The organism is Silvanigrella aquatica, assembly GCF_001907975.1.
GTDB lineage: Bacteria > Bdellovibrionota_B > Oligoflexia > Silvanigrellales > Silvanigrellaceae > Silvanigrella > Silvanigrella aquatica.
In genome coordinates, this window is the sequence record NZ_CP017834.1 from 2,502,970 (window position 1) to 2,618,312 (window position 115,343).

The window sequence follows — 115,343 nt, forward strand, 5'->3', positions numbered from 1 at the left end:
TTTTGTAATGATAAATTTAAATTATTATTATAATTCTCAAGATAATTTGTATTGAATAAACCTATTTCATCCATAAAATTATACCCTTCGGCTATTTCAAATATTGGTTAGATATTATAAATATTTATAATGAAAAGATAATTATTTTTTAAAATATAATTTACTCTCACATTACAACACTTATAATAATCTCATGTAAATTTGAGAATTTATGCTACATCAATTCTTAATACTATTGGGAAGTATTAATTTTATTATGCAGACTCTATAAAGAAAGATTAGAATTCAAAAAATCATATGTCAAAAAATATGTTTGAGAAAGTATTACCTATTTTCGACTTGATTCTCATATTATGTTATTTACTAATTAATTGAATAAAAAAAGGAGAATATTATATATGATTCGCAAAATATTTTTGTTAATTTTTATCCTCATTACTATATTTTTAAGTTACGTTTCAATGCAGCCTTCAAATTTTAAAATTGTTCGTGAATTAAAAATCAATGCACCACCTGAAACAGTATTTAATTATGTAAATGATCTGCGCAAGTTTACAGAATGGAATCCTTGGTCAAAAATCGACCCCCAAGCAAAACAAATATTTAAAGGACCCATATCAGGTAAAGGAGCCAGTTATAGCTGGGAAGGTAACAATGACGTGGGCACAGGAAGTATGACCATAATCGAAACCCAGCCATATGCTTTTATAAAAATCCAACTTGATATGATAAAACCCTTTTCAGACACAAATAATGTTGAATTTTCATTTAAAGCAGATGGAAATGCAACAAATATTTCATGGACAATAAAAGGAAAAGCCAATTTTATCTCTAAATTATTTTGCGTTTTCATTGATAGAGATAAAATTATTGGAAGTGAGTTTGAAAAAGGTCTGCAAAACCTTAAAAAATTAGCAGAAAATATAAAAAAATAATCTTTAGATTTTATCAAATTCTTCTATGAAATCTAATATTGCTAAGGAACATTCTTCTTCTGTGATGGCTCCTCTATCTGGCAATGATTTTATATAAACAAGCCTGTTTAAGTGCGATTTAGACTTGGTAATACGGTACGATTTATAGGTATTATTTTGCTCCACTAAATCCTTAGCATATTTTTCTAATTCTTCTATAAGTTTTAAATAATCTGTCAAACCATATTTCTCATACTCATTGATAAATGAAATAGCTAAAGTAATAATTCCTGCTTCCACACCCTGTTTGGATTTCCCAAAAATAGCATGCACCGAAGCTCCGGCAGATTCCTCACCTTCCAGCTTTCCAGCTTCTTCCGATTTGTCATTTGGAGGGGGAGTATGGGTCGGATTTTCTTCTTTGGATTCAGGTTTGACCTCAGAAGAGGAGGACAATTCTGCTGACGCTTCTGCTGACGCTTCTGCTGTTACCTCTAACTGGGGTTCCTGCTGAGGATCAGGCACTACTACAGGCTTTTCTTCCACTACTACAGGCTTTTCTTCTGCAAATGACGTTTGCTCAGACTCTGAGTTCTTATCCACAGAATTAGGCATCACCTGAGAGGCGTCAGATGCCTCAGTATCTTCAGCAGGTGTTGGTAAATTCTGTGGTTTTTCAGGATCAGAAGAACTCATAAAATCCTTTTTTCAACTAAATTATTTCGACTAAAAATTGCAAAACCAAGACAAATCAGCACAAAGCCACGTACAGGTTATATATCGGATTGTTATTTATAAATCGTGAATAAGTATATTTTTACTCAATTAAATCAATGCATTAAAAGATTAAAAAAGAGTGTTTTTTATTCTCTAAGACATTTCTTATACAAAGTAACAGCTTAGCTATTTTAAAATAAATAACCTAATTTGATCAATTCAGCTTTCATGCTATGATTTCATTATAGCTCTTATTTAAAAATAATTTCTAATAATATAATAGGAAATATTTATGGCAATAAATAAAGGAAAATTCACAGCAAAAATAGAAGGTGATTTTGTTATTTTTTTAATTGGTATGAGAATCAATAATTTTCTTAAATTTCACAAATGGATGCCCATAGCTTCTCAAATGCCAAAAATGATCAATGAATTATATAAAAATCCGGATTTTGGATTTTTGCATCATGAAATATGGATTGGTGGTTTTTTTTCTAAAGTTATGGTTGTTCAATATTGGCAATCATTAGATCAACTCATTAGCTATGCAAATAATAAAAATGCGCAGCATCTTCCTGCATGGGCATCATTTCATAAAAAAATAACTGATCACTCTGTTGGAATATGGCATGAAACATATCTAATTAAAGAGGGAAACTATGAAACAATTTATCATAACATGCCCACTTTTGGCTTAGGGAAAGCGGGACAATTAGAGGCTATTCAAAACAAAACACTTTCTGCAAAATTACGTCTGGGATTAAAATAATTTATAGAAAGAATTCATTCAATTTCATGAATCAAATAAAAGTATATAACCATTTTTTTCAATATCATTCCACATTTGTTTTTGATCTTCACTTGTCATTATTTCACTAACATGAGCATCATCATGTCGATACCATTTTCCACCGTCATTAATGTAGACATAATAATGACCAGCAGCTGAAGTACCATTATGAATAATGACACCTTGTAAATAATAATTTACTTCTCTATAAGTTTTTTCGTGATTATTTATCAAATGAAAATAAATTGCTAAATTATTTGGAATTTTAATTTTATCTTCAATTTTATTATTGAATTGCCCATCAAAATAAAATCGCTTCAAAGTTATAAAAAGTTTTTTTGGATAATTATTAATATCACTTAAAGTAAGATATGTTCTCTTTATCTCATTATGCTTGGTTTTTGTATTTTCATCTAAAACATCTTCAACTTCTTCTGTCAAATTTGATTTCATCAATTCATCAAGTGATTTATCATTATCATTTAAATTTAATGAATAAAATATATTACTCGAAAAATGACCTGTGTTTAAAGATTCTGTATTTAAAGGTTTTTTAACACCATTTTTTAATAAAATTTGAGAAGACACCATAAATGAATTTTGAATTGAGTTTAACTCAATATAGTCTGCCAATAATTTGAAATATTCATCCGCATCCATTTGATCAGATCTTATTTTCATACCTGAAATTGTTTCAGATCCTGTCGCATTACGTTGCTCAAGAGAAAATTCATTAAATACTAAATTCAGTTTATTTTTAAATCCTGGATCAGAATTTTGCGAGAAATTATTATTTAAAACAGCATCAAAATTTATGTCTAAAGAATTCATGAAACCATAAAATTCTTTCTGCAAAAGCGTTTTTTGGGGAATGGCAGAGACTTTATCTCCGTTTCTTAAATAGGACCAAATTAATTTGTGCACCGAATTTGCAAAACAAGTATTTCCCAAATTTGTGGTTCCAAGCGCTTGTGACAAGAAATTCGCTTGGTTTTTAAATGCACTTAAACCATTTGAATTACTTGGAGTATTTTGTGCTGGAGATTTTCCTGAACTGCCTAATGAACTTTGTCCCGAATTATCGCAAGAAGCAATCATAAAAGCTAACAAAAACAAGAGAATTACAGATAATTTTTTTATCATATATATATTTTCCAGGTATTTTAAAGAAAAAAAAGATAATTACATTCTCATACAATTAAAATCTTTAATTTGTTATTATACTTTATCAAATTAAACAAGCATTTTATAACAATAAAAAACACTTAATAAAAAATAGTCAATAATATCAACAATAAAATCTCGAAATAAATTTTTTCCCCTTATTTTAATATAAAAATATCAAATACTTATGACTAGATAAAAATCACAGTCATGACAAGATCACCCGCTTATGATATCTATTAAATGTTATTTAAACAACTTAAAAAAAGGAAAAACTATGACAGAAAACCTGAAACTTATAGAGCATATTAAAGGCTTAGAAGAAAGATTATTACAGCCCTTCGTAAGATGCTCAAAAAAAGAATTAGAGACACTTCTCGCAGAAGAATTCATAGAATATGCAAGCTCAGGTCACATTTTTAATAAATTAGAAATTATAAATGCACTTTTAGAAGAAGTTGAAGTCCATTATAAGCTAGAAAAATTCAATATTAATAAGATGTCTGAAGAGATTATTTTAGCAAATTATGTTGCGGTTAAAAATGATAAATTTTACTCGCTACGAACTTCAATTTGGAAATATATAAATGACAAGTGGCAAATTATTTTTCATCAAGGGACAAATTGTTCACGGTAAAAAGTATGTCATCAATTTGATTCCTTGAAATAGAAATGAAAGCATATAAAGTTATTTTATAAATTAATCTTTTGGAAAGGAAGTCTAGCCATGAGGTTTCTCGTCTGCTTTGCATCCATCATAATGATTTCAGCTTGCGTCACTGTCAAAATGGTCGGATTTGATAAAGAATCAAATACAGTCACATTCCAAGGTGAACAATGGGATTCAAAAGAAGATTTTCAAAAGGAAGCAGATCAATATTGTGGTAAAAAAGCAACATTAATAAAAATGAATCAAATTACAGAAGGATCTCAAACCACTATAAACAATTCAAATAATGGCACAACAAATGCACAGACATCTTCTATAAAAAAATATCAATATATTTTCAAATGTAATTAAAATAATATTTTGTATAAGCTAATGATAAGAATTTTTTAAAGTAATACTAATACTGGAGAAAACATGCCCATCATTATAAGAAATATTTTAATTATTTTTTTTATTCTACCATCTTTTTTTATTTCGTGCGGAAGAAATTTTGATAATAAAGAAGGAATTATATCACAAAATAAAAACAAAAACGAAAGTAATTTTGCAAAAATAAAACCTGCTATATCAAAAGATAAAATAATTTTTCCAGATGATATAAGCAAATATGAAAAAAAATCGGGAAAAATCGGTGGGCAAAAAGCAAAAGAAGATGTTACTGGAATTTACTCCATTAATCTCAATGGAAAAAATTATACACTTTTATTTAAACAAGGAAGAAATGACGGTGAAAACATTGCAGAATTAATAGCCTCACGATTATATGATGCCTTTTTAGCAGAACACGGAGCTCATGTCATCTTAGCAAAAAGACATAATACAATAGTGACTCAAAATTTTGTTACAAATGATTTGCATACCGAAATCTTTATAGGCTCTGTATTTTTTGACGAATTCCGTGAGATATTTAAAATACTTAATCTTAATGATCGCCCAAAAATTATTCCTAAAGATAAAATGGCAAGTTTTGTTAAGACATTTTATTCTTCCAATTTAGGTGAAGTGCTTGCAGCCAGCCTCTGGCTTGGAGATTATGATATACACATTGGGAATATTGGTATTGCTAAAGTAGCGAATAAAGCAGATCTCAAATATGGTTATAAATACGATTTTGTTAAAATAGATCATGGATGGAGTTTTGCTTATTTACAAAACCAAATGAATTATAAAAGTACGCCATGGGGAGTTATTAAAGCTTTGGCTTTATCGAGACCCACAAGTCATTTCAATGATTATGACATTGAAGATTTTTTAAGAAACAAAAACGGATCTTTTAGAAAAAAAATTGATAATTTGAAATATATAAATAAAGATACGATTCGAAGAGTTTTAACTGAATCTTTTAATGAACTCAATAAATATTATAATCCGATAGCATATAAGTCATTTGCCCAATGGATTGGATATAGTGAAAATCAAGAAGTAAATTCTGAAAAAATAATAAACTATTTAACAGAAAAACTATACAACAGAGCTCAAAATGGATTGATTGATTAAATAAAATCGTCTTTCATTAAAAAAAATTCCCATAAAATAATTATTTATTCGAATTAATGGCAAAAAACAACTTCATTGTGAAAAATGAGCGGCATACCAATTTCCTTTTCCACTTCTTGCTAACTTCTTATAATCTTCTATTCTTAATGATGACTATTTTTATTTTTAAAGTTTGATAGAGTCATAATCAAAAAAACCATAAAGATATTAGATTGTCATTCGCTTCTGCATACCATAGTAAAAATTTCTCTCCAAAAAATAGAATAGTTATAGAAGACTCTCCTAATGGCATTGCTGCAGCTAAAAATGCAGGCTGTTTCTGTATTGCGTTGACAAAAACTCGCTCTGTGACTGAATTAAATAAAGCAGATCTTATCGTTCCTGCTGCTGAATTAGAACATGCAATAAACCAGATTATTTTAAAGTCACATCTTTCTTAACTTTTATACATTCAACAAATTTAAAAATTTTAGAACGATCACCATTCAAGTTGTCACTTTTAGCGAAAGATAAAAAGAGACTATTGATAAATATAATTTTCTTTATATTAAAGAAACAAAATAATCTGGTTATGGGATATATTAAGCTGTTTTTATAATCGAAATTGCATAAATTATACTCTTGATAATCTTACAGCATTAGAATATAGATAAAATCACGAAATTTAATCATTTACCTTTAAAGGAACTCGCAATATTGACAACACATCAAATTTTAGATAAAAGAAACAACACTTAACATATTTAAAATAATTAATAAATTTTCATTCTTTAATTAAAGGAGCACTAATGTGGTAGAAAAATATTTAAATGCTTTTAGTATTTGTTCATATGTAATATTTTTTTTAGCTATATTCATAGAGTATTTAATATCAAATAAGAAAAATTCTAATGATTACGAAAAAAATGATTCCTTATTTAATATAGGTACTGGATTATTTTATACTATATTTCCTGTCATATTGGTTACCTCTTTAACTATATTTTTATACGATATATTTTCACGATTTTCTTTTTTTGAAATGCCTGGCGTTTGGAGTGCTTTAATAAAAGGAGAAAAATTATATTGGTGGGCATTTATAATTCTTATTTTTACAGATGATTTTTGCTATTATTGGTTTCATAGAATTTCTCATATGAGTCGATTTCTATGGTGTATTCACGAAGTACATCATTCCTCCAAACAATATAATTTCACCGTTTTTTTAAGGGCTTCTTTTATAGATTATGCTCCTCAAGGTTTATTTTATATTCCACTTTATTTATTAGGTTTTAAATTAGAAGATATTTTTTTTCAAATGGCAATTAATTTTACCTACCAATTTTGGTTACATACAAAATATACAGGAAGAATTTATTTATTAGATTCTATTTTTAATACCGCAAGCCATCATAGAGTTCATCATGCAAAAAACATACAATATCTTGACAAAAATTATGGAGGAATTTTTATAATTTGGGATATTTTATTCAAAACATTTGAAAGAGAAAAAGAAAAAGTTGAATATGGCGTCTTACATGATCTTAAGACAGATAATATATTTAAATTAAATTTTGAAACATTTAAAATAATGTTTCATGACATGGCCATGGCAAAAGGAATAAAAAATAAATTACTTTACTTTTTTTATATTCCAGGATGGAGTCACGATGGTCGCACAAAAACATCAAAACAGCTTCAAGACGAATATTATAATCAAAAATCTTATAATAGATGAAAAATTCAAATCATGGTAATTTAAATAATTACACACCACAAAATTCTACTATTTTCAAGTAACGCGTGATGCCAATTTTATTTAAAAAATCGGCATTATGACTTACAATAAGGAGTGCTCCGCGAAACGCACGAATAGCCTCTTCCAATTGTTTAACGCTTGTTAAATCTAAATTATTTGTTGGTTCATCCAAAATAAGAAGTTGGGGAGCTGGTTGTGCATTTAAAATGGTCGCAAGCAAAGCGCGAAATCTCTCGCCACCGCTTAGAGTATTTACGGGTAAAAAGGCGCGTTGATTGCTAAATAGAAATCGCCCAAGCCGAATTCTAATTTCAGATTCAGAAAGATTTGATGCTTTTTGTAAAACATTTTGATAAACACTTTTCTGAGAGTCTATTCCCTTTAAACTCTGATCGAGATAACCTATTTGTTCTGTTCCATATTCTATAATGCCACTATCCTGCTTTAATTGCCCCGAAATTAAGGAAAGTAATGTTGATTTTCCAGAGCCATTTTTCCCTTGAATGGCAATTCTTTCTGGACCAAAAACAGAAAATGTAACTCCATTCGATCCAAATAATTTTTTTCCATTTGAATAGGAATAATTAACAGATTTTACTTCAAGAATTTTTTTATCTTGATGTACAATAGTCTCTGGTAAATCAATTAAAATTTTTTCGTCAATCCGTATATTTTCTTTTGTCTCTTGCAAACGCTCTTTTGCGTCAGCTACTTTTTGATCGTGAAGTTCTCTATTTTTTCCTGCCGATTTCTCAGAACGATTGATAAAAAAATTTATTGCTACCTTTGGCAATCCTAAGGAACTTTGATTTTTCTTTGCATTTCTACTGCGCTGTGCCGCTATTTCAATTGTACGTTGCTCAAGTTGTTTTTTTATTTGTAATTCTTTTTCTGCATTTTGATAAGCTCTATTTGCAGCATCTTCTTCTAATTGCCGTTGTTCCAGATAAAACTTAAAATTTCCACCATATATTCGAATTTTTCCCTGATACAATTCAGCACATTGCTCTACATGCTCTAATAACAGAGGATCATGGCTCACAATAAGCGCACCTTTTTCCCATGTGGAAATCATTTCAATAACTTCTTCTGAAGAATTTGAATCGAGATTATTCGTAGGTTCGTCTAATACCAAATAATGAGCACCACGAAAAACCAAAGCAGCCACATAAGTGCGAACCGCTTCACCTCCACTCAAACTTCCCAGTGTTCTTGTAAGATCCATATGCGGCAAATTTCGTTTTGCTAAAAATGCTGCAATGCGATCCTCAATATCCCATTTATTATCAATTATTTCAAATAATTCAAGATTAACATCACCTCGAGATATTGCTTGTATGGCCTTAATTTCTTTTTCAACTCCAAATAATTGCATTAAAGTTATTGAATGAAAATTTAGTAAATTTTGCGGAAGATATCCTATGTTCATTGGAATTTGAATTGATCCAGAATAGCATTTTATTTCACCCACAATTAAACGCAATAAAGTAGATTTTCCTACTCCATTTTTCCCGATAATGGCGATTTTTTCATTACCAAATTTGGCATTAAGATGACTAAATACTTTCGTTTCATCTGGCCAATTAAAACTAAGATCTGAAATAATAATTCCTTGATTCTTCTGTTGATTATATTTTACGTCGGTTAATATCATAAATTATAAAAATTCCTTTCTTAAGAAGCATCATGAAATTAACTAAATGGAGACAATTTATAAATTTTTTTATGTTTTAAAATTCATTTTTATTTAAAATAAATTTTTTCGATTCATTTCCTATCTTTTAATTGATAGAAGATTGATGTTTCATTTTTGAATTTGCTGAAAAAACTTCCCTTTCATAGATTTTTCCATGAATAATAACAGAGTCAATTTCATTATAGGCTTCAATAGATTCTAATGGGTTTTTCTTTAAAAGAAGAATATTAGCTATTTTTCCATCTGCAATGGATCCATATGCATCATTTAAATTAAAAAATTTTGCATTATTAATTGTAGCTGCTTCAAGAATTTTATCTAAAGAAACACCTGCTTTAAGCCATTCTTTCATTTCAAGATAACTATTCAATCCCGGAGGAGAGCAGAAGGAGTATCCGATGCAAATAACAGAAAGCCCTCTTTTTGCGCTAAATACCCTAAAGAAATTAAGGCACGATCATATGCCAATTTAATTTGATTTTTTACTTTTTCTTCATCGTTGTCTTCTATAATTTCATTTTTAAACCATTCCCCTTCTTTTGTTTGATACCAATTTAATAAACTTTGCGGCACTACTTTAGATAAATTGGGATCAGAAAAATAATTCTCATCAAAGAGATCGAAAAGTCCTCCCATAGTCCTTATTGTCGCTTGATAGCCCACTTTTTTATTTGCAATATCATTTAATATCTCTTTAATATTTTCAGGCATAATATTTGTTTTATTTCCAGTATTCCAATTCCATAAACCATGCGCAACCCCATCTGCACCTGCCTTGATGGCAAATCTTTGTGCAATTGCTGAATTTGCATGCATAATAACGGGTAATTGCTTTTTATGAGATTGCTCAATAACTGCTTTTATATTATTTAATGACGGAACAGGGAATTTATTCTGTTCATTAAAACCAGGTTCATAAAAAACTTTAACAAAAGTACCACTGTTTTTTAGAATATTATTTACTAATTTTTCTGGAGAATGATCCTTTTTAAGTTTAATATTATCAGTCTTTTTATTCTCTACACTCATAATAAAATTTGGCAATTTTTTTAATTTTTCTTCTTCATTTAAAAATACCATAGGATAGCCGTTAAATTCTGTAATTGCTCCCCCACTTGTAAATAAATCGGGGCGCTCTGGTTGCCCCTTAAATTCTGAAATAATTTCTTGATCGCTCGTAGATAAATCAATCAAAGTTATATATCCAAAATAGAGATAACTTCTTGGTAATTGATTTCTATATTCATTCACAAGATCAATTCTTTTTAATTGTGTGCTATTATCGAATCCTAGTATAGAATCTATATGGTTATGCGAATCTATGAGACCAGGAATAACAAACATGTTTTTTCCATCAATCACATCTGCATTATTGACATTATTTTTATAAGCCCCTTTTCCTACATTTTTTATTTTATGACCTGAAATAACAATATAGCCATATTCTGGATTAAATTTGTTTTCATAGGTTATAATTTGAATATTTTTTATAACGGTATCACTTGCTGCATATGATGTAGAAAAGTAAAAAATAACTATTATGAGAAGAGCAATTTTTGTCATTTCATTTTTCCCCCTAAATAAATTAAAAAATTTTTATATATTGTTTTTTAAAAAATAACAAATTATTTAAATTTTAATTTATTTTTTAAAAAATCCATTAATTTATAGTAATAAAAAATTTTTAAAGTTATCAATAACTTTATATTTAAAAAATAATTAAAATTTTTAAAATATATTAAAATTAAAAAGTAAAAATAATTTTTTTATGTCCTTGATTTTAATTTTAAATATTGAATAATACGTATGCCTCATTTTCATTTTTTCTTCTTTTTGAAGTTTACTGTTTCGTTATTGCTACTGCATTTTATAACAATTTTTATAAGGACAATATGATGACAAATCTAAATATTGATCAAAGAACTGATAATATTCTATCACCAAAATCAAGCACAATAAATTTAGATGTTTTCCGCATTGAAATTATTGGCGATTCTAGAATGTATGCCAATGGAAATCAACAATGCAAAGTTGAAATTCAAGCTAGAAAACTCGTTTATAATGCAGTAACAAGTCAATGGGAGAAAAAAGATTTAAGCAATAATGAAAAAAATAGTATAAAAGTTGTTTCTTATTCTTCTAATTTAAATTCTTCAATACCAACAGGTTGGTATTGCGATAATGATAAAAATGAGTTTGACCAAGGCATAATTTCATCACGAATGGAATCTGATGTCGATTCTGAAATAGCAAATATTGAAACACAATTTGATACGTCAAGTTCTGAAAATAGATCTGATAATAGAAGTTTTGAGGTTATAAATAGATATATCCGCTGCAGCTCAAATGTACCTATTCAGTCACAGAAACTAATGGCTGTCATTAAACTAGATGATGGAACAACAGAAACTACTCATTCTGTTGCAAACCAAAGTAGTGTAGTTATTACACCAGTCACAGCAATTAAAGTAGGCGTCAAGGATCTTTTAGATCATAGAAGAGAAGATTCATATTCAAAAGATAAAATAGATGTTGATATTTACTATTGGAAATTACCTTATAATCTTACCGTTCGCAATGAAGAAATTTTAAATACATTTTATAGTAATTCAAAATTATGCTATTTTGTAGACATATATAGTTCTAAAACCTCATTTAAATCTGCCGTTATAAGAAAAGATGCAACATATATTACTCCATATGAAATATATGAAAAAACAAATAACCATGATAAAATTTGGCTAGTAAGTGATTATAGACATCTTAGAGCATTAAGAATGTGCTTTAACACAGGAGCCAATGGTGGCGATATTCGATTGAATTGGAACATAAGCGATAACTTTGGCTGCGTTCATAAATTTATAATAAAATCAAAAGATAACTATAATTTGATTGAATTACTTGATGCATAATAAAATAGCTATTTAAAACTCAAGAATATTTAATAAGATTTGGAGTTTAAATTATGAATCAAAATATTTATTCTAATGCCTTTAACTTTAGTTCTTACTTAAACGGTTCAGTAGATTTACGCACGGGACAATACAGTGCTGTTATAAAACTAGCGACAATTCGTTCTTTGAGTTCAATGGAAGCTACAAGAGATATCTCTCTTACTTTCTCGATGGTCAATACCATTCAAACAGGATATGGTCTCGGATGGAATCTTTCTAATACAGAGTACACGCCAAACAATTCAACGATTCGTTTGCTTAATGGAGGAATATATCGAACAGAAAGCATGCCTCCAGAAGGATATTCTTTTCGTTTTAAAGATAAGAAATTAAAAGATATTAAAATAAATAAAATTGCAAATGACAGAATTGAAGTCCTTTATAAAGACGGTATAATTGAAACTTTACAAAGGAATTCTCCAGCATCAAACTATAAATTATTTGAACTCATGTTTGAAAATGGAGAAAAAATTCGATTTTACTACACACCAAATGACCAATTATCAAAAATCACGAATTTAACTACGAATAAAGATATTTTAACTTTAGAATACGTAAATAATTTAATTCAAAAAGCCCATACACTAATAGAAAATAATAAAAAATATACCATGTCTTTTTCGCACCAAAATGGACAACTCATTCAAGTTTCTGTTCCCTATGATTCAGCAATTTCACAACCACAAAACATGCCTGCATATCATTATGAATATCAAACGTTTCAAAGCAATAAATTTAATGCCATACGAAAAATTACAACTCCTCTTGGCGGTCAGGAATTTATCTCATACAAAGAAAATGGCCATAATTTTGATAATAATTATTTTATTCCCTATGTCATAAAATGGGAAAATAATCCTGCAGCGGGTCAGCCTAGCATTGTTAAAGTATACAGCTATAGCCAAGGACAAAATTTCTTAGGATATCCCTTTTCTAGTGGAGCTGCTCTTCCCTATGAAGATAATTTATATTTAAAAGTTGGAAATTATGACTATTGGACAGAAGAAAAAACAATTGATCCCAATAGCGAAACCATAATTTATGAATCAATTAAAACAACATATAATAAATTTCATTTATTAAAGGAAGAAATGATTCAGAGAGGTCATGCTCAGACTATTAAGGAAATTTTTTATAATGAAATTCCTTCTCTTCTTTTTCATGAGCAGCCTGCAAATTTGCAAACACCTAAAAAAGTCATAACTAAATATAAATTATTAAGCTCTGGCGCAACTCGTGAGGAAATAGCTCAATTTGAGACAGATGACTATGGCAATACATTATCCCAATTAGAAAATTCAGGAATTAAGTACGAATATTCCTATTATCCATTAACAGGAGAAGGAAACAATTGTCCTCCCGATCCCTTTAATTCATTTGTTCGTTATTTAAAACAAGAAAAAATTATCCCATTAAATAATGATGGTCCTACAAAAATGACAAGTCATTTTTATACTCGATTATTAATAAATGATCCAAAGGGATACTTTATTGTTCGAAACAAGGAAATTATTAACAATAGTATTACCACTGAATTTTTATATAATGATTTAAAAAATGACCTTAAATTACATGGTCGTTTAAAATCATCAAATATGATTTACAATCAGAGTTCTACAGACACTCAAATTTCATATCAATTTAATAGCGATGTTTTAACTGAAACAAGGAAAGTATCTTCTCATGATGGTAATTGGTCAGAATCTATTAGACAAATGTCTCATACTACAAACAAATTATTTTACGTTCAAAAATCAGATAAAAAAGAAATAATACGCTATGAATACGATTTTCTTGGCCGTTTAATTCAAGAATCGGTTTCTTCGGGCACTTCTTATGAAGCAAAAAAAACTTATTCTTACTATTTTGCAGTACAAGGCGAATTACCAAAAGTAATTTCAACAGACAGCTTGGGAAAAAAAGTTATCATTCGTTTTGATGGCAAAGGAAGAGCCGTTTCAATGAGTGAATTACAAAATAACAATATCGAAAGAATGGTTAAAACATTACATTATAATCGTCTTGATCAATTAACCGAAGAAATGATTATTGATCAAATAAATTCAAAAGATTTAAAAGTAACAACTCAATACATTTATAATTCCTGGGGAAAATTAAGCCAAATTAAAAATTCCGATGGATCAATAAATATTACAGAAGAAAATCCATTAGAAAATTCATTGACAGAAGGAATTCTTGGCGGCAATGTAACATTAACAAAATTTAATAATTATGGAAAAATTGAAAGTAAAACAGAGATAAGCTCTAGCAATGAAAAGATTCAAATTCAATCTTTAACCTACGATGGTTTAGGAAGATGCAAAACAGATAAAGATGTTGATGGACACGTTTTAGAATATTCATACGATATTTTTGATAGAATTACTCAAACAATATCAAAGCCCGCCTATAGCAGTTCCCCTGCTCGTACTATAAAATATGAATATGCACCTCACACCACTTCTGCATTAGCAAAAAGCATTTTAATCGATAATAAGTTAGTGGGACATAGAAACTATGATGGACTTGGCCGTTTGCAAAACGAAAATAAAGGAGGTCAGCAAACAACTCAATATGAATATCCCGCAGGCTCTACTTTGCCCTCAGCTACGCTTTCACCCAGGGGATTCCGCAAAAAACTGTCATACCACAATGAAATATCTTCTTTAGCCCGCTTAGAAGTTGAAAATCAATTTTCTAATTATGAATATCATCCCATATCAGCTAAGTTAACAAAAATACAAAATTCAAGTATGACAAAATCAATTCAATATGATGATCTTCAAAGACCAATTAAAGAAATATATAATTTCGATGGCAAGAATTTAGAAGCTCAACTTTCCTATTCTCCTGCAGGTCGTTTGCTAAAATATCATTCTGTTTTAGGTGATACTGAAAATAGATTTTATGATTCCTATGGAAGACTTGAAAAAATAAATTGCAACAATGTTAATGTGAACTGCTTTTATGATCAATTCAGTCGCATGAATAAAGTTATCGTTAATGATGGACAATTTCAAGTAGAAACAGCTTTAGAATATGATAATTTTGGCCGTGAAAAATTGCGTTCTATGAAAAAAGACGGAATATTATTACAAAGCATATCTCTTTCATATCATAATAATGGACAAATTTCTCAAAAAAAAGTAACAGCATCCAATGGTACTTTAATAAGTGATGAAAAATATAATTATGATGCCTATCGCAGACTCATTTCTTATCAGTGCTCAGGCGCAGAATTTCCTCAAGATTCTCAAGGAAGAAAAATTAAACAGCAAGATTTTACATTTGATTCTTTAGATAATATTATCCGTGTGGTCTCAAAATTTACAGACAATAGTGAAAATATTTGTACCCGTAAATTTAGTTCGGAAAATCTTTCACAACTAATTCAAGTATCTTTTTCAAATCCAATAGGTCAACATAATTTGGAGTATGATCCCTCTGGCAATCTTATTAAAGATCACAAGGGACGTCAATTTCAATTCAATAGCTTAGAGCAAATGATTTCAATTTCATCATCTGGATCTCATCTGTGTGAATATAAATATGACGCTGAAGGTCGACAAATATGCCAAATTGCAACAAACCAAGATCCTCTTTATTTGCACTACTTTAATAATAAATTACTAGGAGAAACCCAAGGAAATATTAAATTAAATTATATCAATGGCAGCAATAATATTTTAGGAAGAAAATTTAATCAATCTGGAGAACAGCAATCAGAAATAAATTTAATAGACAACTCAGGAAGTGTTAGAAAAGTATTATCAACTCAGCATGAAGAAGGTAACACAAGAATGTATACTCCTTATGGTGAGTCTCCTAACAATACAAATGATTCTTCTTTACCTCTTATTAAGCGACATAATATTGCTTTTAATGGAACCCGTTTAGACCCTATTTCTCAACTATATCATCTCGGAAATGGACAACGCGCCTATAGCCCAGAACTCATGGTCTTTGTCTCTCCAGATCCTCTCAGTCCTTTTGGAGAAGGCGGTTTAAACTCCTATTCCTACTGCAATGGTGACCCAATTAATCGTCAAGATTCATCTGGACTCTTTTGGGATATGTTTACAAAAGTTTTAGGACTTGCCATTAGCCTCGTCTTTTTTGGCGTCGCTATCGCTGCCGCCATTCCTACAGGTGGTGCTTCCCTTTCACTACTTGCTGTTGCAGGAGCAATCGGATCGGGACTCGGAGTTGTTGCTTCAACCCTCAGTGTTGCTGCCGAAGGCGTAAAAATGGTGGATGAAAAAAATGGCTGGGATCGCTCTCAGCATATTCAAAATTTAACCATCGCCCAATTTTCATTTGGAATTGCTTCATCCGTCTTATCTTTCGGTTCGTCTATTAAAGGAAATACACAAACAGCTTTGGGTTATAAAAAATCATATGACTTGCAAGCCCTAAGAGACGTCGACTTATTCCGATCTGGAAAAATGCCTTTTTCATTTTCAATGTCTTATGCAAAAACTGTTTTCAATTCCGTAAAAATGAGCGTACCCCATATTGAAACCATTATGCGCTATGGCCCCTTATTAAGCACCGTTTCCTCCGCAAACTATAGTGTTTATAAATACACAACAATGGGCATGGAAATTTTTTCCAATAACGGCTCTAGCACTTCAAACTCAAGCTCTCTCTCGCCTGAAGCAACACAAATGTCTAGCATGAATATTTCTGGAATTTCTGAAAGCCACATGAAAGCTACAAATAGTTTCTCCGATATCATTGATAGAAATTATAAATTTTTGGATGAATTATATCAACAAGCAGGAAATATACGCTCGCCTATTAATCAAGATCTCTATTTAAATTCAATATAAATTAAGATCTCGAAGTAAATAAAAGAATGATATTTTAGACTTTCCTCTTCTAAGTTTAATAATTTAACCCGTATATAAAATAAAAGAATGATATTGATTATGGATTAAATTAAATTTAAAATTAATTTTTTCTAATGATAGATTAAAGTTGTTGTTAAATTAACATTTGAATCAATTTATAATTTTTTTAAAACTATGCATTCTCAATTTCCTCTTGGGTGAGGCCGGTTGTTTTGCTAATAATGTCTATAGAAACCCCAAATTGATAGAGTTTTTTAGCATTTTCTATATTTTTTTTATTTTCACCTTTTTCAACACCGATATTAATTCCTTTTTCAACACCGATATTAATTCCTTTTTCCATGCCAATTTCCATCCCCTCCTCAAATTTACTTGCGGTATCTGACATATAATCATGCAAATATTTTTGTCTGGAATTATATTGAATACGTGCTTGGAAGTCTTGGCTAAGATATTCTAATTTTTCTTGAGCTTTTAAGATAAAAGGGTTGTCCATAGAAAAAATCTCCTCTCTGCTCGCGCCTTTTAAAAAGCGCATCCATTTGCTAAGTTCAGTATACGATTCTTTTAAAGCTTTGGGAACTTCAATAAGAAAAATTTGAAAATCTTGGGTAAAAATATTTTTAGTTTCTATGTCAACAACGCGTAGTTCGGTAATATAATTTTCTTTTTCCTTAAAATATTTATAGTTAAGAATATTAATACAAATAGCAGGTTGCAAATTTTTATACCGATCCCCTTTAAACATTTGCTACTCATATAATTTAGTCCAATAATATAAGCATCTTTTCTCATATTCTGAAGTATAGGACATTTGCATTTCCATATTTACAAAGCTGCCATCGTTGAGCTGAGCTAAGACGTCGAAGCGGCTTTCTTTGTCGAAGGCACTTTCTTGATTTACTTCGGTATTTAAAAACTGCACCGATTTTATTTTTTTATTATGTGGTTGATTTAAAATACTATTTGTAAAGTTAATAAAAATATCTTCATTTTCTCCAAAAATACGTTTAAAAGCATAGTCAATTTTAACATCTAATAAATCTATTTCCTGATTCAAAACCTAATCCTTTGTTTATGAACATAAGAAATTTATATTCATAAAGAAACAAATAATATAAAAATTTAAATAAAAAAGGGGGTGACCAGAAACTGAACAGCTGCGAAAGAATGGGCGAAAAATTATAATTATGTAAGATTTAAACTTTTATATTATCAACATTTTTAAGATTTTTTATTAAAAATAACCTTGATTCAAATTTGTATTTGATTTTTTCATCTAAGGCAATATATGGCAATTAATAATTTAGCAATTCGAAAATTTTTCTAGAGGATTATATTATTATAGTGTATACAATATCTCAGAAAAAAATATAATAATTTTAATTACAAAATCTCCAATAAATTTTTGTACAATTATTTTTTTATTATTTATTTTTATACTTTGGTTTTTTATTATAACCTATTAATGGATTATTCGACTCATATTTTATAATAAATTCTTTTTCTTTAATTAACAAAACAAAGTAATCAATATCTATTTCTTCAAAAATAATATCTTTTGTTATTTTAAATTTTTGAATTTCATCTCTTGAAAAATCGTCTCTTAAAAACTTCTCATTTACGGAACCAAAATAATTAAAATTATCGGTGAAATCAGAGCCAATATATATTTTTTTATTTGGATAGGTAATTTTATATATAATTTTGTAGCCTTTCTTATATTTTATTTCCATATCAATAATCTTCTTTGATTTCTCTGTTTCTTTAACCGATTTAAGCAAAGGAAGGTTAATTTCACGCAGATATCGAAACCGGCGCATTGGAGAGTTTTTAAAAGAACTTTCTCTTACTGAGGGAAGGGGAACAGGTCTTCCTAAAATCAAAAAAGAAGCCTTAAAGAATGGCTCTCCTACTCCAGAATTTTTAACAGATGAAAATCGTTCCTTTTTTATGGTAAAAATCCCAATCCATCCATTAGCTATTGAAATTAATAAGAAAAATGAGGCTAAACCCCCTAAACATGAGATTCCATACCAGTATGATGGGGGCCATGATGGGGCCATGATCATAAGCTTACCGAAAATATGCTAAAAATTCTTACTCTTTTAAAGGACTCTCCTCTTTCTGGGGCGGAAATTTCTAAAAAGATGGAACGTACAGGGAGAACGGGTTCCTTAAGAAAGCTTATTTATAAGCTTTTAGAATTAGGATACATAGAACTAACGAATCCAGAAAAACCTAAGAGTAAAAATCAGAAATATAGAATTACTGAGAAAGGGATTACGATTATTTAAAGGGATAATACTTACAATTTCAATTATTCATAAAGTGGCACCACCGCAAAAATTAGCAATACTCTTACTTTTAATGCCGCTATGATTAAATATCGCCATGTACCCTTTTCAGTGAACATTTAAATATGATCTGACCCACATAAATTGTACACATTACTATGCCACCATAGATTCCTTGCGGGGAGTCTCAAACCTTTGCATCACAATAAGAACCTTATGGCGGACCCAGCAAGAATCGAACTTGCGCTTAAGGCTTCGGAGGCCTACGTGATATCCACTTCACTATGGGTCCTTAAAATTAAGGTGTGAAAACCAACTACACTTAGATGATTGTGGCACATTAGCCTTGCAACATAGTTGTACTAAAGTCAAGTTATTCGAGGTGTGTATTTTTACTAGAATTTCTCTCTAGATAAGCGTTGGCATAGGGTTCTACACTGAATACGCCTTGGGAGTTGAGGTAGTCCACAGTTTTCCTGCCAATTTCGGCGAACACGGGACCAGCGAGGAGGGCTCCGTAAGCGGGGCGGACTTTGACTTCGTCAAGAACGACGATAATTGCGAGTTTGGGGTTATTTGCAGGGATAATTCCTTCAAAAACAGCGGTTCTTTCAGAATAGGCCTTATCTTTTTGTGACCAAATTTGTGCTGTTCCGGTTTTTCCGCCGACCAAGACGCCAGGAATACGGCCTGCGTTACTTTCTTCTGTTACCTTACCCATCATTGTGGATATTAATTTGCTTGTTTCTTTTGAAATAAATTGCAGAGGTGGTCCAACGAAATTTTTTTCATCTTCAACGCTTGTTGCTAATAAATTCACACCGCGATCAACTCCCCCGCCCGTAAGAATGGAAACAGCATGGGCAAGTTGCAAGGGAGATATGGCAAAACCTTGCCCAAAAGACATGTTGGCAAAGCGCATTTCGCTCCAAGTTTCTGGTTTATGGATACGGCCTTTCCATTCACCTGGGAACCCAGTGCCAGGGGAGCGGCCAAAACCGACTTTCATGAGGGAGTCATAAAATCTTTCGCGGCCTGCTTTTTGAGAAATTTTGTACATACCTAAGTTACTGCTGTATCTGAGAACGCCTTGGGTATCGAGTATGGTCATGGGGTGATCATCGCGGATGATTCCACCGGGAACGGGCATTTTTCCACCAGACACATCGAATTTGGTTTGAGGGGAGATGATTCCTAAATCCAGGGCTTTGGCAATCCACATAGGCTTTGCGACAGAGCCCAATTCGATGGCGTCCATAATAGGTCGAAAGCGGCGCGATTCGGGATCATTATTAGGGGGATTATTTAAGTCATATGTAGGATAACTTGCAATCGCTAAAAGTTCACCTGTGGTCACATCAATCACAATGGCACTGCCCCCTTTTGCTTTGGAGCGGATAGCGCCGTCGCGTAAGGCGTTTTGCGTAAAATGTTGAATGGAAATATCAACAGATAATTTCAAGTTTGGTACAGATAAAGATGGCTTTGATGCACCATTGGGCGACACCATAACGTAACGGCCACGAGCATCGCGGGTGACATCAGCTTTAGTCGATTTCACGGTAAGTCTATTGTTATAAACCTTTTCAACGCCCTCTAATCCTTGCCCATCGGAACCAACAAATCCGATCAAATGCGATGCGATATCTTTTTCAGGATAAATACGTTTAGGTTCATCAACTGTATCAAGAAATAATTTCCACTTTTTTAAAGAGCCTAATTGATTAAATTCACTTTGTGTCATTTGCCTTTTGAGCCAGATAAAGTTTTTTTTATCGTTACGATAAGATAATAAATCTTGCAGTGGTACTTTAATTTGTTTTGCAACAATTTCGAGTGTTTCTTTATCTTTTGGCATTTTTCGCGTTAATAGAAATAAACTTGTACTTGGCACACTTACTGCTAACACTTTTCCATTGCGATCGGTAATGGTGGCGCGTGGATTAGACAAAGTAACGCTGGTTTCAAATTGCCGACTTCCCGTTGCCAGCAATTTGGATCGTAGAGGAGTAGAAAAAACACTGAGCCAAGCAAAACGACCTAAAATTAAGATAAGAGCAACAAAAAAGATGCCACTCATGACAATTGCTCTTTTTTGATAATTTGGGTTAAATTTTATGTTTTTAGGGTTAAAATAATCTTTTATTTTTTGAAATACTGATTTATTTTGAGAAAAAGTAGCCATATATATTCTTTCAAATAATGTAACTTATTAATTGCTTTAATTTATATCGATTTTTAAAATTTCTGAATTATTTAAAAATCATTTTTGAAAATTTTTCGTATAAAAATTTGCCACTTAAAATACGATTGAAATCTAGAAAATCAAGCAGCTAATAACAATTTTTATATTTAGCCCAATAGTGTATTTTTTTCAATTATGTCGATAAAAAAAGATTTTAATGAGGTATTTAAAATTTATTGATAGGCTGCATCACTATAATAAACTAGCCATAATAATGAACTAAAATCCTTTGCAGCAATATGCTTTCCGTTATCACAAGCATCAAATAAAAGTTTTCTTTGATCATCGGTCGCTAATGAAAGATCGATCCCCAATTCTTCCCCTAAAATATTCCAAAGCTTGAACATTTGCTCTTCACTCAAGGAAAGAACAACATCATCTTTGGTATCAGACGACTTATCGACAAAAGAATTCTCAAGAATTTTAAATAGTTCATTTTGAAGTACTTCAGGTCGCATAGTATACACCTCCCGAAATTCAAAATTCAAAACTTACCGAGTTGTTGAAAATTCAACAAAAATTTTCTTCAATAGACTTGACCAGTCTATCAAGTTTCATACCTCGGCTGCCCTTTACCAATATGACAAAATCTGACAATTTAACATTAATATCACTTAGAAACAGAGTAGGCTCCTCATCAGCTGTTCGCCAGAAAAGCCTCAACTTATTTTGCGCCAACAGCACATTTTCTGTTTCTTTAAGTAACTTATAACAATCATACATGGCAGATCCGTAAAGGCACAAGTAGGTATTCTGTAAATTTTTTAGCGAGTAAAATATTTTTTCATGCCAGTATTTTGACTCGGCACCCAAATCGAGCATATCACCCAAAACAATTAATTTTGCTTTTTCTTGCCATTCCTTACTATCTATTGCATGAAGTGCGGCTTCTAAACTCATAGGACTTGAATTATAACAATCATCAAAAAGCACAATTCCATTTTTTAAATTTGAAATACGCGATCGCATAGGCGGCGGCACAAATGTTTTCCAACCTATTTCAATTTGCTGAGCTGTTCTCTTTAGCATGAAAGCAGTAGAAAAAGCTAATGCAAAATTTGCTGCATTGTGAATACCAGGAAGAGGTACTTTAAAAATAATTTCCTCAGTGGTACTTGAATTATTAAATTTCGAATCTACTGAAAAATTTAATTGACTTTCAACACTCGATGTTTGAATAACATCCCAATACACAATTGCATTTACATTATTTTTTAAATCATGATTTATTTCTTTTAATTTATTTTTTTCAATAACAATGTAATCATTTTTTAAATCAGCCAATTTTTTTCTATTTAAATTATCATCCTTTAAATAATTTTGAAATGCTTCAAATATTTTTGCATCGGATAACTGCCACACCCGTTTCGTATTGGGATTTTGAAATAAAATAAGTTCTTCTTTGACCGCAGTTTCCCAGTTAATTAAATGCTCTAAATGCTCGGGTCCGAGTGCAGTAATAATTGAAATGTCAGGTAAACCTAAAGAAACATGCTGAGTCATAGCTCCAATATCATCGATACCAATTTCAAGAACAAGGGCATGTGGTGGAGAATTTTTATGATGCGCTTCCTGGCATAAAGTAACCGCCATACCTAAAAAACCATTTTCGCTTTTTTCAGTTTTAGTTACCTTAAAAGAACCACCGCTTAATAAACTAGCAAGCATTTCTTTTGTTGTCGTTTTACCATTACTACCAGCGACACCAATAACAGGAAACGGAAAGCGTTGACGCATAAACTTGGCAAACTCTCTAAATTTTTCAAGAACGTTATCAACTTCAATACATTTATTACGCTCTTTTTGAGACAAATTAGAAAGATACTTTGAATTCTTGTTTACCAATGCCAGTTGCACACCTTTTGAAAAACATTCTGCTAAAAAAGCATGCCCATCAAAACGTTCACCTTCGATGGCAATAAAAAATTGCTTTGATTTTATTTTTCTACTATCTGTAAATATTCCTTCAAAAATAATATCATCAAATGAATTTTTCGTATTTATAGTTTTTGTAATTGTTTGATAAATTTCTTTTCCCGTTAGAGGCCACATCTTTTTGCTTACTCCATATTCATTAAAATTTTAATCAATTTATGGTACCGTTCGATATGCTCTAAAGCGAGTTATCGCATATCTCATTACTATAGAGGAATAAAAGCAATGGAAACAAGTTTTCAATACAAACTAAAAAACAAAGTTCGATTTGTCACCGCCACTGCGTTATTTGATGGCCACGATGCCAGCATAAATATTATTCGAAGACTTTTGCAACAAGCAGGAGCAGAGGTCATACATCTTGGCCACAATAGAAGTGTAGGGGAAGTGGTTCAAGCAGCCATTCAGGAAGATGTGCATGCTGTATCTGTAAGTTCATATCAGGGAGGTCATGTTGAATATTTTAAATACATGCGAGAAATGCTTGATAAAGGAGGAAGACCCGATATTAAAATATTTGGCGGTGGTGGCGGTGTTATTATTGCCAAAGAGATTGAGGAACTTCATAAATCAGGTATAACACGTATTTATTCTCCTGAAGATGGTTTAAAAATGGGGCTTGAAGGCATGATCAGCGACATGCTTGCAAAGTCTGATTTTCCTTTAGACAGGTGGCCTGAAGGACTTGAAAACCGAAAAATATTGGCAAATGATCATCTCCGTTTTGCACGTGCACTTACAATTATTGAAAATGATATTAAACGACTCCCTTCCGAAGTTCAAAAACAAGTCGAATCTGGAAAAAAAATAAAAGAGAATAAGAAAATAAATAATCCTCCACTTGTTTTAGGAGTGACAGGCACAGGAGGTGCTGGTAAAAGTAGTTTAACTGATGAAATTATTCGAAGATTTACATTTGAATACCCTGAAAGAAAAATTTGTATTTTTAGTGTCGATCCCTCGAAAAGAAAAACAGGGGGAGCCTTACTAGGCGATCGCATTCGTATGAATGCCATAAATCAAGAAAATGTTTTTATGCATAGTTTTGCTACTCGTGGAAGTAAAAGTGAATTATCATCTGTAACACTTGAAGCCCTTTGTTTAGCGCGGGAAGCAGGATTTGATTTCATTATTGTTGAAACAAGTGGAATTGGACAAGGTGACACAGGAATTTTAGATGTTTCCGACTTGTCACTTTATGTGATGACAAGTGAATTTGGTGCTGCGACACAGCTTGAAAAAATAGATATGCTTGACTTTGCAGATCTTATCGCAATTAATAAATTTGACAGACGCGGCTCGGAAGATGCCTTTCGCGACGTTAAAACAACGATTAGAAGAAGTCGCTATTCCGGAAATCGATCTCTTTCTGAAGAAAATTATCCTGTATTTGGAACCATAGCATCTAAGTTTAATGATGATGGTGTCAACGGTATTTATAGAGAGTTACTAAAATTACTAGAAGAAAAATGCCCGAGTATTTCATGGCAGCCAAGAATACAAATTAAAACATCGAAAAAATCGAGTAATGTAGCTCCTATTATTGCACAAAATAGAACTAATTATTTAAGTGAGATAGCACAAACGATAAAAGATTATCATAAACAGACTGAAGAGTTAACTCTAAATTCAACCCATATTTTTGCACTTGAAAAAACAAAAAAACTTCTTAATGACTCCTTGTTAAATGAAAAATTTGAAAAAGAAATAAATGCACAATGGGAAATGATTCCTACATCTGTAGCAAATGAATTAAAATCATGGCAAAGTATTAAAGAAAATTATGAAAGTGACGCATTTAAATATGAAGTCAGAGGTAAAAAATACGAAGTTGTTACTTACTCTGTTTCTTTATGTGGATTAAAAATAAAAAAATTATATTTGCCGCAATCTGAAAATTACGGAGATATTATTAAATTTTTACGCTATGAAAATCTACCTGGAAATTTTCCTTTTACAGCAGGCGTTTTTCCTTTTAAACGCTCTGATGAAGATCCTAAGCGTCAATTTGCAGGGGAAGGTGGACCCGCCCGCACAAACAATCGTTTTCACTTTTTAACAAAAAATGACCCTGCAAAAAGACTTTCTACCGCTTTCGACAGTGTTACTCTATATGGTGATGAACCTGCTAAAAGACCGGATATTTACGGAAAAATAGGTGAAAGCGGGGTGAGCATTGCAAGCTTGAATGACATGAAAATATTATATAGCGGTTTTGATTTATGTGACCCCAATACCAGCGTCAGCATGACAATAAATGGACCTGCCCCCATTATTTTAGCTTTCTTTTTCAATACGGCCATTGATCAACAAATTGAAAAAGAAGAAAAATCTAAAGGAAGAAAAGTCACTCCCCAAGAATTTGAGAACATAAAAAAATACACATTAGAAACGGTGAGAGGAACGGTTCAAGCTGATATTCTAAAGGAAGATCAAGCTCAAAACACCTGTATTTTTTCCATAGATTTTGCTCTTAAAATGATGGGAGATATTCAGGAATATTTTGTAAAAAATAAAGTTAAAAATTATTATTCTGTCAGTATTTCTGGTTATCACATTGCAGAGGCAGGAGCCAATCCCATTACGCAACTGGCCTTTACTCTAGCCAATGGATTTACTTATGTAGAATATTATTTAAGTCGCGGTATGGATATTGATGACTTTGCCGCGAACTTAGCATTTTTCTTTAGCAATGGAATGGATCCCGAATATTCCGTAATAGGTCGCGTGGCAAGGCGTATTTGGGCTATTGCCTTGCGCGATAAATACAAAGCAAACGAACGATCGCAAAAGCTAAAGTACCATATTCAAACAAGTGGTCGTTCCTTACATGCTCAAGAAATGAATTTTAATGACATTAGAACAACATTACAAGCTTTACTTGCCCTATCCGACAACTGCAATTCGTTACACACAAATGCATATGATGAGGCTGTGACAACACCCACAGAAGAAAGCGTGAGACGAAGTATGGCCATTCAACTTATACTTGCTCGCGAATTTGGAATGCTGAAAAATGAAAATCCCATGCAAGGCAGTTACTTTATTGAATCTCTGACCAATGCTGTTGAAGAAGCCGTACTACAAGAATTTGATAGAATATCAAGTAGAGGAGGTGTATTAGGAGCAATGGAGACACAATATCAGAGAGGAAAAATTCAGGAAGAAAGTCTCTATTATGAAACTCTAAAGCATACGGGCAAATTACCATTAATTGGCGTGAATACTTATTTAAATCCAAATGAAGACGAAAACACAGTTCCACATGAAATACAGCTTTCTCGAGCCTCTTACGAAGAAAAAAATGAACAATTAACTCGGTTAGAGGAGTTTAAATCAACATACCAAGAAAACGTGCAAAAGGCATTAAAAAGACTTCAAGAAACTGTTCTTTCCAATGGAAATATCTTTGAAGAATTGCTTTACACTACGCGTTATGCTTCCTTGGGAGAAATTACCACGGCATTGTATGCCGTAGGTGGGCAATACCGGAGAGCAATGTAAAATTAAACCTCTCATCTTATTGACGAATCTTTCTTTTCTTAAAAATTCATTTAAAATAAATTAGAGAATATTTATTCAATTTGTATTTTTATATTTAAAGAGGATTTATGCATCAACACGATAATACTTCTCTTAAAGAATGTTGGAGCAATTTTAAAAGACTTATCTCGCACGATCCTCCTCTTTTAAGAAAAACAAAAGAAAAATTAGAAGCTCATGATGGGATTGATGAACATAAGAGTTTAAACTATGAAAGCATTAAACATCAAATTGATATTTATATTCATAAAAATGAAAATTTAATATTTCTTATTGGCCCTTGGGGATCAGGAAAAACATACTTAATAGAAAAGTACTCTCATGAAATACAAGAGGGAGGGCTTCATTTTATTAAAAAAAGCTTTTTTGGTATAAAATCATTAAATGCCGCTTATGTTCATCTCCTTGGCATATTTAAAACCGGCTTATTTTTATTTGTTATTTATACGGTTATTTATCGCTTTGGTTTCTATGAATCAAACTTTTTTGCACCTCTATTTATTGTATTAAGTCTTATGCTACTTACAAATAGAATGAATATCACTTATTCCTTTTATAAATTCATCAGCAGTTTGGTAGATATTTTGATTACAAGTGGCTTTCACCTTGCTATTTTAACCCGCAAGGTATTAGATATGCGCGATTTAAGAAATTTTAAACATAAGGTGTATATTTTAGACGATCTCGATCGCAGTTCCTTAAAGGATGAAGATAGGTGGGCTCTGCTTGCAAATTTATGGAATTATAATACAACGTATATTGTGCTTCTAGGTTATTCTGAAGATGATAGAGTAAAAGGAAAGAGCAAACTTGAACTTATTGAATTTTGTGAAAAACTTGAAGGTAAAATTATTTTTCTTCCTATTGCATGGGAAAGAAATGAAGAAATAATGAATTTTTATTTATCGCAAATTTTTTCAAATTTTAATCTTTCATCTCCTTTTCAATCACCCATTTGGAATGTCATTTTTACACCAAGAGAGCTTATTAATATTGCCGATCATTTCAAAATAAAATTTGAAGAATATCAAATACGTCATAAAGGTTATGAAAATACTGGTGGTATTTTTTTTGATTGCCTTTTAATCCGCTCTTTAATGAATAGATTTATTGATAAAGCAAAAATTATTCATGATCATAAAATATATTTAATTAAGCAGACACAAAATGATATTCCAAAAGATATTTTAAAATTTTATAACTCAATCAACCAATTTTTAAATACATTGGATTCTTATTTAGTTAAATTAAATAATTTAAAAGAACAACCCAATTCAGAAATAAAAAACAAGGAAAACCAAGAATTATTAGAAATAATTTTTCTTCACAGTGAAGAAAAAATGTTAAAATTTTTTGATGACACGACTCAAATTTGGACTGATAACAATGATAAAAAAGAAATCCCGTAAACTTACAGATAAACTTCTCTCCCGCCTTGAAAAAGTCGAATGTCCCGACACAACTTATTTTGGTGAGCGCTTTCCCATTGTCATGAAACGTGGAACAGGAATGTGGGTACATGATATTGATAACCATCGTTATCTCGATTTTACAGCCTGTTTTGGAGTTCTTGCTTTAGGCCATCGACCTAAAGTAACACTACAAGCCCTTCGCAAACAAGCGGCAAAACTCATTCATGGTATGGGTGATGTGCATCCCTCCACTCCCAAAATTCAATTATTAGAACTTCTTGCAAAAATTTCTCCCTATGAAAACGCAAAATCTTTATTAGGTCAAAGTGGTGGAGATGCCATTGAATCCGCAATTAAAACAGCAATGCTCGCGACAAAAAGAAATAAATTCTTAAGTTTCGCAGGGGGCTACCACGGATTGCAATTTGCACCACTGACATTAAATCACAGGGAAGATTTTACTAAAGGATTTGAATCCTGGATTGAAGGGAAAAGTTATTGTCTTCCGTTTCCTTATTTTAAAGGAGAAATTTCTTCTACTACAGAAAACTTATCTCACGAACTTCTATTAAATAAACACCAATTGCAGCAACCCGAAAAAGTTTTAGAAATTCTTGAAAAAGAATTAAAGAAAAAAGAATATGCTGCTCTTATTTTAGAACCCATTCAGGGACGTGGCGGAAAAAGAGGATTTTCGGCAGATTTTTTAAAACAATGTCAGTTTTTATGCAAAAAATATGGGACATTAATTATTTTTGATGAAATTTATACCGGATTTGGCCGGACTGGAAAAATGTTTGCCTATGAACATTATAATGTAATTCCCGATCTTCTCTGCGTAGGAAAAGCCATGGGAGGTGGCTTGCCCATTAGCGCGTGCATTGGAAATATTATGGATGTTTGGGAAAAATCAAAAGGTGAAGCAAGACAAACGCAAACATTTTTGGGAAATCCCCTCGCCTGTTACGTTGCCACCGAAACCATAAAATCAATTGAAAATCATTTACCTACATTTCAAGCGGAATTAAATAAAATTGATCGTGAATTTATAAAATTTACCGAAGTTATGAACTCAAATAAATTATCCGAAAAATTTCCTTTCCAAATCCGCGGCAAAGGTTTTATGCGCGGTATTTGGTTTTATAATCAAGAGGAAGCATTTTGTGTTCCTTTAATGGAAAATTTATTAGAAAATGGTTTTATTGTGCTACCCGAAGGTCCACGAGCAGATGTTCTTTCACTCACACCGCCACTCATAGCAACGGCCTCTCATTACAAAAAAATACTAAATGCTCTTCCTCGGATGTTGGAAAATTTTAAGTAAAAATATTATTTTAAATGAGGAAAAACAATGTCAACTGAAACCCCATGCTCCCTGCAAACAAAATCAAGTGGTGAAAATATAATTTGTTCTGTTGCTAAATTACATGCCCAAATTGCAATTGAATTGAAAGAACCCTGGGCTTCTATTCCTATGAAATCAGAATATTATCCTGAAGAATTGCAATCTTTGCTTCCTGAAATAGGAAGATTAAAATTAGAAGTGGGTTTAAATTATTTTGCAAAAAATGAATTGTCTATTCATAATCACACTCGCATTTTTATCTTTAAAAATAATGGAAATGAGTTTGAAGATTTTCATAAAATAGAATTACTCTTTTCAAATGAAAACTTGAAGAGCATTATCCCGCAAATTTTGGAATATTTAAAATCCAATATTAATAACTTTAAAAAAGAAAATATAATAGACAGTCAAAACACAAAGGAATTATTTATCTGCGTGCATGGAGAAAGAGATCATTGCTGTGGAAAATATGGGATAGAGTTGCACAATAATTTTCATAAAAAAGTGGGACAATATAAAAATAGCTCATTTCGCGTGTGGAAGTCATCACATATTGGTGGCCATCGCTATGCGCCTACATTTTATGAAGCCCCTGCCATGCGCTGGTATGGTTTATTTAATATCAATGACATTGATGACTATTTAAATCGTTCAGATTCTAAATTTCAAATTAAAAATAATTACCGTGGTATGAGCGGAATTTTGAATAAATATGCTTTGCTTGCCGAAAATGAGTTATTTAAAAAACACTCCTGGCAGTGGCTAGAAGCAACTGAAAAAAAATATGAGATAATAAATATAAATAAGAATGAAGAAGTAGAAGTAAATTTTTATTACAAAATGAAAAAATCAGAAAATATACTAAAATCAAAAATTCATATTCAATTTGAAAAAGTAGCAGAAAACATAGCAAGCTGTGGTAGCATCGATAAAAAATCAGTGAGACAATATATTGTCTCCGAAATTTAATTTATAATATAAATCACATGCCGTTGGGAAAAGTTTTATAATCGATTTTTCCACTTTCTCGAACGCTTTTTAATGCCTTCGCATATTCAATTAAAATATTTAAGGTATAAGTAATTCTTTGTCTAATTGCTTCATCTGCAGGACTTTCAGGTGCATCATTATTCAAAACATGAGTGCAATCTCTAATAATAAGATGCTCTGGAATATAACAAATTCTTGAATTTTTATAACCGCTGGTTCTTAATTCATTAATGGGATAGGCACCACTCCCACCAGCTGAAACAGAAACGATAAGACCTGGTTTGTGACCAACTTCTTTCGCCGAGGTTAAAAGTAACAAATTTTTTAATCCTGCAGGAACCATACCATGCCATTCCGGAGTAACAACAATAATGCCATCTGCAGATTGCAATTCCGTAGCAATAGGATTCCATACCTTATTCCATTTTTGGCTTTCGAGATTAAAAAACTCTTCATCCATTAACGGAATAGGATTTTCATTTAATGTTACTAAGTGAGTTGTAACAGCTAGTTTTTTTGTTAATTCATTCATCAAATAGCGTGATATTTTTTCAGATTGAGAATTTTTTCTATGACTTCCAGATATAATTGAAATTTTCATTTTTTCTCTCAGTAATGGGTTTGAATTTAAAAAAGTTATACATAAAAAGTATGTTATAACAGTGATGAATAATATAATATTATTTTAGAAATTCAAGCAATGAGGGCGTGAGCATTTTAGAACTTGCCTGTAATGTAAAATTAAGTGCCGATTCTGCTCTGCGCAAATCGATAGCTGATTTTACCATATCAGCACCTTCCAAATTATTATTATCATTATGGAGTTGCGCTTCTCCGCGATCAAGACGTTCCGAAACATCCTCTAAGGCATTACGACGAGCACCTAAAGAAGCAGTTGCCGTAACAACAGAATTCATGGCAGCATCCATATCTACCATGGATTGATGCAACTTATCCCTATCCCATGTATATAACGAGTCATACATATTTTCTAGAATTTTAACTAAAGGAGGACGCTTTCCTTCTAATCCACCAGGCACATCGAAAACACTTCTTCCATTCACATTAATAGGCCTAAAACTATCCTCATCTACTTGAACAAAGATAAATCCATCATCACCTAAATAATGCCCATCGGGAGAAACAGGAGGTTGAGTTGTTTGAAATCCACCAAATACATATTTGTCACCATACGTCGTGTTACCTAAAATAATCACATGATTTAATATTTGTCTAATTTCTTCAGCTACTGCTTTTTGCGCAGGTTCATCATAAATATTATTAGATTGTTGAATTGAAAGTTCTTTTGCGCGAATTAAGGAATCATATATTGAAGTCAAGGCATCTTCTGTTTTTGCTAAATATCCTCTTCCAAAATCGAGGGATTTTCTATATTGATCTAAGTTTGTAATGCGTGTTCTGTTACGTAACACACGAATCGTTGCAACAGGATCGTCACTAATTCTTTTTAGTTTTCTTGCAGAAATAGCAGTATCATTCACATCATCTGCTATGCTTTTCACATTTCCAATACGATCCAACGTTGTGCCGTATCTATATTGTTCAGAAATTCTAGGTTGTAGTGCCATAGTATCACCTCAACAATAAATAAAATTATCTTTTTAGATCGAGTACTGTTTTGTACATTTCATCCGCTGTTGTGACAATTCTCGAACTTGCCGTAAATAAATGCTGATACTTTAAAAGATTTGCTGCTTCATCGTCTAAAGAAACACCAGCCACACTTTCACGTTGTGCTTTTAGCCTGTCAAAAACAATTTGAGCAGCAGTTGCTTCTTCCTTTGTTTTTAAAGCCGAAATGCCGAGCTTGCTAATCATTTTATCGTACACACCTGTTACTGTAGTTGTTTTATCATCAAATAAAGGTTCATAAAAGAGTTTGACAAGTTGATTTGCGACAACGTTATCACCAGGAGTCATTGTTGACATTGCGGCACCAATTGCATTGGGATTGTAAACAATACCTAAGGAAACACTAATATCCTGTGCTGGCTCTCCCGGGCCATCAAGTCCATCAAAAAAAGCTCTTCCATTGGTTTCACGCATGTCATTTATTCCATATCCTTTTTCATGAATGGCGTTAAATGAATCTGCAAAACCTTTAGCTAAACCGTTTACTTCATCTCTTAATCCTTGTGCATATTTATCACGAATTTGTAATAATGCTCCCATTTTTCCTGTTTTAATATTATGAGTCATATCAAAGTAACGTTCTTTTTCAAATTCGGATACCAAAATATCGGGCTGATGATTGGGTGTATAAACATCATCAATGACAAAACGTGAAGCAAGGCTTCCCTCAACTAACAAACATTCAGCAGGGCCACGAATAGTCATTTGATCGTTATTATCTTTATAAGGATTAATATCTACAATACTCCCTATTTCTTTAACAAGTTTATCACGCCTGTCTTCAAGATCATTTACATCAGAAGGACTTGCTGCTCCCATTTCACGAATTTGTCCATTTAATTTTGCTACTTCAGCAATTTTTTGATTTACTAACTTAATATTTTGTCTTATTTCCTCATTGGCATCAGTCTGAACTTGAACAATATTGGCATGGGTTGAATTAAAAGATTGCGCTAGCCCCTTCCCACTTTCAATAGTATTAATACGTACAGAAGGTTCTTCTGGAAAATTTGCCAATTCCCTTATGGAATTTGTAAAGCTTGTAAAACGATCGCGAATGGTGGAAGTTAAATCGGGATTAAAAAAACTTTCTAACTTTTTTAATCCTTCGGACAAGGTTTCGGTACGACTTTGCACTTGAACTTCACGACGCAACTGACCTTCGATAAATTTGTCATGCGCCCTTCGAATATTTTGTATACGAGCGCCATCTCCAAATATTTGCAAACCATATTCTATAGGCCATTTTGTCTCTAAGTTAACAATTTGTCTGCTATAGCCTGGTGTTTGGGCATTGGAAATATTATGCCCTGTGACATCGACTCCCACCCTTGAATTTTGTAAGGACTCACTTCCCATATTCAAAATGTGGTTTAATGTTGCAACCATTTTATGCCTTTACACGCATCGATGAAATACCTGTATTTTTATTTGTAAGAGATTGTGCTTTTCCTAGCGAATCATAATTCATACCGGCTTCCGCTTCCGATTGAAATAAACTAATAGACATTGAAACATTTTTTGATAATTTCTTTAAAATAACTTGATTTCTATATATCCTTGGATATACAAACTCAAACGTTTTCTCAAATTCTGATGCTGTTGAATTAAAAGCGCATTCTTGTTCTAATAATTTTGCAAACATTTCTTCATTAATTAGAGTTTTTATATTCTTCAAATAAGTGGAAAAAGTAAATTTAAATAAGTTTAAAGATAAATTTTGCCCTCTTGGATCGAAGGCAATCATATAGCATATTTTTTTTAATATTTGAATTCTTCTTTCTTCTATTGATTGTGCAATACGAGAATGCTGATCTTTTACAATAACAATTCTTTCTAGTGCTATTAAATCGTAATTTGCTATAGCTGTTTCTTCTTCATCCAAAATAGGAATAAATTCAACATAAGAAGCAATTTGTTTCTTTAAAATTTCATTAAATTGGATAATTAAATTTAATAGCTCATCCATATATTTCTTTCAATTATTAAATTTTAATTCAATATTATTGACCTATTTATAAATAAAACTGGGATCTCTTGCAATTTCATCACGCATTGCTTCTTGCAAAATAGAATTTGCAATTTTTTCTGAATCAGCCTTATATTCACCTTTATCAATGAGATCTTTAAAGTGAGCCACTTTATCTTCTCTGATATCTGGTGTTTCATCTGCAATTTTCTTAGCTAAACTCATATCTTTAGCCCGTTGAGAAATTTGCACATTGGCCGCTTCTTTAATTGTGGGATTATTGTTTGCTTTCGCATAAGCAGCGGCTCCACTTTTGGGTGCAGCTCTTTCTGCTTTTCCAGGATCAGCCGTTTGAATGGCATTTGGGTTTACGACAGATGGTGAGTTTTTAATACTATTCACACTCATCGCTATACTCCTTTCAAAAAGATTGATTTAGAGTAACTTTTATTTGAAAAACTTCAGAGGGAAATTAAGTCTTTCTTGTCAAAACATATGCTATTTAGGAAACAATATCCAGAAAAATAAAAGAACACATAATAAATACCCATTCCTAGGAAAAAAAGTATAAATTTTATATTTTTTAAAATTTACAAATATTATAAAATATCAATCACAAGAGATTATTCATTAATTTCAAATAAATTAAAATAGAAAAAAAAATTTCTATCTAAAAAATATGTATATTATTTTTAACGTTGAAATTGACGTTTCTACATGATTCTATACAATCCGCCTAAAGTTGAATAGAGGAGAACGAAAATGGCAGGTAAAACAATCGAATGTAAGGATCGTCCTTGGCAATCACATTATGGCCCGGGTACGAATCTTGAACTTTCAGAATATGAATTTGCAAATTTAGCTGACATGGTTACAAAGTGCTCTGCCCAGTGGAATCAAAATATTTCAACAAGCATGATTTTACCGAACGGTATGGCACGCGCACTCACTTACGCTGATGTTGAAAAATACTCCGATGCTTTTGCTGTTTATTTAAGAGAAGAGGCTAAAATTTCACAAGGCGACAGAATCGCCATACAAATGCCAAACTGCTTAAGTTATCCCATTGCTGTATTTGGTACTTTCAAAGCGGGTGGCGTCATAGTCAATGCAAATCCTCTTTATACTTCCTTTGAAATGCAGCATCAATTTAAAGATAGTGGTGCAAAAATATTAATTATCATTGATATGTTTGCTGACAAATTAACAGAAGTAATCCCAAATACAAATATTGAAAAAGTCATACTTGTAAAGGTTGCTGATTTTTTTCCTTTATTACAGAAAACATTAGTTCAATCGGTATTAAAGTATGTTAAAAAACAAATCCCAAAATGCGAAGTCTATTCAACATCATTTACATTATCCGTTGCAAAAGGTGCGGAAATACAGAAAAATAAAAATATTAACGTTCAAGATTATTGGAAAACCATTAAATTAGATGATTTATGCGCTTTACAATATACTGGCGGCACGACGGGTGTGAGTAAAGGAGCCATGCTCACTCATCGAAATTTAATTGCAAATATGTACCAAATAAATGAAATGGGTAAAGCTAAACTATCTAAAGGTAACGAAGTAATTTTATCTGTTTTACCTTTATATCATATTTTTGCATTTACAGTGAATTTAATTACTTTTTATTATTGTGGCGGAGAAAGCGTTTTAATTCCTAACCCAAGGCCATTAAAAAATATTAAAAAAGCCTTCGAAATGAAAAATATTTCCTGGATTTCAGGAGTCAATACCTTATTTAATGGACTACTTAACGAGACATGGTTTTCTCAAAATCCCCCAAAACATTTAAAAGCGTCTATTGCAGGAGGGGCTTCTCTACATAAAGCAGTCTCTGAAAGATGGCTTAACGTAACAAAAACACCTGTCGTTGAAGGATTTGGCCTCACCGAAGCATCACCCGTTGTCAGCTTTAACCCTCTCAATGGAGTTGTGAAATCGGATACTGTAGGTGTTCCCGTACCAGGAACCGATGTCGTACTCATAAACGAAGAGGGAAACACAGTTCCTATTGGAGAGACGGGAGAAATTGCTGTAAGAGGTCCCCAAGTTATGAAAGGATATTGGCAACGTCCTGATGAAACATCTAAATGTTTAAAAGAAAACTGGCTTTTAACAGGTGATGTGGGCGTCATGGACAATGATGGCTACATTAAAATTGTGGATAGAAAAAAAGATATGATCCTTGTCAGTGGATTTAACGTTTATCCCAACGAAGTTGAAGATTGTATTGCGAAACTTGCAGGAGTGGGTGAAGTCGCCGTCATTGGCGTGCCAAACGCAAAAACAAGTGAATCTGTAAAAGCATATATCGTGAAAAAAGACCCTACACTTACGGAAGAAAAAATACTTGAACATTGCCATAAATATATCACGCATTATAAAGTACCAAAATCTATTGAATTTCGAACTGAGTTACCTAAAACACCCATTGGAAAAATTCTGAGAAAAAATCTAAAAGAAGAAGCATTAAAAACAATAAAATAATTTTGTTATGGTACTCTTATTTTTAAAGAAGTTTGATACAATTTAATTCATCGTAACTTCTTTGAATATACATATTAAGGGAGAGATCCATGAAATTAAAATTATTTCCTATTCTATTGAGCATTTATTTTTGTTTTTCGATAAGAGCCTCAGAAACAAAGCTTGCTATAAAAAACATTGTCGTTTTTGGTGATAGCCTGTCAGACAATGGAAATTATTTCAATGCTTCTAAATCTACCATAAAACCCATGCCGCTGCCTCCCTATGTCGATGGACGCGCAACAAACGGTGCTGTCTGGGTAGAATACCTTGCACAAGCCATAGGCGCAAAACTTGAAGATTATGCTTATTTAGGGGCTCTCACGTCGGGAAAAAATCCCAGATACCCTGAGGCCATTGAATTAACAGAACAGATCGATAATTATTTAAAAAAAAATAAAGATAAAAATTTAAATTCAGACAACACTCTATATGTTGTTTGGGCAGGTGCAAATAATATTTTTACAATGGATTTTAAAAAACCTTTGCAAACGAGCAAATCACTTTGGAATATATCCGGAGATATTATCAAAGGGGTTGAAAAATTAAAGGACAAAGGAGCTCGTTATATCATGGTAGCAAACCTGCCTGATTTAGGTCGTATTGCACTAACAAAAGATGTGGAAAGCTACAAAAATATGAAATGGGTACTGAGTACCATTGTCCGCATTGAAAATTTATTTATTGGAAGACGTGTTCATCATTTTAATGGAGCTCATAAAGATGACAATATAAAAGTCGTACTTTTTGATGCCAAGAGCATGCTTATTAATATTGAAAAAAATCCAACTCAATTTTTTGTAAAAAACACAGAAAATTCATGTTACGTTGGCGTTCCCAGTAATACACCCAATCCTAATGTCGCTTGCGATACTCCCAAAGATCACCTTTTTTGGGATTTAGTGCATCCTTCTACAAAAATTCACTGCTTTGCCGCTTATGAAATTCAGAAAAATCTTGCCGAACATGACATACTTAACCCACCGAATAAAATACAACTTGATAAATGTGCGCAACTTTAATTAAAGAAAAAATAAAATTATTTTCTAATAACGGGGAATTGAGAAATTAAAAATATTAATACTAAATTTTATTAAACGTTACCTCAAGTGAATTTGATAAAACCGTATAAAATTTAGAAGCAATACTATAATTACAAGTTATAGACTGAGTCAAAGAGTTCTTTGAAACATTATCATTTAATATAATTATACCAGTCCCCTCTTCAGTTCCAGGTTTTATAATAAATACACTGTTACAGAAAGAATTATTTGAAGGAATAGAATTAATATTTAAACTTGAAATACCTAATAAACTTGGAATAATATTAAAATTAATTTGAGAAAACTCAATATTATCATGCCCACCTAAATAAAATTTATGGGTACTGTTTGAATAATTCAATGTGAGATTATAAATACTAGGTGTTGAGTTATTTCCTGTATAAGTAATATTAACACTTTTCGAATTTGGCACAATAGGAGTTTCACCTTGAGCAGAGGAAGATATAGTCTCTTTTTTACAACTGATTGTGAATAAAGAAGTCATAATGAGATAAAGATATTTTTTACGAAAAAATTTAATCATTTTAATTCCCAAAATTGGTTGCTGTTCCTGGATTTCCATATAAAGAGTCAGGATTAATACTTTTTATAAAAGAATAGGTTGTGGGTGAAAGTGACAAAATGGAATTTGTGTTAAAACTTAAAAAATTCAATTTTAATTTTGTTATAGAATCTGGAATAAATTTAATTTCATTATCAAATAGATTTAAAGATGTCAGATTTGTTAAATGCATCAATGGATTGATATCTTGAATAAAATTATCGGATAAATTTAATGTCTGAAGCTTTACTAAAGCAGTAAAAGGAGACACATCGAAAATAGTTTGTCCTTTGAAATCTAATTTAGAATCTGAAAGATTTTTATCTGAATAATATTTCATAATTCTTTTTGCTGTAAGTTTTGCGTAAGAAGGTTTTCCATCAGGATTATCCCCTAAGGAAGAAGCCCAGTCTTGCACAGTATAATTAAAGGTAAACGTAATTGAATTCGCGGGAATTGAAAAAGTACTTGAAGTGAGGGAGTAAGTACAAGTCGTCATAGTTGGAAGTTTATTTGAAAGTGGGTTTGAAACATATATGAAGTTATTCGCAATAGTAAAAACAACATTTTTACAAAAAGCAGGTTGCCCTGCATTAATAGTTACAACTTTCATATTTTTTGCGGAATTGACAGGATTCGCAGTAAATGAAATTGCAGGAAATGTTACCAAACCAACTCCAGAAAATCCAGGCGCGCTTGCCACATCATTCTTATCATCCACTTTATATAAAGCAACACCGCCCAGCAAATAAACGAGCGGAGGAACGACATCACTTGTATCCGTATTAAAATTAATAGATGCACTAGGAAGAAGTGGCTTAATATCAGAGCTACCAGAATTAGTATCATCTCTATTAAATTGTCTTGTACAACCCAAAAGTGTAACAATTAAAATACTTATTATGCATAAATTCTTAAATTCTTTATTCTGAAACAAAAATTTCATGGACATACTCCTTAAGAATTTTAAATTGTCTCATTGAATTGTGAAATAAATTATTTTAATAATGAATAAATCTCTAATTTTAAAATAATTCTCCTATTTCATTTTTCAATCGCTTAATTCTAAACCTTGGATTCATAAAATTCAAGAATAAGACAAATATTCTATTTACATATATTGTTGTTACTTTTGTTTTAAATAAGATAATAAAAAATATTTTTCAATATATTTAAATTGATCAAAAAATTAAAAATAAATTTAATGACCACTGCCTGTGCGGTGAATATGAGGTAATTTGCTTTCCACTGAGGGATCTTTCACATTTTCTTCTTTCTTGGATATTTGCTTATCACCAAGACGTTTCTTATTTTCAGGTCTATTTAATAAATAATCTTTTGTATAAACCCATTTTTGCTCGGGCAAACCAGCCATAGAATATTCTGAACCCAAACGAATGGCATCCACAGGACATGCTTCTTCACAATAACCGCAAAATACACAACGCAAAATATCAATTTCGAAACGCAAAGGAAACTTTTCAATTCCTTTATCAGAGGATTGACCTGCCACAATGGTAATGCATTGAGCGGGACAGTTTGTCGCACACAAGAAACAGGCTGTGCAGCGCACTTGTCCGTCAGGACGTTTCGTTAAAAAGTGGGCGCCTTTAAAGCGTTCAGAGTATTGATATTCTACTTCTGGCCATTGGATAGTCACAGATTCTTCCAGCTTCAAAAGTTGTTTTGCAAAAACAGAAATAGTTTGTCCTAAACCAAGCAACGTTGTTGCAAGATATCCGTTTTTCAAACTTTTTTGAGGATCTTTTGATACATTAATATATCCCATTGTCCATTCCTCACGCTTTCATTTCTGATAAAATATCTTCGAGCCCCAGCATAGCAGGGAACACAGGCGGATTTGCTTTTAACTTTTGAGTGATACCCTTATAATTCACGAAAGTCCCATTCTTTTCTGCAAATACTTTTGTCGGTATCGCAAGGGCAAACTTCTTTGTTACGTTATTTATCGTAGTACCAAAATAAATCACATTAGAAAGCTCGGCAAATCGGGTCACTTCATTAGCAAATTGCGAATAAGACTTTTCAATTTCAGGGCCAAAAACTAAATTTAAAGTCGCTTTTTGTGATGCTAATGGAGAAAAGTCACCACTTAAAGTTACAGCATTAATAGAATGCTTTTCTAGAACTTGTTTTAAACCGATGGTATTCGGATGCAAATCTCCACGCATTAAAATACCATCAAATTTATCTATAACTTCTTTTGAATCACGCCAAATATAAACCTTTGGCATTCCACCTAATGCGGACTTTAATGAGTTAAAAATATTTTCATATTCTTCATTGGTATATTGGGGAGAAAGCACCAAGGCCACTTGATCCGCTTTTCCTTTTAATGAAGATAATTTATTGGTAAACTCTGGTTTCAACTTATCCCAAGACAAGTGTTTGCCATTTAAAGACGGAGCCGCCATTCTTTGATCTGCATTTAAATGAACATACATCGTACGACCATAATCGCACATCCAGTGACCATTAACGTCCACATTTTTACGTGGTTTTAAGCGATAATATTCACGCTGATTTTTATGCCCAAATAAAGTAACGTTACAACCCGTGGAACAACCAGGACATACAGTTTTAGTTTCACTTAAAAACCAAACACGACATTTAAAACGGAAATCTTTCGCAGTAAAAGCACCAACAGGGCAAATATCAACAATATTATAACTATAATTATGTTGAATTTTACGATTTGGAAATGTTCCAATAACAGCATGATCACCGCGATTAAAAATACCGAGGGAACTTGTTTTTGTCACTTCATCTTCAAAGCGAACGCAACGTGAGCATAAAATACAGCGTTCTGTATCGAGGACAAGATTGTCGCCAACATCTAAAGCTTTTGGCTTCAGGACTTTGTCTTCATCCATTTGCGAAGTGTACTTACCCACTTTCATATAATAATTTTGCAATTCACACTCACCAGCTTGATCGCAAATAGGGCAATCGAGTGGGTGATTGATCAAATGAAATTCCAAAGCCCATTTGTGAGCTTCTTTAACTTCATCACTGACTGTAATGACTTTCATGCCTTCTGTGCATGTTGTATTACAAGCGATTTGTAGTTTTGGCATTCCTTCAATTTTTACCATACAAAAACGGCAGACACCCGCAACGGAAAGACCGGGATGCCAACAAAAACGAGGAATTTCAATTCCTAATATTTCTGTTGCTTCAATGATAGAAGTTCCTTTTGGTACGGTGACTTCTTTGCCATCAATTGTTAACTTAACAGTTTCTGACATTTTAATTACCCTTTAAGATATGGTTCAAATTCATGCGCAAACTTAGCAATAATAGCTCTTGCAGGATCGGCAGCAGCGTCGGAAAGTACACAAATTGTTTTTCCACGCATATTGTTTGCAACGGTATTAATGCGAGAAAAATCGGCTTTAGTCGCATTTCCTTTTAAAATTGATTTTGACATTTTATAAAGCCAACCGGTTCCTTCGCGACAAGGAGTGCATTGTCCGCAAGATTCATGGGAATAAAAATCCATTAAATTTTCAAGCACATCAGGCATTCCCACACCTTCAGGAATCACAATTATAGCACCCGAACCTAACATGGAGCCCGCAGCTGCAATAGATTCATAATCGAGTGTGACATTTTCACATTCTTTTGCCGTTAATATAGGCGCAGAAGACCCACCAGGAATAAGACCTTTTAGTTTTTTTCCACCAATTAATCCGCCACAATCTTCATTAATAAATCGCATTAAAGGATAACCTAAAGGCAATTCATAACAACCAGGACGTGCAATAGGTCCGCTGACGTTGAATAATTTTGTACCAGGAGATTTTTCTGTGCCAAATTTTTTGTAAGCATCGGGACCATTATGAATTATCCATGGTACAACAGCTAAAGATTCCACGTTATTTACAACAGTAGGCTTACCTAAATATCCTTTCACAGCTGGAAAAGGAGGTTTTAATTTCGGTTGTCCTTTTTTTCCTTCCAGAGAAGAAATAAGGCCGGTTTCTTCGCCACAGATATAAGCTCCTGCTCCCGAATATACGTCCATATGATGCGTAAAACCCGAGCCCATAATATTTTCACCTAAATATCCAGCATCATAAGCTTCACGAATGGCTTGTTCACACCATTTAATTTCATTATAAAATTCGCCACGAATATAGATGTAACTTTTTTGCGCCCCTATTGCATAACCTGCAATAATTTTCCCTTCAACCAACGAATGAGGTGTTACTTCGGAAATATAACAGTCTTTGTAAGTGCCTGGTTCGCCTTCATCAAAATTCGTAATTAAATATTTTTCACCAGGTCCTTTAGGGACAAAGCTCCATTTTAATCCCGTGGGAAATCCGGCACCGCCACGTCCTCGAAGTCCCGAAGCTTTGACCGTATTAATGACATCATCTGGAGACATGCCACCTTTTAAAACTTTTTCAAGGGCTTTATAGCCGTTACTTTTTTCAATATAAGTTTTAATATTACGCGAATCGGGATGACCTTCAAGACCTAATAAAATACGAAACTCATCGGGCTTACGACCTTGGTATTCGTTCATGATAACAGGCATTAAAAAATCTCCTTATTTCTTTTGAGAAGCTGCAAGATTTGCGGCACAATTGACAGCAGCTTTTGGCAATTCTTTTGCACTATATTCTTTAATAAGTGCCAGCGCTTTTTCGGGCGTTACGTTATTATGTCGATCTTTGTTAATTAAAGTTGATGGAGCATAACCACATTGTCCCAAACATTCGACGCCATGAACTTCAAAGGGGAGTTCTCTACCTTCTTTTTTCGCTTTTTCAATTTCTTTTTTTACAGCTTCAATAGATTCGTTTGCCCCCATCAACCAACATGAAATGCTCTTACAAATTTCAAAGCGATAAGGTTTGGGTGGTGATTTTCTGTACATGGTATAAAAAGTCATCACTTCACGAACATCAATAACCGATAAACCAAATTCTTTTTCAAGAGCATCGATGTCTTGATCCGATATCCAATCTTTTTCATCTTGAACAGCATGAAGAATAGGAAGAATACTGGAACGTTTTGTTTCATAGCGCTTTAAAAAGCCTTCTATGATTTTAGTTAATTCTGGAGAAAAATATGGCATAAATTGCCCCTTATCTATCGAGTTCGCCTGCAATGATGTTAATACTACCTAGAGCCGCAACAGCATCGGCAAGAAAATTGCCGTGAACCATAGCTGGAAATCCACTTAATATTGAAAAAGAAGGAGCACGACACTTCACTCTATAAGGATTTCCCGTACCATCAGAAATAACATAAAAACCGAGTTCACCATTTGCCGCTTCGCTGCGGTGATAAATCTCACCAACAGGTGGTTGTACACCTTTAATTATCAGCATAAAGTGATTCATTAATCCTTCAATATTTCCATACACATCTTTCTTAGATGGTAACACGATATTTTTATCGGGAACATTGATAGGTCCTCCGGGCATATTTTTTAAACACCAGCGGATGATTTTAATACTTTGACGAACTTCTTCCATACGAACAAGGTAACGATCATAAGTGTCGCCATGGGTTCCTACAGGCACGTCGAAATCGACTTGATCGTAAAACCAATAAGGCTCTTCTTTGCGGATGTCATATTCAAAACCAGTTGCTCTTAAGCAAGGTCCTGTGTAGCCGTGTTGCACAGCAAGATCCTTTGGAAGAATTCCCGATCCTTTTGTACGTTGCACAAAAATTCTGTTTGTCGTCACAAGATTTTCAACTTCTTGATGACGTTTTTCTATTTTGTCGACAACAGTGCTACAGTTTTCTAGCCAACCTTCGGGAACATCAAAACCCATCCCACCAATTCTCATTAAAGAAACAGTGAGCCTTGCTCCACAAAGACTTTCAAATAAGGTATAAATATCTTCTCTCTCTTCAAATAAATAGAAGAAAGCCGTAATGGCGCCTAAGTCAACAAGATTTGTCCCAATACAAACAAAATGATCCATTATACGAGAAAGTTCATCAATAATCATGCGCATCATTTGCGCACGCGGTGGTACTTTAATACCAATAAGTTTTTCTATAGTTTCACAAAAAGCACTATTATTCATGGGTGAAGAACAATAATTTAAGCGATCTGTATAAGGAATAATTTGATTATAATTATGTGTTTCACACATCTTTTCAAAACAACGATGCAAATATCCAATTTCAACATCCATTTCCCTAATGCGTTCACCACCGTCAATAACGGACATAAAGCGTAAGGTACCATGAGTTGCGGGATGCGCAGGACCAATATTAATCCACATAAGATCTTCATGATCGTATTTACTCATGAGGCGCTGTCTATCACGATCAAAAGTATTTTCCAGCGCTTCTCCACGCATAGCTTGATTTTGATCGGCAGGATAATCCTTACGCATAGGATGTCCTACAAATTCATGATGAGTTAATATTCTTCGCATGTCAGGATGACCGGCAAATTGTATGCCATACATGTCCCATGCTTCACGCTCAAGCCAGTTGGCCACTTTCCAAACAGAATGTATTGAGGGAATAAATTCTTTCTCTCCCACAGAACATTTTATTCTCAAACGTTTTTTTAATTTAGGACAAAGCAAATGATACACAACATCAAAACGTTGTGCTCTCTCTGGCCAATCCACCCCACAGAGATCCATTAAAAAATGAAAACCATGATTGTCATGAAGACATGACATGACCTCAATTATTTTTTCTTTGTCAACTATAAGAGTTTGCTCACTTGTAAACTGTGTGCGCTCTTCAAATTGCAGAAATTCTGCTGGTACTATTTTTTTCAAATCATCAATAATCGTAGCGTAAAAAGCATCCATCGCGGATATATCCTCCCCTGACGTGCTACATTTTCGGTGCCATAAGAATTCATCTCGAATCATATGTCAACTTGCAGTAAGTGGAATGTGAAAGAAACTCAATCCTTCAAGAAAAGATGAAATGACAAAAGTGTTTTCACATTGTACAAACTCATTCTCTCATAATGGGAAAGAAGGCAATCGCATGACCCAAGTTTTAAGCATACATCAAAAGAATCCTGATAAAAGACGCATTAAAGAAGTCATCGAAATTCTTGACGGCGGGGGAATCGTCCTCGCTCCGAGCGAAACCGGTTACTGTTTTATAGGATCAGCGTCCCAGGATTCCACTCATGATAAACTTTTGCGGTTACGCCCCGGTCACCCTAAAAACAAACCTTTCAGTCTCTTGTGCAAAGATATTTCCCAAGTAAGCAAAATAGCAAATTTAAACACACAAACCTTTCGTATTGCAACCCGCGCCTGGCCAGGCCCCTATACCTTCGTTTTACCAAGCACAAAAAATACTCCCAAAATTGCATCGGGAAGCAAAAGAAAAACAGTGGGAATTCGCATCTCCAATCATCCCATTATAAGTAGCATACTACACGAGCTACAATACCCCCTTCTTGTAACAAGTGTGACCGATGAAGACGAGCTCATTGCTCAAGAATATTTTGAAAACAAAGTGGAACAAGATTTCTGGTGGACTAACGTAACAGATATTTGTCACCAAACTGCGGCTCATGGAAGAATAGACCTTGCCATTGAAATAAATGAAATCGTACCCATACATGTTTCAACCATTGTTGACTTTACAGAAAATCCTCCTCAGTTACTCCGCGATGGGGGATGGGAATTGGAATTTTTAGGTATTTTTGAATAAAATTCAACTCAATAAATACAAATAAATAGTAATATATCTATTTTTTAAAATTAATTTCTTCAAATTAAATTATGCGTAGCATCAGAAAAAATTTTCAAATAGAAACAAAAAAAAATTGTAAAATTAAAAAAATTTAGTTATGGTAATCTTTGCTACAAGATTTATACTGCATTTATATGATTATTTTCTTAATTTTATTGGAATAACTTTATGACTCATTCAAATTATGAACAAATTAAAAATGGAATAACCAGCTATCTCTCTGAGGTAATTAGATATTTATACATCCCATTTATTGACATCTACGGTTATAATGATGAATTTTTTAAAACAGCTAACAATTGGAAAGAGGGATTTATTTTTTTTCTAAATAATATAATATACATTATCTCAAATACAGAAAAAATTAATGAATCAAATAAAAATGATTATATTCAAAAAATTAAAGAAATTAGCAAAAATAATGCCTATGCATACAGCTTCAGATTCACTCAAGTCATGACTATTTTTCAACATTTTTTGAAAGAAATCGCTCCCCAAAAATCTCCCTCTCCTAATCTAAAAAGTTTTTTGAATACAATAAGCCCTTCTACAAGTGAATCAAAACAAGAAAGGACAAAGTTTTTAGAGCTTTTTAGGTTACGATTGGTTGAAATCAAAATAAAAACTCAATTATACAAAACAAAAATTACTTTAGAAGAAATTTTAGGAAGTCGTGAGTTATTAACTCAATATAAAAAAGCCATTGCAGAAGAAAATAAAAGTAAACATTTTCACAAGGCAGTCATTTTAAACGGCTCATTTCATTGTGATAAAATAAAATGGGATCATAAAGCTCACATTATTGTAGCGGGCCCCTCAGGAGTGGGAAAATCTTTTAATTCAAAAAGAATTATCGATTATTTAGCGAATCAAAACTTTTCACTTAGCTCTAATATACCTGCGAATGGATCGTTTATTCAAGATTTTATATTTATTGATGGCGGAATTCCAAGAAATGTTTCTCAAATAAGAAATGTTGTTCTTCAATGCGCCTTAGTCTTAGGATATTCAGGAATTTCAGATTTACATGCCATGACAAAGTTTGATGTAAAAAGTAAAATTAAAAAAGTAGCTATGAATCATAACGTTCATATTATTGAACCACTCACCTTTGTAAGGCATTACTATACACCCTCTCTTGAATCGGGCTATAAATTCTTTAAAGAGGAATTCATATATAAACCCTATCACTTAATTTTCGTGAACATTGAAGGCGATAAACTACAAACTCTCAGCAATCAAGAAAAAAGAGCTTGGTTTATAGATAGCGAAGCGAAGCCTAAAGAATATGTTTCTCCTCTAAATACAGATATAGGTTGTGAATCCAAAAAAGGAGAAGGCAATTACGATGAAGGTATCAAAGCATCGAATCATTTTGCAGAAATTTACCATAAAAAATATATCAGCAAAAACAAAGAAAAATATCCGTCTATTTATATTGAATTTATGAGTATACAAAATTCTAAAACTGCAGAATTAATATTAAATAAATCGTGTAATTTAATAAAAATAAATTGCGCAGAATTGAATAATATAAAGCTACCAGGAATTCCAAAAATATTTATGAGTGGAATTTGGGTAAATAAACACAAAGACAAACTTATTGAACAAATTAAATTAGAAATCAATAAAAATAAACAAATTCAAAACGAACCACTCAACGTATTTATGAAAAATAATTTTAAGAAAATTACCTCTGAATATAGCCACAGCATTAAAAGAAAACAAAATAAATCTAAATTTTTATAAAACTATTTCTTTTTCCATAGCATATAAGATATTAAAATAATCACAAGCACAAAAAGAGGAACTGCGACTTTAGATAAAGGATCACCATTAAAATAGTGAGACATAGAAGCACCAATAACATTAATCACAAATCCAGCGTAAGCCCATTCTTTGAGAGTTTGAAATCGACCATACAAAATAGCAATAGCGCCTAATATTTTAGCAATACCTAAAATTTTCAGCAAGTAAACAGGATAGCCAAGAGCCTTTACTCCCTCAACCATTTGCGGATTTGCAGTTAGATAACCGATTGCAGAAAAGACCATTAAAGATAAAAATGCTAATGTAACAATCCAATAAATAAATTTAAGCTTTCTAACAGCTCCCATAAAACCTCCTATACTAAAAATGTAACGAAAGTATTTTATAATGAAATTAGAGCAATAAAAATGCGCCAAAAAAAATATCTTAATTTTGTCATTAGTAAAATTAAAGATTTCAGATTTAATTTAATATCCCATAAATTGAAAGAAATATTCAAATACTACAAAACTACATGTCTCACATGATCACCAATGGGTGATGCAAAGAAATCTTCGACACAGTTTCCTTCAAATGCCACAAGGCTTGCTTTTTTTCCTAATTCAATTGTGCCATAGGAATCTTCAGCGCCCAAAGCAAATGCCGCATTCACTGTAACTCCCGCATAAACCTCGGGCAATGAAAAAGCGCACTGCGATAAAGCAAGGTAACAAGCAAACCAAATGTTATTTGCAATGGAACTTCCTGGATTAAAATCGCTGGCAATGGCAACACGAACACCGGATGCGCGCCATCTTTTAGCGTCAACATAAGGAATGCGACTAAAAAAACTTGTTGCTGGTAAAGCAACAGCTATCACACCAAGAGCAGCAAGACGCCCTAAATCAGATTCTGTGGAATATTGGCAATGATCAACCGTTAAAACCCTGCCTTTTTGTCTTCTTTTTCGTGATGTTTGTTCAACACGTCGCGCCAGTTCCGCAGCAAGTTCTGCTCCGCCACTGCGGGAAAACTCGTCAGAGTGAATATGAATATCTAAACCATGTTGCAGAGCCGCGCCCAACCAACGTTCTGATTGTTCCTTTGTAAAATAATTTCGTTCGAGAAAGATATCTGCCGCAAGAGGAAGTGCAATTCCTTTTTTAACAGCTTCTTCGCCCAAAGCGCCAATATTAGGAAGATCTTCAACTAAAGCTTGAATATAATTATCTAGACCTCGATAGTCAGGACTTGCCGCATGAGGTCCTAAATATGTAGGAGATAATACTGGTAATTCATGGGAATCTTCACCTAAATAAGCGTCATAAAGTGCTTCAAGCATTTTTCTTTCTTCAACCGGATTTAAACCGTATCCTGTTTTTGCTTCGAGTAAAACAACTCCTTTTGCTAAAGCTGTTTTTGCATTTGATTTATAATTTTCAGTTAATTTTTGTTTCGTTACCGCACGGGTTGCTTTCATAGTCGCGGTAATACCACCATTTTTTGCCGCAATTTCTTCGTAAGTCATTCCTTGTGACTTTAAAACAGTTTCTATAGCTCGACTTCCTGCAAAAATCGGATGATTATGACAATCAATGAGACCAGGAATTAGAACCAAATGAGATGCATCGATAATTTCAAATTCATTTAAATTTTCAATTTTTTCAGATAAATTTTGCCCTAGAGCATGAAATACACCATCGATTATAGCAACATCGCAGTGTTGCATAATCGACATTTCTTTTTGTGTCATACTATTATTTTCGATATTATTCCATCCTTGCATTGTCACTACACAAGGGGAATTTTTAAATAATATTTTTTTATTCTTTTTTGTAGACCATATTTTTGCCGCCATGATTCACCTCAGCTTGTGATAAATTTCGAGGATAAAAATGAGGAGAGTCTGGTTCTACAGCTCGACTCATATGTTCCTCTGCAATTTTTTGAGAAATGTCATAACCTGCATCGGCATGACGAAATATTCCCATTGCAGGGTCAAATGTTAAGACTCTTTTTAAACGCTCTGCGGCTTCTGCGGTTCCGTCTGCCACAATCACCATGCCAGCATGTAAAGAATATCCCATGCCAACTCCACCACCATGATGAAAACTAACCCAAGACGCACCACTAGAAATATTGCCAAAGGCATTGAGTAGAGCCCAATCTGCTACGGCATCACTGCCATCAGCCATGGATTCTGTTTCTCTATAGGGAGAGGCCACACTTCCGCAGTCGAGATGATCTCTTCCAATAACCACGGGACAAGATATTTCTTTTGTTTTTACCATCTGGTTCAAGAGTAACCCTGCTTTTAATCTATCACCATAGCCAAGCCACAAAATTCTGGCAGGCAAACCTTGTATCGAGATCCTTTTTGGCGCCACAGATAACCATCTTTGAATATCTTTGTGATTTGGAAATAAATTCAACAACGCTTGATCGGCTTTTTTGAGATCTTCTGCTTCACCGCTTAGCATAATAAAACGAAAGGGTCCCTTGCCTTTACAAAATAAAGGACGAATATATTCGGGAACAAAACCCTTGATATCGAAAGCATTTTCAACGCCCACTTTTTTTGCCATAGCACGAATATTGTTGCCATAATCAAAGGTAGGAATACCTCTGCTTTTTAATTCAAGTAAACATTTTAAATGTTTACCAATACTTTTTAATGCATCTTGCTCCACTTTTTTGGGATTGGCCTTTCTTTCATGAATGACTTGTTCCATGGAATATCCTTGGGGAACATAACCGTAAGTAGGATCATGGGAAGAGGTTTGATCGGTGACAAGACTTGGTTTAAAGTCGGCGCGCTCTAAGAGTTTAGGTAACAGATCAACCGCATTCCCAATAAGAGCAATACTGCGCGCTTTTCCTTCTATAAGACTTGATTTTAAGGCTTCCATAGCTGCCGGAATGTCGTCATAAATTTCGTCCAAATATTTTGATTTTAAGCGCATTTCAGCGCGAGAACGATCGACCTCAATTCCTAAAAAGCACGCTCCTGTCAGAACCGCTGCCAAGGGTTGTGCCCCTCCCATGCCGCCTAATCCTGAAGAAAAAACAAATTTCCCCTTTGTTTCTCCATTGTAATGTTGCTGAAAGGCTTCGTAAAAAGTTTCATATGTCCCTTGTACAATTCCTTGAGATCCGATGTATATCCAACTTCCTGCTGTCATTTGGCCATACATCATAAGGCCTTTTTTTTCGAGATCATCAAAATGCTCCCAATGTGCCCAATTTCCAACTAAATTACTATTTGCGATTAAAACGCGGGGAGAGTGACTCCATGTTTTAATGCGGGCTACAGGACTTCCACTTTGTATGAGAAGAGATTCATCACTTTCAAGCTCCTGCAAAGCTTTGGTAATATTTTTAAAGTCAGAATGAGAACGTGCGGCCTTACCCCGCCCCCCATAAACGACAAGTTCTGCAGGATTTTCGGCAACTTCTTTATCTAAATTATTTAATAACATACGTAATGCGGCTTCCTGCAACCAGCCCTTCGTATTGAGTTTTGAACCGCGCGGAGCCGGTTCACCAGGAATAAAATTTTTAGTTGTAGAAAGGATCATATTTTGAGTAGACATAAGAATCCTCACAAAAAAAGGGGAGAAAGGAAACAAATGGTTAGCTCTGAAACAAAAACAAATTCAAATATGCCTACACAGTACTTTATTCCTGAGTACTTGAGAAATGATTTTGGAAAAATTAACGCTGCTCTAAGAGGCTTTTTAACAGAAACGCGCTTAGCTAAAATGCAAAATATAGCTCAGAAAAGAAGCAGACAAGTTTTAACTGTTTTTGAAAACACTCATCATGCGCATAATATTAGTGCCATAATAAGAACAATAGATGCTTTTGGGTTTCTAGATCTTTTTTTTCTATATTCCAATTCCGAAATGCGCTTTAGAGCTGCGGATACTGTTGACAGAGGAGCAAGTCAGTGGCTTATGCCCAAACGCCTGACTTCCATAGAAGATTGCGCAAAAATATTAAAAGATAGCAATTATAAAATTGCACTGGTCTCTTTGCCCGATTTTTCGAGAACATCAGAGCATTACAACTATCACATTCCTTCATTTACAAGTCAAAAATTTTGCACTGATGAATTTAAAAACTTTATTGGAAATCAAAAAATTGCGCTTATTTTTGGAAGCGAATTGCATGGTGTTTCTCCAGAATGGAAAAATTATGCTGATATGTATTTATCCGTAGAAATGTATGGTTTTACTGAATCCTTAAATGTTTCTGTTTGCGCGGGGATTTTATTACAATCTTTACGAGAAAGTTTATTACAAAGTCAAAAAAACTTTCATTTAAATATAAAAGAACAAGAGCTTATTTTAGAACATTGGATTGCGAAAACATGCCCAAACGCACTGAACTATATTTCATCTCGCATGCCTGAACTTTTACCTTGGTTTGAATTTGTACGCAGTGGGCAATTTTTTCAGCCTCTATCTAAATAATATAAAATACCGATACTAAAAAATAATATTTAAACTTTAAAAATATTAGGTATTGCGTGTATGCAATTAATCAAAAGAAAACCACATCTCGGATGGCTTATTAATATATTAGCTATTTTGTTAGCCTGTTTTCTTATGATGAACAGTTTATTTGGTTCCATATATGTCAATCAATTAAAAAAGAAAATCTTAGGTCTTACAGATAATTATTTTTTAGCTCAAAGAGAAGTCCTTGAAGCCAAAGAGTCACTGTCAAAAGTTCATAGTAATATTTACAAATTTATAATATCTAATAGAAATAATACAAACAATAAAGATTTTGAACATAACAAACTTAAATTCATAAATGATACAAGAAAAAATTTAAACTACGTTGTATCTTATATAAAAGAAATCAGTAAATTTAACATTGACCCCTATATGTCAAAAAATGCAAAAACGCTTATTCCTTTAGCGACAGAGTATACAATATCATTACAAAAATCAATTGAATTAAATTTACAAAAGAACTCTGAAAATTTTGATAATATTCTAAATACAATTTCAAATCAGGAAGAAAATTATAATAAAATATTTTTTAATTTAGATATTCTTTCAAGACTCATTCAAGAAAAAGCGGTTAGTATTCGTATTTCAGATGATCTTTTATTACAATATTTGCCTGCTGTCTTTATTTTAACGTTTTTTGCCGCTGCTATTTCTGGTGGTTGTTTTATTTATTTATCAAGAAGAGAAGTCAGAAAATCAATTATAGAAAACACTATTTTAATTTTAAATGAAGCTCGCGAATATCAAATGGACTGTATTGAAACACTACAAATTTGTAAGGAAATTTCAGAAAAAGGTGCGCAAAAGATTACGGAAATATACACTTCAGTTGACAATATTGATAAAAATTCAGAATTTCACAATATTATCGAGAAGTTTCGGCAGCATGCCCAGAAAATTGAAATCGCTTTTGAGACAAGACGTTATCTACATGAAAGAGAAAAGTTAAAACTTGAAAAAGAGATTGAAGAAAGCAAAAACAAAGCAAAAACATTATATTAACAATAATTTTATGGACTTGGCAAAAATTTCCCCTCCCTATTCTAAACGATTCCACGAAAAAGCCGATAACCCCTTGTTAGTTGTTCTAAAATTTTTAGAATTACAAAGGCTCCTGGAATGGACTTAGAAAATCTAAATATATTTGTAGTAGAAGATGATAATGAAGTCAGAGAACTTATTGTCAAAGAATTTAGATCGCTAAGTCATCAAGCAAATTCCGCAAATAATTTTTATGATGCCAAAAAATGGATTAAAAATTTTGGTAAGGACTCTGATCTTTTCTTAATCGATTTACAACTTCCCGATGGAGATGGCTTTGCCTTATTAAATGAAATTCGAGAAGTAAACAAAGAAGCATCTATAATATTAATGACAGGCTTTATTAATAATAAAATATTAAATAAGGCAATTAAAAATAATTGTTATGATTTAATTGAAAAACCGTTCTCAATTAAATCAGATATTATCCCTATTGCAAAAAGATGCTTAAATGCTGCATTTCTAAAAAAAGAAAATGATCGCCTCAATTCAAAACTCTTGCACAATTCAAAACTCGCGGCACTTGGCGAACTTTCTGCTACAATTGTTCATGATGTCAGAAGTCCTCTTACTACAATTCAATTAACCTGTGAAGATATTAAAGATGAATTTAAAAAAGAAAATGAAATTTCTGAAGATGTCTTATTTACTCATCTTGCTCAAATAAATAAAGCTTGCCAAAGAATAAATAAACTTGTTGATCACCTCAGAAATTATGCACGAAGTGACTCTGGTGAAAAAGAAGAAAATAAAAATCTTTTAGAATTAATTGAAAATAGTTTATTTTTAGTAAAACAAAAAATCAGAAACCATAATATTAAAGTTGAAGTCGACTTGGAAGAAAAAGTTTCTTCTGTTGAAATTGTTTGTTTTCCAAATAAGTTTGAACAAGTCCTGATGAATCTCATGAGCAATGCGTGTGATGCCATGAAAGATTGCCCCGTTAAAAAACTCAAAATTGGGACTTATGTAAAAGACAATTCCTTATTGATTTCAATATCTGATTCAGGGACTGGTATACCTGAAAATATTAAGTCAAAGATATTTGATAGTTTTTATACCACAAAGCCCAAAGGGGAAGGCACAGGTTTAGGTTTAAGTATTGTAAAAAATATAGTAAAGGAACACTCGGGGGAACTCCTACTGGAATCCACGGTGGGCAAAGGTACAACTTTTACAGTAAAACTACCTCGTTCCAAAATTATTTCAAGTACCCTGAAGGGAGATTAGTCTGATTCATTTCAGGCTGCATAAAATTAATGATATTAAATAGTTACGAATTTGCTGATGAAGAGCACATCAAAAGAGAACGAGCAAAAGTCAAAGCCGCAAAAAAAAGCAGATGGTGGCAACAAAAATGTGCATCAGGTCTATGCTACTATTGTGGGAAAAAATTTCCATTTAAAGAATTGACACTCGATCACATTGTTCCCTTAGCAAGATTTGGCACAACAACACCAGGCAACGTTGTACCAGCATGTAGAGAATGTAACAAAAATAAAGGAGTTGACACTCCTGTAGATCTTCTTTTTAAGAACGATATAATAGAAAAGTAGAAATATCGTAACCTTAGAGGCTCCCTATATTATGGCTTCCAACGTCATTGAGCTTTCTTCGAACATGCAATTTATTGTTGTAGATGATGCTCCAGCATCAAGGGAAGGCATTGTCAAATCTTTAAAAACTCTGGGCTTTAAAAATGTTTCCGAAGGAGTGAGCGAAGGGGAAGCACTCAAGCTTCTGCAAGAAAAAAACTTCGATTTCATAATCTGTGAAAAAGATATGCGACAAATTAACGGTTTCGAATTTTTAACAGAAATACAAGAAAATGTCGAAATTAAAAGAACTCCCATGCTCATGGTAGGTCCCGAACTCACCAAAGAAGAAACCTTGCGTTTTCCCGAAGCAACGCCCGATGGTTATTTGAGAATACCTTTTGTTATGAAAGATTTATCCTATCAAATATCTCAAACTCTCATGAAATCTCGAGACTCAAATAATATTGAAGTCGATTATGAATTAGCGAGAGATTTATATATCAATGGCGAATACTCTAATGCCTTAGAGTGCTACAAAAATATAACTTTGAAAAATCTTTCTTCAGCGAGAGCCTTTGTCGCTATGGCGCGTTGTTACCGCGCCATGGGAAATATTCCTGAAGCCGAAAAAAACATCCGCATTGCGATGCAAAATAACAAATCGTACACACAAGCTTATTTTGACTTAGGAGTGTGCTTACTCGCTTCCGATCAAAAACAAGCCGCACTCAAATCGTTTGATCAAGCCATTCAAATAAATCCCAAAAATCCAATTCGCTACGAAGAAACAGCAAATGTGCTCACTCGCTGTGAACTTTATGAAGATGCAGAAAATTATTTAATGCGTGCCATAAATATAAAAATAGTTTATCCTAAATTGTATGCACAAGTTGGTAGAAATTTTTTAGCGCAAAAGAAAAAAGACAAAGCACTGGATTTTTTGCAACGAGCGGTTGAGCAAGATCCCAAAAATCCGAGTTTCTTAAACAGCATGGGAATATGCTATAAAGAAATGGGCAAATTCGAAGATTCCATTTCAAGCTATAATTTAGCTCTTAAAATAACGCCTAATGATGTAAAAATTATGTACAATAAAGTTTTATGCTTAATTACCATGAAAGACTATGATAGAGCAAAAAAAGTTTGCCAACAAATATTAAAATATGATCCTAAATTCGAAAGAGCACAGCAAAAAATACTTGAAATTGATAAACTAAATGAAGCATCACCCGTTGAACCAAAATACAGAGGGGTTATTCCAAAATAAATTATGAATACTACGAATCAATTTCCATTTTTAGACGAAAATATTATTAATAACATGAAAGAATTTGGCAATGGAGATGAAGAATTTGCCAATAGACTTTTAATAGTCCAACTGATGACTGTTTACTTAGATAATTTACCTGAAAGAATTAAAGAGCTGACAACGGCTATGAAAAACAGTGATATTCCTGTTGTGGAAAGATCTGCTCACACATTAAAATCAAGTTCAAGGCTCATTGGACTTGTGGCACTTGCAGAAGATTGCCAAATTCTTGAAGATATCGGATTTTCAAAAACACTCGATGGTGCTCAAGAAGTTTTTAATAGAATTGATACTGCCTGTAAAAAAGTTCCTGACGTGATTAAAAGTAAAATAAAAGATTTAGAATCAAAGTAACAAAGTCAGAGGTATTGATTGGCTAATAAAACAGTATTAATCGTTGATGATGCCGCAGAAACAAGAATATTCCTCAAAGGGATAGTCACCTCAATGGGATTAGCCTTTTTTGAAGCCAAAAGCGGTATTGACGCTCTTAAAATATTAAATGAGCATATGATTGATCTTGTCATTCTTGATGTCCTCATGCCCCATTTTGATGGATACCAAACATTAGAATTTATCAATAAATTAAAGCAAAAACAAAATATAAAAGTCGTATTTTTATCTGGTAAAAAAGGCGATCTCGATCAAGATAAAATTGCAGCCCTTAAGCCTGATGACCTCATTCATAAAACCGTAGACATTCACGTTTTAAAAAATAAATTAAGAAAAATTCTTGATGGCACAGCACCTCCGCCGAGTTTTGCGGCCGCTTCAACAACTCCCCCTGCTGCTTCACCGGCACCAACAACAACGGCACCCACTGTAAATGCGCCAAAACCAGCGGCACCCAATACACCATCGATAACTCCAAAACCAGCTCCTGCCGGGGTTGCCCCTCAATCCGGAGCAACAACATCTGCGACAACGACAGCCCCTACCGCTGCGACACCAAAATTAGATTTACCAGCGACCATAACAAATATGCCGATTGTCCTTGATATTAAGATTATTAAAATCACCCAATCCGGAATTGTCTTTCAAGCAAAGCATCAATTTAAAGAAGGTGCACTGCTTAGCGTTGATTGCCCAAAAGCGGCGAGCTCATTAAAGAAAACCGGCGAATTACAATTAAAAGTACAAAAAAGTGTTCCTGAAAATGATTACTACATCGTAACAACAATGCTATCTTAAAATTTTGTACATAAAACATCATATTATTCCGAAAATTGCTTTGCTAAATTCTCAAGATATTCATCTAATGCAAATGAAATCAATTGGGATTGTGAAGAAAAAGAAACTACAGCATTTAAATTCGCATCAGCTTTACTTGCCACTTTAATTCGTTCAAAAAAAGCGACATTGACCATTTGAATTTGTTCATAATACTCTGATAATTCGGATAAACTCCAATCAGGATTTTTATTATTTTTAAATTTAAAATATTGTTTTAATAAATAATCTGAGATAGCACGAAAGATGGTTTCTTCAAAAGAAGCAAAGGGCAAATGATAAAAAGCCAAACCCTTCAATTTTTTTAAAATAGGGCAAAGACTTGTCGCCATGATCAAACCCATTAAAGCTTTTAAAGAGGTCTGAGCATCACATTCCTTATAATAAGTTCTGTCATTTGTTTCTACATATGTCTTGACGATATCGGAAGACAGAATATTTTGAAACTCATGCATGGCTCTTTCAACATCAATAGCGGGAGGACAATTTTTTGTTTCTTTTGAGTTTAAGGGACAGTTTTCGCATTTATTAAAATCAAGCTGCGTCCATGGCACATCAGATACGGCTTCTACATTGTCCTTATTTCGATTTAAGTCAATAACATACTTTGATTCATGATCATCACTAAATTTAAATTTATAAGTTATTTTTGACAAATAAAACCTCTTAAAATTACAAATTATTTAACTGATAAAATTTTATCGAAACAATTTAGTCATGAAATAATTGCCATTCATTTTAAAATGTCAAAGATTTGATGGCATCAAAAAAATAAATTCATAAAAGCGTCATTTTTTTTACTTTCTTCATAATTACTCAATTTATCTCATATTTTAAACCGATAAACAATTCTAGATTAAAATAAAGGTTTTTTATGTTTCAACTTTTTGAACATATATTACAAAACTATAGTATCAAAACGCGAAGAAATTTAATTTTTTGCGTTATAACAGCGGCTTTATTTATTGGCTTTTTACCCAACTATAATATTTCAGATATTTTTTATAAAAAAATAGAAACTATTATTTTTATCGGAAATATTATAACATCAATTTCTCTTATCTCTTTTTTCACATTAAGAAAGAATTTTTCAAAAAAATTATATTCAAGTATAAATTATTTTTCACAATTATTAATTATATTAATTTTGATAGCACAATTCTCAATAAATAATGTTAATTATTTAAATAATTTAAAAGAAATTGATGCTATAAATAATTTATTAAATTTTTTTATCTGGAACTCCTTGGTTTTAAATATTTCATTAATATATACAATAGAAAAAAATAATAATTATGAATTTAATACAAAAAAAATATCTGAACCAAGTCAGTATATAATTTATATTATATTATTAATAATACCAATTTTAAATCTATACAATATTGATTATAAAATTATATTATCACTAGCGTATATTATTCCAATTTCTAAATTAATTACTTTTCTTGAAAACACACCTAAAAGCGATCAAAAAAATGAGTTCATTTTTTTGATCCTTTTTATATCCCTCTTTTTTTGTAGTTTTCAAAATGCTCTCATATTAAATAATAATCCAAATATATTTTTAAATGAAATTTCTATTTTTATAACTCTTTCAATTTTATCATATAGAAATCACTTAAAGCTTGCATCTGAATTTCATAAAATTCATGAAATTTCTATTATTTTAGCAAGAAAAATGGGTGAATTAAGTTTAATGCATATTGAAGCTCAAAAATCTGAAATTGCAAAGCAGAATTTTTTAGCTACAATGAGTCATGAAATCAGAACACCCGTCAATGGTATCATTGGACATGCTGAACTATTAAGCGACACTGAAATAACTGAAGAGCAACAACGACTTTTAAGCATGATCACAATTAGCAGTAATAATTTAATGAAACTCATTAATGAAGTTCTTGATCTCCCTAATTTAATTTCTGGACATATCATATTAAGTAAGGAAAATATTTCTGTATCATCACTTGTCGAAAGCGTCATTGATGTCGTAAGTCCTAAAAGCTTTGAAAAAGGACTTGATCTCACCTATTTTATTGAGCCCTCCGTACCTATTGAATTCATCGGCGATCAAAAAAGAATAGGTCAAATATTGCTGAATTTATGTAATAATGCTCTTAAATTTACTCAAAAAGGAGAAGTTTTTATCGGCGTTACTCAAATTGATCAACCCGATGAAAATCACGCTGAATTATTATTTGAAGTAAAAGATACAGGAATAGGAATTCCGGCAACAAAAATAAAAATGCTATTTAAAGCATACTCCCAAACAGATGCCTCCATATCAAGAAAATTTGGAGGAACAGGACTCGGCCTTGCTATTTCTGCGCAACTCATAGAACTGATGAAAGGTCGCATTTGGGTTGAAAGTGTGATTGGAAAAGGAACAAGATTTTTATTCACTTTAAACTGTGAAATTCCTAAAGAACCCTCATCACATCAATTGGATGTCAGTCACTTTCAAGGGTTAAAATGTTTAGCTATTTCTGAAAATCCAACTATGAGATATATTTTAGGAAGACGCTTTAAACAGTGGAAAATGATCACAAAAATTGTTTCTAATTTTGAAGAAGCCCAAAACACAATTGGAATAGAAGAATTCCGAATATTAATTGTTGATATTGTAAGTGAAAGTAAAAAGGCTGCCTTATTTCTGAAAGTAAATTATATTAATCCTTCAGGAAGAATTCCTTCAATTGCTTTAATATCTTTGGGAAAAAATGCAACACCCGACCTGCATTTGATTGCAAATGAGACTATAACAAAACCTTTAAAGACAGAAATACTTGCCAAGACAATTACTAAAATAATTCGTCAAAAAGAAACCACTAAAAATGTTCCCTTAACAATTCAACCTCAAAATGAAATCCCTTCAAACGAATGGAATAAACTCATTCCACCTGAAGCTGCAAAAAAATTAAAAATACTAGTAGCGGAAGATAATCCTGTAAACCAAAAACTTATTAAAAGCGTTTTAATAAAAATGGGATTTACTCCTACGCTAGTTGAAAATGGAAAACTCGCTGTTGAAGAAGAACAAAAAGAAAAATTTGATCTTATTCTTATGGATTTACAAATGCCAGAAATGGATGGATTAAATGCAACAAAAAATATAATTATTAATTCAATTAATAGAAAGAGACCTCGGATTATTGCACTAACTGCTAATGCAATGCCTGGTGATAAAGAAAAATGTCTCGATGCTGGGATGGATGATTACATTTCAAAACCAATTCAATTTCAAATTTTATCCGAAAAAATATCACAATGGGTTCCTATTGAAAATATTCCATCTCAAATTCAAAATAATATAGAAGATAAAAATATGAATATTAAAAACACTGATCAAAATAAAACCGATAACTTAAAAATTCTTGTTGCAGAAGACAATCCTGTAAATCAAAAACTTATAATAAGTATATTAAAAAAACTAGGCTTCACAGCAACTCTTGTAGAAAATGGTGCTTTAGCATTTGAAGCAGCAACAAAAGAAAAATACGATATTATTATTATGGATCTTCAAATGCCCGTCATGGATGGATTAGAAGCAAGTCGTAACATAAAAGCAAGTGATAAAATAAATCCTAAACCCGCCATTATTGCTTTAACTGCAAATGCTATGGAAGGCGACAAAGAAAGATGCTTAGCGGCAGGAATGGATGATTACATGACAAAACCTATCCAAATCAAAATACTTGAAGAAAATATTAAAAAGTGGGGAACGAAATCGTGAGCTCATAAATTAAGGAATAGGAAATTAAAATGATATCGCAAGACTTTTTTTTATGGAAAATACCTTATTTTTTAATAAATAAGACTTTAATGATTAGTTTATTAATAATATCGATAACTACTATTATTTTTAATAAATATTATTTTAGCTACGAAATAATGTTAACAATATCTTGTATATCTGCCTGGATAATTACCATAACATATTTTTTATTTCGCCTAGTATACTTCAGTGGCATAAACCAATATTTATTTTACTCTAAATTAGCTGCTATTTTTGCCATACTTTGCTGGACAGACATAATCATTACAATAACTAATGAAGAAAACTTAATAAAAATTGCAACATACATTGAAAAAATACCTATGCTCATATTTTATTTATCCGTTCTAAAAAACAAGAAAAAATACAATATGAAAGTAGAAAGAATGGAACCCTGGATTGCTGCCATTTATTATTTAACTATTCCGATTATTCTGATATCAATTTATTCTGCGCTATTTTCTAATAGGACAGCAAATTTTATTGCCGAAATTATTTTATTATATATTTATATAATTGCTCTTTTTCATGCTTTTACGGTATCAATTTTTGAATATTGTCGTCTTGGAAAACTACAAGACGATATGGAAAAAAGAAACGTAGAAATTTTACATTTTGCAGAAAAATCTAAAGAATCTACAAGACTCAAAGGCGAATTTTTAGCAAATATGAGCCATGAATTAAGAACACCTTTAAATGGAATTCTTGGCTCAGCAAATCTTCTTATAGGTACGAAATTAAATCAGGAGCAAAGAAATTACTTAGAAATTCTAAGAATATGCGGAAATAATTTACTTGTCATTATTAATGAAATATTGGACTACTCAAAAATTGAGGCTAATAAATTAGAACTAGAGCATATTCCATTTGATATTAATACCTGCATTGAAAATGTTTTTGAGTTGTTAGCGCCAGCTGCAGCGGCACAAGAAACAGAGCTCATATACAATATTGATTATAATGTTCCACAACAAATTATTGGTGATTACACTCGCATTCAACAAGTGCTCACTCACTTAGTCGATAATGCTATTAAATTTACAAAACAAGGCTATGCATTAGTCAAAGTCACAGCAAATCTCAATACAAATAACAAATATATTTTAAAATTTGAAGTTAGGGATACAGGCAGCGGTATTTCTAAAAAAGATATTAGTAAATTATTTAAATCATTTTCTCAAATTGATGATTCTTCTACTCGAAAATATGGTGGAACAGGACTCGGGCTCAGTATTGCTAAAAAACTTACAGAACTCATGGGAGGAAATATTGGTGTAAAAAGTGATTTAGGAAAAGGTTCTATATTTAATTTTACGGTTATAACAGATCCATTTAAACCAGAGTATGTTAATGAAGAAAATGACAAATCATTACAGAATAAAAAAATTCAAATTAAAAGCAAAATTATATTTATTATTGAAAAAAATGATGCCTTACTAGAGTCTCTTCGCAATAGTTGTGAAGGATGGGAAATGGAAACATATACAGCGCGCAGTTTCGAAGAAGCCTTACAAATTCCTACACAAATGCCACCACATTTTGTACTTATGACTGCAGAGGATGCTAATTATGAAAAATTTATTCATGATCTTTCTGGAAAATATTTGGATCAACAAATCATTTTTATTGGAATGCTAAAAAATTCTAACTCATATTATTCGGATGAAAAAATAATACCAAAGGAATTTGATGCGGTTATTTATAAACCTGTTCGGTACTCTCAATTATTTGATTGTTTTATTGAGAACTCATCAGCAAACCAAAAAGGGAAAATACCAGGAATAAAAGCGCAACAAAAAAGTGTTGCAGAATTATTTCCCTTACGCATTTTAGTTGCAGAAGATAATGTGGTGAACCAAAAACTAATAACGAATATGCTTAAAAAGTTTGGATATTTATGTGACATTGTTGCAAATGGCAACGAAGTTATCGAAGCACTTACCCGAAATAGTTATGATATTATTTTAATGGATGTTCAAATGCCAGAACTTGATGGCATTGAATCTACAAAAAGAATTATTGCCAAATATCCAAAAAGTTCCACCCGACCGCACATTATTGCGATGACCGCACACGCACGGGGTGCCGAAGGTCAAATCTGTTTAGATGCTGGTATGGAAGGCTATATTGGAAAACCAATCGATATGAAAGAACTCAAGCAGGTGCTTGAGTTTTGGGGAAATAAAGCAAATAAAATGAAAACTTCTGCTTAATTTTGCAATCCCGGAGGAGGTGCAGGCAATCCGTATTCATAGTTTTTAGCACCTGGTTTAGCTCCCTTGGGAAGCTCGTCATCATCAGCAGAATTTAAATTAGATTCATAGGAATTGTCTAATTTTTCAGAAAAACTTGATAAGGGAACAGGGGTCACAGGACCATTTTGTTTTTGTGTTTTCTCATTTTCATTTTGTTCACTCACCCCAAGACTTATGACAGGAGTTTGCGGAGGTGGTACGGGATTATAAAATGCCACTCTTCTTTTTGGTATAAAAACACCGTCTGATAAAGAACCTGATAGATAAATTTTAAATAAACGTTGCCCCGTATCGGAGTAGTCGTTGGCATAAGGATTTTCAGGTTGTCCATTGGCATTTTCATCCTCTGGTTCTTGAGCGGATAAAGAGATTCCCGAATTAATGGGGACAACAACTTGAGATAAGCCTGAACCATAATCAAATGGAATGGAATGAATTTTTTTATCTGCTAAATACTTCCAATCCAATTTTTCTGCAAAATCTTGTCCCTTGATAATAGCATGAGCAATTTCTTCCCAAGCAGGAATAGCACCGCCCCCATAAACACGATATCCTTTTCTAACCATGGGTTCATTGCTGTCATAACCAATATAGGAAGCAATCGTATAAGCATTATCTGATGATAAAATATCACCTTTTGCAACCGGATAAGGTAAGAAACCAACATAGGTTCCGTTTTTGTAATCATTCGTTGTTCCGGTTTTTCCAAATACAGGAATTTTAATTTGTGCTAACAATAGTTGCTTATCAACATCTTCTTTTTCTGAGCGCAAAATCATACTCTTATTTAGGACGTAAGCCGTACCTCCGGTGACAGTACCACGTAATGTATTTAAAGTAGGGGCTGAATAAAAATTATCTGAAAATTGATATTCCTTTGCTTTTGCTTCCCAAAGTAAATTACCACTGGCATCTTCAATTCTTTTAATTAAAACCAATTGATTAGGTTGCACAGTATTAAAGTAACGATATGTCTTTCCTGTTAAAAATGTTTGATACATTAAGGCTAAATCAGCTAAAGTAACATCATTAGACCCTAATGGAAAAGATTGAACCCATTTTAAAGGCTGCTGCACTCCCATATCATTAACCATATTTGCCGCATAATACATACCTAGAGAATAACGAAAATCATCATTCCAATATAATCTTTCAATGGGTGGAGCATTTTGTATATCCTTCCATTTTTTTGCCAATTCCGAATTAATAGAATCAATTAATGATAAAGGAATAACGCCATCAAGCATCACATTTGAAGAATTTAACACACTCGAATTGCTTCTGATCAAAGTTAAAAGCGAATCTAAACTCAAAGGAGTGATATTCATTCCTTGCACTAAATTACTCGTAATATCAGGACGCCAAGGATTCTGAGATAAAAAGACTAAATTATCATCCTCTGTTTTAGCAAAAGATAAAAAGAAATCACGATCAAGTTCTGTCACGGGTGAACCAGAAACAATTTGATTTAAAGACTCAATAGCCTTTCTTGCTTGTGCTGCTGTCCGATTCCATCTTAATAAATTATTTCTTAATATATTTAGGCGAAGTTCTTTTTCTTTTGGCTGCAGTTCTTTATCATCATTTATAAATTGCTCTTCTTTTTCAAAGGTATTTCCATAATGAAGAGTTCTTAAAAAAACTTTTAATCTTGAATTTGCAATAATATTTAAATCGGAAAGCATATTTGATTTTATTTTTTCAAGAATACCACTTTTAAGGTAAATTTCATTATCTGGAGTAGCATTAAATTTATTTGCAATTAAAGCAAGACTTTGCTCATTTGATTTTCCATTGCCTGTAATATCTAAAAAATTTAGTAAATCAAGATATTGATCATAACTTAACTTGTCTAATAAATGTTTTAAAATCCAAATACTCGCTAAGTTTTCTGATTTTGCTCCTGCCCCTAAAATTGTTGTTTCCATACTCGTGATAGCATGATCGGGTCGCGGAAAATAAAATTTGCCTTGCCAAGTAAACACATCTCGAATATTCGATAAAGGATCGAGTACAGACCAGCCTAGTTGCTGAGCGGCATAATACACAGGTAATTTGAATGAAGAACCAGGCTGTCTTTCGGCAAAAATAGCGCGATTGTATTCACTAGAAGAAAAGCCACCCGCCATAGCAATAATTTTACCTTTATCCAATACAATAGCAGCACCTTGGACACGGGGACGCACTTCTAAATCACAAAACATTTGACCATCAGGTTTAATTTTATTGACACTCGTTAAAACATATTGACCTAAATGAATATTATTTAATAAGGATTCTAATGATTTCTTTTTGCCACGACGAAAAGCTTGATCCGTAATTAAGGCAACGCGATTAATAGCTTCGGTATCAATATTACATACAGGTATCCCAAAACTGATTTTAATATTTTCTTTGTCTGTTGTTTTATCAATAATCTCAACTTTTCCGACATAAAATGAATTTAATTCTGGCTTTTGAATATTAATAAAATTTGATTGTGGTTCCGCGCTAAAGCCATTTAAAATCATTTGAATGCGACTTAAGTTTTGACGAAGTCCATACTGTGCTGCATTTTGAATATCCTTTTCTAAAGTTGTAGTAATGCGAAGTCCCATAGTACCCACTTCATCAGCATTATTTGCTCCTATGGCAGATAATATTTCTGGTCTTATCAATTGCTTTGAAATAATTTGATTTACTGCCAATTCATTAAATTGAAAACGTCCCTGATTAAAGGGAATTTGCTCTTTTATAGCATCATCATATTGTTGTTTCGTTATTTTTTGAGTTTTTAACATTCTATCAAGCACATAATTTTTTCTAATAAAGGCTTCTTTTTTAGCTTTATCTTGCCCTGAAACCGAGGTTTTAGTGAAGGGATTATATTTTTCGGGACCTTTAACACTTCCTGCAATAAATGAAGATTCTACTAAGGAGAGATCTTCAACATTTTTATTAAAATAATATTTTGCAGCAACACCAACTCCTCTTCCATTTCCTGTCACATGAAATTGATTTAAATAAAATTCAAGAATTTGCTCTTTAGGATACATTTTTTCTAATTTAAAAGCATTTATCATTTCTTGAAATTTTGTATAGATATCAGTTTCCTTACGTCCATATAAATTTTTAACCGTTTGCTGCGTGATTGTGGAGGCACCTTGTCGGGTTCTAAAAATAATGTTATGTATTGCGGCTCGCAAAATTCCTTTGGGATCGATCCCAACATTGTTATAAAAATCTTCATCTTCAGCAGAAACAATAGCGTCTTTCATAGCTTGTGGAATTTGATCAATTGTAACATAAATACGATGCTCTTGGCCAAATAAACTTCCTAGTTGAGATTGCCCATCAGCATAATAGAGAACTGTTTCTTTTGATAAAATTTCTATAATTCTAGATTTTTCAAAATCGGAATAGTTTCCTGCGTAGACTTGCCAAGCCACATAACTAGCACCGATAAAAATAGGGAAACATGACAAAAAAATTAAAAACAAAAACAAAAAAATAATTTTTTTCATATGAACTCCAAAATCAAGCACTCTTATTCATGCCTTGCTTGCTTGATCAAAGCAACCTACTGTCATACAGAAAGCTAGTGTATGATAATTTTCCAGGCATACAAGAGGAGAAGCTGTGACATGATCCCTTCAGAACAATATTGGACATTTGACTTAAGCCCCTTTGTTTTTCAAGTAAAAAATTTAAACTTTAGTTGGGTCACAACTTGGTGGGGAATTTTATCACTCATCGTAATTTTTGGTGGAGGATTTTTTTTAATTTGGAATCAAATAAAAAAGTATAAGTATCAATTAGAAAAATCAAACTCCGAAAAAAACAATTCAATTCTATCAAAAAAAATCCATAATTTAGAGTTTATTCAGACTTCATTCCTATATTTCTTCGCTATTTTAGTTATTTTATATATTTTAAATATTATGAAAATAAATTGGGGTTTACGTTGGTATAGCACTATGTATTTAATAGGTTTTATTTCTGTTTACGTCGGATGCATGATATGGATCCGTAAAAAGACATTAATGTTAACAGAAAATATGCTTATGAATCTCATTACCTTAAGCATTATTGGGATGCTCGTAGGCGCACGATCAGCATATGTTTTTGTTTATAATTGGGACTATTATAAAACACACCCCTGGGAAGCGATTGCTACTTGGGAAGGAGGTCTGTCCTTTCATGGCGGCATTGTCGGTGTTTCCTTAGCAATGATGTATTACTGCTATAAAAATAAAATTCCTTTTTTCCATTTGACCGACAAGCTCGTTAGAATTATTCCCATTGGAATAGGTATGGGACGAATTGGTAATTTTTTAAATGGCGAATTATGGGGACGTCCCATCGAAAGTCATATTCCCTGGGGTATTATTTTTCCTGAGGGCGGAAATATCGCAAGACACCCTAGCCAAATATACCAAAGTTTAGCTGAAGGATGGGGTCTCTTTTTAACTCTTTATATTATTTCTCGCTGGAAACAAAAAGAAGGAACACTTTCAGCTTGTTTTATTATTTTTTATAGCTTGTATCGATTTATGGTTGAATACTTTAGAGCAGCAGATAAACAAATCAATTATTTTTATCTTTCAAATTTTTCTTGGAACCCACTCAATGCTTATCCCGATGTCCCTTGGTGGCAAGTTTTGACAATGGGGCAATTACTTTGTTTCTGTTTCCTTATTGCTGGTTGTATTTTTCTTTATTTTACTCGTAAAAATATTCTTGAATTTACACCCGAATGGTTAAAAAGAAACGATAACTTCTTTAAGCGAATAAATTTAGAAGTAGTTAAAAAATGATAACTTACAATCCGCCACAAGCGCCTCCGGAACAGTCTACATTGAGCATGCAGACATTCAATCCGGGAGATTTCAAACAAGATATCTACACTCTTCCCCTTGAAGGAGCTCTCGTCGGCGCCATATCTTATCTTTATACTCCTCGCTCTGTTTCCTTATGGCCATTTAATAGTGAAACAGCAGATGAAACTCCCAGACCTACAACTCTTCCCGCATCAATAATACTGCCTTTTGCCTTAGGAACAGCGGGGCTCGTTTTAGGAGGACTCACTTTAGCGAACGATGATTTTGCATTAGGAACACAGGTCAGAGGCTGGCTTCATGCTATTTTACTTACAGAATTGGCAACCTCAACGACTAAAGTTACATTTCAAAGAAAGAGACCCTTCTACGATTATAAAGAAAGTACCGAAGGTTCTACTTCAAATGATGATCGTTTTTCTTTCTTCAGCGGCCATGCTTCCCACGCCTTTTCCTTTGCCACATATTCCAGCGCACTTATGTTTGAATATTCTCGTTCCCCCTTATTAAGTTGGACTTATGCTACTGTCGCTTATGGAGCAGCCTCATGGGTCGCCTCCACGAGAGTAAAAGATCATGCCCATAACGCCAGTGACGTGATTGTAGGTGGTATAGTTGGTACCGCTATTGCAGCCGCCGTTTTTTATCGCGTAGAAGCAGTGCAAAAACAAAAAAAAGTAGCCTCTTCAAACCAAATCGAGTTGAAAGTCGTTCCATTTGCCTTTCATGATGAAACAAGCCAGCCTTGGTATGGCGCACATATTGAACTCAAAATCTAAAATATTTTTCTTATTTATATTTTAATTCTTTTATTTTCATATATTTTTATTATGATCTTAAATTGAGAGGATCTTTACCTTATGAAAATCTATAATTCTCCTTCCATTGGCGTGATTTGTTCTACTCAAAATGAAATACCCCTCCCATTTTTAAATCTTGCCTTTGAATTAGGACAATTTTTAAGTCAAAAGGGTTTTAAAATTAAAATTGCAGATCACAATTCGGGTATGGTACAACAATTATGCGAGGGAGTTTTCTCGAAAAATGGAAATATGAATTTCATGTCAACTCCCTACGAAAAAAATAGAACTACGGAGCTCATTCAGAAATCGGATTTATTTATTATACTTCCAGGAGGTTACGAGGTCTTAGAAAAATTAATTACCCTCATTAATTATAATAAAGAAACAAATCCGCCTAAACCAATTGTTGTTTTAGATTATATGAACTATTTTTCACCATTTTTAAATTGGCTGGAAGATATTGCAAATATAAATGCAATACAAAAACCTTCAGAAAGTTTTTGTATTGCAAGAATGATATCTGATCTTGAAAAAATACTAACATAAACAAGACAATGGGGAACAAATGTCTAAATTTAAAATTAAAAAATTTGTCTATTTATTCTTACTTTTTCAATCTTTTTTCTTAATAAAAAATATATATTGCCAAAACTCTGAAAACAAAATTACTCTTAAAAACACCTCAAATATTCAATTTGAAAAAAAATTTGAAAAAATTTTAAAAATAGCTTCAAAACAAAATCAATTTTCGGTACAATTTAAACAAGAAACTTATTCTGTACTCAGAGACAAAATCACAAAAGCGGAAGGTATTTTAAGCATTAAAAAGCCTGCTTCATTTCGCTTTGAAATAATTTCACCCCGCCAAGAAATTTATGTTTCCAATGAAAAATCTTTTTGGAAATATATCCCTGAATTAAAGCATGCTCAACATTTACAATCAAAATCAAATGAAATTGGCTTCGTAAACCTTTTGACAAATCTTTCGCAAATAAAAAAATATTATGAAATATCAGAATGGACAAATGAAGAAGCCGTTAAATTAAACCAGGACATAAATACCCCGCATGTAAAATCTGACACCCCACCACCACAAAATGACGAATATACCCTTTTGAAGCTAGTTCCTAAGGGAGACAAACAACAAAAAGTTTTATACGCTGTTATTCAGGTGAAGACAGGTTTCATACAAGAGCTACGCATCGTGCAGTTGAGTGGAAATCGCACAAGGCTTGAGTTTTCAAATTATTCACCTAAATCAATGTCAAATGATCTTTTTGATTTCATACCCCCGCAAGGAATTGCTGTGGATAATATATGATGGGAAGGAATGAATTACCTAGAGTCTATAAAATCAATTCTATCTTGGAAAGCCCTGCTTGACATTAGTCTTGTTGCATTTTTATTTTATCAAATCATAGCGCAACTAAAAGGAACAAGAGCAGCTCAAGTTCTTATTGGTATGCTTGTTATATTTATAACCTATGTGTTCTCAAGCATGCTACAGTTTGATACTTTGCATTGGATTATTAGTAAATTTTATTCTTCATTTATTATAGTCGTAATTGTTCTATTTCAAGATGATATACGAAGACTTCTAACTCGTTTTGGCAGAGGCCCCTTTTTCAGCGGTCTTGATGCTGTTTCGGGAGCTGCCATTATTGATGAAATTACAAATGCGGCAAAATCATTAAGCCATGAACGTATTGGAGCGCTCATTGTCTTCGAACGTTCAGTAGGATTGGACAAACTCTATGATCACAGCATCATGCTTGATGCTGTGATCACGGAACAGTTGCTAAGCAGCATTTTTCAATCTTTTTCTCCTTTACATGATGGTGCTGTTATCATTAAAAAAGATCGTATTAATTGTGCATCTGCACAATTACCGCTTTCAAAAAATCCTAGATTTTCCAAAAAAATGGGGACTCGTCATAGCGCTGCTGTAGGAATATCTGAAGAAACAGATGCTGTGGTTCTTGTTGTTAGCGAAGAAACGGGGAATATTTCAATCGCCTGGGAAGGAAATTTACAACGACAAAGCTCTATTGAAGCGGCTCGTAAAATGCTTTCTATTTTATTAATTCCTCGTGGTCAAAATTCAACACTAGTGAATTGGGTCGACAATTTTATTATATTTAATTATCATAAATTGATGAATAAATTAAAAAATGCTTTATTTAAAAATAAATTGCCTCAATTTGAAAATGAAAGAAAAAAATCATTTGATAAAACGGCTCCCTTGCATAAAAAAGTATCGTCTTTAGAGAGTTTCGCTCTTCAGCAAATAGAAAATGAAAATAGAATTGCATCAAATGTACCAAAAAATATTCATATTCGTTTTCCAAGAAGTTCCAAAATAAAAGATATAAAATCTTCAGATATTCAATTTATATCGAGCAATATATTAAATAAACATCAAAATTTATCAAACAGTAATCTTGACCCCTTAAGCTTAGAAGACAACTTAAATATGGATGAGAATTCAACTCAAGATGACTTCCCTAAAACCATGAATACCAGCGAAAAAAATAAAGCTTTGAAAGCCATTGTCGAAATTGCTCCCGAAGATCGCTTCGATCCCCCTATTCCGAAATCACCACCTCCCCGAGATATTTCCATTGGCGGAATTCCATTGGATCCCCCCATTGAAACCAAAAAAGAACCTGATGCTTTCGATAAAAACAATAAGGATGATAAAAAGTAATGGCTACAGGATCTCAAGAAAATACAACACTTGTTCGAGGATTATTTAAAACAATTACCAATAATTTTTGGTTAAAAGTTTTGTCATTGTTATTTTCTATTGTTATATTTTTTATTGTAAGAACAGACAAAGATTTAAGCTTCGAAAAAGTCGCTCGTATCAAACTTGTTACGTCACCCTCCATGGTTATTTTAGGAGCCAAAGAAAGAGCATTAGACGTTACAATTAAACAACAAAATTCTATATTTTCAATTTCACCCAGCGATTCCGAACTCACAGGAGAAATTGATATTATTAGTGAAACACCGGGAAGAGTACGCGTAAAAGTAGGTCGTGATAGTTTTCCTAATTTACCTAAGCAATATGCTATGGTAATTGAACGCCCCTATATTGATGTGGATATTGATAAACTGCAAGAAAAAATATTGCCCATTCAAGCCGTATTAAAAGGGGAGCCACATGCAGGATTAATGGTAGATCAAGTTAAAGTAACTCCTTCTCATATTAAAGTTTCAGGTGCGAGACAGCAATTAGCACGAACTCAAAATATATTTACACTTCCTATTATTATCGAAGGAATAAATAAAAATTTAATTACCGATGCTAATTTAGAGCTTGAAGAATCTTCCGCAATTAATGCAATTGAAAAAAGCGTTGTGGTTTCTATCACCCTAGGTCCTAAAAAATTCAATCGAACATTCCGTTCCGTCCCTATAGAAATTAAAAATATAAATAAAAAAACTCTTTCTAAAATTCAGTTACGCCCCCGCTCTATTGATGTTGAAGTTTCTGGACAAAGAGATATTCTAAATAAACTCGATCCCTCTGCCGTTCGGGTTTTCCTGGATGCATCAGGATTGAAACCAGGTTGGCAAGACAAACAACTTATATTAAAAATACCTGGAAATATTTCACTCGTAAAAATGCTTCCAGATACAATTTCAGTACATCTTAATCCTTAAAGGTTTTCATATGGCAAAATATTTTGGCACCGATGGCATCCGAGGCGAAGCCAATAAAGGACTCATGTCACCTAATATGCTTTTAAAAATAGCTCAATCATTTGGCATTATTTTAAAAAAAAGATCGGAACGTCCCAAAGTTCTCATTGGAAAGGACACTCGTGTCAGTGGGTATATGATTGAAGGAGTCATTGCATCAGGATTATGTAGCGTCGGCGTTGACGTTTTGTTTGTAGGCCCTCTACCGACCCCCGGAATAGCCTATTTAACAAGAGGTATGCGTGCCAATGCCGGAATTATGATTTCGGCAAGTCACAATCCCTTTCAAGATAATGGCATTAAACTTTTTGATCACAATGGATTTAAGCTTCCCGATCATGATGAATCTCAAATCGAACAACTTATAGATAGCCCTGATTTAGATAAATATCTCGTGAACTCCGAACAATTGGGAAGAGCAAAAAGAATTGATGATGCCATTGGTCAATATGCCGTCTTTTTAAAGGAACGTTTCCCTAAAAATTTAAAATTAGATGGCAAAAAAATTGTCTTAGATTGTGCACATGGCGCAGGTTATAAAGTAACGCCAAAGGTTTTTGAAGAACTAGGAGCCAAAGTCATTTCCATACACGATGACCCTAATGGATTTAATATTAATTACGAGTGTGGTGCCTTACACCCTCAAAATTTAGCTGAAAAAGTTGTAGAATATAAAGCGGACATTGGTTTTGCATTAGACGGTGACGCCGATCGTTTAATTGTTGTCGATGAAAAAGGTAACATCCTGGATGGAGACCATATTATTGCTATGTGTGCTCTTGAAATGAAATCACAAAATCAATTAAAAAATAATGGTGTTTGTGTTACGATAATGAGTAATAAAGGTTTTGACGTTGCAATGGAAAATGCGGGTATTCATGTCATTAGAACAAGCGTAGGAGATCGTAACGTCATGGAAAGCATGCTTACCAATGACTTTATACTTGGAGGAGAGCAGTCGGGTCATTTAATTTTTCTCGACTCCAGCACAACAGGTGATGCCACTATTGCCTGCTTAAAAGTTCTTGAAATGATGTGTCATACCAATAAAAAAATATCAGAACTCACTTCTATTATGAAAAAATTTCCACAGATTACAAAGAATGTAAAAGTGAAATCAAAACCTCCTCTAGCGAACCTTCATAAAACAAATACCCTGATTAAAAGATTTGAAGAAGAGCTTGGTTCAACAGGTAGAGTATTGTTACGTTATAGTGGCACTGAATCGCTTGCCCGCATTACACTTGAAGGTCCTGAGTATAAAAGAATTGAAGAAATGGCAAAACAAATTGAAAACGAACTTTTACAAGAGATTGGATAAAAATGCCACAAAGGAATTTAAGCTTTGGTTTCTTTTCTAATAAAATGAATTGGAATAGATTCCTTTATCTCAAGCTCCTTCAATTTGTCATTCGTCCAGCCCGAAAAGTCGAAGATCTTGACGTAATCAAGGCAACTGAAATTCGAGTTGATCGCACTTTATCTGCTTGCTTTAAAAAATATCTAAATTTATCTGGTTTTCAATCAAAAAAAATATCAACAAAATTTGGCCAAATACATTATTATGACAGTGATCCTAAATCAAACTTAAAACCACTTATATTCATTCATGGATTAGGAAGTAGTGGACAAAGTTGGTGGATTTTAGGAAAAATGCTCGCCAACAAACGACGTATTTTAATTCCAGATTTATTCCATATGTCTGGTTTTAGTGAACCCAATAATCCCATCATGGATTTTTTTGAGCATGGCGAATCTTTAGTCGAATTTATCAAAGCAATTACCAATGATAGCGTTGATATATGTGGATTAAGTTTAGGAGGCTGGCTCTCACTTCACTTATCTATTCATTATCCAGAAATAATAAATAAGCTCATTTTAATGAATCCTGCAGGATTAAAAATAAATCCCTTCGCCTTAAGAGATACTCTAACATATCTTAGCTGGAGAAAATTCCAAAAATTATATCCCGGAATTTTAAAAGCATTTCCTTACACGGGTTTTCCTTTTTTAAGTGAAACAGCAAAAAGATCTTTATTTCGAAATTTAAAAGATGAAAGAGTTAAAGATCTTCTAAAAACAACCCAAGAAAAGTATTTTATCGATAGTAATTTAAAAAAAATAAGATGCCCTGTATTACTTTTATGGGGAAAAGAAGATAAGTTATTGTCAAGACAAATAGCTATAAATTTAAATAAAAATATTAATAATATAACAGCAAAATGGGTTGAAGGCTGCGCCCATGTGTTGTGTTTGGAAGCTCCTGCAACCTGCTTTCATGAAATCAATAAATTTTTAAATCTCACCGGAATTAAAAACAACTCATTTACTCAAACAGTTTTATCTGCTAGTTTTTCATATTCAGTTACTTCAATTCAAACTAAAGAGAACGATAATGATTATTGATAAAAATTTTTCACCCATGATGGAACAAGTTTTTGCAGGACGTGGATTTTCAATTGATGAAGCAGAAGCTCTTACACACAGCATGATAGATGGCACTTTATCTGATGTACGTATTGCCGCAGTATTAACTGGTTTCCGATTCTTACCCCTATCTGAAGAAGTGATCATTAGAATATTAAAAACAATTCAAGAAAATCATAAAAATAAAATAAAACACACTCTTCCCCATGTCGTCGATTGTAGCGGCACAGGAGGAGATAAAACATCCACGCTTAATATATTAACTATTTCATCGCTGGTTACAGCAGGAGCAGGTGCCCATGTTGCCCGATTTACGGGAGTTGGAATTTCTAATAAATCGGGCAGCAGTGGCGACGTCTTACAAATGCTCAATATCAATCCTGCAAATTCTTTAGATAATGCTTATGATCAGTTAAACAAATGCCATTTCTCCTTTTTACAATTAAATACATTTTATCCTACATTAAAACATTTGATGGATATTCGAAAAACTTTAGGATTTAAAACCATAATTGACTTAGTTTTCCCTTTAGCTAATCCAGTTAATTTAACAGGGCAATTCATTGGGGTTTATAATAAAGATTCTTTACCATTAATGGCAAATTGTATGAAAAAGCTAGGACGCAACAGAGCCCTCATTGCTTATGGAGAAGATGGCTTAGATGAAATTTCAGTTTGCAGTGCAACTTATCTTTCGAAATTAGAAAATGGGAAAATTTCACATGACGTTATAAAACCCAGTGATTTTGGATTTAAGACCCATAAAATTAAAGATTTATTTGGAAAAGACGTTGAATACAATACTAAAATATTAATTGAAACATTAAAAAACCGAGCTCATTCTGCTGTTTTAGATGCTGTGATATTAAATGCAGCTGCAACATTATGGTGTGCCGAATTATGCGATAGCCTCTCAGAAGGCATCGCATTAGCTAAAGAAACTATAAATTCCGGTAAAGCACTTAAAATGCTTGATAAATGGAAAAACAATTCAAACTAACAATGGAAATATATATTCATGTTTTTTCAAAAAAAAAATTTATTAAGTTTTTTTCTTGAGCAACAAAAAAAATTAACTTTATTAAACTCGAATTATTTTTCATTATCAGATAAAAGACAATTGGCTGAAAATATTTTTTTAAGAAATAAAACAAAATACAATTTAAATCATAAAATTGAAAATAAAAAATACACTCTTATTCCTAATTATATTCATGATAAAGATTTTTGTAGTTTATTCGATACTGAAGTAAACATAATAGATTTTAACAATAAAGATGATATTTTTTGCCTATTCACCTCACCACTGCATGAAGAATGGCTTGAAAAAATTTCTATTAAACATGAAGACTCCTTGGTTCTTCGCTCCGGTTTTTTCACTCAAGAATATGAAATATACGACTCTATTATCCATGGTTTTGATGGAATGTTTATATATTGTTATAATTTAGATAAATATCAAATACAATACTTAACAGAAATTGGACGTGAATTTCACTTCTCAATCATTTTTATAATTCATAATAAAAAAGAACTTCAAACTGTATTAGATACAGATGCTCCTTATATTGCCATATCAGGATACAATCCCCATAATTTTTCACATGATAGCAGCATTTTTTTTCAACTGGCAAATTTACTCCCTAAGACAACAAATTTGATGGCATGGGCTGGGTTATTAGAAAATTCTAAAAAAACTCTCTTAAATAATATTGGTTTCAAAGTGATATTCGAAGCTCGTTAAAATTTTAATTCTTTTAAAGTCAAAAATATGTCATAATTTTAATATAAAAAAAGTGTAATATAATTTTAATATAATTGTAATAATTTTTAAAGAATTGGAGAATTCCATTTACCAATTTAAAAATTTTAAATTAATTTTAATAGTTTCAATTTTATCCACATATCAAAATAGTTATTCTCAAGAGTTTGGATCTGATGGCAATACAATAAAACTTTTGCTTGGTGGTGGATATGAATCGATGAATATCCAAGGGAATAACTATACAGGTTATGACGCTAAATTAAAAATTCTTTTTCCCTTTATGGGTTCAAAAGACTTTTATATTGGATTCGGTGGAAAATACGATAACGTAACTTACACACCCCCTTCTATTCAATCGTCAGTGACTTACACTCATGCCTATGACTCATTTCAAACTGGGCTGGATTTTGGATATAATTTATCATTCTCATTTGTAGATTTTTTAATCAATCCTTACTTATATTATTCATTTTATGATACTTGGTTACAAACGACAGATACTTCAACTTATCAACAAACGTATTCACCTTATATTCAGCACAACCTAAATTACGGCATAGGTTTCAATGTATTATTCAAATATCATTTCGACAGCAGTTTTGGAATGTATTATGGACCTAGTTTTTATTATTCAAATGCCTACATGATTTATCAAAATGCAAATGACAGTAAAGGAAATGCCAACGCGGGCGGTGAAGGCTCTTTTAACTATTACTCTGCAGATCTGACCCTTGGCTTGTTCTTCTAACTTCTAATTATTTTAAAAAGAAAAATCTTTATATTATCTTATTTTATGGATCCGCTCTATTTAATATTTTAATTGCAGTAGAGTATTTTGCCGTACCCAACGCCACTCCAACATAGCCATTTCCTAAACCTCCTCCATTTGCTCCCCAGCAATAAACATCATCTGTGCTTAGTAACACACAGTTTGTTTTATCGGATGCCGCAATATCCACAATCTTTGAATTTGCGGGAAAACCTTGCACAGGAGATCCTATATTAGGAACTGTAAATTGAGTCTGCGATGAACCCGCTCCTACCTGTCCAAAGGTATTGTCGCCCCAGCAATAGACATTTTTATAATCGTTTGCAACGGCACAAGTATGATTATCACCAGTAACCACCATTTCAACTCCACTTAAATTATTGACTCCAACTAAAGTGCTAGAAAGTACAGTTGAGCTATTTCCTAATTGCCCATTCGCATTATTCCCAAAGCATTGAAGACCTTGGTTCTTATTTATAAAGCACATATGTGATCCATCACCGCTGGAAACAGCGGTCAAGTTGCTACCCATGAAAGTAGGCGTAGGATTAAAAAGTAAATTAAGATAAGTAGAAGTTGTATTTCCCCAACAATACCCATTACTTGAAGTTGTAACAGCGCACGTCATTCTATCCGATGCCGCAATATAAGAAATAACGGAATCTCCCGTTGGTAAACTCGCTGTCACGCCTGTAAGACGTGACGTACCTGAAGTGCCATCACCAACCTGACCAAAAGCATTCGAACTCCAACAGCTCTCTGTGCTATCTGTGTAAAGAGCACACGAATGCTGGTCACCAACGGCAAAGCTTTTTAAAGTTTTGCTTCCAATATTTGAAACACTAACCGGATTGTTACTTGAAGTTGTATTTCCATTTCCTAACTGTCCCTGAGTATTATCTCCCCAGCATTTAAAACCACTTTTGAAATAGCCACATGTCGTTCCTAGAGCAGCAGAAACGGAAACGGCAAAATCACCTGAACTAACAGAAGCTGTTCCATTTACAGAAGCTAACACAGGCGTTGCAGAATCTGTTGCTGAAGCATTACCTAACTGTCCCGTTGAATTATATCCCCAGCATTTAATATTGCCACTTCTCATGACAACACACGCTCCAAGATCGGCGGCACTAAGTAACCCATATTCTCGGCCGTTTGTTGAATAGGAAGGAACATACCCTAAAGACTTAGAATAAGAGACTAAGTCATTTAAGGAATTAAATGAGGCAATATCTAAAGGAACAGTAGGATCGGGCAAATCATACAATTGAGAGCAACCTGACAAACCTATTAAGAGCAAAGATGCTCCTAAAAAAATGAAATTCTTTTGATTTATTTGAAAAATTTTATTTTCCATAAAAACCTTTCCATTATTCTAAATCACCAAAATATCAATCGATACTTATAGCTTATACAATATTAAATATATTATCAAAAATATATTTATATTTTTAAAGCACACAAGTAACCTAATATAAAAATATTTGACACATTAAAAATGTAAGAAATTATAAATAAAAAAATTTTTAATAAATAAAAAAATATAAAATTAAAAAAATTATTTAAAATAAGGAAACAAAAAAATATTAATTTTATATTTATTCAATAAAAATATTGACATTAATTAATTTGAAAAAAATTCCTTTGTGTGCTAGTAAAAGAATCAGTTTAAAATAACAAATATTTAAAAAAGCAACCCAGATATAGTTATTTTGAACTATTTTTCTACATTTTAAAAGGAGACATTAATGAAATATATTTCATTATTTGCTTTAGTTTCTGCTTCTATTCCTGCAATGGCCTTTGCGAATTCAAAAATTCAAACAACGACATTGCCTTTACCCGTTAATCAACAAATGCAACAACAAGACAAACCATCAATTGACTTTGTCGTTGGATTACCTGTCTATCAAGATAGTGTTGATGCTAAACAATATTATTATATTCCCAAATTACAAGCATCAGTGAATGCGGATGGAGTTTCAGCCACCTTTATAAAAAATGAAGTAGCTGTATCAAGCTCTTCCTTAATTTCTGATTTAAGTATGAAGCTTTCAAATTTAACATCAGAAGAATATTTTAATGCTAGAAAAGTCGTTATGGATTTGCAAAAAGTATTAGATGATGCGATAAAAGCGAATCCGTCCGATCCCAACATCGCCGTATATCAAAATTATTTAAATAAAGCTTTGGAAAGAAAGAAAGCTGCTGAAGCAAATGTTTCCAGCTTTCAAGGCAGCCTTCCTGCAGGCGTTTTAACTTCAATGTATAATAATATAACAACATTATTTAGCAATGCAGGGATCTATTTTCCATTGAATTTTGGAGAGTCCATCACTGAAAGACACAATAGATTAAATCAAAGCTTAGTTGCTTTAAATTCATCAAATGGTGGGTTAATAACTGGGAATATTTATGGCGGTTTTACTGCCGATGAATTATTAAAAATAAAAACATATAAAAATAATTACGCACAAGATATCAGAATAGCAATTATGCCTATGTCTGGTTTGAGCTTTGAATCCTTAACAGAGCTGCAATACGACGCCAATGGCGTGAAAAGCCAAAGAGCGGGTATTCCTATATTCTCATCGCTTAAAGGAGGAGGAAACCTTGCAGGTGCCACATTTAACTTTGATTTAACGACAAATGGAGCAGTTTCTTTTGCAAGAAATCTTTCTCCCTTTATTCCACCAATTGCTGTAAAAGGTGTGTTAAAACAACAAGTGTCATCTTATAAAGCCATTCTTGATTGCGATTTTACCTCTGGGATGTTACCAGGCGTAAAATCTGTCATAAACAAACAAGTTGCTGTCTATCAAGACAATATCGTATCTAATCTCATACCTAATGTTCAACAAGCACAAAGCGCTTGTAAACTTACTATGATTTCTGGAGATAAAGAGGCTGCTTATATTGCAGCTGTTCAAGCGATTGAAAAAGAAATCGGCCAATTGCAAATTCAAAAATCGAATCTTTCTCCTGGCGATAAGTCTCAATACTGGCAACAAGTGCAACAACAAAATCAACAAATTCCACCTGTGCCAATTAATGATCAAACACAACAAAACGGTTATCAAAATGTTTTCCAAGCTTACCAACAATCAGGCTGGGAACAATCTGCATCAACCGCTTTATCAAATCGTCCGAACTTTTATTGGCAAACAAATGTTCAGGATTTAGCAAGTCTCAAAGGATTAAAGATTCATAAAGAATTGGCATCATTTGAAACTCAAGCAATTCAAATTTCAATTCCAACAAATCTTTGTTTTGTTTGGAATGTAAACTCAAGAGCTTACCGTGCTTGTAATCCGGGAGAGCAATCAGCGGCTGTTCCTTTAACAGATGCATCACAAGCAGCAAGCCAATCGCAATCATGCGTCGGTTATAAAGATGCAAATCAATGCGGAAATAACAGAAACATAATGGCTCCAACCTCTCCTGAAGGAAATATTCTTCCCGATTTTCTCTAACCTAAAAAAAAGGAGCTTCTAAGAATGAGAAGCTCCTTTTTAATTTCACTTAGAGGTTTATCCCCATGCTGAAAAAAATTTTAACGTTGACTTTTCTAATGATAAGCACCCATTCCTTAGCAAGTGCAAATATGATTCATAAAGTTCAAAATGATTCCTATGATGCACTTGGGAAAGTAAGACAATCATTAAAAGGTTGCTTTAATAGCTGGTTTAAAGAACTTCATGTGAGCGATAAAATATATCTCATGGAGTATTTAAAACCAGATGGTAATTGTTTATTTAATCCAGAAGAAATATTAAATTTATCAAATTCATTAAATAATTTCACATTAAATAATTTAAATTCTTGCCAAAATGATAATATTTTAGGAAACATTACAACTCTTTATATTACAATTGAACTTGAACAATATTTAACAGATAAAACAAGCAATAGAACTTTCAACGAAAAATACAATTCCATTCTTGAATTAACTTATAATAACTTGTATAAATTTTATTCAAGTCAAACTAATACAGAATTTATTAATTCACAAAATACTTTCTAAGAAGTGGGTATGTACTATGGATAAAAGAAATTTAATTTTTATTTGCTCGGGTTTATTAATTGCATTAGGCATTTCATTTTATATCACTAAAAATCAAACCGTTGAAGAAATAGAAATAAAAAATTCAAATAATAAAAAAATTGAAACACAGAATTCAAATGAAAATATGAAAAGCAAGGAACAGAATCAGAAATTAAATTTAAGTTCTACTCCTCCGGTAAAAAATATGACTCCTACTGAATATGTCGCTTGGGTACAGGATCCTAATAATAGAGTTTTGTTGGAAATTAGAGATGACGGCGCAAAAATTTATAGAAAAGGGAATGTGACAATTACTGTTTTTGCAAATGGAAAAGAAATATATTTACCCGACGAAATATAATTTTTAGAGTGAGTATTTCTGCCATATTGGTAAAATCTCATTAAGGTAACTCATAAATTTCCATAATCCCACACGATATTCCTCAATTCCAAAACGATCTACTTTAGACTCTGGATACGCAATACCAAACCCAAAGAGACCTGGAGCAATAATTCCTGTCTTTGCATTGTAATTTATTGATTCAAAATCTTCGACTGGAATTGCACGAGATTCAAATCCAACAGCATAAATAACATGAGTGCATTGGGAGAGATATTTTTGAAGATTTTCTTTATTAGCAACATAGCGCTCAAGACTTTGAGGTAATTTTCCGTGTAAATTTTCTTTTGCCCACAGCGCCGTTGTACCTTTTAACCCTGTATTATCAAATAAAATACAATCGTCTAAATAAACAGCATAGCACAAAGGAGATTGATAAAAATTCAAAATTCTTGTTACAGCGGTACATTCTATTAAATTTCTGAGTATTAAAACTGCGGAATGTGAGGATCCAAATACAGCAATCTTATCTTTATTAGAACAATACTCAGACAATTTATCTTTATTGAGAGCAATTTCTAATGAAATTTCTTTCAACGAAGGATAGGATAAACTTTTTTGCTTAGCACCTGTCGCTAAAATCACATTTGTCGATGTGATTTGTTCTCCACCCTCTAAAGAAACAACCCAATTTCTATTTTTCATTTTCACAGATACAGCGGAATTTTTTAAAGAAGTTACACTTTTCCTTAAATGTTCAGATATCCATGCCAAAGGCGAGACCATATAACTGAGCTCGCATGTTCCGTTAGGATCTAATTCATGAATTTTGAAATTTTCTTTACAGTTTGGATAATTAAATGAGGTTGATTCATTTAAAAATTTTAAAAATAAACTCACCTTTGTATTGCTTGGTACTTTATTCCATTTTGTACCAAAATCACCGACTTGAAAAGAGGGATCAAGCCAAGCAATTTGCTTAGGATTGACTTGATTATCAATTAACTTTCCCACAGCAGCAATTCCAGCAGGTCCCGCTCCTATTACGGTCCACTTAAAGTCATGTTCTTTTTCCATAACACATGCCTTATTCTTAAAATAAAACAATATTGTTTTATTTTAAATAGACTTTAATCAGGAATTTCCAAATTGTAAAATTTCTTTAAGCGCCTTAGATCCCTCAACTACTTGCTGAGTGCTACAACTAAAAGCAAAGCGAATGGCATTGGCACAACTAATGCCAAAACTATCGCCAGGGGCACTGCCAATACCGCGTTCTGCTAAAAAGTCAGAAAGTTGCGAAACAGATTTAATTTGCAATTGATTAAGCAAAGAGGGCTCAACTTCACACCACAGATAAAAAGCACCCTGAGGTTTAAAGGGAATTAAACCTGGGATTTCCGAAGCAGCATTATAAATGATTTCGCGGCGTTTTTTATACTCTGTAAGCATAAATTCAAGGTGATCACGAGGTCCTGTTACAGCAGCTAAAGCTCCCCATTGAGCAATACTATTAATTCCATTGACGGTACAACGTAACAATTTAGGAATACGTTCTTTTAATGCTTTATTTTTTGTTACAATATAACCCACACGTAAACCACTCATGGCATGGGTTTTAGAAAAAGAATATAAAGAAATAGCTTTGTCGTAATTTTCAAGACCACTTGCCGGAGAATAGTGCTCTCCTTCATAAACGAGATCTTCATATGCTTCATCACAAATAAGCCACAATCCTCTTTCTGCAGCTAAATTTGCAATACGCTGTAATTCTTCTTTAGGAACAATAGCGCCAGATGGATTTTGTGGTGAATTTACAAAAATCGCTTTTGTTCGTGAAGTTATTTTTTTAACAATATCTTCATAACTATATTGATAATTATTTTGTCTTGATAAAGGAACGGATACCGTAACACCGCCGGCGAGACGAATATTTTCACCAATTTCTGTCCAGAGAGGTTCAGGAACAATAACTTCATCACCTTGCTCTAGCATACATTGAAATACAACATACAGCGCATGCATGGCGCCATTTGTTACAAATATATCATTTTCTGTTACTTTAATTTTATTTTGATTATAAAGTTTTTGTGAGAGCGCTTTCAATAATTCAGGAATACCATTATTAGGAATATAGTGAGTTTTTCCATCATGAAGAGCTTTTTCAATGGCCACAGAAATATGCGGTGCTATGGAAAAGCTGGGATCACCCGACTCCAAACGATATACTTTTTTACCTGTGGCCTGCAGCTTTAAAAGCTGCTCTCTAATCTGCACGATTTTGCCAAAACTAATTGAGTCAAGACGATTCATTATGATACCCCTAGTTTCATATAAAAAAACACTTTAGAAACCTTCTGAAAAAAGCAGAACAGCAAAAAAAAGTCAAGAAAATCGAGAAATATTTGTAAGTTATTGTAAAAAGGATTCTTTCCAATCCTGTAAAATATTAATTTTAATTCATTTACACATTATACATTTTAATAAAAATAAAAAATAATTATAAAATTATGATAATACTATGTTTTTTAATTATTTTTTAAAAAATATAAATTTTTTCTAATTTACCAATTCAAATCTTCGATAAGCCCTGCATAGGTCACGGAAGCACCATGGATAACAGGTGAATGACCTATAAGTTTGCAAAGTATCAAGGTTGGTGCTGCAAACAGCCCCGCAATCCACAAATGCGGTTTTCAGGCTATCAAGGAGGAGAATATTATGGGTTTACGTATTAAAACCAATGTAGAATCCCTTACGGCACAAAGATTTCTTTCCAATAATAATGCAGACATGACATCAAGCATGGAGAAATTATCCTCTGGATTAAGAATAAATAAGTCAGCCGATGACGCTGCGGGACTAGCTATATCTGAAGGGTTAAGAGCAAAAACACGAAGCTTAATTCAAGCAAAAAGAAATGCAAATGATGGTGTTTCTTTACTCCAAGTTGCTGAAGGCGGATTAAACGAAACAACAAATATTTTAATTCGTATGCGCGAATTAACAATGCAATCTGCAAGTGACACTTTAGGCGTTCAAGAACGTGACTATATTGATAAAGAATATCAACAATTAACACAAGAAATTGATCGTATTTCCGAAACAACAGAATTTAATGGCAGAAAACTTCTATCAGCAAATGAATCTGAAACACCCATCACACTTCAAGTTGGTTATAACGGAACACCAAATGACATATTAACCCTTCAATTTGGTGGCGATACCACAGGCGTAAATTCAGAATCTTTAGGTTTAAAAGACACTTCACTTGCGGGTGAAGATAGAGAATCGATCGCAGCAAATTTAAATACCATTGATAGCAGTTTAAATATGATTGCATCAACAAGAGCAACACTCGGAGCGACACAATCACGCCTAAATTCAACAATAAGTAATATTTCAATAAATACTGAAAATATGATGGCTGCAAATAGCCGTATCCGCGACACAGACTTTGCTGATGAAACAGCAAAATTATCACAAAGCAGAATCTTGTCTCAAGGTGGACTTGCCATTCTAGCACAAGCAAATCAACGCCCTGAAATGGCACTTGCTTTATTGCGTTAATAAAAATAAATAAGGATCATTTTTATGGGACTTAGAATTAAATCCAACATTGATAGTCTCTTGGCGCAAAGAAGATTAAGTGAAAATCAAGATGAATTATCAGATAGTATTGAAAAATTATCTTCGGGGTTAAGAATAAATAAATCCTCCGATGACGCCGCAGGGCTTGCTATCTCAGAAACAATGCGCGCTAAAGTAAGAAGCTTTGCACAAGCAAAAAGAAATGCCTCCGATGGAATTTCTTTTTTACAAACAGGAGAAGGTGGCCTCAGTGAGTTAAATAATATAATTATTAGAATGAGGGAGCTCACAACACAAGCCGCCAGTGACACTATAGGCGAAACAGAAAGATCCTTTTTGAACAAAGAATTTCAGGAATTGGGAAAAGAAGTCAACCGCATTAAAGATCAAACTGAATTTAATGGTCGAAAGCTGCTTTCTGATGAAGACCAAAAAGACATCAATGTGCAGGTCGGCGTTAACTTTAGAAAAAGCGATGGTGAAACAAACGAAGAAAATGAAGTCATTACACTAAAATTTGATGATTTATCAGAATTAAATGAATCACTTAACAAGTTAACAGACTTAAGCATTGAAGGAGAAGATGGACGGGAACTGGGAGGAAGTCCTACGGAAGATATCTTTTCAGCACTTGATAATTCTATGTTAAACGTAACAAAAACAAGAGCTACTTTAGGAGCATTGCAAAGCAGACTAAACTCAACTATTACTTCAATAGATATCGGAAGTGAGAATCTCAATGCAGCTCAATCTCGAATTCGCGATGTAGACTATGGTTCTGAATCAGCAAAATTTGCTCAAAGTAAAATTCTTGTTTCAGCAGGCACTTCTGTTTTGGCACAGGCCAACCAACTCCCTGAAACGGTATTACATTTAATAAGATAGCGGAGAACTAGGGAATGGCTTTAGAAATTAAGCAAGGACTGAAAACAACTCAAAAAATATCTCTTTCAGCCGAACTTAAACATTCTATTACCATTCTAACTTTAGGCCGTTATGAACTTGAAAAACTCATAACAGATGAACTTGAAAAAAATCCTTGTCTTATTGGCATTCCTAAATATGATGAACAGGAATATACACTTCATTATGAAGAATTAAAACGCGCTTTGCAAAATTCTTTTAACCAAACAGATTATACAGAACGTTACAACGATATTAAAAGTAACGAAGCCATTTCTTCATCGGATCAAAAAAGAGAATATGCGGACTCAAGTTCAAATATTTCTTTACATACTTCCATTCAAGAACAAATAGCAATTATGCGCTTAAGTGCCTATGAAAAAGAATGTGTTTTAACAATATTGCAGTACATTGATGACAATGGATTTTTAAATACAGATAAAGAAACAATTTCAGAAGCAAACAGTATTCATATAGATGATGTGCAATTTGCTATAGAGACTATTCAAAAATGCGAACCCACAGGGGTAGGTGCTTGCAACGCTCAAGAATGTCTTTATTTACAGTTTAAAAAATTAGATAAAAAACCGAAATACGTTGAAAAACTCTTAACAGAATATTGGAACGAATTTCAAAAGCAAAACTTTTTAAAAATTGCTAAAATTGAGAAAACAAATATAAATGAAATTAAAAATGCTTTTCGCTTTATAAAAACGCATTTTGATCCGAGACCAGCACGACAATTTGGCCCTCTATCTAATCAATTAATAACTCCTGACGTCTATGTTTTTAAAAGGGATGGAAAATGGATTTGTAGTTTAAATGAAAATGGATTACCACGACTGAAACTTTCTAAAAAATATTCCAAACTCGTTTCTAATTTAAAAAATGATACATTTGAAAAAGATTCCAAAGATATATCTAAATATATTAATGAAAATATAAAGTCAGCAAAGTGGCTTGTAAAATCATTAAAAGAACGCGATAAAACAATATTAAAAGTAGTAGAATCGATTATTAGACATCAAGAAAATTTCTTTGAATATGGTGTTGAATATTTAAATCCTCTTACCTTAAAAGTTGTGGCACAAGAATTAGATTTACATGAAAGTACAATTTCAAGAGCAACATCAGATAAATATTTATATTCTCCAAGAGGTATTTTTGAATTAAAATATTTTTTTAATGCCGCTGTAGAAAATAACTCTGGGCAAGAACTTGCTAATGAGTCTATAAAACAATATGTGGCAGAATTTATCAAAAATGAAGATAAAAAAAATCCTCTATCAGATCATGAAATTGCATTAAAAATCGAATCATTTAAAGGGATTAAAATAGCCCGCAGAACCGTTGCTAAATACAGAGAATCACTAGGAATAATGTCCTCATCAAAAAGAATTCAACGGTTTTAATACATTATATATTACAGATTGACTCCTTAGCCAACTGATGATATTTTAACTAACATATTACATTCAATAATGTAATATTCATTTATCTGTTAAAAATATTCAGATAAATTGTTAAGTTTTTTCTTCTGTACTATGACCTATATTATTAGGAGGTTACATGCAAGTTGAAGTGCATTTCGTTAATTTCCCTAAATCTAAACAAAACCGTTCTATTGTTGAACAGAAAATTATTGAATGTATTGAAAAATATTCGTCCAATATAATTTTTGTAAAAGCTTTTTTTAGCGTAGATGGCTTTGAGCACCATGTTAAAATTTCTGTATCATCGGGTAGAATGAGTACGTTTGTTAATGCAAGCGCAGGAGATATTTATCACTCTATTGATAAAGTATTAAATAAATTAGAATCGTCGTTAAGACGAGTTTCTAAAAAGAAAATGCATAAACGCAATGAATTCTCTTCAGTAAGTGAAAAATCGGACTATAATGCTACTAATTTAAGAATTCATAAACGTTTTGCAAAAATCAACGAAAACGTTTTTGATAAATTTGAAAATGCCTATGTGTCTGACTTTGAAGACGACGTCAGACCTATGAGAAAAGTAAGTTAACAAAAGCTTAATTTTAAATTGAGGGAAGAGACTTTAAATGTTTCTTCCCTTTTTTAATGTTTAAAATAGACAAAAGATATTTTTAATTTGATTGACATATTATTTATTTTTAATTAACAAGAAAATGTCTATAAGCATGCCGTTTCTACGCGCAAAAAAATGAAAAAGCTTGAGGAAGAAATGGAAAATCAAGTTGCAAATATCTCTCCCAATGAAAAGAAAAGCATCATCATTGTTTCAGGTTTAGCGGGCTCAGGCAAGACAGTCGCTATTCATGCCCTGGAAGATTTAGGTTATTACTGTATTGATAATCTCCCCGCGGTTATGCTTAAATCCTTCTCGGAAGCCATTCTAAATAACAATCTCAAAGCAACACACATTGCTTTGGCTCTGGATTCTCGCGATCAGGATAATCCTAAAACATTTGATGAAATTTACCCCAATCTCGTAAAAACATGTCATGTCCAAATTCTTTATATCAAAGCCTCGGAAGAAGTGCTGCTAAGAAGATTTAGAGAAACGCGTAGGCATCACCCCCTGAGTATCAATTCTCCCTTAATAAGCTTACAAGATGCTATTAAACTTGATGAAAAAACACTTGAACCTATTAAAGATATCTCTCATCATGTACTTGATACTTCGCATATGTCTTCACAATATTTAAAACGCTTCATTCATAAGCAATTTTCCTTTTCAGGAACAAAAGGAAAATTATTAATGCAGTTTATTTCTTTTGGCTTTAAGCATGGTACACCTACAGATCTTGACACTTTACTTGATGTGCGCTGTTTTAAAAATCCACATTATGATCCGCATCTTAGAAAGCTTACAGGGCTAAACCCACTGGTGAAGGATTATGTTTTTTCTGACCCCCATGTCGTCACTTTTATTTCAAAAACAACGGATTTTTTAAAGTTTTTATACCCTCTTTATCTTGAAGAAGGAAAACATTACTTTTCCATTGGCATTGGATGTACGGGCGGAAAGCACAGAAGTGTTGCTATTACGGAAGAACTTGCAAAAATTTTTAAAACAGAAGTCCCCTTCGTCACCATTGAGCATCGGCATATTGAAGAGGATTAATTTTTTTGCCATGACTTGACCAAAGCGATTTCCCGATACAACTTACTAGATTCCTATGGGTTCTATTTAATAAAAGAACTCAATTTATCAATTATGAAAGGGACTCTTTATGTCAGATAATATTTTTAAAATTACAGAAGGTAATTTCCAGACCGAAGTTCTTGAAAATAAAACACTTGCCATTGTTGACTTCTGGGCTGACTGGTGTGGACCTTGCAAAGCTTTAGAGCCCGTTCTTGAGCAAATTGCAACTGAATTCAATGAAAAGGTTAAAGTATGCAAAGTCAATGTGGAAGACAATCCAGAATTGGCTGCTAAATTTAATGTACGCAATATTCCTTTTATTCTTTTTATAAAAGATGGACAAAAAGTAGCGGAACTTGTTGGCAACCAACCCAAACAAGCGATTATCAGTCAAATCAATGCGCATGTTTAAGCACTAAATCATGCGTCATTTACAATCATTTTTTGAGAATGAGTCATTACTTATTCAAGCTATATCAAAAGAACTTGCTTCTAAAGATATAGCTCCCTTTATTATTGCTATCGATGAAGTTGGTAGAGGTTGTGTGGCAGGCCCTGTTCTGAGTTGTGTCAGTTTTTGGATGCCTAAACAACTTATTTTAGAATTCAAATTCACTGAAAAAACAAAAACATGGTTACCTTTCATTGATGATAGTAAAAAACTCACTGAAAAAAAACGATCTTCTTGTTTTGAACTTATTTTAAAAGAATACGATCTAAAATTTTCAACAGTGCCCATTTTAAAAAGCAATGCCTTAACACCAACAAGCTTATTTCCCTCCGAAAAAACTTTACATTTAAATTCGAAAGATTTTATTAATTTTAAAAAGGAAAATCATGGAATTAATACAAATGAATATGAATGCATTGCATTTTCTCTTGGTGAGGCCTCTGCTAACGAAGTGGACAAATATAATATTTGGAATGCCGTGCAAATGGCCGCAGGAAGAGCACTCCTAAATTTAAATAAAATGATCGAAACAGAATTTTCTTTTTTAAAGAAACAATGGCAAAGTTCTATTTTATTAATGGATGGAAAACATTTTCTTAAAGTACCAAATGAATTTAAAAAGAATATTCAAATCACTGTGACACAAGCGGATGGCATTTTTGTCAGCGTGGGCTTTTCTAGTATTCTCGCCAAAGTTTACCGCGATACCCTCATGATTGAACAAGATCCCCTATTCCCCGAATTCGGCTTTTCAGGACACAAAGGATATGGAACCCCTAAACATCTCTCCATAATCCAAAAAATAGGTATAAGCCCTCTCCATCGGAAAAGTTTTTTAACAAATTATTGTCCTGAGACTTTATTTTGAAATTTAATAAATTATTGAAGCTCACTTCCATATCAATATTTATGAGAATAAAAAAACGATATTTAGAAAAAATTGGTAAGTATATCATACCCCAAATAAGCTAAAGATTTCCCCATTTCATCCGATGCCATGTCTTGAAGGCTGGTTTTATAAACTAGGATCTGACAAGATCACTTTGTAAAGCATTGATTAAATTAGGGGTTTCAGGTTAATGAAACAGCAGCATGCCCATCCATCGAAGGTTGATGTCTCTTATGAGCTCTATCGTGAGCTTGCAGGAGAAATATGCTCACCGATTGATGACGCCGAAATGACGTATGATCTGCGCTTTGAGCTTTATACCAGTAAGCTCACATACCTTTTTAACATCCAAGAGCAATGCTTCCGTTGTATCAATACAGGCCATAATCTTGATACTTACACAAAAGAGGATTTCTTATTAATTCAAGATGCCATTGAAATTACAACTGAATTTATTCGACAAACAATTCGTGAAGCCCTTATAAATAGCTTAAATATAGCAGAAAAGAAGGCTCAAGATGCTTCCCGAAATCAACCCCATCCTTGAAGTCTTTGAGCGTATGACACTAGATGATAAGGTCTACTTCACATTTCCCAATGAAGAAGACATCCAAGTCTGCATTTTATTTAACAAAAAAACAGATAAAAGAAATTGGAGCATTTGGCTTGCTTTAAATGAACAGGCATCGAAACAGACCATCACTATGGGCTATTTGAGAGAAACATTAAAAGCATTTAAAATTAATGAAAAAGTCTTTATGAAAGAAGTGGCCGATGTTTTATTATTACAAGCTGCATTTGCCGATGAATTTATTAGGCAAGTTTCTGAAATTTTAGGAAAAGAAGCAGTGCAAAAATCAATTTTGTACACACAAAACTTCATGGATGAACTGACTGCCAAAATTAAAAATATTTGCAATGGAGAAATTTCGCAAGATAAAGTAAAATTAGGTAAAGAAAAAATAAGAATTAAAAACAAGTTAAAAATTATAAAGTAAAAATTATGGATACAGAAAAAAAATCTGACAGATATAATAAATTAGATTTATGGGAAACAAAAGAAATTCTAGATGCCATTTTAGAATCTCAGCTTAGCGCTGTTTCATCTATAAAAAAAATCATACCCGATATTGAAGTTGCCGTTACAAAATCTGTTCCTTTATTAGAAAATGGAGGGCGCCTTATATTTGCAGGTGCGGGTACCTCAGGAAGAATAGCAGCTCAAGAATGTGCTGAACTTTATCCGACATTTTCATGGCCTAAAAATAAATCCATTTTTTTAATAGCGGGAGGACAGAAATCATTAACCGAAGCTATTGAGCATGCTGAAGATGTTCTTGCCCAAGGAGAACTTGAAGCAAAAAAAATAAAATTAACATCGAAAGATGTAGTAATTTGCCTTGCTGCCAGTGGCAGAACTCCTTATACCTTAGGAGTATTAAGAGAAGCCAATTTATCAGGAGCACTCACAATTGGTATTTCTTCTTCAGCAAATTCCCCTTTGCTAAACGAAGCACATATTAAATTATTTCCTAATACGGGTTCGGAAGTGATTGCGGGTTCTACGCGCATGAAAGCGGGTACAACACAAAAAATCATATTAAATATGCTTACAACATCAATTATGATTCGTTTAAATAGAACTTACGATTCTTTTATGATTGATTTGGTTGCAACAAACGATAAATTAATAAAACGTGCTGCATTTATTGTTTCTGAAATTAGTAAAGTCAATTTAGAATCAGCAAAAGATGCTTTAAAAAAATGTCATGGAAATGTAAAGTTAGCATGTGTATTTTTAAAATACCAAGATCTAAAAAAAGCAGAAAATATATTAAAAGAATTTTCTGGAAATTTAAGAAAGTGCCTTGATAATTAAAAATATCATTAGTTAAAAAAATGACGCCTGTCTATTTCAAAAAATGATATAAAATGATACCCCTTATTTTTTTTAGCGCTTTTATTTCATTAAAATCCTCTGCTGCTGAAAGTTTAATTGAAAATAATTCTTCCACTATTTTTTCTCCTTATGATGACATTACTGTAGGAGCTGTATGGACAGATTGGCAAAACTATCCCGATGGCAGACCAGCAGACGTCATTCCCATTGCAGAACAAACAGGCACAAAAGAATTTGTGATGGCATTTATTCAATCCATATATGTGGTCCGTAGCACGAGATAATCCGTGTTCTGATTCACAGCTCTCGACAACATGCTCAAGCAACAATAATCAAATGAAAAAATATGAATACATGAGTACTTTTGCAAAATAAATGAATTTTTTATATTTGCCATTTTCTAAAATTCCTGCCCGCATAGCATTCTTAAAAAATCATTTAATTTCCGTGTATCCAAACGATCCCCAAATGTGATAAACATCTTTTGAATGCTATTTTCGGAGATACTCGCTATGAAGGAACATTCCCTATTCGATCTTTTGGTACTATCTTTGGGCAATGCTGCTTTGATTGGACTTGGTATCGTGCCCGAACCAGGAAGTCAGACAAAAAGCAAAGACATAGAAGCCGCGAAATATAATATTGATCTTCTCGAAACCCTTCAGAAAAAAACCAAGGGAAATCTGACTTCCGCAGAGGACGAAATGCTCACAAGTTTACTTTACGACCTTCGTTTGAAGTTTCTTGAAGCACGGAAGTAAGCGTGCTATCCTAATGTTGTGTCATTGAGCTCATCTAATGATACCTGGCATTTCGTTTTTGCGTTTGCGGGCTGAAAGAAATTCTTTCAGCCCGCTGGCTAATTTATTGCATGGTTTTCCTTCAAACGAAAACGAGGAGTTCACTAGGCCGTGAACGAAAACTAGTTCGTGAGCATTTTGCTCAAGTAAATTTTGGCGAATCGATCTTTAATATCAATCCCATTGGTTAAAAGTTCGGTTTGTTTCTTTTTTTATACAAATTTTAAAAGGTATTGATTATGGCAGTTGAATCGAATGGACCCATTCCCATTACATCTGTTGGACATGAAAGACTTAAGGAAGAGCTTAAGAGACTCAAAACGGTTGACAGACCCAAGGTCATTTCAGAAATTGCAGAAGCGCGCGCCTTGGGCGACCTCTCTGAAAACGCGGAGTACCATGCCGCTCGTGAAAAACAAGGCTTTATTGAAGGACGCATCATGGAGCTTGAAGACAAGCTGGGACGTGTCCAGATTATTAACGTAGGCAAAGGAAGAACCGATCGTGTGGTTTTCGGCGCCATGGTTTCCCTCATCGACGTGAGCGATGATAGCAGAGGCGAAGAAAAAACCTACCGCATTGTTGGTGATCTCGAAGCTGATATTAAAAATAATGCTATTTCTATTTCAAGCCCTTTGGCAAAATCTCTTATTAACAAAACAGTAGGAGATATTGTAACTGTAAACCTGCCTCGTGGCGAAAAATATTACGAAGTAAAAGATATTCAGTTTTTAGACTAATAATTTTGAACGGGAAGCACGGATGTAATAGCTTGATTGATATCCCCTATTTGTAGTGTCAAACCCAATTGAGCAAAATAGCTATCGCTATAAATTTTTAAAGTATTTAAGTACGTCCCACTGGCGTTGTTGTTGAGTGGGGTGATATTTTGATGACGCCACCCTAACTGAAAAGAAAAAGCTTTATCCTTTTGAAAAAAATAATCCATGCCTCCAAAAACGGCAAACATATCTGGGACGGGGGCTATGGTGTTTGGGACTCTTGCATCCGTCGTAATAGACATCGCGGGATACCAATTTGCTCCATATTCAGCACCACTTAATAATCTAAAATTTTGTCCTAAATTAAGAGAAAGCCCTCCCAACATGGTGGGAAAAGAAAAACCATACCCCTGCCTTAAATTTCCATAATTTCCCATGTCAATTATAAAGCCTGCGGTTGTTCCTACAAAAAATCCAAAATTTGAAACAATATTTATATGATAAGCATATCTCAATAGAAATAAGGAATTGATCCCTGAATTAACTAAAGGTGATATCGTATCTTGACTACTCGCTGAAGAGGTTTGATTCAGCGACCACGTAGAATATTCAAATGAATATAAAATGCTTAAATTATGCCCAGAGCGAAAAATAGGAATATATGTTTGTTCATTAATGACATCTTCTTGAGCAAAAACTGTACTCGTAAATTTCAGAAGGTATGCTAACATGTAGACATTGAGGAACATTCTATAAAAAGGAGACTTCAAAAAATGTCTCTTCGTATTCAAAAAAATATTTTTATAATTATCATTTTTATTTTTATAGGATTGATCACGATTTCTTCGACACATCAGCTTTCTGTTTCCTTAATAGGTAGCTTCGTTTCCTTATTTCTTGCTTTATTTATTTACACTACAATTAAATTAAATATTACAAAAATAACTTTTCTTTCATATCATTTCATTTCAATCTGTCTTTTGTTTATTTTTCAAACTCCTGAAATCGCAGTCATTGCTTTTTTAAGTTTTCTGCTCAGGGAAACCATTTTGTTGACAAAAGAGCAAGCAGAAAAGGGCTCTCGCAAAAGTTTATTATGGGATCTTGGCGCGATAAAGCCAAAAAGACAAATTTCTTCAGCATACAATCAGTCACTGCCTTTTATTATAGCTTCATTTGTCTGCTCCTTGCTCAATAATTTCTTTTCAATCCCAACAATTGCTCTTGCTTACTTTCCTATTTTCCTATTTTCTATAGGTTTTGGAAGCCTTATTGTCGAAGAGCTTTCATTTGTTGCAACAGAGTAGGAGTAATACTATGAGTAATATAAATTTTTCTTTTGACTGGAAAAAAATACAAGAAACGATTTCTGATGCAACAAAAATAGGTTCGCGAGAAATTAAAAGGGGAGTCGACGAAGCCAAAAAGCAAATTGGAAAAATGCAACTCCTACAAAAAAGAAAAGAACTCTTTGCAGAATTAGGTCGTAATTTATATGATGCTTATCAGGACGGATTACCAGAAGAAATAGAAAAATTTTTAAAAGAGACCGAATTGCAAGAAATAATTCAAGACATTGAAAATACCGATAAAGAACTCATAAAATTAAGAGGGGTTGATCATAGCTAAAAATGAAAAAACATAGAGGAAAAATATTTTTTTTATGTTTCTTTTTAATTGCCTTATTTTTGTTTTTATTTTTAAACATTGTTATAGGCCCTTTAATATTAGCTTTTATTGCTTCTTACTTATTAAATCCCGTATTTGAGTTCTTAGAAAAAAAAGGCATTCAACGTTCTTTGATTGCCTTAGCAACACTATTTTTAATGGCTATTATTTCATTTATTTCAATTTGGATATTATTTCCAATTTTATTTGAACAATTCCAAGGTTTATCAAAACTTCTTCCAGAGTTTAAAATTTATTTAGAAGAAAATTTATTTCCTAAAATTCAAGATTTTATAGCGGAATTTACAGGTCAAAACACTTATACTGTTATCCATCTTTATGACATTCTTCCTATTAATTTAGAAAAATTCAGCGATGCCATTTTATCAAAACTGAGCGCAAGCACACATTTTATAGCATCAATTTTAATAATGATTCTATTTACTCCATTTTTCTCCTATTTTTTAATGAGAGATTTTAATAAAGTTCATAATAAAATATTTGATTTAGTTCCTCAAGATATCAAGCCTATTTTTACTGAATTTGTTGACGAAGTAAATAAAAAACTTCGTGCTGTTTTAAGAGGACAATCTCTTGTCATACTTACATTATGTTTTTTATATCCTACTGCATTATTAATTGCGGGATTACCCACAGCTATTGCCGTCGGCGTATTAACGGGACTAGCACGCTTTGTACCCTATATGGACATACTTGTGGGGAGTTTTTTATGCTTTTTTGTTTTAGTTTCAAACTCAGCAAGCGGACATCTAATTTTGTCTGTATCCCTAGCTTTTTTAGCAGTTCAATGTTTAGATGGATTATTCATCACTCCAAGAATCATGGGAAGGTTCTCAGGTATACATCCGTCTTTGGTTATACTTTCTGTACTTTGCTTTGGCGACTGGTTTGGTTTTTTTGGAGTATTATTAGCAATACCCATAGCAGCAGTTGGAAAAGTATCATTTAATATGCTTATTAAATCATACAAGGAGTCAACTTTTTATAAAAATGACAACACTGGATAATACGAAATACGTTTCATCCGTATCAACTGAAGAAATAAATTGGAACACACATTTTGTTTCCCATTCTAAAAAACATTGGGAAGCTATGCTACGATTTTGCTACAGCTTATGCAATGATAAAGTTCAAGCTGAAGATATTCACCAAACTTCACTTTTAAAATCATTGAAGTCATTTAAAAAATTTGTATTAAATTACAATGGACAAATTGTCTGCAACGAGGACATTGATGCCCTTTTTCTAGGCACAGAAATTCAATATCATTTCAAAAATTGGCTCTATAAAATTGTTAAAAACACATATATTGATGATCGTGAAATTCAAAAAAAATGGAAAATGGACTACACTGAAGATGCTTTTGAACTAATTGCCACAGATTCTTCCCAAAATAGAGAATCAAATTCCATTCAAAATACATTCGATCTTAAAAAAGAAGAAAAGGAATTTTATAAATTTGCCCTTGATGACAATTGGAAAAACCGCTTTAACCTTTTAAATGATCGACAAAGAAGTATTGTTTTTCTTGCCGCGGAAGATTACTCATACAAAGATATTTCTGCTATTTTAGGGATTCCCATGGGTACTGTCATGAGTACCCTATCCCGTACTCTCCAAAAACTGAAGGCACACTCTCCAGATTTGGAATAAAAAAACATATTAAATAGTATATAAATAAAGAGAATGTGATCTAATGCATTGAGGTATTTTTAAAAATGTCACCAACTCATCAAAATAATGAGAATTCTAAGGATTATTGGAAAGAACAAGTAAAAACCCACTTCAATCAAATGAATCTAACTGCAGATAAAGAACGAAACCTTGAGCAAATGCTTTTAAGCACATTATATCACAATGAAAACAAATATATAAAAAATATCAAACAAAATTTTCTACAAAAATCAAAAGGGCTGTATATTAAAAATCAGAAGACTCTTTACACCCATGTTTGTACTGCCGCATTAACAGTCGTCACAACTCTTGTTTGTATTAATTTACTGGAATCAAATAACCACGATTTTATAGCTGAAATGGTGTCTTCAATGCAAAATACAGCAGCTATGCCGCCTGATTTTGATCTTGTAGGTGACGCCAACGCTCTCACCGAACTCTCAACAGAATCTCTCCCAAATCAATCTTTTGCACCTGCTATACCAAAACAAGTAGCGCAAAATTACGATGCCTATGAAGGACGTTTTTTTCTTTTTAAAGGTCAGCAAGGCGTTAGTATCAGCATGGAGCCAAACCCCACCTCTGTTGTAAAGTCACAAAGTACAGCACAGCAACAATCACGTCGTTCCGTTCTTTACATTGTGAAGCTCTCTCAAAAAAATGAAAATTCTTTTCCTAAGCAAAAAGTTCTCAAACGTATTTTATCTTCTTCTAGTAAGGTTAAACGTATCTATGCTTGGCGTGAAGGTGCCTATGGTTATGCTATGGTTCCTCAGCAAGGAATGACTGAAAATACAGTATCCACTTCCTTTGTAGATAATGTGTTTTCAAATGAGGAGCAATTGACCCCCGTTTCCAGAAATTAAAATCAATCTAAGTAAACAAAAAATACTTTTCTATCACATTTTTTTAACAAGCAATTTATTCTTCCACAAAATCCACGAGTTTTTATTCATTCAATCTTTTTATACTTTGTCTAAAAAAACTCTTTTTCGAAGATCAAAAAGCAAGATTTTGAACCCAAATAAAACAAGAAAATAATAAAATAAAAATAAAAATATTACAAAATATATCTAATATTTAATCTTAAATTAACGCTAATGTAATGAGAAATATTGTATAATAAATTATTATAATATTAATTATTCATATAAAGGCAAACAAATTTTGAAAAATAAAAGAATTAAAAAATATGATGATACTCTCTGTATTTTACTTGTTGAGCCATCACAGGAATTAAGAACTTATTTTTCAAATGCAATAAAATCTATAAATGAATACACTATTATCGTTGCAACAAGTGCTGAAGATGCATATGAAGTCCTTTCTAAAGTTCATAAAACAATTCATTTTATATTATTTAATTGGACTTTACCCATAATTCCAGGATATATTTTTTCTCAACAAATTAAAAATCAGTCAGAATATGATCATATTGAACTCGTAGCTTATTCTAGAGAATTTACAAATGAGGATCTTTTTTTAATCTCCGAAATAGAAATTAATTATACAATAAGTGAAATTATAACTGGAAAAATAACAAAAAAGATGGAAGAAATTCGAAATGACTATAATATAACATCCCCTATCTTAAGGAAAATACAGCGATTAAAGCATTGCATACTTGAAGAAAATCTTAAAATGTGTGAAGAAATTTTACATGATGAAAAAATAAAACAAAAAATAGCAAATAATCATAAATTCTTTTATTTAAAAGGAGAGGTTATGATTTTGCAAAAAAGGTATAACGAGGCCATAGATTTTTTTCAAAGAAGACTAAGAAAAAACTCAAAGGAAAAAGAAATAGAAGTTCTCAGAAACATGAGTACCATGGGAAAAGCCTATTGTCTTGCTGGAAGATTTAAAGAATCACTTTTAATATTTAAAAAATTAGAGCAAAAAAGTCCTAGAAATTTAAAACATAAAGTAAATACTGGTGAAGCATTACTCGGACTAGACAAAATAAATGCTGCTGAAAAAAAATTTAATTCGGTACTTGAAAAAAATGATACAAATCAAAATGCCATACACGGCATGGTAAAAGCAAAGTCAATTTTAGGTCATGAAAATGAAGCTATGGATTATTATAAGAAATTAGATGGTTCATTTGAATCAAGATCAATCATAAGTTATTATAATAACAAAGGCGTTTCTTTAGTTAGAAATGGAAAACTAGATGAAGCGATTAAATTTTATAAAATTGCTTTAAATTTTTTCGAAGCCTTTAAAGGAGAAATTTATTTCAATCTTGGTATGGCTTACTTTAGAGGAAAAGACATTGAAAATGCCGCAGATTGTTTTAAACACGCCTTAGCTTCTGAAAATTTTGATGCACTTACCCAAAAAACGCTCATAAAAGCATTTGAAGCAGAAGGGATAGAAAATTTTATAAAGAAATTTAGAGATGCTTCTTGAATCCTAATTTAAGCTTGTTATTTGAGCACACCAACTCAGCTACCTAAACTGAGTCAAACTCCCTAGAATGGGAATAAAACGACATATTAAAAAGTATATAATAATGAGAGCAGAATCTAATACATTGAGGTATTTTTAAAATGTCCCCAACTCATCAAAATAATGAAGATTCTAAGCATTGTTGGAAAGCACAGGTAAAAACTCACTTCAATAAGATATCATTAGATGCAGATAAAAAACGAAGCCTTGAGCAAATGCTTTTAAATGCATCATATCATAAAGAAAACGAATACATAAAAAATATAAAACAAAATTTTTTGAAAAAATTAAAAGAGCTGTTTCTTAAGCATCAAAAGGCTCTTTATACCCATGTTTGTACTGCCGCATTAGCCGCTGTCACTACTCTTGTTTGTATTAACTTACTAGAATCAAATAACCACGATTTTATTGCTGAAATGGTATCCTCAATGCAAAATACTGCTGCTATGCCACCAGATTTTGACCTCGTAGGAGATTCCAATGCTCTCACTCAACTTTCTATGGACTCTCTGCCCAATCAATATTTTGAACCTGTAATTCCAAAACAGGTCGCGCAAAATTACAATGCCTATGAAGGACGCTTCTTTATTTTTAAAGGACAGCAAGGTGTCAGTATTAGCATGGAGCCCAATACATCTATGATAAAGTCACAAAATAAAGCGCAACAATCGCGTCCCGCCGTGCTTTACATTGTCAAGCTCTCGCAAAAAAACGAAAATTCTTTTCCTAAGCAAAAAGTTCTTAAACGCATTTTATCCTCTTCTAGTAAAGTAAAACGCGTCTATGCATGGCGTGATGGCGCATATGGATATGCTATGGTGCCTCAGCAAGGAATGTCTGAAAATACGGGTTCTAGTTCTTTTGTCGAAAGTGTTTTAACAAATGAAGAGCAATTAAATATAAATTCTAATTAACAAGTAGATCATACAAAGGTTTAAAAAGTTGAACCAAAAAGATGTTAAAGAAAATATATTAAATATTTTACTTGTAGAACCCTCCATTCAATTAAGAACTTATTTTTCAGAAACATTAAAATCCACTAAAGAATATGTTTTGACAAATACCTCTTCCGTTAATGAAGCCTATGAAATTATTTCCAAAGATTATGAAAAAATCAATTTAATATTATTTAATTGGATTTTACCAAACATACCTGGATATATTTTTTCTCAACAAATTAAAAATGAGCCTAAATATGATCATATAAAAATCATTCCTTATTCTCAAAACTTTACAGAAGACGATCTTTTTTTAATATCAGAAATAGAAATTGACTATATTATAAAAGAAACAATAAGTGATAAAATAATTGAAAAAATGAATGAAATTCAAAAAGACTATCTTTTAACAAATCCGACAGAAAGAAAAATAAAAGAATTAAAACATTTTATTCACGAAGAAAATCTTGAAAAATGTGAAGAAATATTAAAAGATGAAAAAATAAAGCATAAGATAACAAGTGTTCATAAATACCTATATTTAAAAGGAGAAGTTCTCATATTAAAGAAAAAATATAATGAAACAATTGATTTTTTTCAAAAAAAATTAAAAAAGGATTCAAAAGAAAAAGAAATAGAAATTTTACGAAACATGAGTACCATGGGCAAAGCCTATTGCCATGCAGGTAGATTTGAAGAATCACTCTTAATTTTTAAAAGACTAGAAGAAAAAAGTCCAAGAAATTTAAGGCATAAAGTGAATTCCGGAGATGCATTACTTGGCCTAGATAAAATACATGCGGCAGAAAAAAAATTCACTTCTGTTCTTAAAGACAATGAAAATGATAAAGATTCTATTATTGGCATGGTAAAAGCAAATTCTATTTTAGGAAATCTTAAAGAAGCAACAGCATATTATAACAAGTTAAATGGAAAATTTGAAACCAAAGCAATTATTAGTTATTATAATAATAAAGGTGTTTCTTTAGTTAGACATGGAAAAGTAAAAGAGGCCATTGAGTTTTATAAAATTGCGCTCCATTTTTTTGATAACTTTAAAGGACAAATTTATTTTAATCTTGGCATGGCTTACTTTAGAGTAAACGACATTGAAAATGCCGCCGATAGTTTTCATCATGCTCTCGCATCTAAAAACTTTGATTCCCTCACTGAAAAAACACTCATTAAAGAATTTCAAGAAAATGGAGTTGATAATTTCGTAAAAAAATTTAAGAAAAGTCATAAAAAATAATCATAAATAAATTAGTTTATTTAACTTTCAGGAATGCTTGCCAAATAGTTTTGCGCAGTCATTTGACCAGTACCAAAGTCAACAAAGACAATATTTCTGCCATTTTCTTTTGCATGGTATAAACATTCATCGGCTCTTTTCACAGCGCCTTCTTTACTATCTTCTAATGTTCTAATGAGAGTAACGCCCACACTTGTTGTCACAGGAATTCTTGTTCCGTTAAAAACATATTCATTGGTTTGAATGGCTTGTCTAAATTTTTCTGCCGCAATAGCAGCGCCTTTTTCCGTAGTTTCGAAAATTAAAACCAATAATTCTTCTCCTCCATAACGACCTAAAACATCGGAGCGGCGGCTTTGTGTTTTTAAAATCCGTGCTGTTTCTGCTAAAACAAAATCTCCTGCTTGGTGCCCATAAGTGTCATTTACGGTTTTAAATTTATCCAAATCAAACATAATTACTGCTAATTTAGGTAGCGTGTTGTTAGTTTTGCAACGTTCAAATTCTTTATCAATTTGTTCTTCAAAGTAACGCCGGGTATAAAGTCCTGTTAAAGGATCGGTGATCGATTGAATAGATTTGTCTTTATATTTCGATTGCAAATTCGTTTCAGCAGTAACATCGCGCATGAGAAGACACGCTCCGAGCATTTTTCCATCCTGCTCGCAATAAGGATAACTACTTATAATCAGTGTGAGCTCTTTATTTTTTGTCACATTAACCGCAGGAACTTCATCAATTCTTGTGGGCACCGAAGATTCTAAAATTTGATCAAATGCACTTTTTTCACTACCTGGTACCTTAGTCGTCAACATTTCTTTTAAAAAATTGATACGGCGCACATCTATGGATCTAAGTTCTATAATTTGACAAAACGCCGAATTGAATTTTAAGACTTTTTGTTCAACATTTATCAATACAAAGGCATCAAGAAACACCCGAGTAAAATCCCTGTGGGCTTCAAACTTTTCTATCAATCTTGAGTCGAGCACATCTTGATTTTCCAAACTCACACCTCAGCGCAATAAAAATACAAAATATTCGTCTTCAAGCTCTTCTGTCTGCATACCACAATCATCCAATTCGCATTTAGGAGCGGGAGGAATGGTTTTTGGAGACAAACTCGCGGTTTCAAACAACTTTTTTTCTTCTTTATTACAGGTTTCACAGACATAATTGACATAAAAACTGGCCACAGTGGCTTTTCCTAAAAAACTAGGAATCATATTGATTTGCATTATAATATCTGTTGTACACTCTGTAAAAAATATTTTTCTGCCCTCTTCTAAAGAGCGCAAAAAGCTCACCCAAGCACGTACACCTAGAGAATTAATACTTTTTACTTGAGCAAAGTTAAATGTTAGTTTCTTACTCTCTTTCAATTCAGAATAAAGATTTTTAAAAGAGAGTTCTGAGTCTTCATTTATAACCCCTACAAGGCTCACGATTTTTCCATCATCTTGCGCTGCGATGGAGTATTCCACAGTTCATCCTCCGTTAAAAATCTGCGTATAAGTTCTCGTTTGATTTTAGCAAGATTTTAATCCGATAAGATTTTTAAGAGAGATTCTTGACATTGTGGGCAACGATTACTAATGAGATACAGTGATGTATGACTCTGGTTCTTTTTAAGTAGAATCTACATCTTTTTTCTTTGCTCTTGTGGCGGAACTGGTAGACGCGCGCGACTCAAAATCGCGTTTCCATCGGAAGTGGGAGTTCGATTCTCCCCGGGAGCACCATTCTTTGTATCTTTTAAATACCCAACAAAATCAGTGTCTTACAAAAAAATAGCTCGTATTTTGACACCTATCTTTTATCTTACGTTTTTTGCAATCTAAATCCACAATCACAGCGCAAGTTGTTTAAAAATTCTTGTCAAACGGAAAAAAATGAGGCATGGTTGCAATTTCTATGGATGATCTTCGATTTGATATCATCCAACTTTATTTTAATCAATACTATCAAGAGGTTAAAAATGACTTCACCTACGGATAAGACCAATCGCTGCCGCGATGCAAAAAAAGTGAAAATGGGTAAAAAGGCTAAAAACAAGCTTCGTAAGACAGGAACAACGCCAAAATTGTTCGCTCTTAACAAGCCAACTCCAAATGAGCTTAAAAATTAATTTTTTAATTAAATTTTGCTATTACAGAGAAGAAAATCAATACCCAAACGTGCGAACGATTTCCTATTTTGCACGCTTAAGTTGAGAATTTTCTTCTCTTTTTTTATTTTTTCTAGAAGACATGGTAAATTCTTGATGTTATTCAAAAGAGCACTATTCTTCGATAATTTCAACTTTTTTAAAGGAGATTTCACACAATATGCGTCCAATGGGAAACCAACAAACTCGTAACCCCGCACAAGATGGTCCAAGAATTAATGATCGCATCAAAGCAACTGAGGTTCGTCTCATATCAGACACGGGCGAACAAGTAGGAGTATTACCCATCCGTGAAGCTCTCATGAGAGCGGAAGAATTAGGGCTCGACTTAGTTGAAGTTTCACCTGACGCTAAACCGCCTGTGTGTCGTCTTATCGATTACGGTAAGTTTAAATACCAACAAAGCAAAAAAGCTCAAGAAGCTAAGAAAAAACAAGTTGTTATTGAAGTAAAAGAAATCAATCTGACCCCAAATACAGATAAACATGACATTGAAACTAAACAAAATCATATTAAAAGATGGATTGCCGAAAAAGCACGGGTAAGAGTGGGAGTCAAATTCCGCGGCCGTGAAATGTCGCATATTGACTTAGGCTACAAAGCTCTTCAAGAACTCATGACAGGCCTTGAAGAAATTGTGGTGCAAGAATCAACGCCACGTATGGAAGGACGTCGTCTTGTGGTGACCTTACTGCCTAAAAGCGAAAAGGTATGAAACCCAGATCCCCAACTTATCAGTTGGCTATTTTGGAAACATCTGACTTGCACTGTAATATCGTTCCTTACGACTATTACAATGACAAAAAGTCAGATCACTCCGGTCTTGCCAAAACAGCCTCTCTTATAAAAAAATTTCAAAAAATTTATAAAAATAGCATTTTGGTTGATAATGGGGATCTTATTCAAGGCAATGCTCTGGCTGACTATGTCAGCAGATATCAACCCCTCCCTGCAGATCAAATCCATCCCATATTTAAAGTTATGAATTATTTAAAGTACGACATAGCGACTTTAGGCAATCATGATTTTAATTATGGCATCGATTTTTTAAAGCAAATTGTAAAACATGCTGAATTTCCGTATATTTGCTCCAATATTTTTTTATATGAAGCCAAGGCACCGCATCATAAGGGGAAGTCGCTTTATCCAGAAACCTATATTCTTGAAAAAATACTCGATCAAAACGAGATGATTAAAATCGGATTTATTGGAGTTGCCCCACCCCAAATTCTTGTTTGGGATAAACACATATTAGAAAACAAAGTCATCGCATTAGATATTGTTGAAACAACTAAAAAACTAGCAGCACAACTCAAAAAAGAGGGCGCTGATCTTGTCATCGTTTTAGCTCACAGTGGCATATTGCCTCTAAAATATGTCCCAGAGACTGAAAATGCGGTATTTGAATTAACTAAAATTAAACATGTTGATGCTGTATTTTCTGGACATCAACACAGCGTTTTTCCAGGTGGCAAAGTATTTAACAATTTAAAAAAATATCATGTCGATAACGAAATTGGAAAAATAAATAATAAACCCGTCGTCATGCCCGGAGCTTTGGGCAGTCATCTTGGGCTGATTCGCTTTATATTAGAAAAAAAGAATAAAAACTGGAAAATTCTTCAGTCATTTTCTGAAGTCCATAGCGTAAAAGATTTTGAGGCTGATTCTAAAGTTTTATCATTAGTAGACGAGGAAAATAAAAAAGTACTCACTCACATTCGATCCTACGTGGGCCAAAGTAATGTTCATTTCCATTCTTGGTTTTCAACTATTATGACAACATTGTCATCTCAATTTATTCAAAAAATTGGAATTGAATATGGTCAAAAAAATTTAAAGGGAACTCAATGGGAAAAAACTCCGCTTTTATGCGCATTTGCTCCCTTAAATACAGGTAGTCACGGAAGTCCTTATATTAATATTGCTAAAGGTTCTTTAGCAATTAAGGATATATCAAATTTATATCCCTATGATAATGAGTTTAAAATTATACTTGCCAATGGAAATCAATTAAAAGAATGGCTTGAATTTTCAGCAAAAGCATTCAATCAAATAGATATAAATGCCACAGATGAAATTAATATTTTAAATCCATTATTCCCATCATTTAATTTTGACTGTATTTTTGGTGTGACTTATGAAATAGACATAACACAACCTCCAGGAAATCGTATTTATAATTTATGCTATGACAACATCCCAATAAATCCGCGAAAAAAGTTTGCTATCGTAACAAATAATTATAGAGCTTCTGGTGGAGGAAACTTTCCAAACGTAAATAAATTTAAATCCATTTTAAATTCTACAGAGCTGTATAGAGATATCGTTGTTGCAAAAGTCAATAGCTGCAATGAAATCAACGTAAATTTAGACAGAAATTGGAAAATTCGCCCCATAAAGAATTCATTAAAACAAAAAATAATTTTTGAAAGCGCCCTGGATTCCATCCCTTATCACCCCCCTTTTTTAAATCTTCTCTCAAAGGATGGCCTTTTAAAAAGAGCAAAATATCTTGTTGACATGACAAAATTTTGATTCCAACATACCTTAAATATTAATATATCCTTTAATTAAGAAGAACTTTAATGAATCTCTAACGCTTGAGATGATTCGTATGCTTAAAAAGTTAAGTATCAAACAAAAAATGATCTATTGGAATGCCCTTGTTGTCATTGTTTTCGCTGTGACATTAGTTTACTTAGGTGCTGATTCTCTTGATGAAATGTTGCACGAAAAGAAAATTCAAATAAAAAATCTAACAGAGTCCGTTGCCGGAATTATAAATAGTTATATTAAACTTGAAAAAGAAGGCAAACTCACTCACGAAGAAGCTTATAATAGCATTAAAACTGCGATTTATGCCGCACGATACGATGGAGATAACTATTTTTTTGTCGGTGATTTAGAAATGCACCAGGTGATTAACCCTAAAAGACCTAAAGATGATGGAGTGGTTCAAACTTTACCTCAATATAAGCAGTTTGTAGAAATTGCCTCAAGAAATAAAGGCGGCGATTATTTATCTTATAAAACGACACGGGCTGGCTCAAAGGAAGAATTCCCAAAACTAACTTATCTCATTCCCATTCCAGAATGGAAATGGTATGTGGGAACAGGAATATATATAGACGACATTGAAAAACAAAGAAATAAAATAATTGTTATTGATAGTCTAATCACTATTTTTATTTGTATTTTTTTAATGGGTGGCGGTATTTTTCTTGCTAATTTTATCTCAAAACCCTTAGCATTCCTTGTCAAGGAATTAAAAACATCCTCACATACCATGGAAGATAAATCGAATAATTTAACAACATTAAGTAAAAATGTGGGTAGTTCTTCAAAAGAGCAAGCCTCTTCCATTCAAGAAACCGCTGCCGCAATAGCAGAAGTCACAAGTATGATTGCAAGAACCTCCGCTCTCACACAAAATTCAGAAAACTTATCAAGCATCATAAATAAACAAATAGATATGGGAAATCATACTGTTCAAAAAATGGTAACAGCTATGGCTTCTATTCAAGAAGCAAGTCAAAAGCTTTCTGAAATTGAACATATTATTATCAAAATAGAAGAAAAAGCTAAAGTAATAAATGATATTGTAAACAAAACAGAACTTTTATCTTTAAATGCCTCTATTGAATCAGCACGAGCGGGGGAATATGGAAAAGGATTTGCCGTTGTTGCGGAAGAAGTCGGGAATTTAGCAAAGAGCAGTGGAAAATCTTCAGATGAAATTAGAGACTTACTAGAACAAAGTCGTTCCAATGTCAAAAGCATTCTTGAATTAACCGTAGCAAGAGTTGCCGAAGGTCAAAATACCACCGAAGAGGTTTCAAAAATATTTACTGAAATTGTTCATGATATCAATGAAATTCATATACAACTCACACAAGTTACTGAAGCAACAAAAGAACAAGAGATAGGAGTTAAGCAAATATCTCAAGCAATGAATAAAATTGATCAATCTGCAATAAATAACTTAAAAAGCGCGGAAGAATCTATCATTTCCTCGCATCAAATATTAGATATCAGTATTGATCTTAAAAAAATTGCAACAGCTACAGAAAGCATTGTTTTTGGAGAAAAAATTGCATAATAAAAAAATATTTATTAAATCCTTATTCTCTATTTTATTATTAATGAATTTTAATTCTATTTATGCAGAAGATGATGAGGTAGGCAAAATTGAAAATATCATTGGAGAAGGTGAAATCTTTAATGGTAAAGAAACACTTCCATTAAAAAAAGAAATGCTTGTTCACCCTTCAGATACAATCACAACAAAAGAAAAAGCATTGGTAAAAATATTATTTTTTGATGGTGCAGATATTATTTTATATGAAAAATCAAAAATAAAAATAAAAGAATATAAAGTTAATTTAGATACCGAAAAAAAAAGCCTAAAAAGTGTGTTTGACGATATTAAAGGGAAAATTAGATTTTTTGTGAAGCCTGATAAAACAGTAAACAATGATGTCAAATATAAAACATCCAATGCGGTCATGGGAGTCCGTGGAACCGGTGGATTTATTGTTGCCCCCCTTGATCAAGCAACCACTCAATTGGTTGTGACTACAGGCTCCGTCCAATTGAGTAACCCAGCGGCTCCCAATATTGTTCAAGAAGTGAAGGAAAACCAATGGGGAAAAATTGAAGCAGATAAGCCACCGCCTCCACCAGAACCCGTGACGCCAAAATTAATTGAAGAATTACATGTGGAACTTCCTGAAAATTTTGATACTCCCCCGCCGCCTCCAGAGGAAGTGGTTCCTGATAAGCCTGAAGTCACGCCACAAGAAACACAACCCATTGTACCACCCCTAATTGAAGGAAAATCAGACTCAAATATAAAAGAAGATTCTGATGAAGATGAAAAAGATCAAAACCTCAATTCAAAACAGCCTGAAGAAGTAAAATCTGATTTAAAAGAAAATAAAAATAATTCTTTTAGATTTGGACCAACAGTAAGTTTCGGAGTTTTTAATTTCTTTTCGATTGGAATTGAAACCCAATTTTTTGAATTTTTGGAACTGAGCGCTAATTATGGTGGTATTTCAAAATTTAATTTAAATAATTATCCTAGCATCTCAGATAAGATAAATAATAATAGAGATAATACTCCAATTCAAAGCACCAGTGCGAGTTTACAACATTTTGAAGTCCGAGCTGTTATTTACCCATTTCGAACATCTTTTTTTATAGGTGCGGCATTGGGCAATAGACACTTAGATGCCACAATAAATGCCTGTGAATTTACCGCAGGATTTGGACAATTTAACTCGTGTGTTCCCTTACGAGCTCATTTAAAAATTGATACACAATACTTCGCACCTCAAATTGGCTGGCAAAAAATTTGGGAAAGTGGGTTTACTTTGGGAACCGAATTAGGAGTTCAAATTCCTATAAATTCGGGTAATGAAAATTATTGGACTGAAATATTAACGAATGATTCTACTCAATATAACTACATTATAAATTCATATGCATATCAAAGTTTTCAAAATAATATTAGAGATAATGTAGCGAGTTATTTTAGATACAAAACTCTACCATTTTGGAATATCATAAAAATAGGATGGTTATTTTAATGAATTTCTTTCCGCTAAAAGACACTCTCTTTTGCCAGAAAAACCCTTTTTTTTATGAATAAAAAAATGATTTTCTTTTAATAATTTCTTTAAATTTGTTCTTGATGCATAAGTTGCAAAAACGGCCTGCCTTGCACAATTTTTATTATGAAAGATATGATTTAAAACATCACTCTGCCAAAGATCAGGACTACTTTTAGCACTAAAAGCATCAAAATAAATACCATGAACAGGCATTTCATTAAATGATTTTATAGAAAAATTATTATAAAATTTTATTTTATTTTCTATTATTAAATTTCTCATTGTCTTTTTTAATAGTTCTTTATCGATAGAAAAAAACTTAGCATTTAAATTAATAATACTATCGTAGCACATTTTAAATGAATCTGGAATTTCATTATTTAAAAAATAATTTTTAAATAATTGAATTAATTTTTTTTCTTTTTCATATGAAAATATAAAAAACAACTCATCATTTAAACAGAAGGTCTTTTTTTCTAAATAATAGGCAACAGTCATAATTTCAATATATCCAAGACCAAGACCAATTGATAAAAAGAGAGGATTTAATTGATTTTCAAAAACAAATTTTACTACAGGTAAATAAACATAAATCGTTTCAGAAAAAGCCCCTTGATCACTATGCATAAATTCAGATTCACAATGTTCACTTTGTAATTTTAAACTATACGAACCATCCGCGGTAAGCTGAAAATAAGAATTAAGTTGCTGTTCTTCTGATTTTTCTAATTGATAACTATTTTTCATACATTTTTAAATTTAATCTCTCTTAAAATTAGGATATTTTAGGATCAAAAGCATGCCGTAACGCTTGACCAATTAAACTAATAGAAATTAATAATAGCAGAATAGTCACAACGGGTGAAATTAAAACCCAGGGTGCATTTTGAATATTATCCCGTCCTTGTGCCATAAGTTCACCAATACTCGGCGTAGGAGGCGGCAAACCAAAACCTAAATAATCTAAAGCAGCAAGTAAAGAGATTCCCCCTTCAATTGCAAAAGGGCTTAAAGTAATTAAAGGTGTGAGAGAATTCGGCAAAATATGTTTCATAAGCACGCGAAAATGATTTCCGCCTAAAGCAAGAGAGGCTTCACAAAACTCTCTTTTACGCAACGATAACACACTAGCGCGCATTTGACTTGCCATGCCCATCCAGCCAAATAGGAGAACCAGCATTAATATCATCCAAAATGATTGGCTTTTTGTTATTGCAGTAATTAAAATAACCATAGTTAACATAGGGATAATAGCTGCTAACTCTTTTAAGCGTTCTAAAATAAAATCGAATGCACCTAAATAATATCCCTGCATAATTCCCAATAGTGTTCCAATAAAATAGGAAGTTATCCACAATATAATTGAAAATCCAAGTGATATTCTTGTGCCATAGATAAGCCGTGCAAAAATATCTCTCCCTAAATTATCGGTTCCAAGCCAATGTGATTGAGAAGGAGATGCAAAAATAGCATCGGATTGTTCCTCTGCATCCCAAGGATTTACAGGATAAATAGCATAAACTTTTAAACCTTTATTCAAATCATCTGCAATAAGTTTTTTATAATCAACAATAAAGGAATCCGTAATGTTAAAATGTTCCGGTGTATAATTAAAAATTACAGGAAAATATAATTTTGTTACTTTTTTTTGAGAATTATTCTCTTCAATCTGTCTGCTTAAAAAAATCGGTTTGCTATTTGAAACGAAATTGGCACCCATAGAAATAAAAACTAAGAATAAAAAAATAAAGCTTCCCACATATGTCTTTTTTTGATTGAGAAAAGATTTCCACTTTCTTTGAGCTGCCGTTGCCATAACTTTTAAAATCCTTATTTATATTCAATTCTGGGATCAACTAAAACATAAGTAATATCACTTAAAATTTGCCCTAATAAAATGACTAAAGACTGCAAAACAACGATTGCCATGACAACATTAAAATCACGTGAAGCAAGTGATTGTAAACTTAAAATTCCAATTCCTGGTAAACCAAAAATGGGTTCAATAATAATAGAGCCTCCTAAGAATGCTCCTAAAACAGAGCCAAAACCAACCATGAGAGGAAGAAGTGCGTTTCTTAAAGCATGCTTAAATATAACAATAGTCTCACTTAATCCTTTTGCCCTGGCTGTTCGAATATAGTCAGAACGGATCACCTCAAGCATGCTATTTTTCTGAAGCAAAGCAAATACTGTAAAGTTTCCAATAACCGACGCAAGAACAGGAAGAAACATGTGCTTAAATAAATCATATATTTTTCCGACCAAAGTAAGATCTTCATAATTATCAGCGCGCCAACCTCCCAAAGGAAAAAGAGCGCCAAAAGGAAGAAATCTATCTGTGCAAAATATAAGTAAAAATATAACAGCAAAAACTAGAGCAGGAATGCTATAAGTCACAAATAAAATAAAAGAAGAAAAAGTATCAAATTTTGAACCATCTTTTAATGCCATCATAACCCCAAGAGGTATGGAGATCAGATAAGTCAAAAAGAATCCAGGAATTCCAAAAGAAAGTGAAATGGGAAGACGTTCGATAATTTGATCAATGGCGGGTGCCCGTGTGGTAATAGAATCACCGAAATTAAGTGTTAATATATTTTTTATCCAAATAAAGTAACGAGTCAATGCCGGTTTATCAAGTCCATATTGTACTTCTAATTCATGAGTTAATTTTTTAATATCTTCTGGTCCCAAGCCTATGCTTTTATTCGCTCCCCCTTCTCCTCCCATACCACGGATACGAGCAAGCGTTTCCTGAACAGGGCCACCTGGCAAATAATTTTGTATGCAAAAATAGGTTGCTGTCATTAAAAAAAACATAGGAATAATGGCAATAAATCTGCGAATAAAATATTTTCTCATACTATTCCAAACTTATTTTTCAAGATAAAACATATCACTTGCAGCACCAGACTCATATGGAGCTACCCATCTTGAAGAAGATATTTTGCTATTCAATCCTTCTAAAATATAATTAACTTCTGCTATAAAAGTATAAGGTTGCTCCGCATATATAATACGATTCATTTCTTGCATTAATTTATTACGTTTTACATTATCAAATTCCGTATTTGCTTTTTTAATAAGTTCATCTACCTTAGAATTTGAATAACCTATAAAATTAGAACCCTCATCTTTTTCAGAGTTTGAATCCCAAATTTGTTTTGCATTTGGAAATAAAGAACCTGTCCAAGCTAATATTAAAGCATCAAATTTTCTTTTGTTAATATTGTCTAGAAAAGAATTCCATTCTGTAGATCGAATATTTACTTTAATTCCTGCTGTTTTGAAGGATTCCTTAACGATCTGTGCAATCTTCATACGCGCTGTATTATTGGAGTTAGTATCTAGTGTAAATTCAAAGGGTGTTTTTTTTCCATTAATTATTTTAAATAAAACACCAGATCCGTCATTTTGCCATCCCGCTTCTTTTAATAATGCAAGAGCCTTACTGCGATCAAGGGTAATTATTTTATCTTTGTTTCTTAAATCAGGAGCTGAATTATTTGTAAATGATCCAAATGGAGATGTACTTTGCGTATACAAATTAAAGTAAACCAATTCAATTATCTTTTTATAATCCACCAAGTGAGACAGTGCAGTTCTTGTTTTAATATCATTAAAAAGTGGATTTTTTAGATTCCAAGCAATAAATGAATAAGGTTTGGGGGATTTATTTTGTAACTTGAGTGCCCATAAATTTCTTTGCGAAGGAGATTTTCCAAATTTTTCTTTATCAATTCCAATGACTTTATTATTCCACTGATCTGCATTAAAACTAACCTGATCAATATCACCTTTTAGAAATTTTTCATAAGCCAAGTTTGGATCGGGAATAATATCAAGAATAATTTCATCTGGATTATATCTACTTTTGTATTGAGATAAATTTGTAGCCCACCAGTTTTTATTTCTTTTAAATACAATTTTTTGACTTCTTAAATATTTATCCATAACATATGCTGAGTTTCCAACAGGATTCATAATTCCTTTATCATTATTAAAATCCTTCGAATTTTCAAATTGCTTTTTTTGAATAGGAGTAAATGATGCTAAAAAATTAAGCGTATCAAATTTTGGTTCTTGTACAATAAATGCAAAACTATATTTATCAATTATTTTTATTGAAATTCCTTCATAATAACTTCTTAAAGCTGCAGCATGAGTTTTAGGATTCATTAAAGTATCAAATGTAAATTTAATATCATCTGAAGTAACAGGAGTCTCATCTTGCCATTTCGCGAGTTCATTTAACTTAAAAGTATAATTTTTTTTATCTTTTGAAATGGTATAACTTGTTGCTAAACCGGGGAGGTAACTTAAATTTTCAGGATCCATACTAAATAAGGACATCCATAAATAACCTTCCACAGCATTAGATTCACTGTCATCACTTAAGAGAGGATTCATAACCTTAGGATCGTTACTTAATTGAAAATGTAAAACTCCTCCCTTTTTAGCATTTGGCATTTTATCATAGAAAGAAGAAAATCTTTCATACTTAATTTCTTCTTGCGCTAAGGAATAACTCGTGAAGCACAATGACAAATTAAATAAAGCAATAATATATTTTCTTTGCATAGACATAGGAGTTTCCTACCTTCTCAACAAAATAGATAATGGTTTGATTAATATCATCGATTATACCTTATTTTATTTAGTAAAAAAACTATTTTTAAAAATAGAAGAGGGGAGTAAATAAATACTCCCCTCTTTGTTAAATTAATAAAATTTTGAAGTTTTATTTGATTATAACGTCATTTTGATTTGAATTGAAAACGTATTTAGATAGGTTTTGATAATAAGCTATTTG

General features: G+C 32.6%; 104 protein-coding genes, 2 tRNA genes and 2 pseudogenes (2 of these 108 only partly in view). 69 read left to right on the top strand and 39 right to left on the bottom strand.

Annotated features, from left to right (window positions below; genetic code table 11):
- On the bottom strand, positions 1 to 74 hold the start of the coding sequence (locus AXG55_RS14885) for a hypothetical protein (RefSeq protein WP_233231158.1). The gene continues 94 nt to the left of window position 1, outside the view; only the first 74 of its 168 coding nucleotides appear in the window; its start codon is at positions 72 to 74; its stop codon lies beyond the left edge, outside the window.
- Positions 75 to 398: 324 nt separating this feature from the next.
- Here AXG55_RS14885 and AXG55_RS10595 point away from each other — a divergent pair, with 324 nt between their 5' ends.
- Positions 399 to 935, top strand: coding sequence for an SRPBCC family protein (locus tag AXG55_RS10595; protein ID WP_148698095.1), 537 nt, complete (start codon positions 399 to 401; stop codon positions 933 to 935).
- 3 nt (positions 936 to 938) lie between these two features.
- On the opposite strand, the gene AXG55_RS10600 is transcribed toward AXG55_RS10595, so the two are convergent.
- The gene (locus tag AXG55_RS10600) at positions 939 to 1,610 is read right to left on the bottom strand and encodes a hypothetical protein (protein WP_148698096.1); all 672 of its coding nucleotides are present in this window, start codon (positions 1,608 to 1,610) and stop codon (positions 939 to 941) included.
- A 313-nt stretch (positions 1,611 to 1,923) separates the two neighbouring features.
- On the opposite strand from AXG55_RS10600, the gene AXG55_RS10605 reads away from it, so the two are divergent.
- Complete coding sequence (locus AXG55_RS10605; RefSeq protein ID WP_148698097.1) at positions 1,924 to 2,400, top strand: DUF4188 domain-containing protein; 477 nt, start codon at positions 1,924 to 1,926, stop codon at positions 2,398 to 2,400.
- A 24-nt stretch (positions 2,401 to 2,424) separates the two neighbouring features.
- Here AXG55_RS10605 and AXG55_RS10610 read toward each other — a convergent pair whose 3' ends face one another.
- Positions 2,425 to 3,564, bottom strand: a complete 1,140-nt coding sequence (locus AXG55_RS10610; protein ID WP_148698098.1) for a ubiquitin carboxyl-terminal hydrolase family protein — start codon at positions 3,562 to 3,564, stop codon at positions 2,425 to 2,427.
- A gap of 298 nt (positions 3,565 to 3,862) precedes the next feature.
- On the opposite strand from AXG55_RS10610, the gene AXG55_RS10615 reads away from it, so the two are divergent.
- From AXG55_RS10615 to AXG55_RS10635, 5 genes are all read left to right on the top strand, one after another.
- Positions 3,863 to 4,222 carry a nuclear transport factor 2 family protein gene (locus AXG55_RS10615; protein ID WP_233231159.1) on the top strand — a complete coding sequence of 120 codons (360 nt, stop codon included), beginning with the start codon at positions 3,863 to 3,865 and terminating at the stop codon, positions 4,220 to 4,222.
- A 90-nt stretch (positions 4,223 to 4,312) separates the two neighbouring features.
- Positions 4,313 to 4,606 (top strand): hypothetical protein, encoded by a 294-nt coding sequence (locus AXG55_RS10620; RefSeq protein WP_148698100.1) that lies wholly within the window; start codon positions 4,313 to 4,315, stop codon positions 4,604 to 4,606.
- A gap of 63 nt (positions 4,607 to 4,669) precedes the next feature.
- Complete coding sequence (locus tag AXG55_RS10625; protein ID WP_148698101.1) at positions 4,670 to 5,752, top strand: hypothetical protein; 1,083 nt, start codon at positions 4,670 to 4,672, stop codon at positions 5,750 to 5,752.
- 212 nt (positions 5,753 to 5,964) lie between these two features.
- On the top strand, positions 5,965 to 6,192 hold the full coding sequence (locus AXG55_RS10630; protein WP_148698102.1) for an HAD family hydrolase: 228 nt from the start codon (positions 5,965 to 5,967) through the stop codon (positions 6,190 to 6,192).
- Positions 6,193 to 6,542: 350 nt separating this feature from the next.
- Positions 6,543 to 7,469, top strand: coding sequence for a sterol desaturase family protein (locus AXG55_RS10635; RefSeq protein WP_148698103.1), 927 nt, complete (start codon positions 6,543 to 6,545; stop codon positions 7,467 to 7,469).
- A 28-nt stretch (positions 7,470 to 7,497) separates the two neighbouring features.
- Here the strand turns inward: AXG55_RS10635 and AXG55_RS10640 are convergent, their stop codons facing one another.
- From AXG55_RS10640 to AXG55_RS10650, 3 genes are all read right to left on the bottom strand, one after another.
- Positions 7,498 to 9,144 (bottom strand): ABC-F family ATP-binding cassette domain-containing protein, encoded by a 1,647-nt coding sequence (locus AXG55_RS10640; protein WP_148698104.1) that lies wholly within the window; start codon positions 9,142 to 9,144, stop codon positions 7,498 to 7,500.
- 127 nt (positions 9,145 to 9,271) lie between these two features.
- Positions 9,272 to 9,538, bottom strand: a complete 267-nt coding sequence (locus AXG55_RS10645) for an amidohydrolase family protein (RefSeq protein ID WP_148698105.1) — start codon at positions 9,536 to 9,538, stop codon at positions 9,272 to 9,274.
- 14 nt (positions 9,539 to 9,552) lie between these two features.
- Positions 9,553 to 10,749 (bottom strand): amidohydrolase family protein, encoded by a 1,197-nt coding sequence (locus AXG55_RS10650; RefSeq protein ID WP_148698106.1) that lies wholly within the window; start codon positions 10,747 to 10,749, stop codon positions 9,553 to 9,555.
- Between the two features lie 332 nt (positions 10,750 to 11,081).
- On the opposite strand from AXG55_RS10650, the gene AXG55_RS10655 reads away from it, so the two are divergent.
- Both AXG55_RS10655 and AXG55_RS10660 read left to right on the top strand, forming a co-directional pair.
- A complete protein-coding gene (locus tag AXG55_RS10655) occupies positions 11,082 to 12,098 on the top strand; it encodes a hypothetical protein (RefSeq protein WP_148698107.1) in 1,017 nt (338 codons plus the stop codon).
- Between the two features lie 53 nt (positions 12,099 to 12,151).
- Complete coding sequence (locus AXG55_RS10660) at positions 12,152 to 16,972, top strand: RHS repeat-associated core domain-containing protein (RefSeq protein WP_148698108.1); 4,821 nt, start codon at positions 12,152 to 12,154, stop codon at positions 16,970 to 16,972.
- 193 nt (positions 16,973 to 17,165) lie between these two features.
- On the opposite strand, the pseudogene AXG55_RS14990 reads toward AXG55_RS10660, so the two are convergent.
- Positions 17,166 to 18,053: pseudogene (locus tag AXG55_RS14990) on the bottom strand (Rpn family recombination-promoting nuclease/putative transposase).
- 761 nt (positions 18,054 to 18,814) lie between these two features.
- Between AXG55_RS14990 and AXG55_RS15185 the strand changes: the two are divergent.
- Together AXG55_RS15185 and AXG55_RS15190 are read left to right on the top strand one after the other, a co-directional pair.
- Positions 18,815 to 19,087 (top strand): hypothetical protein, encoded by a 273-nt coding sequence (locus AXG55_RS15185; protein ID WP_419248046.1) that lies wholly within the window; start codon positions 18,815 to 18,817, stop codon positions 19,085 to 19,087.
- A complete protein-coding gene (locus AXG55_RS15190; RefSeq protein ID WP_148698111.1) occupies positions 19,081 to 19,290 on the top strand; it encodes a Fic family protein in 210 nt (69 codons plus the stop codon). The genes AXG55_RS15185 and AXG55_RS15190 overlap by 7 nt, the downstream gene beginning before the upstream one ends.
- Before the next feature lie 217 nt (positions 19,291 to 19,507).
- Here AXG55_RS15190 and AXG55_RS10690 read toward each other — a convergent pair.
- The 4 genes from AXG55_RS10690 to AXG55_RS10705 form a co-directional block, all read right to left on the bottom strand.
- Positions 19,508 to 19,582: transfer RNA gene (locus AXG55_RS10690), tRNA-Arg, on the bottom strand.
- An 81-nt stretch (positions 19,583 to 19,663) separates the two neighbouring features.
- Positions 19,664 to 21,475, bottom strand: a complete 1,812-nt coding sequence (locus tag AXG55_RS10695) for a peptidoglycan D,D-transpeptidase FtsI family protein (RefSeq protein WP_148698112.1) — start codon at positions 21,473 to 21,475, stop codon at positions 19,664 to 19,666.
- Between the two features lie 233 nt (positions 21,476 to 21,708).
- Entirely contained in the window at positions 21,709 to 21,993 is a 285-nt protein-coding gene (locus tag AXG55_RS10700; protein WP_148698113.1) for a hypothetical protein, read from the bottom strand.
- 52 nt (positions 21,994 to 22,045) lie between these two features.
- Positions 22,046 to 23,587, bottom strand: coding sequence for a UDP-N-acetylmuramoyl-tripeptide--D-alanyl-D-alanine ligase (locus AXG55_RS10705; protein WP_148698114.1), 1,542 nt, complete (start codon positions 23,585 to 23,587; stop codon positions 22,046 to 22,048).
- 108 nt (positions 23,588 to 23,695) lie between these two features.
- Here AXG55_RS10705 and icmF point away from each other — a divergent pair, with 108 nt between their 5' ends.
- From icmF to AXG55_RS10725, 4 genes are all read left to right on the top strand, one after another.
- Positions 23,696 to 26,974: a fused isobutyryl-CoA mutase/GTPase IcmF gene (gene icmF / locus AXG55_RS10710; protein WP_148698115.1), complete on the top strand. Its 3,279-nt coding sequence runs from the start codon at positions 23,696 to 23,698 to the stop codon at positions 26,972 to 26,974.
- A 107-nt stretch (positions 26,975 to 27,081) separates the two neighbouring features.
- The gene (locus AXG55_RS10715) at positions 27,082 to 28,422 is read left to right on the top strand and encodes a P-loop NTPase fold protein (RefSeq protein ID WP_148698116.1); all 1,341 of its coding nucleotides are present in this window, start codon (positions 27,082 to 27,084) and stop codon (positions 28,420 to 28,422) included.
- Complete coding sequence (locus AXG55_RS10720; RefSeq protein ID WP_233231160.1) at positions 28,400 to 29,749, top strand: class-III pyridoxal-phosphate-dependent aminotransferase; 1,350 nt, start codon at positions 28,400 to 28,402, stop codon at positions 29,747 to 29,749. Before AXG55_RS10715 ends, AXG55_RS10720 begins: the two co-directional genes overlap by 23 nt.
- A gap of 27 nt (positions 29,750 to 29,776) precedes the next feature.
- Positions 29,777 to 30,739 (top strand): sucrase ferredoxin, encoded by a 963-nt coding sequence (locus AXG55_RS10725; RefSeq protein WP_148698118.1) that lies wholly within the window; start codon positions 29,777 to 29,779, stop codon positions 30,737 to 30,739.
- Positions 30,740 to 30,752: 13 nt separating this feature from the next.
- Here the strand turns inward: AXG55_RS10725 and AXG55_RS10730 are convergent, their stop codons facing one another.
- The 5 genes from AXG55_RS10730 to flgM form a co-directional block, all read right to left on the bottom strand.
- On the bottom strand, positions 30,753 to 31,361 hold the full coding sequence (locus AXG55_RS10730; RefSeq protein ID WP_148698119.1) for an NADPH-dependent FMN reductase: 609 nt from the start codon (positions 31,359 to 31,361) through the stop codon (positions 30,753 to 30,755).
- A 79-nt stretch (positions 31,362 to 31,440) separates the two neighbouring features.
- Entirely contained in the window at positions 31,441 to 32,349 is a 909-nt protein-coding gene (flgL, locus tag AXG55_RS10735) for a flagellar hook-associated protein FlgL (RefSeq protein WP_148698120.1), read from the bottom strand.
- Positions 32,350 to 32,374: 25 nt separating this feature from the next.
- Positions 32,375 to 33,802, bottom strand: a complete 1,428-nt coding sequence (gene flgK, locus AXG55_RS10740) for a flagellar hook-associated protein FlgK (protein WP_148698121.1) — start codon at positions 33,800 to 33,802, stop codon at positions 32,375 to 32,377.
- Between the two features lies 1 nt (position 33,803).
- Positions 33,804 to 34,382 (bottom strand): flagellar protein FlgN, encoded by a 579-nt coding sequence (locus tag AXG55_RS10745; RefSeq protein WP_148698122.1) that lies wholly within the window; start codon positions 34,380 to 34,382, stop codon positions 33,804 to 33,806.
- A gap of 42 nt (positions 34,383 to 34,424) precedes the next feature.
- Positions 34,425 to 34,790, bottom strand: a complete 366-nt coding sequence (gene flgM / locus AXG55_RS10750) for a flagellar biosynthesis anti-sigma factor FlgM (protein WP_148698123.1) — start codon at positions 34,788 to 34,790, stop codon at positions 34,425 to 34,427.
- Positions 34,791 to 35,144: 354 nt separating this feature from the next.
- On the opposite strand from flgM, the gene AXG55_RS10755 reads away from it, so the two are divergent.
- Positions 35,145 to 36,881, top strand: a complete 1,737-nt coding sequence (locus tag AXG55_RS10755; RefSeq protein ID WP_148698124.1) for an AMP-binding protein — start codon at positions 35,145 to 35,147, stop codon at positions 36,879 to 36,881.
- An 89-nt stretch (positions 36,882 to 36,970) separates the two neighbouring features.
- The gene (locus AXG55_RS10760; protein ID WP_148698125.1) at positions 36,971 to 37,942 is read left to right on the top strand and encodes an SGNH/GDSL hydrolase family protein; all 972 of its coding nucleotides are present in this window, start codon (positions 36,971 to 36,973) and stop codon (positions 37,940 to 37,942) included.
- A gap of 61 nt (positions 37,943 to 38,003) precedes the next feature.
- On the opposite strand, the gene AXG55_RS10765 is transcribed toward AXG55_RS10760, so the two are convergent.
- The 7 genes from AXG55_RS10765 to nuoD all read right to left on the bottom strand — a co-directional run bounded on the left by AXG55_RS10765 (position 38,004) and on the right by nuoD (position 45,349).
- Positions 38,004 to 38,507 (bottom strand): hypothetical protein, encoded by a 504-nt coding sequence (locus tag AXG55_RS10765; RefSeq protein WP_148698126.1) that lies wholly within the window; start codon positions 38,505 to 38,507, stop codon positions 38,004 to 38,006.
- A gap of 1 nt (position 38,508) precedes the next feature.
- Positions 38,509 to 39,471: a leucine-rich repeat domain-containing protein gene (locus tag AXG55_RS10770; protein WP_148698127.1), complete on the bottom strand. Its 963-nt coding sequence runs from the start codon at positions 39,469 to 39,471 to the stop codon at positions 38,509 to 38,511.
- A gap of 255 nt (positions 39,472 to 39,726) precedes the next feature.
- Entirely contained in the window at positions 39,727 to 40,314 is a 588-nt protein-coding gene (locus AXG55_RS10775; RefSeq protein WP_148698128.1) for a NuoI/complex I 23 kDa subunit family protein, read from the bottom strand.
- A 10-nt stretch (positions 40,315 to 40,324) separates the two neighbouring features.
- A complete protein-coding gene (locus AXG55_RS10780) occupies positions 40,325 to 41,794 on the bottom strand; it encodes an NADH-quinone oxidoreductase subunit G (protein ID WP_148698129.1) in 1,470 nt (489 codons plus the stop codon).
- Positions 41,795 to 41,799: 5 nt separating this feature from the next.
- Positions 41,800 to 43,092: an NADH-quinone oxidoreductase subunit NuoF gene (gene nuoF, locus AXG55_RS10785; RefSeq protein ID WP_233231161.1), complete on the bottom strand. Its 1,293-nt coding sequence runs from the start codon at positions 43,090 to 43,092 to the stop codon at positions 41,800 to 41,802.
- 12 nt (positions 43,093 to 43,104) lie between these two features.
- Complete coding sequence (locus tag AXG55_RS10790) at positions 43,105 to 43,635, bottom strand: NADH-quinone oxidoreductase subunit NuoE family protein (protein WP_148698130.1); 531 nt, start codon at positions 43,633 to 43,635, stop codon at positions 43,105 to 43,107.
- Positions 43,636 to 43,645: 10 nt separating this feature from the next.
- Complete coding sequence (gene nuoD / locus AXG55_RS10795) at positions 43,646 to 45,349, bottom strand: NADH dehydrogenase (quinone) subunit D (RefSeq protein ID WP_148698131.1); 1,704 nt, start codon at positions 45,347 to 45,349, stop codon at positions 43,646 to 43,648.
- A gap of 121 nt (positions 45,350 to 45,470) precedes the next feature.
- Here nuoD and AXG55_RS10800 point away from each other — a divergent pair, with 121 nt between their 5' ends.
- Complete coding sequence (locus AXG55_RS10800) at positions 45,471 to 46,214, top strand: L-threonylcarbamoyladenylate synthase (RefSeq protein ID WP_148698132.1); 744 nt, start codon at positions 45,471 to 45,473, stop codon at positions 46,212 to 46,214.
- Between the two features lie 210 nt (positions 46,215 to 46,424).
- Positions 46,425 to 48,005 (top strand): hypothetical protein, encoded by a 1,581-nt coding sequence (locus AXG55_RS10805; protein WP_148698133.1) that lies wholly within the window; start codon positions 46,425 to 46,427, stop codon positions 48,003 to 48,005.
- A 2-nt stretch (positions 48,006 to 48,007) separates the two neighbouring features.
- Here the strand turns inward: AXG55_RS10805 and AXG55_RS10810 are convergent, their stop codons facing one another.
- The 3 genes and pseudogenes from AXG55_RS10810 to hutU form a co-directional block, all read right to left on the bottom strand.
- Positions 48,008 to 48,373 carry a DoxX family protein gene (locus AXG55_RS10810; RefSeq protein ID WP_148698134.1) on the bottom strand — a complete coding sequence of 122 codons (366 nt, stop codon included), beginning with the start codon at positions 48,371 to 48,373 and terminating at the stop codon, positions 48,008 to 48,010.
- A gap of 155 nt (positions 48,374 to 48,528) precedes the next feature.
- The gene (locus tag AXG55_RS10815; RefSeq protein WP_148698135.1) at positions 48,529 to 49,863 is read right to left on the bottom strand and encodes an amidohydrolase family protein; all 1,335 of its coding nucleotides are present in this window, start codon (positions 49,861 to 49,863) and stop codon (positions 48,529 to 48,531) included.
- Between the two features lie 73 nt (positions 49,864 to 49,936).
- Positions 49,937 to 51,598, bottom strand: a pseudogene (gene hutU, locus AXG55_RS10820) (urocanate hydratase); the annotation flags it as partial.
- Between the two features lie 36 nt (positions 51,599 to 51,634).
- Here hutU and AXG55_RS10825 point away from each other — a divergent pair.
- The 7 genes from AXG55_RS10825 to AXG55_RS10855 all read left to right on the top strand — a co-directional run bounded on the left by AXG55_RS10825 (position 51,635) and on the right by AXG55_RS10855 (position 57,607).
- Entirely contained in the window at positions 51,635 to 52,480 is an 846-nt protein-coding gene (locus tag AXG55_RS10825; RefSeq protein ID WP_148698136.1) for a TrmH family RNA methyltransferase, read from the top strand.
- A 60-nt stretch (positions 52,481 to 52,540) separates the two neighbouring features.
- Positions 52,541 to 53,530, top strand: coding sequence for a hypothetical protein (locus AXG55_RS10830; RefSeq protein ID WP_148698137.1), 990 nt, complete (start codon positions 52,541 to 52,543; stop codon positions 53,528 to 53,530).
- 117 nt (positions 53,531 to 53,647) lie between these two features.
- On the top strand, positions 53,648 to 54,799 hold the full coding sequence (locus tag AXG55_RS10835) for a hybrid sensor histidine kinase/response regulator (RefSeq protein ID WP_148698138.1): 1,152 nt from the start codon (positions 53,648 to 53,650) through the stop codon (positions 54,797 to 54,799).
- A 29-nt stretch (positions 54,800 to 54,828) separates the two neighbouring features.
- The gene (locus tag AXG55_RS10840) at positions 54,829 to 55,125 is read left to right on the top strand and encodes an HNH endonuclease (protein ID WP_148698139.1); all 297 of its coding nucleotides are present in this window, start codon (positions 54,829 to 54,831) and stop codon (positions 55,123 to 55,125) included.
- Between the two features lie 31 nt (positions 55,126 to 55,156).
- Complete coding sequence (locus AXG55_RS10845) at positions 55,157 to 56,374, top strand: tetratricopeptide repeat protein (protein ID WP_148698140.1); 1,218 nt, start codon at positions 55,157 to 55,159, stop codon at positions 56,372 to 56,374.
- Positions 56,375 to 56,377: 3 nt separating this feature from the next.
- Positions 56,378 to 56,770, top strand: coding sequence for an Hpt domain-containing protein (locus AXG55_RS10850; protein ID WP_148698141.1), 393 nt, complete (start codon positions 56,378 to 56,380; stop codon positions 56,768 to 56,770).
- A gap of 18 nt (positions 56,771 to 56,788) precedes the next feature.
- A complete protein-coding gene (locus tag AXG55_RS10855) occupies positions 56,789 to 57,607 on the top strand; it encodes a response regulator (protein ID WP_148698142.1) in 819 nt (272 codons plus the stop codon).
- Positions 57,608 to 57,630: 23 nt separating this feature from the next.
- Here AXG55_RS10855 and AXG55_RS10860 read toward each other — a convergent pair whose 3' ends face one another.
- A complete protein-coding gene (locus AXG55_RS10860; RefSeq protein WP_148698143.1) occupies positions 57,631 to 58,302 on the bottom strand; it encodes a DUF6901 family protein in 672 nt (223 codons plus the stop codon).
- Between the two features lie 218 nt (positions 58,303 to 58,520).
- On the opposite strand from AXG55_RS10860, the gene AXG55_RS10865 reads away from it, so the two are divergent.
- Together AXG55_RS10865 and AXG55_RS10870 are read left to right on the top strand one after the other, a co-directional pair.
- A complete protein-coding gene (locus AXG55_RS10865; protein WP_148698144.1) occupies positions 58,521 to 61,379 on the top strand; it encodes a response regulator in 2,859 nt (952 codons plus the stop codon).
- 29 nt (positions 61,380 to 61,408) lie between these two features.
- Complete coding sequence (locus tag AXG55_RS10870) at positions 61,409 to 63,634, top strand: response regulator (RefSeq protein ID WP_148698145.1); 2,226 nt, start codon at positions 61,409 to 61,411, stop codon at positions 63,632 to 63,634.
- On the opposite strand, the gene AXG55_RS10875 is transcribed toward AXG55_RS10870, so the two are convergent.
- A complete protein-coding gene (locus AXG55_RS10875; protein WP_148698146.1) occupies positions 63,631 to 67,179 on the bottom strand; it encodes a transglycosylase domain-containing protein in 3,549 nt (1,182 codons plus the stop codon). The two genes, AXG55_RS10870 and AXG55_RS10875, sit on opposite strands and share 4 nt — an antisense overlap.
- Positions 67,180 to 67,299: 120 nt before the next feature.
- Here AXG55_RS10875 and lgt point away from each other — a divergent pair, with 120 nt between their 5' ends.
- The 11 genes from lgt to AXG55_RS10930 all read left to right on the top strand — a co-directional run bounded on the left by lgt (position 67,300) and on the right by AXG55_RS10930 (position 77,944).
- Entirely contained in the window at positions 67,300 to 68,472 is a 1,173-nt protein-coding gene (lgt, locus tag AXG55_RS10880) for a prolipoprotein diacylglyceryl transferase (protein WP_233231163.1), read from the top strand.
- Complete coding sequence (locus AXG55_RS10885) at positions 68,469 to 69,272, top strand: phosphatase PAP2 family protein (RefSeq protein WP_148698148.1); 804 nt, start codon at positions 68,469 to 68,471, stop codon at positions 69,270 to 69,272. The genes lgt and AXG55_RS10885 overlap by 4 nt, the downstream gene beginning before the upstream one ends.
- A gap of 81 nt (positions 69,273 to 69,353) precedes the next feature.
- Positions 69,354 to 69,842 (top strand): LOG family protein, encoded by a 489-nt coding sequence (locus AXG55_RS10890; protein WP_148698149.1) that lies wholly within the window; start codon positions 69,354 to 69,356, stop codon positions 69,840 to 69,842.
- 19 nt (positions 69,843 to 69,861) lie between these two features.
- Complete coding sequence (locus AXG55_RS10895) at positions 69,862 to 70,617, top strand: LolA family protein (RefSeq protein ID WP_148698150.1); 756 nt, start codon at positions 69,862 to 69,864, stop codon at positions 70,615 to 70,617.
- 9 nt (positions 70,618 to 70,626) lie between these two features.
- Positions 70,627 to 72,003: a diadenylate cyclase CdaA gene (cdaA, locus tag AXG55_RS10900; RefSeq protein ID WP_148698151.1), complete on the top strand. Its 1,377-nt coding sequence runs from the start codon at positions 70,627 to 70,629 to the stop codon at positions 72,001 to 72,003.
- Positions 72,003 to 72,965 carry a CdaR family protein gene (locus tag AXG55_RS10905; RefSeq protein ID WP_148698152.1) on the top strand — a complete coding sequence of 321 codons (963 nt, stop codon included), beginning with the start codon at positions 72,003 to 72,005 and terminating at the stop codon, positions 72,963 to 72,965. The genes cdaA and AXG55_RS10905 overlap by 1 nt, the downstream gene beginning before the upstream one ends.
- A gap of 10 nt (positions 72,966 to 72,975) precedes the next feature.
- Positions 72,976 to 74,325, top strand: coding sequence for a phosphoglucosamine mutase (gene glmM / locus AXG55_RS10910; RefSeq protein ID WP_148698153.1), 1,350 nt, complete (start codon positions 72,976 to 72,978; stop codon positions 74,323 to 74,325).
- 2 nt (positions 74,326 to 74,327) lie between these two features.
- Positions 74,328 to 75,410, top strand: a complete 1,083-nt coding sequence (locus AXG55_RS10915) for an alpha/beta fold hydrolase (protein WP_148698154.1) — start codon at positions 74,328 to 74,330, stop codon at positions 75,408 to 75,410.
- A complete protein-coding gene (gene trpD / locus AXG55_RS10920; RefSeq protein ID WP_148698155.1) occupies positions 75,400 to 76,431 on the top strand; it encodes an anthranilate phosphoribosyltransferase in 1,032 nt (343 codons plus the stop codon). The genes AXG55_RS10915 and trpD overlap by 11 nt, the downstream gene beginning before the upstream one ends.
- Positions 76,432 to 76,449: 18 nt before the next feature.
- A complete protein-coding gene (locus AXG55_RS10925; RefSeq protein WP_148698156.1) occupies positions 76,450 to 77,175 on the top strand; it encodes a hypothetical protein in 726 nt (241 codons plus the stop codon).
- A gap of 94 nt (positions 77,176 to 77,269) precedes the next feature.
- On the top strand, positions 77,270 to 77,944 hold the full coding sequence (locus AXG55_RS10930; RefSeq protein ID WP_148698157.1) for a hypothetical protein: 675 nt from the start codon (positions 77,270 to 77,272) through the stop codon (positions 77,942 to 77,944).
- Between the two features lie 43 nt (positions 77,945 to 77,987).
- On the opposite strand, the gene AXG55_RS10935 is transcribed toward AXG55_RS10930, so the two are convergent.
- Positions 77,988 to 79,322, bottom strand: a complete 1,335-nt coding sequence (locus AXG55_RS10935) for an RCC1 domain-containing protein (protein WP_148698158.1) — start codon at positions 79,320 to 79,322, stop codon at positions 77,988 to 77,990.
- 391 nt (positions 79,323 to 79,713) lie between these two features.
- On the opposite strand from AXG55_RS10935, the gene AXG55_RS10940 reads away from it, so the two are divergent.
- From AXG55_RS10940 to AXG55_RS10950, 3 genes are all read left to right on the top strand, one after another.
- Positions 79,714 to 81,438 carry a hypothetical protein gene (locus AXG55_RS10940; RefSeq protein WP_148698159.1) on the top strand — a complete coding sequence of 575 codons (1,725 nt, stop codon included), beginning with the start codon at positions 79,714 to 79,716 and terminating at the stop codon, positions 81,436 to 81,438.
- A gap of 65 nt (positions 81,439 to 81,503) precedes the next feature.
- Positions 81,504 to 81,989, top strand: a complete 486-nt coding sequence (locus tag AXG55_RS10945) for a hypothetical protein (protein WP_148698160.1) — start codon at positions 81,504 to 81,506, stop codon at positions 81,987 to 81,989.
- Between the two features lie 16 nt (positions 81,990 to 82,005).
- The gene (locus AXG55_RS10950; RefSeq protein WP_148698161.1) at positions 82,006 to 82,371 is read left to right on the top strand and encodes a hypothetical protein; all 366 of its coding nucleotides are present in this window, start codon (positions 82,006 to 82,008) and stop codon (positions 82,369 to 82,371) included.
- A 3-nt stretch (positions 82,372 to 82,374) separates the two neighbouring features.
- On the opposite strand, the gene AXG55_RS10955 is transcribed toward AXG55_RS10950, so the two are convergent.
- Positions 82,375 to 83,427, bottom strand: coding sequence for an FAD-dependent oxidoreductase (locus AXG55_RS10955; protein WP_148698162.1), 1,053 nt, complete (start codon positions 83,425 to 83,427; stop codon positions 82,375 to 82,377).
- A 57-nt stretch (positions 83,428 to 83,484) separates the two neighbouring features.
- Positions 83,485 to 84,663, bottom strand: coding sequence for a pyridoxal phosphate-dependent aminotransferase (locus tag AXG55_RS10960; RefSeq protein WP_148698163.1), 1,179 nt, complete (start codon positions 84,661 to 84,663; stop codon positions 83,485 to 83,487).
- A gap of 408 nt (positions 84,664 to 85,071) precedes the next feature.
- Between AXG55_RS10960 and AXG55_RS10965 the strand changes: the two genes are divergently transcribed.
- The 13 genes from AXG55_RS10965 to greA all read left to right on the top strand — a co-directional run bounded on the left by AXG55_RS10965 (position 85,072) and on the right by greA (position 94,753).
- On the top strand, positions 85,072 to 85,920 hold the full coding sequence (locus AXG55_RS10965) for a flagellin N-terminal helical domain-containing protein (RefSeq protein WP_148698164.1): 849 nt from the start codon (positions 85,072 to 85,074) through the stop codon (positions 85,918 to 85,920).
- 24 nt (positions 85,921 to 85,944) lie between these two features.
- The gene (locus AXG55_RS10970) at positions 85,945 to 86,826 is read left to right on the top strand and encodes a flagellin N-terminal helical domain-containing protein (protein WP_148698165.1); all 882 of its coding nucleotides are present in this window, start codon (positions 85,945 to 85,947) and stop codon (positions 86,824 to 86,826) included.
- Positions 86,827 to 86,840: 14 nt separating this feature from the next.
- Positions 86,841 to 88,256, top strand: a complete 1,416-nt coding sequence (rpoN, locus tag AXG55_RS10975; protein ID WP_148698166.1) for an RNA polymerase factor sigma-54 — start codon at positions 86,841 to 86,843, stop codon at positions 88,254 to 88,256.
- Between the two features lie 157 nt (positions 88,257 to 88,413).
- Positions 88,414 to 88,866, top strand: a complete 453-nt coding sequence (gene hpf, locus AXG55_RS10980) for a ribosome hibernation-promoting factor, HPF/YfiA family (RefSeq protein ID WP_148698167.1) — start codon at positions 88,414 to 88,416, stop codon at positions 88,864 to 88,866.
- 180 nt (positions 88,867 to 89,046) lie between these two features.
- The gene (gene rapZ / locus AXG55_RS10985; protein WP_233231164.1) at positions 89,047 to 89,949 is read left to right on the top strand and encodes an RNase adapter RapZ; all 903 of its coding nucleotides are present in this window, start codon (positions 89,047 to 89,049) and stop codon (positions 89,947 to 89,949) included.
- 109 nt (positions 89,950 to 90,058) lie between these two features.
- Positions 90,059 to 90,385 carry a thioredoxin gene (trxA, locus tag AXG55_RS10990; protein ID WP_148698169.1) on the top strand — a complete coding sequence of 109 codons (327 nt, stop codon included), beginning with the start codon at positions 90,059 to 90,061 and terminating at the stop codon, positions 90,383 to 90,385.
- Positions 90,386 to 90,395: 10 nt separating this feature from the next.
- A complete protein-coding gene (locus AXG55_RS10995; protein ID WP_148698170.1) occupies positions 90,396 to 91,292 on the top strand; it encodes a ribonuclease HII in 897 nt (298 codons plus the stop codon).
- 211 nt (positions 91,293 to 91,503) lie between these two features.
- Positions 91,504 to 91,860 carry a hypothetical protein gene (locus AXG55_RS11000; RefSeq protein ID WP_148698171.1) on the top strand — a complete coding sequence of 119 codons (357 nt, stop codon included), beginning with the start codon at positions 91,504 to 91,506 and terminating at the stop codon, positions 91,858 to 91,860.
- Complete coding sequence (locus tag AXG55_RS11005; protein WP_148698172.1) at positions 91,832 to 92,311, top strand: hypothetical protein; 480 nt, start codon at positions 91,832 to 91,834, stop codon at positions 92,309 to 92,311. Before AXG55_RS11000 ends, AXG55_RS11005 begins: the two co-directional genes overlap by 29 nt.
- Before the next feature lie 5 nt (positions 92,312 to 92,316).
- Complete coding sequence (locus tag AXG55_RS11010; protein WP_148698173.1) at positions 92,317 to 93,192, top strand: N-acetylmuramic acid 6-phosphate etherase; 876 nt, start codon at positions 92,317 to 92,319, stop codon at positions 93,190 to 93,192.
- A 53-nt stretch (positions 93,193 to 93,245) separates the two neighbouring features.
- Positions 93,246 to 93,497, top strand: coding sequence for a hypothetical protein (locus AXG55_RS11015; RefSeq protein ID WP_148698174.1), 252 nt, complete (start codon positions 93,246 to 93,248; stop codon positions 93,495 to 93,497).
- Positions 93,498 to 93,725: 228 nt separating this feature from the next.
- Positions 93,726 to 93,974, top strand: a complete 249-nt coding sequence (locus AXG55_RS11020; RefSeq protein WP_233231165.1) for a DUF1844 domain-containing protein — start codon at positions 93,726 to 93,728, stop codon at positions 93,972 to 93,974.
- Positions 93,975 to 94,252: 278 nt separating this feature from the next.
- Positions 94,253 to 94,753 carry a transcription elongation factor GreA gene (greA, locus tag AXG55_RS11025; protein WP_148698176.1) on the top strand — a complete coding sequence of 167 codons (501 nt, stop codon included), beginning with the start codon at positions 94,253 to 94,255 and terminating at the stop codon, positions 94,751 to 94,753.
- Here the strand turns inward: greA and AXG55_RS11030 are convergent.
- Positions 94,750 to 95,505 (bottom strand): hypothetical protein, encoded by a 756-nt coding sequence (locus AXG55_RS11030; RefSeq protein WP_148698177.1) that lies wholly within the window; start codon positions 95,503 to 95,505, stop codon positions 94,750 to 94,752. The genes greA and AXG55_RS11030 overlap by 4 nt on opposite strands.
- Positions 95,506 to 95,508: 3 nt before the next feature.
- On the opposite strand from AXG55_RS11030, the gene AXG55_RS11035 reads away from it, so the two are divergent.
- From AXG55_RS11035 to AXG55_RS11070, 8 genes are all read left to right on the top strand, one after another.
- On the top strand, positions 95,509 to 96,042 hold the full coding sequence (locus AXG55_RS11035; protein WP_148698178.1) for a hypothetical protein: 534 nt from the start codon (positions 95,509 to 95,511) through the stop codon (positions 96,040 to 96,042).
- A gap of 10 nt (positions 96,043 to 96,052) precedes the next feature.
- Positions 96,053 to 96,364, top strand: coding sequence for a hypothetical protein (locus tag AXG55_RS11040; protein ID WP_148698179.1), 312 nt, complete (start codon positions 96,053 to 96,055; stop codon positions 96,362 to 96,364).
- A gap of 2 nt (positions 96,365 to 96,366) precedes the next feature.
- Entirely contained in the window at positions 96,367 to 97,431 is a 1,065-nt protein-coding gene (locus AXG55_RS11045; RefSeq protein ID WP_148698180.1) for an AI-2E family transporter, read from the top strand.
- A complete protein-coding gene (locus AXG55_RS11050) occupies positions 97,415 to 98,077 on the top strand; it encodes an RNA polymerase sigma factor (RefSeq protein WP_148698181.1) in 663 nt (220 codons plus the stop codon). The genes AXG55_RS11045 and AXG55_RS11050 overlap by 17 nt, the downstream gene beginning before the upstream one ends.
- 65 nt (positions 98,078 to 98,142) lie before the next feature.
- On the top strand, positions 98,143 to 98,964 hold the full coding sequence (locus AXG55_RS11055; protein WP_148698182.1) for a hypothetical protein: 822 nt from the start codon (positions 98,143 to 98,145) through the stop codon (positions 98,962 to 98,964).
- A 301-nt stretch (positions 98,965 to 99,265) separates the two neighbouring features.
- Positions 99,266 to 100,513, top strand: a complete 1,248-nt coding sequence (locus AXG55_RS11060; RefSeq protein WP_148698183.1) for a tetratricopeptide repeat protein — start codon at positions 99,266 to 99,268, stop codon at positions 100,511 to 100,513.
- A 140-nt stretch (positions 100,514 to 100,653) separates the two neighbouring features.
- The gene (locus AXG55_RS11065) at positions 100,654 to 101,466 is read left to right on the top strand and encodes a hypothetical protein (RefSeq protein ID WP_148698184.1); all 813 of its coding nucleotides are present in this window, start codon (positions 100,654 to 100,656) and stop codon (positions 101,464 to 101,466) included.
- Positions 101,467 to 101,494: 28 nt separating this feature from the next.
- Positions 101,495 to 102,742, top strand: coding sequence for a response regulator (locus AXG55_RS11070; protein WP_148698185.1), 1,248 nt, complete (start codon positions 101,495 to 101,497; stop codon positions 102,740 to 102,742).
- 20 nt (positions 102,743 to 102,762) lie between these two features.
- Here AXG55_RS11070 and AXG55_RS11075 read toward each other — a convergent pair whose 3' ends face one another.
- Both AXG55_RS11075 and AXG55_RS11080 read right to left on the bottom strand, forming a co-directional pair.
- Positions 102,763 to 103,749 (bottom strand): sensor domain-containing diguanylate cyclase, encoded by a 987-nt coding sequence (locus AXG55_RS11075; RefSeq protein ID WP_148698186.1) that lies wholly within the window; start codon positions 103,747 to 103,749, stop codon positions 102,763 to 102,765.
- Positions 103,750 to 103,758: 9 nt separating this feature from the next.
- Positions 103,759 to 104,226, bottom strand: a complete 468-nt coding sequence (locus AXG55_RS11080; protein ID WP_148698187.1) for a hypothetical protein — start codon at positions 104,224 to 104,226, stop codon at positions 103,759 to 103,761.
- 172 nt (positions 104,227 to 104,398) lie between these two features.
- On the opposite strand from AXG55_RS11080, the gene AXG55_RS11085 reads away from it, so the two are divergent.
- The 6 genes from AXG55_RS11085 to AXG55_RS11105 all read left to right on the top strand — a co-directional run bounded on the left by AXG55_RS11085 (position 104,399) and on the right by AXG55_RS11105 (position 110,503).
- Positions 104,399 to 104,484: transfer RNA gene (locus AXG55_RS11085), tRNA-Leu, on the top strand.
- A gap of 236 nt (positions 104,485 to 104,720) precedes the next feature.
- Complete coding sequence (locus AXG55_RS14890; protein ID WP_233231166.1) at positions 104,721 to 104,870, top strand: hypothetical protein; 150 nt, start codon at positions 104,721 to 104,723, stop codon at positions 104,868 to 104,870.
- Between the two features lie 199 nt (positions 104,871 to 105,069).
- Positions 105,070 to 105,624 (top strand): translation initiation factor IF-3, encoded by a 555-nt coding sequence (gene infC / locus AXG55_RS11090; protein WP_233231167.1) that lies wholly within the window; start codon positions 105,070 to 105,072, stop codon positions 105,622 to 105,624.
- The gene (locus AXG55_RS11095; RefSeq protein ID WP_148698188.1) at positions 105,621 to 107,447 is read left to right on the top strand and encodes a bifunctional 2',3'-cyclic-nucleotide 2'-phosphodiesterase/3'-nucleotidase; all 1,827 of its coding nucleotides are present in this window, start codon (positions 105,621 to 105,623) and stop codon (positions 107,445 to 107,447) included. The genes infC and AXG55_RS11095 overlap by 4 nt, the downstream gene beginning before the upstream one ends.
- Positions 107,448 to 107,526: 79 nt before the next feature.
- Entirely contained in the window at positions 107,527 to 109,011 is a 1,485-nt protein-coding gene (locus AXG55_RS11100; protein ID WP_233231168.1) for a methyl-accepting chemotaxis protein, read from the top strand.
- A complete protein-coding gene (locus AXG55_RS11105; protein WP_148698190.1) occupies positions 109,004 to 110,503 on the top strand; it encodes a FecR family protein in 1,500 nt (499 codons plus the stop codon). The genes AXG55_RS11100 and AXG55_RS11105 overlap by 8 nt, the downstream gene beginning before the upstream one ends.
- Here the strand turns inward: AXG55_RS11105 and AXG55_RS11110 are convergent.
- From AXG55_RS11110 to AXG55_RS11130, 5 genes are all read right to left on the bottom strand, one after another.
- Positions 110,495 to 111,274 (bottom strand): MnmC family methyltransferase, encoded by a 780-nt coding sequence (locus AXG55_RS11110; protein ID WP_148698191.1) that lies wholly within the window; start codon positions 111,272 to 111,274, stop codon positions 110,495 to 110,497. The genes AXG55_RS11105 and AXG55_RS11110 overlap by 9 nt on opposite strands.
- Positions 111,275 to 111,302: 28 nt before the next feature.
- On the bottom strand, positions 111,303 to 112,343 hold the full coding sequence (locus tag AXG55_RS11115) for an ABC transporter permease subunit (protein WP_148698192.1): 1,041 nt from the start codon (positions 112,341 to 112,343) through the stop codon (positions 111,303 to 111,305).
- Positions 112,344 to 112,357: 14 nt separating this feature from the next.
- Complete coding sequence (locus tag AXG55_RS11120) at positions 112,358 to 113,392, bottom strand: ABC transporter permease subunit (RefSeq protein WP_148698193.1); 1,035 nt, start codon at positions 113,390 to 113,392, stop codon at positions 112,358 to 112,360.
- Between the two features lie 12 nt (positions 113,393 to 113,404).
- Complete coding sequence (locus AXG55_RS11125) at positions 113,405 to 115,117, bottom strand: ABC transporter substrate-binding protein (RefSeq protein ID WP_148698194.1); 1,713 nt, start codon at positions 115,115 to 115,117, stop codon at positions 113,405 to 113,407.
- A 154-nt stretch (positions 115,118 to 115,271) separates the two neighbouring features.
- Positions 115,272 to 115,343 carry the 3' portion of a M23 family metallopeptidase gene (locus AXG55_RS11130; RefSeq protein WP_233231169.1) on the bottom strand. Its footprint extends 747 nt past the window's final position, so the window shows 72 of its 819 coding nt (coding positions 748-819); the start codon falls outside the window, past its right edge; the stop codon is at positions 115,272 to 115,274.

Bases quoted from the DNA above. Each gene is read 5' to 3' on its own strand.
- AXG55_RS10805 (WP_148698133.1), top strand. From the start codon at position 46,425: ATGACTCATTCAAATTATGAACAAATTAAAAATGGAATAACCAGCTAT.
- AXG55_RS10790 (WP_148698130.1), bottom strand. From the start codon at position 43,635: ATGCCATATTTTTCTCCAGAATTAACTAAAATCATAGAAGGCTTTTTA.
- AXG55_RS15190 (WP_148698111.1), top strand. From the start codon at position 19,081: ATGCTAAAAATTCTTACTCTTTTAAAGGACTCTCCTCTTTCTGGGGCG.
- AXG55_RS10605 (WP_148698097.1), top strand. From the start codon at position 1,924: ATGGCAATAAATAAAGGAAAATTCACAGCAAAAATAGAAGGTGATTTT.
- AXG55_RS10885 (WP_148698148.1), top strand. From the start codon at position 68,469: ATGATAACTTACAATCCGCCACAAGCGCCTCCGGAACAGTCTACATTG.
- AXG55_RS10935 (WP_148698158.1), bottom strand. From the start codon at position 79,322: ATGGAAAATAAAATTTTTCAAATAAATCAAAAGAATTTCATTTTTTTA.
- flgL (WP_148698120.1), bottom strand. From the start codon at position 32,349: ATGGCACTACAACCTAGAATTTCTGAACAATATAGATACGGCACAACG.
- AXG55_RS10940 (WP_148698159.1), top strand. From the start codon at position 79,714: ATGAAATATATTTCATTATTTGCTTTAGTTTCTGCTTCTATTCCTGCA.
- AXG55_RS10965 (WP_148698164.1), top strand. From the start codon at position 85,072: ATGGGTTTACGTATTAAAACCAATGTAGAATCCCTTACGGCACAAAGA.
- AXG55_RS10925 (WP_148698156.1), top strand. From the start codon at position 76,450: ATGTTTTTTCAAAAAAAAAATTTATTAAGTTTTTTTCTTGAGCAACAA.
- AXG55_RS10800 (WP_148698132.1), top strand. From the start codon at position 45,471: ATGACAAAAGTGTTTTCACATTGTACAAACTCATTCTCTCATAATGGG.
- icmF (WP_148698115.1), top strand. From the start codon at position 23,696: ATGGAAACAAGTTTTCAATACAAACTAAAAAACAAAGTTCGATTTGTC.
- infC (WP_233231167.1), top strand. From the start codon at position 105,070: ATGCGTCCAATGGGAAACCAACAAACTCGTAACCCCGCACAAGATGGT.
- AXG55_RS10730 (WP_148698119.1), bottom strand. From the start codon at position 31,361: ATGAAAATTTCAATTATATCTGGAAGTCATAGAAAAAATTCTCAATCT.
- AXG55_RS10620 (WP_148698100.1), top strand. From the start codon at position 4,313: ATGAGGTTTCTCGTCTGCTTTGCATCCATCATAATGATTTCAGCTTGC.
- AXG55_RS10945 (WP_148698160.1), top strand. From the start codon at position 81,504: ATGCTGAAAAAAATTTTAACGTTGACTTTTCTAATGATAAGCACCCAT.
- AXG55_RS10770 (WP_148698127.1), bottom strand. From the start codon at position 39,471: ATGAAATTTTTGTTTCAGAATAAAGAATTTAAGAATTTATGCATAATA.
- AXG55_RS10970 (WP_148698165.1), top strand. From the start codon at position 85,945: ATGGGACTTAGAATTAAATCCAACATTGATAGTCTCTTGGCGCAAAGA.
- AXG55_RS10610 (WP_148698098.1), bottom strand. From the start codon at position 3,564: ATGATAAAAAAATTATCTGTAATTCTCTTGTTTTTGTTAGCTTTTATG.
- AXG55_RS10810 (WP_148698134.1), bottom strand. From the start codon at position 48,373: ATGGGAGCTGTTAGAAAGCTTAAATTTATTTATTGGATTGTTACATTA.
- AXG55_RS10715 (WP_148698116.1), top strand. From the start codon at position 27,082: ATGCATCAACACGATAATACTTCTCTTAAAGAATGTTGGAGCAATTTT.
- AXG55_RS10760 (WP_148698125.1), top strand. From the start codon at position 36,971: ATGAAATTAAAATTATTTCCTATTCTATTGAGCATTTATTTTTGTTTT.
- AXG55_RS11065 (WP_148698184.1), top strand. From the start codon at position 100,654: ATGTCCCCAACTCATCAAAATAATGAAGATTCTAAGCATTGTTGGAAA.
- rpoN (WP_148698166.1), top strand. From the start codon at position 86,841: ATGGCTTTAGAAATTAAGCAAGGACTGAAAACAACTCAAAAAATATCT.
- AXG55_RS10865 (WP_148698144.1), top strand. From the start codon at position 58,521: ATGTTTCAACTTTTTGAACATATATTACAAAACTATAGTATCAAAACG.
- flgM (WP_148698123.1), bottom strand. From the start codon at position 34,790: ATGAGTGTGAATAGTATTAAAAACTCACCATCTGTCGTAAACCCAAAT.
- lgt (WP_233231163.1), top strand. From the start codon at position 67,300: ATGATCCCTTCAGAACAATATTGGACATTTGACTTAAGCCCCTTTGTT.
- AXG55_RS10995 (WP_148698170.1), top strand. From the start codon at position 90,396: ATGCGTCATTTACAATCATTTTTTGAGAATGAGTCATTACTTATTCAA.
- AXG55_RS10960 (WP_148698163.1), bottom strand. From the start codon at position 84,663: ATGAATCGTCTTGACTCAATTAGTTTTGGCAAAATCGTGCAGATTAGA.
- AXG55_RS10625 (WP_148698101.1), top strand. From the start codon at position 4,670: ATGCCCATCATTATAAGAAATATTTTAATTATTTTTTTTATTCTACCA.
- cdaA (WP_148698151.1), top strand. From the start codon at position 70,627: ATGAATTACCTAGAGTCTATAAAATCAATTCTATCTTGGAAAGCCCTG.
- AXG55_RS10765 (WP_148698126.1), bottom strand. From the start codon at position 38,507: ATGATTAAATTTTTTCGTAAAAAATATCTTTATCTCATTATGACTTCT.
- AXG55_RS10645 (WP_148698105.1), bottom strand. From the start codon at position 9,538: ATGAAAGAATGGCTTAAAGCAGGTGTTTCTTTAGATAAAATTCTTGAA.
- AXG55_RS11100 (WP_233231168.1), top strand. From the start codon at position 107,527: ATGCTTAAAAAGTTAAGTATCAAACAAAAAATGATCTATTGGAATGCC.
- AXG55_RS10600 (WP_148698096.1), bottom strand. From the start codon at position 1,610: ATGAGTTCTTCTGATCCTGAAAAACCACAGAATTTACCAACACCTGCT.
- AXG55_RS10640 (WP_148698104.1), bottom strand. From the start codon at position 9,144: ATGATATTAACCGACGTAAAATATAATCAACAGAAGAATCAAGGAATT.
- AXG55_RS14890 (WP_233231166.1), top strand. From the start codon at position 104,721: ATGACTTCACCTACGGATAAGACCAATCGCTGCCGCGATGCAAAAAAA.
- AXG55_RS10720 (WP_233231160.1), top strand. From the start codon at position 28,400: ATGATAAAAAAGAAATCCCGTAAACTTACAGATAAACTTCTCTCCCGC.
- AXG55_RS10950 (WP_148698161.1), top strand. From the start codon at position 82,006: ATGGATAAAAGAAATTTAATTTTTATTTGCTCGGGTTTATTAATTGCA.
- AXG55_RS10615 (WP_233231159.1), top strand. From the start codon at position 3,863: ATGACAGAAAACCTGAAACTTATAGAGCATATTAAAGGCTTAGAAGAA.
- AXG55_RS10835 (WP_148698138.1), top strand. From the start codon at position 53,648: ATGGACTTAGAAAATCTAAATATATTTGTAGTAGAAGATGATAATGAA.
- glmM (WP_148698153.1), top strand. From the start codon at position 72,976: ATGGCAAAATATTTTGGCACCGATGGCATCCGAGGCGAAGCCAATAAA.
- AXG55_RS10745 (WP_148698122.1), bottom strand. From the start codon at position 34,382: ATGGATGAGCTATTAAATTTAATTATCCAATTTAATGAAATTTTAAAG.
- AXG55_RS10830 (WP_148698137.1), top strand. From the start codon at position 52,541: ATGCAATTAATCAAAAGAAAACCACATCTCGGATGGCTTATTAATATA.
- greA (WP_148698176.1), top strand. From the start codon at position 94,253: ATGGCAGTTGAATCGAATGGACCCATTCCCATTACATCTGTTGGACAT.
- AXG55_RS10755 (WP_148698124.1), top strand. From the start codon at position 35,145: ATGGCAGGTAAAACAATCGAATGTAAGGATCGTCCTTGGCAATCACAT.
- AXG55_RS11045 (WP_148698180.1), top strand. From the start codon at position 96,367: ATGAAAAAACATAGAGGAAAAATATTTTTTTTATGTTTCTTTTTAATT.
- AXG55_RS11110 (WP_148698191.1), bottom strand. From the start codon at position 111,274: ATGAAAAATAGTTATCAATTAGAAAAATCAGAAGAACAGCAACTTAAT.
- AXG55_RS10815 (WP_148698135.1), bottom strand. From the start codon at position 49,863: ATGGCGGCAAAAATATGGTCTACAAAAAAGAATAAAAAAATATTATTT.
- AXG55_RS10695 (WP_148698112.1), bottom strand. From the start codon at position 21,475: ATGGCTACTTTTTCTCAAAATAAATCAGTATTTCAAAAAATAAAAGAT.
- AXG55_RS10875 (WP_148698146.1), bottom strand. From the start codon at position 67,179: ATGAAAAAAATTATTTTTTTGTTTTTGTTTTTAATTTTTTTGTCATGT.
- AXG55_RS11000 (WP_148698171.1), top strand. From the start codon at position 91,504: ATGAAACAGCAGCATGCCCATCCATCGAAGGTTGATGTCTCTTATGAG.
- flgK (WP_148698121.1), bottom strand. From the start codon at position 33,802: ATGGTTGCAACATTAAACCACATTTTGAATATGGGAAGTGAGTCCTTA.
- AXG55_RS10780 (WP_148698129.1), bottom strand. From the start codon at position 41,794: ATGTCAGAAACTGTTAAGTTAACAATTGATGGCAAAGAAGTCACCGTA.
- trpD (WP_148698155.1), top strand. From the start codon at position 75,400: ATGATTATTGATAAAAATTTTTCACCCATGATGGAACAAGTTTTTGCA.
- AXG55_RS10890 (WP_148698149.1), top strand. From the start codon at position 69,354: ATGAAAATCTATAATTCTCCTTCCATTGGCGTGATTTGTTCTACTCAA.
- AXG55_RS10955 (WP_148698162.1), bottom strand. From the start codon at position 83,427: ATGGAAAAAGAACATGACTTTAAGTGGACCGTAATAGGAGCGGGACCT.
- AXG55_RS11050 (WP_148698181.1), top strand. From the start codon at position 97,415: ATGACAACACTGGATAATACGAAATACGTTTCATCCGTATCAACTGAA.
- AXG55_RS11010 (WP_148698173.1), top strand. From the start codon at position 92,317: ATGGATACAGAAAAAAAATCTGACAGATATAATAAATTAGATTTATGG.
- AXG55_RS10660 (WP_148698108.1), top strand. From the start codon at position 12,152: ATGAATCAAAATATTTATTCTAATGCCTTTAACTTTAGTTCTTACTTA.
- AXG55_RS11035 (WP_148698178.1), top strand. From the start codon at position 95,509: ATGTCTCTTCGTATTCAAAAAAATATTTTTATAATTATCATTTTTATT.
- AXG55_RS11115 (WP_148698192.1), bottom strand. From the start codon at position 112,343: ATGGCAACGGCAGCTCAAAGAAAGTGGAAATCTTTTCTCAATCAAAAA.
- AXG55_RS11020 (WP_233231165.1), top strand. From the start codon at position 93,726: ATGAAGGAACATTCCCTATTCGATCTTTTGGTACTATCTTTGGGCAAT.
- AXG55_RS10895 (WP_148698150.1), top strand. From the start codon at position 69,862: ATGTCTAAATTTAAAATTAAAAAATTTGTCTATTTATTCTTACTTTTT.
- AXG55_RS10840 (WP_148698139.1), top strand. From the start codon at position 54,829: ATGATATTAAATAGTTACGAATTTGCTGATGAAGAGCACATCAAAAGA.
- AXG55_RS11015 (WP_148698174.1), top strand. From the start codon at position 93,246: ATGATACCCCTTATTTTTTTTAGCGCTTTTATTTCATTAAAATCCTCT.
- AXG55_RS11125 (WP_148698194.1), bottom strand. From the start codon at position 115,117: ATGTCTATGCAAAGAAAATATATTATTGCTTTATTTAATTTGTCATTG.
- rapZ (WP_233231164.1), top strand. From the start codon at position 89,047: ATGGAAAATCAAGTTGCAAATATCTCTCCCAATGAAAAGAAAAGCATC.
- AXG55_RS10725 (WP_148698118.1), top strand. From the start codon at position 29,777: ATGTCAACTGAAACCCCATGCTCCCTGCAAACAAAATCAAGTGGTGAA.
- AXG55_RS10650 (WP_148698106.1), bottom strand. From the start codon at position 10,749: ATGACAAAAATTGCTCTTCTCATAATAGTTATTTTTTACTTTTCTACA.
- AXG55_RS10850 (WP_148698141.1), top strand. From the start codon at position 56,378: ATGAATACTACGAATCAATTTCCATTTTTAGACGAAAATATTATTAAT.
- nuoD (WP_148698131.1), bottom strand. From the start codon at position 45,349: ATGGATGCTTTTTACGCTACGATTATTGATGATTTGAAAAAAATAGTA.
- AXG55_RS11055 (WP_148698182.1), top strand. From the start codon at position 98,143: ATGTCACCAACTCATCAAAATAATGAGAATTCTAAGGATTATTGGAAA.
- AXG55_RS10705 (WP_148698114.1), bottom strand. From the start codon at position 23,587: ATGTGGCCTCTAACGGGAAAAGAAATTTATCAAACAATTACAAAAACT.
- AXG55_RS11095 (WP_148698188.1), top strand. From the start codon at position 105,621: ATGAAACCCAGATCCCCAACTTATCAGTTGGCTATTTTGGAAACATCT.
- AXG55_RS11005 (WP_148698172.1), top strand. From the start codon at position 91,832: ATGCTTCCCGAAATCAACCCCATCCTTGAAGTCTTTGAGCGTATGACA.
- AXG55_RS10655 (WP_148698107.1), top strand. From the start codon at position 11,082: ATGACAAATCTAAATATTGATCAAAGAACTGATAATATTCTATCACCA.
- AXG55_RS11040 (WP_148698179.1), top strand. From the start codon at position 96,053: ATGAGTAATATAAATTTTTCTTTTGACTGGAAAAAAATACAAGAAACG.
- AXG55_RS10845 (WP_148698140.1), top strand. From the start codon at position 55,157: ATGGCTTCCAACGTCATTGAGCTTTCTTCGAACATGCAATTTATTGTT.
- AXG55_RS10905 (WP_148698152.1), top strand. From the start codon at position 72,003: ATGGCTACAGGATCTCAAGAAAATACAACACTTGTTCGAGGATTATTT.
- AXG55_RS10870 (WP_148698145.1), top strand. From the start codon at position 61,409: ATGATATCGCAAGACTTTTTTTTATGGAAAATACCTTATTTTTTAATA.
- AXG55_RS10915 (WP_148698154.1), top strand. From the start codon at position 74,328: ATGCCACAAAGGAATTTAAGCTTTGGTTTCTTTTCTAATAAAATGAAT.
- hpf (WP_148698167.1), top strand. From the start codon at position 88,414: ATGCAAGTTGAAGTGCATTTCGTTAATTTCCCTAAATCTAAACAAAAC.
- nuoF (WP_233231161.1), bottom strand. From the start codon at position 43,092: ATGCCTGTTATCATGAACGAATACCAAGGTCGTAAGCCCGATGAGTTT.
- AXG55_RS10700 (WP_148698113.1), bottom strand. From the start codon at position 21,993: ATGCGACCTGAAGTACTTCAAAATGAACTATTTAAAATTCTTGAGAAT.
- AXG55_RS10825 (WP_148698136.1), top strand. From the start codon at position 51,635: ATGGTTAGCTCTGAAACAAAAACAAATTCAAATATGCCTACACAGTAC.
- trxA (WP_148698169.1), top strand. From the start codon at position 90,059: ATGTCAGATAATATTTTTAAAATTACAGAAGGTAATTTCCAGACCGAA.
- AXG55_RS11120 (WP_148698193.1), bottom strand. From the start codon at position 113,392: ATGAGAAAATATTTTATTCGCAGATTTATTGCCATTATTCCTATGTTT.
- AXG55_RS10775 (WP_148698128.1), bottom strand. From the start codon at position 40,314: ATGGGATATATTAATGTATCAAAAGATCCTCAAAAAAGTTTGAAAAAC.
- AXG55_RS10595 (WP_148698095.1), top strand. From the start codon at position 399: ATGATTCGCAAAATATTTTTGTTAATTTTTATCCTCATTACTATATTT.